Origin of the sequence: Cystobacter fuscus (assembly GCF_002305875.1) — a bacterium.
Lineage (GTDB): Bacteria > Myxococcota > Myxococcia > Myxococcales > Myxococcaceae > Cystobacter > Cystobacter fuscus_A.
Genome location: NZ_CP022098.1, coordinates 6,825,511 through 6,940,067, shown reverse-complemented (window position 1 = coordinate 6,940,067; position 114,557 = coordinate 6,825,511). Strand labels below are relative to the sequence as shown.

The following is a 114,557-nucleotide window of genomic DNA, read 5'->3' as shown; positions in this document are numbered from 1 at the left end:
ACAGGTGCAGATCGTACTTGCCGTATCCGCTGGCCGTCTGAACCTCCTCGGCGACGAGGCCGCCGGAGGTACGAATCAGCCTGGGATCCTCGGAGTACGTGAACAGCACGTCGAACAAGGCCGTACGGCTCATGTCCTTGGACGGGTCGACCCGGCGTACCAGCTCGTCGAAGAACGCCTGATCATGCGCTCGGGCGTGGGCCGTCTCGGCGGCCGTCTGCCCGACGAGCGCGGTGAAAGGCATGCTCACGGCCGGGCGCAGCCGCACCGGCAACAGGTTGGCCAGCGGGCCGACTACATGCCGGGTCTCCGCGCGCCGCCCGGGGTGACTGACGCCGATGACCATGTCCTGCTGGCCGGAATACCAGCCGAGCAGCGCGGTGAAGGCTCCCAGCAGCACGTCCGAGACGTTGAAGCCAAGCCGTTCCGCGTTGGCCACGAGGGCGGTGGGCAACGAGAACGCGACGCGCCGCTCCTCGTAGACGTGGATCGCCTCGCGCGGCCGCCGCTCGGGGAGCCGCAGCACGTCGACGGCGGGTTGCAGTCGAGCCGCACGGGAGTCCAGGTGCTCGGCCTTGACCGCGGCCGACACCTCATCCAGCCAGCCGGCGTAGCTGCTCTGGACGGGGGCCTCGCCGGCCATGCCGGCCAGGAGTTGCTCGGCGACGAGCCGCAGGGAGGCCCGGTCGACCACCGCCTGGTGGCCAACGAGTGCCAGCCAACCGCCGCCAGACTGCTCGGGCAACACGGCGACCCGCAGCAGACAGCCGCTCGTCAGATCGAACGGGGCCGCCGCCCAGTCGGTCAGTGCCTCGGGCACACCGGCGCCCGCCACCCCGGGCCGCGCTGGCAGCCACTGCGGGCTGACCGTCACCTCGGATCGCACTCGCTGCACGATCCGACCCTCGACGCTGTCGAGCACGGTGCGCAGGGACTCGTGTGCCCGTACGACCGCGTCGAGCGCCTTGGCCAGCACGTCGGGGGCGGCGAGACGGTCAACCCGAAGGAACAGAGGCAGGTTGTGGTACACGGGCGACGTCGGGTACACGTGGCCGGCCTCGAACCGGTCGACGAACCACATCCGTTCCTGATGGGCCGAGGCGGCGCGCGCCATCGCCGGGAGACCGGAGTCGGTTGCCGGCGGAGCAGACACGACCACCGTGCTGCCGGCGGCGGTGGGCCTGTAATAGGAGTTCAGCTCCCGCAGCAGGACGCCCATCGACTCGCCGTCCCACAGCAGGTGGTGCAGGCACAGGAAAACCAGCTGGTCGGCCCCGGGGAGCTCAACGAGGGCCGCGGTCAGCAGGCGTCCAGACGCCGGATCGAACTCATGGTGGGAGGCACCGGCCAGCCAGTCGCGCAGCGCCGCCTCCGAGTCCGCGCAATCGCGCAGGTTGACGCTGTCGACGTGGGGTGACCACGGCTCGCCGACGACCTGCCACAACTCGCCGTCGCGCTCGTGGAACGCGGTGCGCAGCAACTCGTGTCGCGCCACCATCCTGGCCAGCGCGTGGGACAACTCCGTCGCATCGAGGCCGCCACCGGGAACCCGCCACGCCAGCGGGACGTTGTAGGTGGCACGGCCGGACTCCACCCGCTCGGCGAACCAGATGCGCTGCTGGAAGCTGGACGCGGGTATCTCCACGACGGGGGCAGCGGGCGGAGAAATGCTCTCGGCGGCCACGTTCGGCTTCGACGCCCGGACCTGCTCCGCGAAGTCAGCCAGGCGCGGATACTCGAACAACGTCCGGATCGAGACCTCCGTGCCGAAGTGACGCGACACCGCGAGAACCAGACTCTCCGCGAGCAGCGAATGCCCGCCCAGCTCGAAGAACGAGTCCTCGGGGGTGATCCCGCCGACGCCCAAGACCTCCTGCCAGACGCCGACCATCGCGGCGACCTCGGCGGGGTACGCGGCCGCGGGGCGGGTATTGGTGGCGAGGGGGGCGGAAGACGCTGTCGGGCTCGGCGCGGCCAGTGCGGGCAGCGCGGCGTTCGGGTTCGTACTCAGCTCGCGCAGGATCGCGTGATAGTCGGCCGCCATCGCGGCGACCCTGGTCGGGCCCACGGCCCCGGCCGGATCCTTCCACAGCACATGCGTTCCCGCGCTGTCCTCGCGGACCATGACGGCCAGGGTGAACCCCGCGGTGCTTTCCATGTCCAGCAGGCTCAAGGTGGCGGTCGCATCGGGAGCGCTCAGCCGCAGTGCCTGCACATCGACGCCATCACGCAATCCCGCATTCCAATACTGGAACACTGTCTGGTGGGTCCGCGCACGGGCGGCCGGGCCGGTCAGCCCAGCCGCTCGCATGATGGCCGGCAGCGGCAGCTCGCCGTGCCGCATCGCATCCTTGACCCGGCCGCGCAGGCGGTGCACCAGAGCGGCGTAGCTGTCCGAACCGCGGACCTCACTGCGGATCGGCAGTGCGTTCACGAAGTAGCCAATCCGGTCGCGCAGCGATTCGGTGGTCCGCCCGTGAAACGGCAGGAACGAGATCACGTCCTCGGAGCCGGTGTGCCGGCGCAGCAGCGCGAAATACCCGGCCATCAGGACGGTGACATAGGAAACGCCCAGGTCCTCGGCGCGGCCGCGCAAGTCGGCGACGAGCCGTGGCTCGAGTGTTTCACTCCGGACCGTGTACTGCGGTGCATCGACGGTGGCGGGCAGGGCGAACTCCGGAGCCGCCGCGCCCAGGACCTGGCGCCAGTACTCCCGGGACGGATCACCGGCGGTGGTATCGGCCAGCTCCCGCGAACGGCGAGCATACTCCGTCAACGCCGCGGTAGGGTCGGCCGGAGGCAGCGACTCGCCCGCATAGGCCCGGCGCAAGGCATCGAGCAGGATCAGGATCGACGCCCCGTCAAACACGAGGTGGTGGATCGCGAGCAGCAGGACCGTCTCGTCCGGCCCACGCAACACATCGACCCGGGCCAACGGCCCTCGGCGAAGGTCGAAGGGGCGCTGCCAGGTCCGGCGTACGGCCGCGTCACGGTCGCCCACGAAGGTCGACTCCCGCACCTCGATAGGCGGCGAGTCGGGCCAGTCCAGCACGAGCCCGTCGGCGCCCGACGTGATCCGTGCCCGAAGCTGTGGGTAGGCTTCTCCCAGTGCCGCGATGGCCGTGCGCAGCCGCGTCATATCGAGCGTGCCGCGCACCAGGAATGGGGTCGGGATGATGTGCGACCATTGGCTGGGATCCAGCTTCCAGCCAATCCACATGGCCTCTTGTCCGACGGAGAGAGGGATTTGCCGTGGTGCGGTGTTCATGGGTTGCTCTTTCTTGACCGGTCAGCGCCGGGAGCCGGTGGCGGCGTCGTAGGTGAGGTGATCGAGGGTGGTGCCGCTCAGCCAGGCGGCGTTGAGCGATGGGACATTGGCGGGAGCGTTGGCGGAGAGCCGGCGACGCAGATCGGCGATGCGGTGCCCGGCCGATACGCAATACACGTCGGCCAGCTCCTGCCCGCTGTGGTCGCCGGTCGAGGCCATCTTGGAGGCGCGGGCGAGCGTCAGGGACATGACGAGGAGCTCTCGGGCAATGCCGGTGAGCAAGATGAGAGTCCGCTCGTTCTCCTGCAGCGAGGCACGGTCGGGGTTGCGGCGCGCCAACTCCAGACAGGTCGCCCCGAACCGATGGACCTCGTCCGCGACCCAGCGGAGGTGGCCGAGGTTGCGGTCGGTGAGGACGGCGCCGTCGAAATCGCCCCGGACTGGCTCGTTCTTCGCCAGTTCGTCCGCGTGGTCGGGCTCGGGGTAGTAGTACGACAGGATCGACATCCGAGCGATCCAGTTGTCGATCTGGAAGTCCACGCCCCCGGAGATCCGCAGGTTGCGCGCGTCGCGCATGAACCGCTCGACTGGGACCGGCGGCGCACCCCGCTGTTGTTTGCTGTGCGCGGTCTCATAGCCCTCCGCCGCCAGCAGCGACATCGTCCGGTCGACGACGTCCCAGCAGAGCAGCGAACTGACGTTCTTGGAGGCGTTCTGCTCGAAGCGCTGGTTGATCTGCCGCCCCTGGTCATCCGGAAGCAGGCACCACTGAGACATCGTCTCGATCGCGAAGGTCTGCGCGAGCGACTCCGCCAGCTGCTGTTGAATCTCCTGGTAGTCCGCCAGCTTCCGGCCGTCGACCTCCCGCCGCAGCACGAAGTCTCGCGCCCATTGCACGCACAGCTTGGCGATCGCCAGCGACGGCGCCGCGATGAGGTGCAGCCGGCCCCGAGCCACCATCTTCGCGGTCTCCGGGGTCACCCGGACCTGATGCTCGGAGGCGCGCTCCACGAACATCTGGTCCGCGGGCACGAGCACGTTGTCGAAGTTCAGCCAGCCGTTGGGGAAGCCCTTGATTCCCATGTACTCGTGCCACTGTCCGGCGGTCACGCCAGGGCTGTCGGTCCGCACGAAGAACATCTGGACCCGCTCCTGGCCGTTGTCGCGGATCGTCGCCGAGACGCTGACCAGCTCGGCGACGGGCGCGTGCCCCACGAAGACCTTCTGGCCGTTCAGCAGATAGGCCTCCGCCGTTTCGACTCGCGTGGCGGTGGTGGCGCGACGCTGGTTCGCCGCCCCCTGGGGCTCGCTGTCGGCGCTGGCCGAGAGGCCGCCGCGAGCAACATGCGCGCGCAACAACTCACGCAGCGGCCCTTCGGGCACAACCGAGAGGAACGCGCTGGCGCCGAGCGCGTTCTCGATCGCGATCGACAGTGCGACCGGCGTGCTCCAACTCGCGGCCGCCACGACGACCCGGAACGTGTTGTAGTGCGAGAGTTCGTGCCCGCCGACCGCTCGATCCGCCTGCAGCCGAAAGTAGCCGCGCGTGGCCAGCTCCGCGAGGAAGCCTTCAGGTAGCTGGCGGTCGCGGTCAACGGCCGTGGGGTCGATTCGCTCGCGAAGCAGGACGTTCAACTGCTCGACGAGGCGGTCGCCCTCGGCCCGGTCCTGTGCATCCTGGACAGGAAAGTCTCGGATCAGGTCCCAGCGGAACCTGCCCTGATAGAGCTCCTCCAGGAAGCTGGGCCGACTCGGGTCGCTGGAGAAGTTACGGGGTTTCTTGCTCATCGGATTCCTCGGGCTCGAATGGCGGCAGGTCTGTGCGGGGCTACTGACGCTCCGACAGTGCCCGCCGGTCGGTCTTGCCAGACGCGTTTCGCGGCAACTCCGCCAACTGAACGAATCGTCCGGGCACCATGTGGGCGGGGAGCGTCGCGCGGGCGAGCGCGGTGAGTTCCTGCGTCGAAACGGCGTCGGCGGCGTAGAAGGCAGACAGCATCCGGCCTCCTACCCGGCTACGGGTACAGACCACGGCCAGTTCCCGGAGCCCGGAGGCCTTGCGCAGCGCCGCCTCGACCTCTCCGAGTTCGATCCGGAAGCCGTTGATCTTCACCTGATCGTCGGCTCGACCCGAATAGCAATACACGTTGTTCGTCGTCCGCGTGGCCAGGTCACCACTGCGGTAGTAAACCCTCGGAGGATGGCCAGGGAGCGCCAGCTGGCGGAACCGTTCCGCGGTGAGTTCGGGCCGGTTGAGATAGCCGACAGCGACTCCATCACCGGCAACCCAGATCTCGCCAATTCCCCCCGGCTCGACGGGAGCGCCGCTGTCGTCGAGGACCTGGAGCTCCCAGCCATTCAATGGCTCGCCGAGGTCGGTGGCGAATTCGCGTTCATCGCCGGTGGACTGGAGCTCGGCGGGCAGAATCGGTCGAGTGGTGACGAACACCGTGGTCTCCGTGATGCCGTAGGTATTGATGAACTCACAGTCGGCACGAACCGAGTCCCGCCAGGAGCGGATGTCGGCCACATCGATCGACTCGCCACCGAAAATGATGCGGCGCACGCTTACGGGGCGATCCGCGAGCTGCCGCGTGGCCGCGGTCAGGTAGCGGAAGACCGACGGCACGATGTTCATGACCGTGACCCGCTCCCGTACGAGCAACTCGGCACTGGCGCGCGGCGAGGCGGCGACCTCCGCCGGCACCACCACGAGGGTGGCACCCGTGGCCAACGCTCCCCACATCTCGAAAACCGAGAAGTCGAAGCAGTAGGAGTGAAAGAGCGTCCACACGTCGGTTTCGCCAAACTGGTGCCGCGAGCACACGGCGTTCACCATGGCCACCACGCTGCGCCTGCGTACCTCCACGCCCTTCGGCAGACCCGTCGAGCCCGAGGTGTAGATGATGTAGGCGGCGCTCTCGGGGTCGGCCTCGATCCTCGGCGAAACGGGGACGTCCCGGGACCAGTCGACCCGGTCCAGGCGAAGCACTCTCGCGACGCCGATTCCGTCAGGCGCCTCCCGGTCGGAGATGATGACTGTCAGTCCACTGTCGCTGGCCATGAACTTGAGCCGCTCAAGTGGGTACGCCGGATCGAGCGGCACGTACGTGTGGCCGGTCGCGATGATCGCGAGCACTGCCACCACCACGTCGGCCGTGCGCCCCAGGTGTAGACCGATGCGGGTACCCGGCTGCGGACACATCTCGCGGATCGCCACCGCGAGCACATCCGCGCGGCGGGCAAGCTCCGCGTAGGTCAAACTGCCGCGCTGGTCGCGCACCGCATCTCGGGCGGCAACCCTGGCGGCCTGATGCGAGAACAGGCTGTAGAGGTCACCTGCTGATGTCGTCGACATATTCTTTTGCCTTGTTTTGAGGAGACTAGAGATTGACGCGTACGCGCAATCGACGAAGCCAGTTGTCGAGTTGGAGGACCATTTCGACGTCGGCCCGACCGAGCCAGCCACCGCGGTCAAGCAGGCGGTGGTTCTCGATGACTTCCGCGGCGCGACGAAGGTCAATCAACGGACGTACGGGGGCAGTCGAGTCATCGAGCAGCATCCGCAGCCGTGTGATGAGCGAGGCCTTGTAGTGCGCGTCATAGGTGATCGGGTAGGGAACCTTGGCCCTCGTGAGCACCGACGGGGGCACCAGATCCTTGGCAATGGCCCGGAGCAGGCTCTTCTCACGTCCGTCGAAGCGCTTCAATTGCCATGGAACGTTGTACAGATAAGAGACCAGGCGGTGGTCGGCAATAGGGAATCGGATCTGAAGCCCCGCCGCCGCTCCGAGCCGCTCCGAGTGATAGACCGTCTGCTCCAACAGGCGCGTCACATGGAGATAGTCCACCTCTCGCGCCACACGGTCGGCGGCGGCGGTGCCCGCGAGCTGCGGTACCTCTGCCTTGGCCTCGCGGTACAGCCGATCCAGGTAGCCGGCGACGTCCACCGATCTCAGTAACGCCTCGTCAAACAGCCCGGTGCCGATTCCGTACTCCATGCCGAACCCGCGGGCTCGCGCGATCCAAGGAAACATGGAGGGCTCGCGCACCCCGTCGGTCGCACCGGAGAGGCCGCTGAAGATGGCATCAGCGGCCTCTCCGCTGAGTACCACTGGCACCCGCTCCGCGACGCGCCGGCTGAATATGAACGGGGTGATGTTCTTGTCCCCGAAGGGTGACGGGTGGTCCTTCGCCGCGAGCACGGACGACAGGAGCACTGGATCAGACAGCTCCTGCGGGCGGACCGCGACCTCGTGGTGCTCGCAGCCCCACATCTGGACAACCTCTTCGGCGAACGGCCGATCTGGCACCGCGGCCGCCGTGTCGCCGAACATCACCGTGAATGTCCGCGGTGGCTTGCCGGAGTTGCTGGCGATCAGACCTGTCAGCGCGCTGGAGTCCAGGCCACCCGAGAGCAGGACCGCGGGATCGAGGCCGCGCAGATCTCGGCTGATGGCGTCAACGAGCAGCTCACGGATCTGCTTGATGGTGTCTTCGCGGCCGAGGGTGTGGGGGCGGGCCTCCAGCGTCCAGTACCGGCGGTGGAGCTCCCGGTCGCGCGTGAATCGGACCGTACCGCCCGCCGGTACTTCGTACATGCCGCGCAGCGCCCCGCGCCCGGGGCTGCGCAACTGGGTAACGAGGGCGCATAGCCCATTGTCGTCGACCTCCGGAGTCACCAGGGGGTGCGCCGCCAGGGCCGCGACCTCCGAGGCGAACACGACGCCATGGGGTAGCAGGGCATAGCTCAGTGGCTTGATGCCCACCCGGTCTCGTCCAAGTAGCAGCTCGTCGGTCCGAGCGTCCCAGACGGCGAAGGCGAAGTTGCCCTCCAGCCGCTCCACCGCCTCGTGCCCCCACCGCAGGTAGGCATGCAGCACGACCTCGGCCACCGACGGGGGCCCTCCCGCACTGGGACCAGCACCCGCGGCGGCCCACAGGTCATCCGCGTTGTGAAGGTACCCATCGCACACCGCCGCAACCATCGCCCGACCGTTCTGCTCAATCACAGCCGGCTGGGCCGTCCCTACCCAGACGGCATCCGTCCGCTGCCCCAATATCGCCCGTGGGCTTAGCCACAGACCCTCGCCGTGACGCCCACGCGCGACGAGCGCCGCCACGAGCTGGGACGCGGCCAGCCCTTCAGTCCTCAGGTCGCGTTCGCGATCGATCCACCCGGCAATCCCGGACATTACCCATCCCCCGACATCCCGAGATCGCTGACCTGCGCCTCGATGCGCGCCGTGACGCAAAAGACGAACTTCACGGAATTTTCCATGATTTTATTTCCGTGGTGATGTGTGATTGTGGCTGGCTTATGAGCTGTGATCATAGAAGCCACTTAATTCAGACTCTTGAAAATCATCTTCTTCTCAATGAATGAGAGAACTGATCGGGAAACACTTGCAGGCTGTGGCCAGGTGATTCCAAGGCGACAGCAAGAGGGGGGCGAAGAGGGGGCGCCTCATAGTGAATGAGAGCCAATGAAGTAAAGCGAGTTCGTAACCCCGCGAACTCATTGGATGTAGGGCCTGTCGTGCCGCCGTAGCTGAGAGATCTCTGAGGAATACACTCAGCCCCTGCAGGGGCGGGTTGTGGCGCCTGGCTTAGAATCTTCTCAGGATCTCCCCGGGCGGGCCTTCCAGGTTCGAGCCATGTGATCTCGGCTTTGACTGCTTGATGCCCTCCTTGGTGGTTGCTGGTCGTATGTGTGAGACTGCCCGGGACGAGGTTGTGACTCCAAATGCTGGCGAATATCGTACCTATTCGGGCAGCTACTATCCGAGCAGGTGCTCGAGCCTCTTGTAATACGGCCTTGTCCGGGAAGCAGCGAAATCACGCGACTCCGCGAGGGCGCGCCTGGCAGACGAGCGACTCCACCGGCTCCACCCGGGCGGGGCCTCGCACTACCAGATGCGGACACGGTCCTCGGGCGCGAGGTACAGCTTCTGGTCTGGTCCTACCTGGTACGCGGCATACCAGGAGTCGAGGTTGCGCACGGTCCACACGCGCTCCCGAGCCGGGGCGTGCGCATCCGACAGGAGCCGGGCACTGAGCGCGGGCTCGCGATGCTTGCTCCGCCTGCTCTGCGCATGGCCGAGGAAGAAGCGCTGTTCACCCGTGGTGCCTCCAATCACCGGCGCGGGTTTCCCTCCGAGCGACCGGTGATAGGCGTCATATGCCACCGCGAGTCCGGCCAGATCGGCGAGGTTCTCACCCAGTGTCAGCGCGCCTTGGATGTGCTGTCCGGGGATGGGCTCATAAGCGTCATACTGTGCGACCAGCTTGTCGGTGAGCGCGGTGAACCGCTCGACGTCTCGCGGCGTCCACCACTCGGCGAGCCGGCCCGATGCATCGAACTTGCGTCCCTGGTCGTCGAAGAGGTGGCTGAGCTCATGGCCAATCGTGACGCCGATGCCGCCATGGTTGACGGCCGGATCGGCGTTCGGGTCGAAGTAGGGCGGCTGCAGGATGGCCGCGGGAAAGATGATCTCGTTCGCGGTCATGTGGGCGAAGGCGTTCGCAGCCGTGACCGGGGAGAGCCACTCGTCGCGGTCGACGGGTCGCCCGAGCTGGCCCACCCGTCGCCGGTATTCGAAGGCGTTGGCGCGCGCCACGTTGCCGACCAGATCGTCCGGTTCGATCTCGAGCGCGGTGTAATCGCGCCAGGTGTTTGGATGCCCGATCTTCACCCGGACATTGGCGAGCTTGGCGCGTGCCCTCGCTTTCGTCTCGGGCGCCATCCAGTCGAGCCGCTCCAGCCGGTCTCCCATCGCGGCGATCACGTTCTGGACCATCGCCTCGACCTGGGCCCGGGCCCGTGGCGGGAAGTGGCGCGCCACGTATTCCCTGCCCACCGCGTCGCCCATGAAGTTGCTCACGAGCATCACGGCGCGTCTGGCGCGAGGCTGCTGCTCGGGCGTTCCGGCGAGCGTCGTGCCATAGAAAGCGAAGCGTGTCTCCTCGAAGGGCCTGGAGAGATAACGCGCGTAGCTGCTCAGCATCCTGAGCATCAGGTAGTCCTTGAGCACTGGCAGCGCCGTGCTGGCGAAGACCCGCGCCTCGCCGGCGAAGGCGCTCGGCTGCTGCGCGATGTAGGCGGGCTGGGAGGGCAGCTCCAGCGCGGCGAAGTAGTCGCGCCAGGGAAAGCCCGGTGCCTTCTGTTCGAAGTCGGCGAGCGACCACCTGTTGTAGGTCTTCTCCGCGTCGCGTGCGTCCGCGCGTGTCCAGTGGGCCTCCGCGAGTGCCGTCTCGAACGCGAACACGGCCGCCGCGCGCTCGTCCGCATCACGCTCCCCCGCGAGCGTCAGCATCTTCGTCAGATAGGCCCGATAGGCGGTCCGGATCGACGCGAGCCGTGCATCCTCCTCGAGGTACAGCGCGCGATCCGGTAGTCCCAGGCCTGACTGGCGCAGGCTCGCGACATAGACATCCGGATTCTTGTCGTCCCGACCCACGTCGGGCACGAAGAGCCCACCGATGTCATGGCGCGCGAGCTTTGCCATCTCGATCGCGAGCGCCTCGCGGGTGGCGGTGCCCGCGATTGCCTTCATCCATGGCTTGACTGGCTCGAGGCCCCTGGCCTGGATCGTGGCTTCGTCGACGAAACTCACATAGAAGTCACCTGGCTTGGAGCCTCGCGTCTTCGAGGCCTCCTCGATGATCAGACGGGTCCGCTCGATCGAGAGTTCCTGGAGCGTCTGGTCCACTCCGTGGAAGGAGCGATCCGCCGGAATCGGCGTGTTCCTCAGCCAGCCGCCGTTGGCATGGGCGTAGAAGTCGTCGCCTGGCGCGACGCGGCTGTCCATGCCGTTCCAATCCAGCCCGCTATCGCCGCTCCATGGCTTCGAGGTGTCGTCTGATGCCACGCCCGCCGGGGTCGTGTTCGCCCGCGTCATCGCACCGCACGCCGGGCCGAGCAGCAGGTACAGCATGAGCCAGTGAATCTTCATTCCAGGATTCCTTCCGTCGGTTGCCATCGACGTCAGGACTCCCGAGCCCCCCAGCTTGGATTCAACCCGGCTTCAGTTTCCGGACGCGGGTTCCTGTCCGGTGAGCTTGAGCGCGAGCTGGCGCACTTCCTGGCTGTTGAAGGGCTTTCTCAGCTCCTTGAGCAGCTTGAGATCCTTGAACTCCCGCATCAGCTCCGCCCAGGAGTAGTCGGAGTAGGCCGAGCAGAGCACCACGCCCAGCGAGGGATCCACCTCGCGCAACCGACGCAGCGTCTCGGCGCCATTCCAGCCGGGCGGCATCCGGTAGTCGAGGAAGACCAGCGAATAGGGCTGGTGGGCCTTCAGGGCCGCCTGGATCTTGGCCAACCCTTCCTGCCCCTGGTAGGCCGAATCCATCTCGAACGTGTTCTCGTCACAGACCGCGGCGCGAACGGGCGCCGAACCGAAGAGCGCCTCCTCCAACTGATCGATGTCGCTCTGGCTCCGGCGCTGGGGCGAACCGAGGATCCGGCGGAAGTCGGTGTGAATGGCCTCGGAGTCGTCGATGACGAGAATCCGCTTCTTGCTCACACATGCACTCATGCGGCCTCCTGATGGGGGAGGTAGGGGAGTTCCAACGTGAAGGTGGCTCCATGCCCCGGGCCGTTGCTGTGGACGGTCAGCGAGCCCCCCATTTCCTGGGCCGCGATGGCGCTGGAATGCAAGCCAAAGCCATGCCCCTCCTCCCGGGTGGTGAAGCCATACTGGAAGATGCGGGTGAGCATCTCCGGCGCGATGCCCATGCCGTTGTCGTGCACCTGGATGCGGACGCGGTCGGACTCGGCGGGCGCCAGCTCCACGCGCAGCATCCGCTCGGCCGGTGGCACTCCATCCATGGCGTACTTGGCGTTGCTGACCAGATTGACGAGGATCATCAGCGTCTTGTTCTTGTCGGTGAGCATCGGCGGCAGGGCCGCCAGGTGTCGTACCACCTTCACCTGGTGACGGGTGAGTCCGGCCGAGTTGATGCGCAACGCGTCCTCCACCAGGTCGGCCAACTGGACGGACTCATGCATCCGGGGCGTGCGCGCGTAGTTCTGCTGCACCTTGACGATGTCGCCCACGTGTTCGGTGTACCGCCCCACCTCCTCGAGCAGTGAGGTGATCTGCTGGCGCTCGTCGAGCAGGTTCTGTCCCAGCTTGCTCAGCAGGGGCATGACGTTGCGCCCGCGCGTGTCCTGGGTGAGGAAGGTGCCGAGGTCGGACTGGCGCTCCTGGAGCAGGAGGGCGATGCGGCCCACGTGCTCCAACCGCAGCTCCGCCACGCGCTCCTTGGCGAGCTGGGCGGAGGTGTAGATGCTGTTGAGGACGTTGCCCACGTTGTGCAACACGTTGGTGGCGATCTCGGCCATGCCGGCGCGGCGGGCGGTCTGCACCAGCTGCATGTGGACGTCCTTGAGCTCGCGCGTCCGCTCCTCGACGCGCTGCTCGAGCCCCTCGTTGGCATGACGCAGCTCCTCCTCGCGCCGTTGCACCTGGTCGGCCATGCTCCGGAAGGCGCGGGCCAGTTGCCCCAGCTCGTCGCCCCGGGAGGTGTCCAGCTCGACGTGGAACTCACCGGCGGCCACCCGCTCCGAGGCCTGGGTGAAGGCGAACAGCGGACGGGTGATCTGCTGCTGGAGCACCCAATACAGGATGGCCAGCTCGAGGCAGAGCGAGAGGATTCCGAGCAGCAGGACGGTGCGGGCCGCGTTGAAGGCGGGCCGGGTCACCGTGGATTCCGGGAGCACGGTGGCGAAGTTCCAACCGGGACCCTGGAGCCGGGTCAGGGCGAGGTACTCGCCGTACTCGGGCAGCTCCAGCACGGTCTCGCCAGGTGGGCGGTTCTTCGCCTGCTCGATGATGCTCCGCAGGTGGGCCCGCGGGTCCGCGGCGCCTGTCTGCTCGGGATGGGCGATGAGGTGTCCATCGTCGCGGAAGATGAGGTTGTACGCACCCGGCAGGTGATCGTTGATGGTGCGGGTCATCAACTCCTCGAGGAGCACGTCGTGGCTGAGGGTCGCGAGGTGGCGGCCCTCCCGCTCCACCGGAGTGGAGATCGAGGCCATCGGCTCGTGGCTGACCGGGTCCTCGTAGACGCCGGACCAGATCGTCTTCCGCTCGGGATCGTTCTGGGGGAGGCTGATGGTGTAGTGCGTGAAGTCGGTGATCCGGAACTCCGGCTCGACTCCCAGGCACCAGGTGGCATTGCCGGGCCAGTAGAGGATGAGCACCCCTTCGGGCAGCGTGACGGCGGTGTTCGTGAACCGGACATGGAAGGCGGGTCCGTACCAGGAGAGCACGTCGTACGAGGCGAGAATCCTCCGGCGCATGTCCGTGTCGACGTTCACGCCCCGGGGGACGAAGACACACGGCTCCCGCGAGTCATCGAAGCCCTCGGTACGGCTGCGGAAGGTTCCATCGGGCCGCTGGACGAAGAGGCGAGCGAAACGGGCGTCCACCTCCTCCGGCGTAAGGGCCTGGAGCCGATCCTCCAGGGTCTTCTTGAGCAGGACGTGGTTGTCCTCGGCCAGCACGAAGATGGCCTGCTCGCGTTGGCCGCGCTCCACGACATGCTGCCTGAGCTGCGCGAGCGCCTCGGTGTGCAGCGTGCTGTACATGTGGATGTAGCTGAGGAGCGTGGTCAGGGCGATGATGACCGCGATGCGCACGCCCATGTGGACGAGCGTCGAACGAGCCAGCGGAGCTCGGAGGCGGGAGGGATGCGGCATGGCGAGCAATCGACGTGGCGTGTGCAGTCTGTTTCGGCGGGTTGTCGATTGTGACCTGAGCGACACCGGGCTCGTCTCGTCAATTCCGTCCTGGAACGTGCCAGAAGGGGCTCGTCGGGCTGTTTCCTGGGCTAAGACGGTCTCTTCATCACGGGCAGTGAACCACTGAAACGCTACGAGCGATACACGGGGGCAGCGGTATGGCGGAACGCATGGTGAAGTCCAATGGCATCGAGTTGTGGACCGAGAGCTTCGGCGAGCCCGGCAGCCCGCCGATCCTGCTGGTGATGGGCGCTTCGGCCCAGGGCATTCTCTGGCCCGAGGAGTTCATCGAGCAGCTCGTCGCCGGGGGGCGTTACGTCATCCGCTACGATCACCGGGACACCGGCCAGTCGACCTGCTTCGACTTCCAGAAGAACCCCTACACGCTGGAGGACCTGGCCCGGGACGCGCTGGGGGTGCTCGATGCGTACGGCATCGCCGCGGCCCACCTGGTGGGTGCCTCGTTGGGCGGGATGATCTGCCAGCTCGTGAGCATCCGTCACCCGGAGCGAGTGCTCTCCCTCACGGTGATGATGTCCACGCCGCTGCGTCCCGGAGTCGTGGAGACCTTCCATCAGGCCTTCCAGGGGAAGACTCCGGAAGGAGCGCTTCCACCGCCTGCCTCCCGCGCGATCGAGGTGCAGCTGGCGGCGGCCAGCAACCCGCCTCGCAACCGCGAGGAGATCATCGATCTCCAGGTGAAGATGGCTCGGGCGATGGCCGCCAGCGCACCCCCCTTCGATGAGCAGGAGTGCCGGCGCACGGTGGAGCGGATGTTCGACCGCGCGCGCAACCCGGTCGCCTCGATGAACCACGGGTTCGTGCCCTCTCCCACGCAAGAGCAGGCCGAGGCGCTGAAGCACCTGCGCGTGCCCACGCTCGTCATCCATGGGACGGATGACCCGATGTTCCCCGCCGCGCATGGGGTCGCCGTGGCGGAGCGCATCCACGGAGCGAAGCTGCTCATGCTGGAAGGGATGGGCCATGATCTTCCCCGCCCGCTGTTCGGGGAACTCTCCCGGGCGCTGCTCACCCATACGGGCGCGAGGGCCTGACGTCCGGCTCCTCAGGCGAGGCGGAGGACCACCTTGCCGAGGAGCCCGCCCTTCATCTGGCGCGTTGGCGCGACATGGGGCGGCGTCATGCTTCCAGGGGAACCTCGATGGTGAAGGTGGCGCCCTGGCCGAGGCCCTGGCTTGTGCAGGAGAGCGAGCCGCCCAGCTCGGTGGCTGACAGCGCGCTGATGTGCAGGCCGAAGCCGTGCCCGGTCTTCTTCGTGGTGAAGCCCTGGGTGAACAGGCGGGGCAGATGCTCGTGCGCGATTCCCGTCCCGTTGTCCTCCACCTCGATGCGCAGCCGCGCCTGCGCCGCACGCGACACGCGCACGGTGAGCCACCTGTTCGAGCGCTCGCGCCCCTCCAGCGCGTGCCGGGCGTTGTTCAACAGGTTCAACAGGATTTGCAGCAGCTTGTGCCGGTCCACCATCACCAGGGGCACCGGGCCGTACTCGCGGCGCACCTGGATGCCCAGGGCCTCGAAGGAGCGCCCCTGCAGGCGCAGGGCATCGTCGATGAGCTGGGGCACCGCCACCGGCTCCACCACTCCCAGGTAGCGGGCGTGCTCCTGCTGCATGCGCACCACGGCCTTGACGTTCTCCAGGCTCTCCCGGAGCGCGCGCATCTCCTCCAGCAGCCGCTCTTTCGCCTCGGGAAGTTCCTTGCCGAGCGCCTCCAGGTAGGCGGGAATCTGCTGGCCCTGGGCGGAGGTGAGAAAGGAGTCCAGGTGGCCCGCATGCTCCCGGAGGAGCTCCAACGTCTTCACCACGCTCGACACGCGCAGACCGCGCAGCCCCTGGATGACCAGCTCGGCCGACACGTTGGCGCTGTTGAGGGTGTTGCCCACGTTGTGGAGCACTCCCGTGGCGATCTCCGCCATGCCCGCCTGGCGCGAGACGTCGATCAGGTTGCGGTGCATCTCCCCCAGGCGCGACTCGGCCTCCTTGCTGGCGGTGACGTCCTTGCCAAAGAGCGTCATCCCCTCGGGCATGCCCGCCTCTCCAGCGATGGGGCCCAGGGACACGTCCAGCACCCGCGCCTGACCCCGTACCGCGAGCGTCACCTCGAAGCGCACGCGGTGCCCGCCGAGCACCTGCCGGAAGCGCTCCGTCCAGCGTGTCGGGTCCTCCAGGGGCAGCAGCTCGCGCAGGGCATCCGCCGGTTGGAGCTCGCGGGAGAGGTGCTGGAGATACAGTTGCCGGAACGCCTGGTTGGCGGTGACGATCCGCCCTCCAAGGTCGAGCGAGCACACCACGTCCTCCGTGTTCTCCAACAGGCTGCTGAGCTTGCGCTCGCTCTCGCTCTGCGTCCTGAGCGCCCGCTCGAGTGACATCTGCGCCTCATCGCGCGAGCGGGTGAACAACCCGCTCATCACGCACACGGTCAGGATGGCGAGCGCGGTGAAAGCGCCGATGATCCAATCGAGGGCGTTGCGCGCATGGAGGAAGGGGTGGACGAGGGCCGCGTTCGCCGCGAGGAGCAGGCACGGGATCAAGCCCTTGCGGATGCCTAGCAGATAGACACTCGCCAGGGGGATGAGCATGGCCGTGGCCTGCAAGGCGGTGCCCCACTCGCCCACATAGAGGATGATGGTCATCGTTGGCACCGTCGAGGAGGCGCACTGAATCATCGCGGGGATGCGAGGCGAGGACATCCAATGCAGCATCACCTGGCTGAGGCCGATACCTGTCAAGCTCAGCAGGGACACGAGCACCAGCGGCCAGGGCCTCTCGAACTTCGGAGCCACGAAGAACAGGAACAGCGCGGTGATGATCGAGATGACCACGGAGAGGTTCACCTGAAACCGTGCCCGGTTGAGATCCAGGACAGGCCCCTGGCGAATGGACTCCGAGAGGAATGCATCCACCTTCTCCAGGTACCAGCGCAGGAGGCGTGGCGGAGCACGGGCGAGTGGTGGGTTTTCCGTGGGCAGGGCCTTCGCGGACGCAGTCCTCGACTCGGAGGGGTTCGACATGGGGGAGCAGGTGTCAGTGCGAGCATCCAACAGGAGCCGAGGTCGGGCTCGCATGGCCCGCTCGCGGCCAGGAGTGCTGGAGTCTCCATCTCAACACCCATGCACGCCAAGGGTTACCTGGGTTCAGGTTCCGCCCTGGCCTCCTTCCTCCCTCTCCCCTCGGGGAGGGAGAGAGGGCCTCGGACCTTTCTCTCCCGACGTGCCGCGCCCCGCCAGGCGATGCGGTCCGAGCGGAGGATGTTCCTAGAGGTGCAGGCCTCCGGAGACCTCGATGCGCTGGGCGGTCACCCACCGGTTCGCATCGGAAAGCAGCGAGGCGATCATCGGACCGATGTCATCGGGAACACCGGTCCGGCCGAGCGCGGTGTTCGCGGCCACCTCCCGGTTGAGGGCGGGATTGTCGCGCACCGCACCTCCGAAGAAGTCCGTCTCGGTGGCGCCGGGCGCGACCACGTTGACGGTGATGCCGCGCGGAGCCAGTTCCTTGGCCATGTAGCGCGTGAGGATCTCGACGGCCCCCTTCATCGAGGCATAGGCCGCACTGCCCGCGCTGACGAAGCGGGTGAGCCCGGTGGAGAGATTCACGATCCTTCCTCCGTCGGCGATCAGCGGTAGCAACTTCTGCGTCAGGAAGAGCACGCCCTTGAAGTGGAGGTTGCAGAGCCGATCGAAGTCCTCTTCGGTGATCTGACCGAACGAGGCCGGGTGGTGTGACCCCGCGTTGTTGACGAGATGGTCGAAACGGTCTCTTGCCCACACGCCCCGCAACACCCCTCGTACCTGCTCGGCGAAGCCATCGAAGGAGGCGATGTCGCCGGCGTCGAGCCGCAGGGCGACGGCCTTTCGTCCGAGCGCTTCGATGGCCGCGACGGCGCTGTCGGCTTCGGCGCGATTCGAGTGATAGGTTACAATCACATCGGTGCCGATCCTGGCCAGGCTGATGGCCGTGTTGCGTCCAAGACCGCGACTGGCTCCGGTGACGATCGCCACTTTTCCCGTTGAGCTCACTTGTTTCTCCTTTGGCCTGGGGTTGCTCCCCGGCGTGTTGGGTGAGCGCAATATGCGAGAGGCCGCTCGGGCCTTCATGCCCGAACCCTCGAATTTCTTGCCTGATCCTCCAAAACGAGTGGGGAGGGCCCGGGGTTCGCGGTACAGTGGCTGGAAGGAAGGTGCGCGGGCCGAGTGGCTCTGAGCGGAGACCCTGTATGTCGTCAGCCTTGAAGATGGCCCTGGAGCACTACATCGAAGCGAGTGGTGGCGGTGATGGTGTATTCCCCACGCCGATAGAGGGTCTCGCCCTGATGAAGACGAGCAGGGAAGTCCTGCCTCATCATTTGATCTACAAGCCGGCGCTCTGCATCGCCGTGCAGGGTTCGAAGCAGGTGTCGCTGGGTGACAGGGTGTTCGACTACACCGAGATGCAAGCCCTTGTCGTCGGAGTGGAACTCCCGGCGTTCGGAAGGGTGACCCAGGCGAGTGCCACCGAGCCCTATCTGGGCATGACCGTCGAATTCGATGTCGGTGTCATGCGGGAGGTCATGGAGCAGCTCGATGCCGCGCACCCTCCGAGAGGGGATGTCGGTTCCGCGGTTTTCGTGGAAGAACTCTCCGCCCCCGTCGTGGATTGTCTCACGCGGCTGGTGCGCATGCTCGCGACGCCCATGGCGATCCCCGTGCTCCAGCCCTCCGTCATGCGGGAAATCTGTTTCTGGTTGCTGACGGGTCCCCATGGGGGCGAGTTCCGCGAACTCGCGCTACCGAATGGCCACATGCAGCGCATCGCCGACGCGATCTACATCCTGAGGCGGAATTTCTCGCGTCCCATCCGCATCAAGGAACTGGCCGCGGCGGCGCGGATGAGCGAGTCCTCCTTTCATCAACACTTCAGGGGACTGATGTCCATGACCCCGCTTCAATATCAGAAGCAGTTGCGGCTGCTGGAGGCACGGCGGCTGATGGTGGCGGAGGGCGAGAACGTGATGCAGGCCGCTCTTCAGGTTGGCTATGAAAGCCCATCCCAGTTCAGCCGGGAATACGCGCGCATGTTCGGGACGCCGCCCAAGCGCGATACCATGAATGCACTCCAGAAGCCGCGTGCCACGGGCGTGAAAAGGCCTGGTGGGACGGAGCGTACCGCGCGGTGATGGCGGGCGCCTGGGCCGCGAAGACGTACCTCGGTTCAGAGTTCCTTCAGGACGCGGAGCTTTCCCTCTTGGAAGCGAGGCTCTCCCATGAGCAGGACATCGAAGGCGTGCGGCAGCCCGGGGTGGACGTGCAGTTCGGTCGGGACTCCGGCTCGCCAGAGCTGGAGCGCGTAGCGGACATCCTCGTCACGGAAGATGTCCAGCTCACCGACCTCGATGTACGCAGGTGCGAGTCCGGTGAAGTCGGTGTTCCGAGCCGGCGCGGCGTGGGGCGACACACGTTGCGTTCCCGCGTGCTCACCGAGGACGGCCGCCCAGGCGGTGCGGTTGAAGGCGTATGAGAAGAGGGTCGGGACGGCCGCGAGGTGCGGGTCGGCGTCCGTGGTCCGATCGTCGAGCATCGGGTAGATGAGCACCTGCCGAGCGATTTCGAGCCTGCGGTCGCGGGCGAGGAGCGCGACCGCGGCGGCGACTCCCCCTCCGGCGCTATCGCCCATGACGGCGATGCGTGAGGGGTCGACCCCGAGTTCCCTGGCGTTGTCGAGCAGCCACAGGAGGGCCGCGAGACCGTCCGACGCCGCGGTACCCGCGGATGCCTCCGGGGCGAGGCGGTAGTCGACAGCGAGCATGGGGACTCCCGTCCACGCCACGTATGTCCGGACGAGCGGGTCGTAGAGGTCGATGCTGCCTGCGATCATCGCCCCTCCGTGGAAATGGATCGCGGCGGACCCCGGGGTCGAACCGTCCTTCGCGTACCACCTCAATTTGAGCCAATGCCCATCCCCGGTCGCGATCGTGAACGTCCTGTCGGACACACCCGAAACCGCGGGAAGGGCGCTGAGTTGCGCCAGTCCTTCGTCGAGGATGCGGCGGAGGCGCGCCGTATCGCCTTCCTGGAAGTCCTCCGGGGAAGACGGCCCCGCGCCCCGCGCGACGAGCCGGGAGATTCTGGGGTCGAGTTGGAAAGCCATGTGCCTTCTCCATGGTGAGGAGACCGTGCGGAGGTCGAGGAATCTGCGCGAGACCGCTCGGGCCTTCATGCCCGAACCCTCGAACTTCCTGCCTGATCCCCCAAATGGGAGCTGGCCTCAAGGATCGATGGTGATGGGCACCTCGAGCATCACCTCGACCTGGATCCGCATGTCCGGGGCATAATCGAGGGGATCGGCCAAGACAGACAACTCGAGGCGTGCCGGACCGGCGGAGATCCATTGGTCATACAGGGTCACGTTCTGTGACAACGGATGGGAGGGGATGGTCCAACCCATGGCTTCGCCGCCCTCCACCGTACGCACGAAGAGGGCATAGCTGTCCTCTCCGGCGGGCCTCGTCCAGCGCACCTCGAAGGGCGAGCCGAGCTTCACGTGGGTGCCAGGCGTGGGCGCGGTGATGTCGACGCGCCCCGGGATGATCAGCGGGCGGCGATACTTGTTTCCGCCCCAGACGACGTCCAGCCGTATCGAGCCCCCCTCGAGCAGTGGCGCCGCGGTGGCCTCCAGCAGCTCGTAGCGCCAAGTTTCCGGATTGTACGTCAGGTCGAGCCCACCCAACGTCACCTTCGTGCCCGGTCCGGAACCGTGATTGAGTCTGACGGTCACCCGTGCCCGATCTCCCGTGCGCTTCACGACGACGTCGGCCTCGAAGTCCACCGGCTCGGCGGGAGCAGGCGGCGGCTCGGTATCCGGATCCTCGAGCCCGGAAATGCCGCACAGTTCTCCCTCGCCCTGCGCGTCCACACCATCCCAGAATCCCTGGCACACGAGCAGATCCAGGAGTGGACGACCCCCCGAGATCTCCAGCGGGATGGGCGTGGACAGCGGCAGGGACGCGGACGCGTAAGCCTCCCACTTCAGCAGGTTGAAGCCCTTCTTCAGCTCCACCCCGGGCATGAAGGACTTCTCCATGTTCGTGTACACGAGCGTGTGCATCGTCTGTGCGTCGAACACCATCGTCGAGCCGAGGACCCGATCGACGGGGTGCCCCGTGGAGGGGATGGTGTCGAGCTTCCCATTGCCATTCAGGTCCTGGTAGGCGAGCAGGGCGCCCGTCGCGAGCTGCTGCTCGGTGCCATCCTCGGCGTTCCACCGCGTGCTGCTCGGAGGCCGGTAGATGTTGAAGCGAAAGTTCGCGGGGAAGGTGCCCTCATAGGGTTGGTCCTCGGCGACGACGGCTTCGGATTCGGCGACGGGTCCCCCCATGGTGAGGGGGACCACGAACCACCGTGGGTACCAGACCAGCGCGATGCGCACCGGCCCGTCGAGGGTCGTTCCCGGGGCCAGGGTCATCTGGCCCTCCAACGTGAGCAGGGGCTCTCCCGGGTAGTCGGTACCCACCGTGCTCCCGCAGGCGCAAAGGGCGAGCAGCAAGGCGAGCAGCGGACCCGGCGTGTGGTGTGCTTTTGGATTCATGGGGGGCTCCTGGAGTGCTCGCGTGGGTCAGGGAGTGAGATCGAGGCCGCACTGATCCGCGGGAGGCGGGCTCTCCCTGAGCCAGAGACCCTCGCAGGCGAGCGTGTCGAACTGCGGTCCGCCCGTGAAGAGCTGGAGGGGAATGGGTGTGGACAGCGGCACGGGCCCATTGGAGGCCGACAGTTCCGCCAGGTTGAAACCCTTGCGGACATCCCATTGGGGCAGTGCCTCCGCCATGAAAATGACCGCGTATCGCTCCGGCCCGGACTCGTATTTCGTCCACCACCGCATGGAGGTGCCAACAATCCTGTCGATGGGCTGGCCCGTGACGGGAATGGTGTCGAGCTTCCCATTGCCATTCAGGTCCTGGTACGCGAGCAGGATGCCCATCGCACACAGGGTGGTGATGTCATGCTTTCCGAAGGGAGCCATCGCCGCCTCCGGGGGATCATCGTAGACATTGAACTCGATGTCCTCGGGTGCGCTGCCCTGGTAGACGATGCCGCCCTCGACGATCGCCAGGGGCTGGGACCACTGGGTGAGATCCTCTCGACCGAGCGGGTTGGCGTACCAGCCCATCGCGAGCCGCACGGGCTTGTCGAAGGTGACGCCGGGGGCCGGGGACATCGTGACATTCAGCGTGAGCTGGGGCTTGCGCGGAGGCTGCGGAATCTCCGGCGGGGGCGTCTGGGGTTCCACTGGCCCGGGTCGCGGATCCGCGGGCGGCGCCGGGGGGAGGTTGTCTTCCGGGGTGGTGCCGCCTCCGCAAGCCGAGGCGGTGAGCAACAGGGCGAATCGCAGACTCCGGGAGATGAGCGGGCTCGACTTCATGGTGTCCTCCAGGGTGTTTCGAGGGGGAGGCCCCGGCGGTGGGGCACTCTTTCTGGAGGAACCGGGCGGGCCGCCGAAAATGGGAACCGCCCTTTTCCCTTTCATTTTCAGAATCGCCAGCCGGCTCCCGCGGAGACGACTCCCGCGGGGCGCACGGAGGGCCGCTGCTCCGAGGGCAGCTGGCGCAGCAGGAGCTGGCCCTGCACGAGCACGAAGGCGTGGCTCCACAGGGGAATCTCCACTCCGGCCACGGGCCCCACGGCCACCCCGAGCGCATGGCGCGGCGCGAGCGGAGGCGCGCCGAAGTTGTCCTGGATTTCCTCCTCGGCATCGCGGCGCATTGTCTGCTGTATCCCGGTGAGCTCCACCGAGAGGCCCAGGTGCGGCACGAGCGCCCACTCCAGCCAACGGTAGCCCGCGGCCACGCCCAGACCGAGCGCGCGCTCGGTGATGTCGAGCGCCACGCCCCGGTAGGAAGCGCCGGTGGCGGAGAGTGTTCCCAGGGCCCACCACGAGCCCCAGGTGTGGCGGTAGCCGAGCCCCCCCGCGAGCCGGTGACCCGAGCCCGGCACGGGCGCGCTCTCCAGCCTCGCCAGGCCCAGCAGCGCGGAGTTGCGCAGCGCCACGTAGCCCCCCTTCAACGCCACCTCGGTGAAGCGGCGCCAGACGAGCTTCTCCTCCAGCACCGGGCGCTCGCCGCCATAGGGCAGCTCCACCTCCAGCAGGCCCGTGCTCGCCCCGGCCCGCTTGCGCACCAGGTAGCGGCCCGGGGGAACCGCGAGCCGCAGTGGCCGCCCGGGCTGTTTGTCCACCTCGGCCACCACGTCCGAGCGGGGCTGACTCGCCACCACGAAGCGCCCGGAGCTCGGGGCCGGGAACACGAGCGCGCTGCGCGCGACCTCTGGCTCGGTGAGGATGAACTCGCCCGTGCCCGACAAATCCCAGGAGTAGGCCGGATGTTGTCCCGCGCTGCTGGAGCCCGCCACCGTGCGCCGGTAGGCATAGGCGTAGGCCTCGGAGAGCGACACCCTCCCATCCCCCTCCGCGTCCGCGTCTCCGCGCAGGCCGGTGAGCAGGTGGTGGGTGAAGAGCGAGCCCTCGAGGGCATCCCACTCCTCGGAGCTCTCTCCCGGCCCGCTCGAGGAGATGAGGACCTGGCCTCGCAGGGGCAGCCGCTCGAGCGATACGTCATAGGCGGGCGCGGCGCTGCCCCCCTTGCGCTGCGCCAGGGTGCCACTCTCGCACGCGTCCACGATGATCACGGCCAGCCGCGCGCCGAGCTGCTGGGTGGTGTCGCGCAACTCGGCGAGGGGCAGCCCGGTGCCGGTCAGGTGCAGCACGCCGGCCCGGGCATGCGAGGAGACGTAGATCACCAGGATCACGTCGTTGCCGGCGGAGCGGAGTTCGGCGATGCGGCCCGCCACCTCCGCCAGCCGCTGGCGCACGGCCGTGGCCGTCGGATCCACGAGGAGGTAGGCGCGGTCCGCGCGCACCCCGCCCAGCTCGACGAACAGCCTCCGGACACGCTCCGCGTCATCGTCCGCGAAGCGGAGCACCGCGTCCTCCGGAGCGCCCACGTTGGCGCCGATGGAGACCAGCAGGCGCACCGTCTCGGCCGGGGCGTGGGCCGGGAACAGGAGCAGCAGCGCCACCGGCAGGAAGAGGAAACACGAGGGCAGGGCGGGTCTCATCATTTCGGTTTCTGGAGGCGGAGCGCGCTCACGCGGCAGTCCGGGCAGGAGAGCGCCGGCTCCACGCGTCCGGCCTGTGCGCGGAGCTGGGCGAGCAGGGGCGCGGCCTCCAGCGGCCGGGGAGAGAAGACGGCGAAGAGCCACTCCGGGCCGGGTGCGTCATCGAGCACCACGCTGCCCGGAAGGAAGTCCCGTTGCAGCGCCGCCACGGGCACCGAGGCACCGCCTCCGAAGGGATGGAAGACGCTCGCCAGGCCGCGGCCATCGAGCTCGAGCACCAGCAGGTGGCCGGCCTCGGGCGCTTCGTAGGCGAAGCGCAGGGCATCCCCGGCACGCACCGGACTGTCCGGCCCGAGCAACGTGGGCGTTCCTCCCGCGCGTGCAGCCACTACCCTGAACTCGTTGCCCTTGTAACGCGGGCCCTCCTCTCGCGGGAGGAGGCGCGGCACGAGGAGCACGCCCACGAGCATCGGCACGCACGCGGCCAGCACGAGCCACGGACGGCGCCAGGAGCCCGGGGCGGGTCGGGCCGCCGCGCGGCGCTCGAGCTGGCGCAGGAAGCGCTCCGGGGGGCGTGCTCGCAGGAAGGCGTCACGGCCCGCGGTGAGGGCCGCGAGTTGGCCGCCACATGAGGGACAGCCCTCCACGTGGGAGCGGGAAGCCGCGGGTACCGGCTCACCGGCACTCAGGGCCTCGAGCACCACCGCGGGCGGGCACTCGGGGCCTCGGGGAGAAGGGGCAAGGGGCGGAGTCATCGGCTCTCCTCGTTGGGGTGTGCCCGCCAGAGCTGGCGGAGGCGTTCCTCGAACAGCTTGAGCTTCTTGCCCACCGTGCGGCGCGAGTAGCCCGTCCGCTCGGCGACCTCCTCCTGGGTGTAGCCGTCCAGGAAGTGCAGCACGCCGATGGCGCGCGTCTTGCCATCGAGCTGCCGCAGCGCCACGCCCAGCAGCGCGCGATGGTCGGCGTCGTCGGGCGAGCCCTGGGCCTGGGTCTCCAGGGTGGCGAGCTGGGCCTGCTCGGCCACGGGCTCGCGCCCGCGCCGCTCCATCAAGTCGAAGCAGCAGCGCGTGGCGACGGTGTAGAGCCACGCCAGCAGGGAGCCGTCCTTCCGGGGCGGGCCATAGCGGCGCACCCGCAGGAAGGTCTCCTGCAGGGCGTCCTCCGCGTCCTCCGGGCGGTGCACCAACTGGAGGCAGCGCCGGTGTACCAGGTAGCCGTATTGCTCGTAGAGCCGTCCCAACCACATGTCATCCATGCCGCTCGGCGCCCGAAGGCGCGCTCCTCCAGGAAATAGACCGCTCAGGAGCCGGAAAATGGGAACCGGGGTGGATGCTCAGAGGTCTTTTTCCATCCAGACGGTGTGATCGTCGATGCCGGGGGGATAGGGCTCGAGCGCGACGACCCGATACCCCAGGCGCTCGTAGAAGGCCTGGTTGTCGGGCAGCCGCTTCCGGGTGCCCGCGCGAAGGCGGACGAATCCGAGTTCCCGGGCGTGGGCCTCGAGGGCCTCCACCAGTCGACGCCCGACGCCCCGGGACTGCCAGGAGGGGTGCACGGCGATGCGCTTCAATTCGCCCTGGGGCATTGCACCGTCCACACGCCCCGCGGCCACCAGTTCGCCGTCCACGTGCACCACCACGGTCCGGCGAGGGACACGTTCCAGGTGCTGGCGCCAGTACGCCTCGTCCTCCCTCAGTGCGGTGGGGCGGGAAGGCAAGCGCGGCGCGAGTGGCAGGAAGGCCGCCTGTTGCACGGCCCACACGGCCGCGGCGTCCTCTGGGAGGGCCTCACGGATGAAGAGGGGAGAGGTCATGGCACTCCGACGTGGAAGGAGAAGGGCCGGTGATGCGGCCCTGCTGGAGCGGGGGTCCCCAGCTTCCCCCGGGAACCCCGGGCATGACAGCGTTGGCGGTGACCATGTCCCGTGGTTGGAGTTCTCAGCCGTGGCGGGCAGAGGGGCGGATTGAAGCCGCCCACTCGCGGACAGGCGTGCCCGCCCTTCAGTTCTAGAACGACAACCGGAAGTGGATGGACTTGGGCCGGGTGAGCTGATCGAAGCCCAGCGCGCTCAGGCTGTGTCCACGGCCCGAGTTCTTCACGCCAATCCATGGCAGCGCCGGATCCACCGAGTCACACCGGTTCATGTAGACGGTGCCGAACTCGAGCTGGGTGGCGAAGCGCGCGGCGCGCTCCCGATCCTTCGTCCAGACGCTCGCCGTCAGGCCCAGATCCGACTTGTTCATCCGCGCGAGCGCTTCCTCGTCCGAGTCCACCGGCGCGATGGGCAGCAGCGGCCCGAAGGACTCCTGCCGCATCAACTGCATGGAGTCGTCCAGCTCCGTGAGGAGCGTGGCCTCGAAGAAGCGGCCCTTGCCCTCCACCTGGGTCCGCTTGCCTCCCACCACCACCCGGGCCCCCTTGCCGCGGGCGTCCTCCACGAGCTGCTCCAGCTCCAGCGGGTGGTTGGGCTGCGCGATGGGGCCCAGCGTCGTCTTGTCACTCATCGGATCGCCGAGCACGTACCCGCGCACCAGCGCCTCGCACGCCTCGGTGAAGCGCTTGTAGATCGAGCGGTGCACGTAGACGCGCTCCACCGCGCAGCAGCTCTGGCCCGCGTTGTAGATGGCGCCGTCCACCACGTTCTCCACCGTCTTGTCGAAGTCACAGTCCGGTGCCACGTACGCGGGATCGTTCCCGCCCAGCTCCAGCCCCATGTGCCGGAAGCGCGCGGCGCCCGCCACCGTGAGCCGCTGTCCTCCGTACACCGAGCCGGTGAACACCACGTGGTCCACCCGCGCGTCGCCCACCACGCGCTCGCTGGTGGGGTGGTCGCAGTGCATCGCCTGGACGAGGTGCGGGGGCGCTCCCGCCTCGGAGAAGGCCCGGGCGAAGTGCTCCCCGCACAGGGGCGAGCGCGGCGAGTGCTTCACCACCACCGCGTTGCCCGCCAGCACCGCCGGCACCACCACGTTCACCGCGGTGAGCAGCGGGTAGTTCCACGCGGGAAGATCCACCACCACGCCCAGCGGCTCCTTGACGATCCGGCGCTCGAAGCCCGCCTTGGGCGGCAGCACGACGTCCGCCAGTGCCGTGTCCGCGATGGAGATCATGTACCGGGCGCGCTCGGCCATGCCGCGGATCTCTCCCCGTGCCTGGGCGAGCGGCTTGCCCATCATCCGGGAGATGTCCGTGGCGATGGCGTCCGCCTTCGCCTCCATGGCGGCGACCATGCGCTCGCACCAGTCCTTGCGCTGGGCGAGCGAGGTGGCTCGCGCCGCCCGGGCGGCGGCTCGGGCCTGATCGAGCACGGTGTTCACGGTGGCCTCGTCCGCGAGGGGAACGGTACAGGCGACATCGCCCGTGTAGGGATTGTCGACACTCAGGGTGGTCATGGCCGACAAGGGTAGTGCGCCGGGACACGTCTCGTCCCGGGGGATGTTCCGCGCGGAGCCCTTCGTGCGTTCGCTCCTGGACGGCCGGAGGGCCGGGACGTACGGTGCTTCCATGCGCCGTCCCCCGTTCGCGAGCCTCCTGCTCGCCGTCCTCGCGCTACCCGCCTGTATCTCCTCGCCCCCGCTCCGTCCTCCCGCCCCGACCCTGAGCGCCGTGGCGGACGCGCTCTTCGAGTCCGTCGAGCGCGAGGGCACCGGCGTGGGCGTCCTCGTGGTGGACGCGGCCACGGGCACGCCGCTCTACGCCCGGCGCGAGCACGCCCGCTCGCTCCCCGCGTCCACCATGAAGGTGGTGTCCACCTCGGCCGCCCTGTCCGCGTTCGGTCCGGACTTCCGCTTCCACACGCCCGTGTGGTTGGAAGGCGCGCAGCTTGGCAACCTCTTCCTCGGAGATCTCGTGGTGGAGGCGTCCGGAGATCCCTCCCTGGGCTCGTGGCGCTTTCCCGAGACGGCCCTGGCCTGTGAGCGGCTCGCCGACGCGCTGCTGGCCCGGGGCATCCGGCAGTGGCACGGGTCGGTCCAGGTGAGCCAGACCAACCCGGGGCCGTACGATCTCTATGGTCCGGGCTGGGCCTGGGACGACGCGGCCTCCGCCTACAGCGCGGCGCCCACCGCCTTCGTGTTCCGGGAGAACGTGGTGGACCTCACGCTCACGCGCCCCGAGGGCCAGGACTGTGCCTCGCCCCTGCGGCGGCCCCTGGAGGTGCGCTACACCCCGCCCATCGATGCGTCCTCGACCGTGGTGTACACCGACCCGGGCGCCCAGCGGGCCGGGGTGGGGTGCGTGCGCGAGCGAGGGACGGGACGCACGCGCTGCGTCTGGCGCGCGCCGGGAGGACAGTGCCCGAGCCAGGCGTCCCTACGCGTGTCCGTGGACGAGCCCCAGGCGCTGTTCACCGCCTGTCTGGAAGAGGCCCTGCGCGCGCGGGGCATCTGGCGCGTGCCGGAGGCGTCGGGGCAGGCCACCCCGCCCGCGCTCCTGCGACGCGAGTCGTTGCTGGACTTCGTCAGTCCCTCGCTCGCCGAGCTCGTGAAGGTGACGAACAAGGAATCCCTCAACCTCTACGCCGAGCGGCTCGCCTTGCGCTTCGCCCGCGAGCGCACGGGCAACGAGAGCTACGCCGCGCTGCGCGAGGCCATGGAGAAGGAGCTCGCGCGCCGGGGCATCCCGCCGCGACTGTTGCGGTCCGTGGATGGCAGTGGCTTGTCCCGCTACAACCTGGCCACCGCGCGGGGGATGGTGGGGGTGCTCGCCACCAGCCTCCAGGAGCCGTCCGCGAGCGCGCTGGTGGACAGCCTGCCCATTGCCGGCGTGGATGGCACGCTCGCGAACAGTGCCTTCCCGCCGGAGCTCCGGGGCCTCATCCGCGCCAAGACGGGGACGCTCTCGGGGCAGAAGGCCTACGTGGGGCTCGCCGAGCGCCCTCACGACGCCGAGCACCCCCGTGTCGTCTTCGCGCTCCTGCTGAGCAACCTCGACGAGCAGCCGGCCTACACGGCGGGCCAGGTGTTCGAGCGCTTCGCCGAGGCGATGGTGATGCTGCCTTCGCGCTGAACACCTGGCTGCCCCCGGCTCAGGGCTTGAGGTAGGGGCCGTCCACGCCCACCTTGCCCGGCGCCGGGTTGCCCGCGAGGTCGAGCACGTACACCCGCAGGTTGCCCTTGCCGGAGACGCTGGCGGTCAGCGTGCCGCTCGTCACCGTCTTCACGTCACCGGTGACGGCGTCCTTGTAGGTGCCGTTGGGGATGCCGTTGAAGGTGGCGCCGCCGGAGATGGTCACCAGCGCGAAGCTGTCCACGCCCTTGCTCGAGTCCGTGAAGCGCCGCTTGAAGGCCATGCCGCCCACGACGCCGTCCGTGGAGTATTGCCCCTTCTGGAGCGCGGGGATGCGCCGGCGGATCTGATTCAGGCGTTGCAGGTGCTTCGCCAGCGGCCTGGCGAGCGTCTCGGCGACCTTGCCCGAGGCGCTGCCCACCACACCGAAGTCCGAGGCCGAGACGCTGCCCTCGAGGTTGTCGCCGTAGTAGGCGCGGCCGGTGGTGGCCAGGGCGCACGTGGGACCGCAGTCGATTTGCTTGCCGGCCTGGAACTCGATCTCCGAGCCGTAATACAGCGTCGGGATGCCGCGGAAGGTCCACATCAGGCTCATGTTCTCCGCCCAGGCGTCGGTGCCTCCGGCGTAGCGGGTGCTGGACTTGTTCGGGCCGTAGTCGTGGGAGTCGACATACACGACGTTGTAGGTGGCGTCGTTGTAGCTGTCGTCCGAGTCCTTGCCGTTGAAGAAGGCGTTGCTGGCCTCGCCGAAGTTCATGTGCATGCGCATGTCGATCACGCTCATGCCGGAGAACTGGCTGTGATCCGGCGTGTGGTAGACATTGCCCTGGAGGAAGGCATTGGTGGACGTGGGCTGCGAGGCCGTGCCCTGGGTCTGCTCGTAGTTGTACTGCTCGAGCGCGGCCGTGGTGTCATCGGCGCTGTACGTGCGGCGCTCCTTCCAGGTGAAGAATTGCGCGGAGTGGTTGGGCGAGCCGCGGTTCCACTTGTCATTCACGAACGAGCCGACCTCGCCGAACATGAAGAAGTCCTTGCCCTTGGTGCCGAACTTGTCCTGGGCGTGCTGCTGGGCGGCCGGCAAGAGGCGCCGGTTCCAGGTGACGCGGGGGATGTGGACCGCGGTGTCGATGCGGAAGCCATCCACGCCCATGTCGATGTACTTGTTGTACACGTCGATGAGGAAGTTCTGCACGGGCGTGCTCTCCGTGTTGAAGTCCGCCAGATCCTCGTGGATCCAGCAACTGCGCGAGTCCTCGCCCTCCCAGTTTCCAATCCAGCACTGGTGGTAGTACTGCGCCGGGAACATGCCGGAGGTGGGGTTGGGCCACTGGCAGTTGTAGAGGCGGTAGCCCTCCTTGCTGTAGCCGCCCGTGGCGACGCCCCAGTTGCGGCAGGTATTGCCCGTGGGCTCGGCCGTCGACCACAGATCTCCGTTGTAATAGGACTTGCCGGAGGTGGGCTCCACGGTCAGACCGTCATAGGTGAAGCCAGACACGGGCGCGTCGTAGTACCAGCTCCACTGGCTGTCACGCACGCCGTAGACCTTGGGCGAGAACAGCCCCTTGGCGCCCCAGCGGCTGGAGTGGTTGTAGACCACGTCCTGGATGATCTTGATGCCCTTGGCGTGGGCGGCGTTGATGAGATCCTGGTAGCTCGCGCCGGAGGACTCCAGACGGGGGTCGACCCGGTAGAAGTCCCAGCCGTGGTAGCCGTGGTAGTCGTAGTCGGAGCGGTTGAGCACCACCGGGGTGATCCACACGGCGGAGAAGCCCAGGGCCTTGATGTAGTCGAGCTTCTGGATGAGGCCCTTGAAGTCACCGCGGAACATCGGATCGTTGTTGGCGGCGTTGCCCGACTGGGTGTGCATGCTGCCGCCGCGGTTGTTCGAGGAGTCGCCGTCGTAGAAGCGCGCGGTGAGCACGAAGTAGATGGAGTCCTCGCGGATGTCTCCCCCCAGCGGCTGTCCCGCGGCGGCGGGAGGCGGAGCATCCCCCGTGGTGGCCGAGGCCGAGAGGCTCGCGGCGGACTTGTTGCCCGCGGCATCGAAGGCCTTGACCGTGTAGAGGTAGGCGGTGCGGGCGCTCAGGCCGGTGTCGCTGTAGCTCGTGGACGTGGTGGTCCAGGTCTTCGTGCCCTGGGTGCCGCCGGTGCGCACCAGCTCGTAGCCCGTCACGGCGCGATCATCGGTCGAGGCGTTCCACGACAGCGTGATTTGAGTGCCGGAGGCCGAGGCGGTGAGCCCCGAGGGAATGGACGGTGCGCTCGTGTCGGGGGGCAGCGTCACGCACGGGGAGGCGGCGTTGGCGGTGACCACACCATCCTTGACGGTGATCAGCCCCGTTCCCAGGGAGTAGTCCGAGCTGTTGTTGTTGTCCCAGGTGGTGCCGTTGTTGAACGCGGCCTTCATTCCGGTGGCGGAGCCCAGGGCGACGGTCTTCTTCGCCCAGTTGGCGCAGGCGGTCTCGTTCATCGCCACGCCGGGCGCGGTGGTCCAGGTGCCACCGGTGGGCGCGTAATGGATGTTGACGGTGCTCCAGCCGCGCGTGCCGGTGAAGTAATACACCTCGGCCTGGTTGTTGGTGGAGGTGGTGCAGGGGGTACCCGCGTTGGCCAGGAGCTGGCCATTCTTGACCTGATGGGTGCCGCTGGTCGGGAGGTTGTAATTGGCACCAGACTGGTTGTTGTAGTTGTCCCAGTGGTTCTGCCCATCGGTGAAGACGGCCTGGAAGGTGCTCGCCGTCCCCGTGGTGAGCGTCGCCACCACCCAGCCTGTGCAGGCCGGGCTCAGGGTCGTGCCTGGTAGCGTCGTCCAGCTCCCGCTGGCATCATGGTGGATGTAGGGCGTGCTCCACGCCTTGTAGGGTGTGTAATAATAGACAGTGGCCGTGCCGGCGAACGCGGACGGACCCATCATCAACAGCGCCAGCAGGGCGCTTCCTTTCCAACGGACTCTCATGTGCTCGCGACCTTTCCAGGGGGTAAGGACAGCGGGCGCCGGTATAGTCTTCTTCCCTGTTTCTTGGAAATCGGGATGCTCTGATTAATCCCAAATGACTTGATGCGTCACGGAGGTGTCCATGCGGTTGCCATGTCTCGTGTTGGTGCTGGCTTCGTTGGGTGGGACGGGGGCCTGTCGTTCAACCGGGGAGGTGTACGAAACCCGGAGTGGGAACGAGTCCCCCGCCGGCGCGGCTTGTACGGATGATGCGGGGGAGGAGGACGACACGCTGGAACAAGCGCTGGCGGCCGCTCCTCTCTCCCATGTCTTCAACCATGGGCCCCTGAGGCTCGAGGGGAGGGTGGCGTGCCCTGGGGATGAGGACTGGATTCACGCCTATTCGGACTGCTGCAACCCGTCCGGTGCGCGGGTGCGCTGGGACGCCTCGCGGGGGCCTCTAGAGGTGGAGCTCCTCGACTCCGAGGGAAACCCGCTCCCGCTGGGCGCACCCGGCGACATCGTCCAGCGGCAACCGGGCGAGGTGTACCTGCTTCGCGCCGAGTACGGGGGCCGGTTCCTCGTGCGTGTGCGCACCAGCGGCGAGGTGGCGGTGCCGTACTCCGTCGAGCTGTTCGCGCCCGTGTTCGTCCGCTGAGCCATCCTCCATAGCTCCGCAGGCCACATCCGCGTGCCCTCCTTGTTGCTCCGTCGTCGACAACACGGGGGGATGCAGTGCGGCCTCACTCTCCGAGAAGGCAGTAAGGACGGCTCCGCTCGTGCTGGTATGCACCGTGCAACTCCCGCCGCGTCCACCCCCGGAGAACCCGATGATGAGACGCTCTGCGCTTCTGATGTTCCCAGTCCTGTTCGGCCTCGCCTGTGGCGAGAACGGCACCGCTCCTTCTTCCGCCGAGGAGTTCCAGGCCAGCTCCGCCGCGCTGTCGGCGGTCTTCTCGGGCAGGGTCCTGGATGCCAACAACCAGCCCATCGTCAATGCCCGCGTGACGGTGAATGGCATCAGCCGCTTCACCAACAGCACGGGGGCGTACTCCCTCTCGGTGACGGAGTCGCCAACGGGTTACGTGGTCGACATCCGCAAGGACGGCTACGGCCCGGTGAACAAGCTCCAGATGTCGGGCCAGCTCAGCCAGGTGTACGTGCTCCGCAAGGCCTACACGCAACAGATCAGACCCACGGTCAATAACACCCTCCTGGATCCGTCCTCCGGGATCCGCGTGGATGTACTCGCGAATACCCTGCGCACCGCGACGGGCGGTCTGCCCTCGGACAGCGTGCTGTTCTCCATCGTGCCGCACGGCCCGGACACCATGCCCGGTGACTTCACCGCGCGCAACGCGCTCGGCCAGACGGTGGCGCTCGAGACCGTGGGCGCGGTGACGCTGTCGGCCGTGGACAGCCAGGGCAACACGCTCGTGCTGGCCGCCGGGGCCACGATGAACGTGCGCCTGCCCGTGCCCGCCGCCCTTGGCGGCACCATGCCGGCCTGCGTGCTCAACGGGAGCTGTCGGACCGTGATGTGGCGGTTCAACCCGTCCACGGGTCTGTGGATCGAGCAGAGCGCGAGCCCCCAGTTCTCCACCACGGCCACGACGTTCCGGCTCACGGGCGTACGCCAGGGCGGCACCATCGATCCCCTGGATGGCCTGGGCTCCTGGAACACCGACATCGAGAAGGTCAACCCGTCCTGCTCCATCATCGAGTTCGTCAACATCCCCCTGCCTTGCTACAACCCGCTGAACACGACCCCCGAGCCCGGGCTGACCCTGGACCTCTCGCAGACGTCCTCGGGCGGCGCGGTGTGGACGAGCAGCGGGACCGTGCGCTCCAGCGCGACGTACATCGCGCAATACAACCTCCCCTCGAATGCCCCCCTTCAGTTGCAGGTGGCGTTCCCGGCGGGTGCCCCCTCTTATTGTGCCAACAACCTGACCCTGAGCCTGGTCCCAGGGCCGGCGATCCCGGGTAACACCATCTCGTACAACTCGGGTGCGCCCGCCTCCGGTCCGGGCTATCCGAAGGACTCGGCCGGCAACCCGATCGATCTCGAGGACGTGGGCCTCGGCAATCACACGTGCAGTTCGCACATCGCCATCCAGACGCACCCGTAAGGCGGCTCGCGTGGCACCGGCGGCGTGCGCGAATCGGGCGCACGCCGTGCCCTCCCCGCGGGGACGCTCACACCCCAGGAGGGAGCGTCTTGTTGTGGCTGCCCAGCAACTGGAGCTCCCACGCGAAGTTGGTTCCCACCGCGCCCATGTGCTCGAGCATGATCTGCGCGACCTTCGGGACGCTCTCCTCGCGCGCCCAATCCCGCTGGAGCTCGCCCATGAAGGCCCCCGAGGTGAGGGGCACCGCGCCCGCCTGCACCATCCGCTGGATGGCCACGGTGTGGGCCTCGACGCTCACGCCGCCCGAGGCGTCCGTCACGATGTAGACCTCGTAGCCGTCACCCAGGGCGTGGATGACGGGGAACGCCAGGCAGATCTCCGTCCAGAGCGCCGCCATCACGATCTTCTTGCGGCCGGTCTTCTTCACCCACTCGACGACGCGCGGATCCTCCCAGGTGTTGATGGTGGTGCGGTTGATGGGCTTCTGCTCGGGGAAGACGTCCTGCAACTGCTTGATCAGATAGCCTCCGCGCTCCTCGATCACGGTGGTCAGCAGGGTGGGGACGTTGAAGGCCTTGGCGGACTTCGCCAGCGCGACCACGTTGTTGATCATCAACGCGGGATCGATGTTCTGCACGCCACTGATCTGGAACGGCTGGTGATCGATGAGGATCAGCACGCAGTTGTCCGGCGTCAGCAGCGCGTTGAGTCCGACCTTGTTGTTGGGTGAAGCGCCCATGTTCGTGCTCCCGTGTCTCGAGGTGGTTGGGGAAAGACGGGCGCCACCGTATCGAGGGAGGGGAGGCGCGGGATTGACCCGTTTCGGCGTCGTTTGACGGAAATCGGCGTCACCCGCACGAGCCTGGCTACCACCTCCGTGCGCGCCGCCAGGCACCGGGAGAGGTGCCCACCACGCGTTGGAAGACGCGCGTGAAGTGACTCTGCTCGGAGAAGCCCGTGGCGAGCGAGATCTCCGCGAGCGACAGGCGGCCGTCGAGCAGCAGCTCCCGCGCCCGGGTAATTCGCGCCTGGGTCTGCCAGCGGAAGGGCGTCATGCCGGTGGAGACCTTGAAGGCCCGGCCGAACTGGGATTGGGACAGGCCCGTGAGCTGGGCCAGCTCCCGAAGCCTCACGTCGTCCGACAGATGGGCCTGGAGATAGTCTTTCGCCTTCCGGAGCTGCCAGGGGGCGAGTCCCCCCTGCTTGCGCTCGTTGGGGGGCCGCCTGCCCATTCGCAGCAGATCGATGAACAAGGCGGTCGTCAGGCTGTCGCCGTAGAGCTGGCTGAGCGAGTCGGGTGTCTCGCATTGGGCCGCCAGGAGTTCTCCGATCCGCCAGATGCGGTCATCTCGGAACGTCAGCAGGGGCGTCTCGAACTTCCGCCGGTCGAGCTCCTCGCCCAGCACCGATTCGAGGGGGGCGAAGTCGAAGTCGAGCCGGGCTTCGCGTACGCGGCGGCTGTCTTCCGCATGTCCCCAGAGCGTCATGCCCTTGGGGATGAGGCTGATGGGGCGGAGGGTCTGGTGATGGGCCGGATTGGGCAGGTCGAGCGTCTGACGTGTCTCGACGTGCCCCCCGACTGTTTCCAGGATGATCGACAGGCTGCCCTGCTCGGACGTGAGATCGATCCACGCCCGGCCCGGCAGCACCTCGATGTCCAGCGCGTACACCGTGACGCCGTTCCAGGTCCGGCTCTTGCTCCTGACGGTCTTGATGCCATGCGCCGAACGGATCTTCGGCGCGTCGGGGGGCGTCCCCGCACGGGAGGGTTCCAACAACATGGTGGCTGACGATACACGACAACCTGCGCCGGGCGGACTCGGCCTCCTGGCCCCTGCTCGTCCACACGTCCGTCACCAGCACGTCCGCGCCCTGGACGGCCTCGGTGGGGTCCGCCGTGACGTGCACGCGTCCCCCGGCCTCGACTTCTTCATTGAATAACCGTGGAGGGGCGGCTGTCTGGGCGCGTCCAAATGCGCCAATCCTTCCGATTCGAGAGTGTGTCGCTCGCGCTATGTGCGTGGGCTTTTGCTGTGGGTCTCATCAGTTGCTCCGGAGGCAACAACGAGTCCGTCCAGACGCCGTGCGAGGGCGTCGCCTGTGGTCCCGGACGCTGCGAGGTCTCCGATGACCGGCCCGTCTGTGCCTGCGATCCAGGCCACCACGCCGAGGGCCTGACGTGCCTGCGCGACGGCACGCCCCCGTTCGATCCGTGCGCGCCCAACCCGTGCATGCACGCGGGCCGGGGCCAGTGCTCCAACGTGCAGGGCCGGGCCGTCTGCGCGTGCGATCCGGGCAAGGTGGAGGACGGAAGCGGGCAGTGTGTCTCGCTCGACGCCTGCGAGCCCAATCCCTGCACCGCACCGCACAAGACGAATTGCTCCGTGGTGGAGGGGCAGCCGGTCTGCGCGTGCGTGAGCGGCTACGTGCCCCAGGGCGAGGCGTGTGTGCTGTCGGTTCCGGATGACCACGGCAACACGCCCGCCGAGTCCTCGCCCGTCATCATCGACGCGCCGCCCACCGGGGGCGCGTTCGAATCGACGGAGGACGTGGACGTCTTCTCGTTCCAGGCCCAGGCGGGCCACATCTACGCCTTCACGTGCAACCCCGGCGGCGGCGCGACGGACTGCCGGGTGAGCCTGTCGGACGCGGCCGGTCAGGTGCTGGCGGTCGACAACAACGGCGGCACGGGCTTCATCGTCTACGAGTACCCCACGGCCGGGACGTACTTCTTCCGGGTGTCTTCCGGCCAGGTGGGCACCTACACGTACCGGCTGGAGGATCTCGGCTTCGACGACCACGGCGACACGCCGTCCGAGGCCACCCCGGTGACGCCCTCGAGCACGTCCGTTGGCGCGATCCTCCACGCGACCACGGACGTGGACGTGTTCTCGTTCGAGGCCGCCGCGGGCCATATCTACGAGCTCGCGTGCAATACGTCGGCGTTCGACTGTGACCTGGTGCTGCTGAACGCACTCGGCACGGTGGTGGCCTCGGACACCACCCACACCACGTACGCGCGGGTCCGCGTGGAGTTGAACACGCCTGGCACCTACTTCTTCCGGATCCAGCCGGGAGGCTCGACGGTGGGTGCCTACACGTACCGGCTGCAGGACCTGGGCGTGGATGACCATGGGGACACGCTGGCCACCGCCACGCCCATCACCCCGGGCACGAGCGGGGTGCCGGCGCAGTTCGAGGTGTCCAGGGACGAGGACTGGTTCTCGTTCACCGCCACGGCGGGTCGCCTCTACGACTTCACCTGCTCGACCGCGTCCATCGACTGCGACGTGTACCTGCTGGATGCCACTGGGAACGTGGTGGCGGCGGACACCACGTCCACGACCGTCACCCGGGTGCGCAGGAAGTTCACCACGGGCGGGACGTTCTACTACCGGGTCGTGGCCAGCTCGGGCTGGAACGTCTCGTACACGAGCTACACGTACCGGCTGCAGGATCTGGGCGTGGATGACCATGGGGACACGCTGGCCACGGCCACGCCCATCACCCCGAGCGCGAGCTGGGTGCCGGCACAGTTCGAGGTGTCCAGGGACGAGGATTGGTTCTCGTTCACCGCCACGGCGGGCCGCCTCTACGAATTCAGCTGCTCGACCGCGTCCATCGACTGCGACCTGTACCTGCTGGACTCCGAGGGGAAGGTGATTGTGGCGAACACCACGTCCACGTCCACGACGCGGGTGCGCTGGAGGCCCACCACGGGCGGGACGTTCTACTACCGGGTCGTGGCCGCCAGCGGCTGGAACGTCTCGTACACGAGCTATTCGTACCAGTTGCAGGATCTGGGGGAGTACACGGTCAAGGTGCAGTAGTCCCGCGGACAACGGAGGCCACGGGCCGCTCCGGTTTCAACACGGACGCGGCCACGTCGCCCAAACCCATGAATCCCACGAGGTTGGGCGGGATCGTGCGGTCTCCACCGTCCTCAGTGCGCGGTGAAGCCGCCATCAACCGGCAGGCCGACGCCGATCACGAAGCTCGCGCCCGGGCTGCACAGCCATAGCACGGCGGCCGCGACCTCCTCGGCTCGGCCGAGGCGGCCGATCGACTGCTCCTTCATGATCTCCTCCATCGCGTCCGACTGGCCCTTCAGCATGTGCTGCACCATCGGCGTGTCGATCGTGCCGGGGCAGACCGCATTGATACGGATGCCGCGCGGTGCGTACTCCACACCGGCGCTCTTGGTCATGCCGAGCACGGCGTGCTTGGTGCCGTGGTATGCCGCGCGCTGGGGCAGGCCGACCAGGCCGCCCAGCGACGAGCAGTTGACGATCGCGCCCGACCCTTGCGCGCGCATGACGCGCAGCTCGTGCTTCATGCATGCCCAGACGCCGAATTGGTTGACCGCCGTCACGCGCTGGAAGTTCTCGACCGGTTCGTCGGCGGCATCGCTCGGCGGCACCTGGATGCCGGCATTGTTGAACGCCATGTCGAGCCGGCCATATTCGGCGACCGCCCTGTCGACCGCGGCGGCGACTTGCGCCTCGTCGGTCACGTCGCAAGTCACGCCGATCGCGATGCCGCCTTCCTCGACGAGCTTCGCCGCTTGCTTCGCGGCAAGAGCTCCGTCGAGGTCGGCCAGCACCACGGCCGCGCCGCTCTGTGCGAAGGCACGGGCCGTGGCGAGCCCCATGCCCATCGCGGCGCCGGTGACCAGGGCCACCTGTCCCTTGAAGTCGTACGTGGGATTCATGTCGAGTCTCCGATCCTAACCACTGCGCGAATGGTCCATGTGTCGCCGTAGTCGCTGATGCTCTCCTGGCCACCACAACAGGAATATGCGCTTGCACTCGTTGCTGAACCAGTCGTCGCCCGGTTCATGGGCTGTGAAGCGGTGATTGACAGTGCCGGCCCCGTCGCACGCGCTGCGCACGTGCTTTCTGGGAGGGGGCTCCCCCAAGCAGGAGAGGAGGGAATCGCTTGCTTGGCCGGGGCCCGAGAGGGTGTCCCCGAGAGGGTGTCAAAGACTTCGCGTGGGGGGACTCGGCACGACACGCGGCGGAAAGGAGTAGAGCGCAAAGGGGGCCGAAAAGTCCCCGCGCATCCACTGAGCTGCCGCCTCGCGGAACGCCGCGACGAAGGCCCGATACTGCTCGCGCAACTGCCTCAGCGCCTGGCGCGTGGAGGCATGACCCAAGGGCCGCGGGCTGCGCTTGAGGTGCTCGGGCCGGGTATGCGGGTGCTGGGCCCTCACGGCTCGCGCCCCCAACACCGGCTTGTCCCGTGCGCGAGCCTCGGACTCCACCGCCTCGTCCAGCTGAACCACTGGAACAGTCGCCGAGCCGGGCCCAGCAGCTGCGGCAGGCACGTGAGGCCCGGCCACTCGGAGGTGCATGCCCAGTAGGCACGGTTCCTCTGGCGCTGGGTTCACCAGCTCCACCACGGCCCCCAGCGACCTTGTACCCGCAAGGGGGGGCGGCGGTAGCGCACCCGAGCGCACAGCGCGGTATCTGTGCCCATCCCCCTTGGTGCTGAGGTACCGTTGGCGCCATGTCCAATGGCTTCATCTGGTCCAGCGCTGACGAACCGCACGCCGCGCGGCGGCGCGAGATGCTTCGCACTCATCCCGAGATCAAGGAACTCTACGGCCCGTGCTCGCGCACGAAGTACGTCTGCACGCTGCTCGTCGGGCTGCAACTCTCGCTCGCCTTCCTGTTGCGTGACGCGCCCTGGTGGCTGATTGTTCTGGTCGCCTATGCGGTGGGCGGAGTGATCAACCAGGCGCTACTCCTGGCCATTCACGAGCTCTCTCACAATCTCGCGTTTCGCAAGCCCTGGCACAATCGTGTGTTCGGTGTCTTCATCAATCTGCCCGTGGGTGTGCCGGTCTCAGAAACGTTTCGCTACTACCACCTGCGCCATCACATCCATCAGGGTGACGAGCGGCTCGACACGGATCTCCCGACGGAGTTCGAGGCGCGCTTGCTGCGCAATCGCGCAAGCAAACTGCTCTGGCTCTCTTGCCAAGGCTTTGCCTACGCGCTCCGCCCGCTGTTCGTGGATCCAAAGAAGCCGGGGGCTTCCGAGATCGCGAACCTGCTCGTGCAGGTCGCGTTCAACGTGGCCGTGTTCCATTTTTGGGGCGGCAAAGCGCTTGCCTATCTGCCGATCAGCTCACTGATCGTCATGGGGCTACATCCGATTGCCGGACACTACATCTCGGAGCACTACGTCTTCCGCGAAGGGCAGGAGACCTACTCGTACTACGGGCCGCTCAACGTGCTCGCGTTCAATGTCGGCTACCACAACGAGCACCACGACTTCCCCTACGTTCCTGGCTCGCGCCTGCCGAAGCTACGAGCGATGGCGCCGGAATTCTACGACGGTCTCCTGTCGCACCAATCGTGGACGGCGACGCTTTGGAACTTCGTCATGAGCCCCAGCCTGGGCGGTTACAGCCGCATCAAGCGGCGCGTGGAGCGGCGGCGAGACTAGCGCCCAGACTCCTGGCTGGCGTGGTTCGAGCGCGTGCGCAAGCTGCCCTGGCGCAACAGCGAAGCGGTCTGGTCAACTCACCTTCCAACGTGGAGGCTTCATGAACAAGCAGATCATCTTCAACCTGCCGGTCAGGGACCTGGACAAATCCAAGGCCTTCTTTTCCGCTCTCGGATTCAGCTTCAATCCGCACTTTTCCAACGAGAGCTCGGCGTTCATGGTCATCGTGGACGGCAGTATCAATGCCATGCTGATGACCGAAGCCTTTTTCAAGAGCTTCATCAACAAGCCCGTCGTGCAGGCGAAGGAGGCCAACGAGGTCATCATCTGCCTGAGCTGTGAGAGCCGGGAGGAAGTCGACAGACTGATCGCCAAGGCCACCGCCGCCGGCGCTCGCATCCCGCATCCGCCGGAGGACCACGGCTTCATGTATGACCAGGGCTTCGAAGACCTCGACGGCCACCTCTGGAACTTGGTCTGGACGGCGCCGCAGGCTTGACCAGGCCGGCTGACGGTAGCGTGTGTCTATGAATGCGATTGAGACGCTCCCGGGGGGGAGAGGCCGCCGGGAGCCGCCGGACTCAGCCGAGGATGAGCCAGAGAGGGTGTCAAAGAATTCGTGTGGGGGGACGCGGCACGACACGCGGCGGGAAGGAGTAGAGCGCAAAGGGGGCCGAAAAGTCCCCGCGCATCCACTGAGCTGCCGCCTCGCGGAACGCCGCGACGAAGGCCCGATACTGCTCGCGCAACTGCCTCAGCGCCTGGCGCGTGGAGGCATGACCCAGGGGCCGTGGGTTGCGCTTGAGGTGCTCGGGCCGGGTATGCGGGTGCTGGGCTCTCACGGCTGGAGGTGGAACTCTTCGGCTCCGAGGGCGACCCGCTCCCGCTGAGCGCCCCCGGTGACCTCGACCAGCGGCAACCGGGCGAGGTGTGCCTGCTTCGCGCCGAGTGCGGAGGCCCGTTCCTCGTGCGCGTCCGCACCAGCGGCGAGGTGGCGGTGCCGTACTCCGTCGAGCTGTTCGCGCCCGTGTTCGTCCGCCAAGCCATCCTTCATCGCTCCGCAGGCCACACCTGACGCGCGAAGCGCTCCTTCCTGTCATGGTCGCTGACGCCGTCCTTTCCGGCTGCGGCCTGGTGCTAGAACACCGACCGATTTAAAAACCACATCATCCCACCTGCTGCTGGGACAACTCTAGATGGCGTTGCCATGTCTCCAAATTCTGGATGCTGGCCGCACGTCGTAGATCAAAGACGTTCTTACGCACGCCCCGATAGCGCGCACGACGCCCCTGTCGTCGCGCTATATGGGCTTGTCGATGTTCCACCCCTACTCGCTTCCTGAGTCGCTCTCGCCCAGCAGGTGTCTTCATTAATTTGCGCAACTTGTGCTGGAGCGCTTCATCTTCACTGATTGCCACAGTCCGTCCTTGTCCTATCTGGGCTTGTGTACATTTCTCGCGCAATGGACAAGTCTCACAGTCCTTTGTCGCGAATTCGACTGTCTTTCCCAGTTCGAAGCGCATTGTCTTCCCCTCCGGACACGTGATGGTCCGGCTTCGCATATCTATTTTGAAGTCTGACTTCGCGAACAACTCCCCATTGCGTGCCTTCCACGGCTTGCTCAGCACTTCCCCTCCCTCCTCGAGCACGCTGTCCACGATACTGCTGTTGATATACCCCCGGTCTATGTGTAACTCGTCAATCTTCACTCCTTGCTTCTCCATGTCCTTCTCAAGCGCCGGTGTTGCCTCCGCTTCAGGTCGGTTGGCGGGCGTCACAGCACATGCCAGGATGAGTTCTTCGTCCAGCGCCGTGGCCACATGCTGCTTGAATCCGTTGAAGCGCTTGCTTTTGCTCTTGCGTCCATGACGCATCTCCCCATCTTCTACCGACACTCGTCTCTCTTCCGCCACTTGCTGGCGAACGCGGACACCTCCTCCTTCTGGGTCCGGCTCCAGGTCCTGCTTGCGAATCTGCTCGAGAGTCTGAACGTGTTCCCTCAAAGGCTCCTCTTCCATCTCCTCTGCCAGATTCTTTCTTAGCCAGGACAGCATGCTTTCCACTTGCTCGAGCAGGGCTTGCAGCGCTTTCTTTTTCTGCCCCGCTTCGCTCCAGTCCACATCCAATCCCTTCTTGATACTTTTTTCCAACAACAAGGGAATACCCGCCTCTCGGCAGGCCTGCTGCTTGGAACATCCCAGCAGCTTCGCCACGCACATCATCACCTTGCGCGCTGCGTGTCCTACCAGGTTGATGGTGTCCTCTACCCGGCCAGCTCCCTCCAGTGGCTTTGAGTCAATCGCCACTCGCAACAGCGTCTTGAGCTTTCGCTCACCGAACTCTTTCTGTTCCCGCGCCACCTCGACTGTCTTCTCCAGGAGGCGCCGGTCCATTTGGTTTCTCATCAGCCGCTGACGAAACTCATACAACGAGCCCTGGGAGAACGCCGGCTCGCTGTGACCCAACCAGCCCAACACCATCTGCACTCTCAAGTCGAAGACCGTCAGTTCCACCAGGGTGGCATCCGACACTCCCATGTATCCCTGTAAGAGTATTGCCATTGCCATCAGCCCGGGTGCTATAGCCACTTTCCCTGCTCCTGTCTGGCGGTACATGGAGGCCAGTTCCGCCTGAAAAGCCTCATCCATCAGCTTGTGCCGATTCAGACGCAGAAAAGCGAACAGCTTGCCGTTACGGCTCATCCGTTCGACAATCTGTTGCTCTTGCTCGTTCAACTCCCGCGGAGGAGTCCATCGAGCTATCTCTCCGGTCACCTTCGGCGGACTGACGGCTAAGGTCATGTGCCGACCTGATCAAATTCAGCCCCTGTTGTCCATCCCCTCACGTAAATCCCTGATTTTACTAAAAAATCAAATCGGTCGGTGTTCTAGGGTGCCGCCATGCCCGACGAGGCGACCGCCTTGACCGCCCCCGATCTTCCCGCCCTCTACCGGCGTTACCTCGACTGCCTCAACCGGCGGGAGCTGGCAGGTCTGGGCGAGTTCGTCGACGACGACGTGCGCCACAACGACCGGCCGCTCGGCCTGGCCGGGCGTGGCGAAGGAGAATCCACAAGGCAGAAGGTTCCACGCCGCCGCGACAGAGTCGTGGGGCCAACTTCAACCTTACACGGGATACTAGGGATGCCGCGAATCTACAAACCGGGCTCGTTCTTGAGAACCCCCCTTGACGACGGTTCTTTCGGTTACGGCAGGGTGCTCAAACTGCCGCATGATGCTTATTATGATTACAGGACCGATACTCCAGATTCAGATCTGGATCGGATTGCCTCGAAGCCCATCCTTTTCAAGATCATGGTCCGACATATGGAGGAGAGGGCGTGGGAACTCATTGGGTGGAGAGAACTGGAGGAGCAGTTTTCCCAACCGATCGTCCAGTTCATGCAGGACATTGGGAACTTCCGCGACTGCACGATCTTCGACACCGTCGGCAATTCGAGGCGCGCGGAGCCCCAGGAGTGTGTCGGACTTGAGCGCTCGGCTGTCTGGGAAGAGGTGGGAGTCGAGCAACGCCTGCTCGACACCTTCATGGGGCGGCCCAACGATGACGTGGAGCGCTTGAGGGTGCGCCTGAAATAGGCACGCGCATAGGAGCGGACGCGGCTCAAAGCAGCGGGTTGTTCTTCATGGACGCGGCGGGAATCGAACCTGCCGCTTGGCACTCTCCCCAGAGCGGGCTTGGCGGAGTTACGACGGCCAGGGCGTCGCCCGGGACTGGCGCCGCGCCGCCTCCTTCTGTGGAGCGGCGCTGGCTCTTTCCTACAACACCTCGATGGCTCGCGGGTGTCAGGGGCAGGAGACAGCCGACGGGAAGAGCCAGATGCCGGTGTTTGCATTCCCGTAGTCATAGAAGGTCGCCAGGTCGGCCTTGCCATCGCCCGTGAAGTCACCCGCGACAGGCTTGCTGCCGGCCCAGCTCCAATTGCCTGCACCACTCAGCCAGGGGCGGGTGGGGGAGGCGAAGCCCGTCCCGGCCGACGGGAAGAGCCAGAGGCCGGTGTTCGCATTCCCATAGTCATAGAGGGCGGCCAGGTCGGCCTTGCCGTCGCCCGTGAAGTCACCCGCGACGGGCTTGCTGCTGGCCCAGCTCCAATTGCCCGCGCCACTCAGCCAGGGGCGAGTGGGGGAGGCGAAGCCCGTCCCGGTCGACGGGAAGAGCCAGAGGCCAGTGTTCGCATTCCCATAGTCATAGAAGGCGGCCAGGTCGGCCTTGCCGTCGCCCGTGAAGTCACCCGCGACGGGTTCGCTGCTGGCCCAGCCCCAATTGCCCGCGCCACTCAGCCAGGGGCGGGTGGGGGAGGCGAAGCCCGTCCCGGTCGACGGGAAGAGCCAGAGGCCGGTGTTCGCATTCCCATAGTCATAGAGGGCGGCCAGGTCGGCCTTGCCGTCGCCCGTGAAGTCACCCGCGACGGGCTTGCTGCTGGCCCAGCTCCAATTGCCTGCACCACTCAGCCAGACGCGGGTGGGGGAGGCGAAGCCCGTCCCGGTCGACGGGAAGAGCCAGAGGCCGGTGTTCGCATTCCCATAGTCATAGAAGGCGGCCAGGTCGGCCTTGCCGTCGCCCGTGAAGTCGCCCGCGACGATCTTGCTGCTGGCCCAGCTCCAATTGCCCGCGCCACTCAGCCAGGGGCGGGTGGGGGAGGCGAAGCCCGTCCCGGTCGACGGGAAGAGCCAGAGGCCGGTGTTCGCATTCCCATAGTCATAGAAGGCGGCCAGGTCGGCCTTGCCGTCGCCCGTGAAGTCACCCGCGACGATCTTGCTGCTGGCCCAGCTCCAATTGCCTGCGCCACTCAGCCAGACGCGGGTGGGCGAAAGCGCGATGTCACCTCTGCCGCCGTAGAGCGAGGCCGCACCGCATTGATCCTTTGCCGTCAAGACGAGATCGCTCCGGTTGCTCCCGTTGCACTGTGGGTAGTGCATGACCGAGGCCGAGTCGTAGGTCGTCAGGGGGCGCCACCCGTTGTTCTCGAAGCAGGCCCCCGCTTCTGGACGCGTATGCTCGTGCCGGAAACCGAGCGTATGCCCCAGTTCATGTCTCAAGATGCCGGTCAGGGTATAGGGCGCAATAGTGCCGAATGAACTCGCGTCGATGAGCACATTGCGATTCGCCCGAGCGTAACTCGGGAAGAACGCGCGGGCGAGATAGGGCTGCCCGCTGGTGGGGCTGACATCGAACACGACGTTGTCACTGCCCGCATTGCAATTCACATCGTGACTGCTCGCGTAGATGAACCGCACATTCGCCACCGATTGCCAGGCCGCGGAGGCGCTCGCCATGGCCTGGACGACGGCGTTGTAGTTGGCGCCAAACGCGGTGCTCACGCAGTAGGTGAGGTTCACTTTTTGCGTGTCGTTCCAGCGGTCGTCCGCTCCATTGACCTGATTGACGGTCAGCGCTCCGCCCTGCCGGTGAAGCATGAAGAATTCTTCGAGCTGTTTCTCGGATTCCAATGCCGTATCACCATCAACGATATACACCCCCGTCTCGAGCTCGCGGTACACGCCCGCCTTGAATTCCTCGAAGCTTCTGGCCGTGCTGCCTACCTCTTCGCCGCTTCCGACGTCCACGAACTCATTCGAGCACCCGGTGCCAATCACTCCTGCTGAGCCTGCGGCGAAGCAGGCAAGCGCGATGGCTTTCTGCGTACGCCTGAAGGACATCCAATCCAAAATATTGTTAGACACACCGGGCTTCATTGTCAGTTGGGTCTCCGCGTGAAGAGTCGTCGAATTCGCGAGCGCCATGCGACGGGCGCACGGCATTCGTCGCATCTATACTTCACGCGGAAATTCCTTTTGAACAGAGAGGGGCTATCGACGGGTTGAACGGTTGGTTGGTTCAGGGCCAACACTTCACATTCCTCGGGCCATGTGCCCGCTCCTTCCCACGAGGAGGTGTCAAACACCGACCGCCGCGTTCACTCCACCCGCGACGCGCTCCTCTCGCGAGATGCGGCTCGCGCCGTGCCGCCGGAAGAGCATCCATGTGGCTGGAGGACGCGGGCCCGCGCGCCGAGCCCGAGCCACTGGCCCACCTCGACCCGGTGGCGTGGCACCACATGACGGTGGACCCTGTCATGAGCCGGGCGAGCATCCACATCGAGGGCGCCTGAGTGCGGGGCAATGATGAAACTGTGTTACGCTGCCGGAGCGTACGCCGTGAAGGTCATCGACCCCCCCTGCCGGATGAGGTTTCCATGGGCGCCATCCAACCCATCGTGTTCTGCGCATTCCTCGGAGAGCCGTGGGACCCAGAGAATTGAAATCCGCCGAGGATGGGAGTACGGTGTGGGCCGCCTTCGCGCGACGGGCTCGCGTGGGGCAGTGCACATCCCAAGCAGAGGAGTCGTGGCGATGAACAGCAATGTCTCGCAGTCTTCCGAAGCCGTGCGGCCGTTTGCGCGCATGACCGCGTGCGAAGTCACTCTGTCCGAGCAGGACCAGCAGGACGGTAGCCTGTTCAAGACGGTCTATACCGATCCCGACCAGCCCGAGCCGGAGATCAGCGCCCTGGACTGAGCAGGATCCATCCCATCTCGAGCTCGTGCGCGCCCCGCTTCCCGCGGGGCGTGTGCTTTCTGGACCTGTCCATGCCGCGCAGCGTGCTGATTCTCGCCCCCACCACCGATCCCCACGCGGCCGCTCTCGACTGGGCGCTTCGTCTGCAAGGCGTCGTTCCCCTCTGGACGCCCTCGTTGCCGACGGGACCGGACACCGGCTATGGCTTTCACATCGATGCGGGAGGCGAGCACTTGTCGGGCAGGGTCGCGGGCGGCGACCGCTTCGGCGCGATCTGGAATCGGCGGCTCGAGGATCCCGCGCCGGAGTGTGCGGAGGCGGATCGGACCTTCGTGACCTGGGAATGGAAGCTGCTCCAGCGCAACCTCTTCGCCCTGGAAAGCGCTTACGGCGATGCGCTCTGGGTGAATCGCGCGGAGGCCGCGCGACGGGCCGAGAACAAGCTGGTGCAACTGCAGGTCTGCCGCCGGCTCGGCCTGGCCTTTCCCGAGACCCTGGTGACCAACGATGCGGAGCAGGTCAAGGCCCTGCGCGAGAAGTGGGGGCGGATCGTCTTCAAGTCCTTCCTGATGCATCAGTGGGAGCAGCGCGACAGCGGCAAGAAGTACGCGGTGGGCGTCACCCTCCTGGACGAGCGCAGCGACCTGCCCGCCGCCGCCATCGCCGTCTGTCCCGGCATCTACCAGCGCTACATCGAGAAGGCGTGTGATCTGCGCGTCACGGTGATGGGTGAGCGCTTCTTCGCGATGAGCCTGCGCAAGGCGGCGGGCGACGGCTACGTCGACTGGCGGCCGCACAGCAAGGACCCCTCGATGCGCGCCGAAGCGGTCTCGTTGCCGGCGGCGGTCGAGGACAAGCTGCGCGCGCTGATGCGCGAGCTGGGCCTGGTGTTCGGTTGCATCGATCTGGTGGTGGATCGGCAGGGGGACGTCTATTTCCTCGAGGTCAACCAGGCGGGCCAGTTCCTGTTCGTGGAGGAGATGGTGCCGGACTACCCTGTGCTGCGGGCGATGACGGCCATGCTTGCCAGCGGGCGGACGGACTACGACGTCTCCGTGCCCACCGCGGTGACGATGAAGGCTTTCATGGCCTCTGATGCCTATGCGGCCTTGACGGAGCGGGTTCGTGGGAAGACACCTGACCGGCGGCTGTTCTCCCTGGAGTAGCCGAGGAGAGTGCCGCTGGGGCCCGTCCGCCGCGACTTCATCCATGAGTGCGATGGAGACGCTCCCGGCGGGGAGAGGCCGCCGGGAGCCGCCGGGGCTCAGCCGAGGATGAGCCGCTCGATGAGGGCCTTCTGGAAGGGGGTCAGACGATTCGTAGGAAACGAGGTGCCCGAACGAGTCCTTTGAGTGATGCCTGGAGGCTGTCCATGGACCCATAGGGTGAAAGTCCCGAAGCGGGAGAAGGTCGAACCGCATAGCTTGGGTGGCACCGAGAGGGGAGAGCCCTGCGGTGAAGCCCACCGACAAAGCCCCGGAAAGCGGGGTGAGCGAGTGCGCGGGCCGCAACGAAGAGTGAACGCCCGGAAGAGGCCTCGTGACTCGTCAACTCCGGGTGCCGAGCTGGCTCAAAGACGGCGAAGGCAGCAGAAACTCCCCGAAGACGACCTTGGGGGGTCCACCCGGCGGGGTAGAGGGCGGCGGCACGTGAACAAGGCCATGGATGGAAACAGGGAAGGGCTCCTCGCCCCGCGGAGAAAGCCCGCGGAAGCAAGGTAGCCGCGCGAGCCGAGGAGGCGAAGTGCGGTGAAGGCGAGAGCCTGGCAGATGGGTCCGTAGTAGCGAGGAAGCGGGGTAATGCCCGTGGAGCCAAGGGGCCCTGCCGGAGGCATTCGGAACGAGAGGTGAGGCGGGAGTGGGATGACAAGACCCACCGGAAATCCGCAGGAGCCTCGAATGAAGATGGACCGCTGGGCGAAATCCGCCCCCGGCTGGCAGCGGTGGAGTAGGGGCGAATGGCTCCGAAAGTCGGCGGCCAGAAGGACGGAAGCATAACCCCGGCGGAGGACGCCTCCGCGGTGAGCCGGATGCGGGAAACCCGCCCGTCCGGTTCGAAGTGGCGGGGGCCGGAGACGGAGTGATGGTGAGCTCTAAACGGGCACGAAGCCGGAAACGGCGGAGACGGCCAAGAGCAGCCTGCACACCACCGCGCCGGCCCTCGACCCGATCACCTTCCTCGGGCGCTCCTCACTGATCGAGCGACGAGGGTGGCGGCTTCGCGCTGAACGAGGGCAGGTAGCACTTGCCCTGGTACTCGAAGAGTGTCTCCGGGCACGGGGCCTTGAGCTCGTGAGGCGCCCAGCAGGCGCCGACGAGCTCGACCTCGGTGTAGCGAGTGCAGGGCGGGCGCTTCTGTCCCTTCAAGGGCTCTTTCGGCAGAGGTCGGGCGAGCACGGTTTGCCCCGGGGGGGAGGTATCAGAGAGCCACGCATCGAAGTCCGGCGTCCCGGCTGCCGTGGGCACCCCGTGGCCCGTGGGTGCTGGCGGGGCAGGGGGTTGGGACATGGGGGGCCAGACGTACCCACGCGAAGAGCAGGGCGCACACCGTGGCGGCGCTCACCACGCCCCACTCCAGGCGCCACTGGCGGCGCGGCTCGTGGGTGCCGGCGACGGCGCGGGCCATGCGCCGCACTTCCTCGAGCACCCCCTCCAACGTGAGCAGCAACGACTCCGCCGACTGCCTGTCCAGGGCCCTGGCCCAGTCGGTGTGCTCCACTTCCATGGCGGAGTAGCCCCGCGAGGCCCAGGAGCCGAAGAGCACCCGCCAGTCCTTGCGCGGTGCCGCGACCTCCTCGGCGGAGTGCTTGCGCACCAGGGCCGTGGCCCCACTCGTCTCGTGCGTGGCCAGGTAGAGCTCCACCTGGCTGTCATGGGACTGCTGCACCTGCTCCCGAATCAGGTACGGCCCCAACCGCTCCGGTTCCTCCCCGCTCGCCTCGGGTTTCTTCTCCTCGACCATGCGTGCTCCTCCTCTTGGCTTCCCCTCATGCCCCAGGAAAGAGTGTTCGCATGGACCGCGCCCGACTTCCAGGAGGTACTCGGTTCGTCAGGTGGAGGCCTGCTCCCGGGGAATGTTCAAAGGACTCGTTCCGACACCTCGTCTCTTACAAATCGTCTGACACCCTTCCTGGGGTTCGGGTCTCTCGTTTCAAATCCTTTGACACCTCCGGCGAGACACCTCCGGCGGGGGTCTCTCGTTTCAAATCCTTTGACACCTCCGGCCGACACCTCCGGCCGAATGCAGCTCATTACGGATGGCGCACACCAGCTTGCGAGACAGCACACCGGAGAGATGTCCATCTGGGGAGGCGGATACCAATAGATTTTCGGATGGAGGAATTCAAATGAGTGTTCACTGGAGACCGCACGTCCTGAAAGCGTCAGGTTCCGTCAGTCCACATGAATTGGAGCGGATCGAGTCCGCATGGGGAGTCAAACTTCCCGATGACTACAAGCGGGTTGTATCCATGTATCAGGGCATGGCCCCCGAGCCCAATGGGTTCAGGGTTGGAAGAGGCGACATCTTCCCCTTCGCCAGAACCCCTGGTGGAGAGGACCTGTGTTTTGACTACCGAGGCTCGCCCGAACAGCCTCGTGTCGTCCTCGTCTCCGTCGAGGGCTCCGTCCACCCCGTCGCCAACAGCTTCCAGGAGTTCATGGACGGGTTGTACGACGACTGAAACTCTACTGAAAGCGGCGGGAATCGAACCCACAGACAAGGCGATAGGAAACCCCAAGCAGGACGCGCTGTTACCTGCTGTCGCCTTGAGCTCACGTCGGTTCGTTGTGCCGCCCTATCCCGTCTTTCCCCGTCATGTCCCGTTCTCATCCCCGCTGGAGGGGTAGAGTCGACGGGAGGCGCGGTGCCGCTCGGGCTCGTCGGCGCCTACTGCGAAGGTCCGCTCTCGCTCGCCTTCTCGCCGAGTCTCACCCACGGTCCGTTTCCTCCACGCCGCTCATCGAACCGGACGTGCAGATTTCCTGCATCCGGCTCTCGGACAGGTTTCACGCGACGCGTGTCAGTGCAGGAGAGCACGCACCTCCAGCACTCCGAGGCTCCGGTGCACCTCGTTGTACTTGAAGCGTGACATTGCTCGCGCCACCTTGTGCCTCCTGCTCAGGAAGTTCCTCACCCGTTCGGTCACGTGCCAGTCCAGCACGTTGAACGCGTGCATCGGCGAGTCGTAGGCGAAGTACGTCGCCCACCCTCGCAGGAACCGGTTGAGCTCGCCCGCTATCTCCTCCCAGCGCTCCGTCCTGCCACGCCGAAGGATTCGGCTCACTTCACCTCGGGCATGCTCCATCGCCTTCTTCGACGGTCGGGCTCCCAGGTACTTCTGGCCGGTCTTCTTGTAGACCAGGGGTCCCAGCTCGTACCCGAGAAAGCGGAAATGCTCCTTCCGCGCATCGCGAATGCTCGTCTTCGTCTCGTTGAGCGTCAGCTTCATCCCCTCGAGCCATTGCTTCACCTGCGCCAACACCTCCGCGGCACCCCGACGGGCTACCACCACGAAGTCATCGGCGTAGTTGACCAGCACCGCTTCGCTCCTCTTCATCAGCTCGCTCTTGGCGAACACCTTCAGCAACCGGTTGATGTAGATGTTCGCCAGCAGCGGTGAAATGACACCTCCCTGCGGTGTCCCCTGCTTCGAGCGCTTGCCTCCGCTGTACTTCGGGCGTCCTTGCTCGTCCCTCTCTTCCACAGGCACCTTCAGCCACATCTTCACCAGATGCAGCACCGCCTTGTCCGCGATTCTCCTCGCCACGCTCTTCATCAGCTCCGCATGGGGAATCGTGTCGAAGTACTTCGAGAGATCCGCATCCACCACTTGGGTTCGCCCGCGCTTCAGCTCCTGATGGACCTCTTGGACCGCATCGACCGCGCTGCGTCCGGGTCGGTACCCGTATGCAGCCTCGCTCAAGTCGGCCTCGAAGATGGGCTCCAGGATGAGCTTCGCCGCCGTCTGGACCACTCTATCCTTGATAGTGGGGATACCCAGTGGCCGCTCGCCTCCTCCTGGCTTGGGTATCAGCACCCTCCGTACGGGCTGGGGCCGATACGTCTTCCCTTGCAGCTCGCGCTGCAACTCCTCGAGCCAGCGCTCCTCGCCGTACTCCTTGAGCTGCTCGAAGGTCTGTCCGTCCACTCCTGCGGCGCCCCTCTTCTGCTTCGACTGCCCGAGCGCCTCCGTCAGGACGTCCCACCGATGCAGCTTGTCGTACAGCGCGTAGAACCGGAACGTCGGCTCCGCCTTGGCCTTCGCGTACAGCTTCGCTCGGAACTCTTCGAGCTTTGTAGGGGTTGTTAGGCTCACGCCAATCTCCCGCTGCGTCTGCTCCTTGCGAAGCACCCTGAACCAGGGCCCCTTCCCTCCACGGTCGTTACCCGCTTCCTCGGTAGTACGGGCCCTTCCGACTCCTGGCCGTCGCCACGCCCTGACGGCGTGTTCGGGTCGCTACCCCGCTCGGACCAGGTCTCCCGTGTTGCGCACTTCACCGTGTGCTCACATGCCGCGCCCCACCACCCCGGTGGTCCACCCGGCGACGTTGATGTCGACCTTCTCGCCGGGCGCCTGGCCTTCCCTGTATGTGCGTCAGGTCGGCTCCCACGATTGCCCTTTCGGGGCCTGCTCGGGCTTCACTCACGTTGCGGCCTGCAAGCTCGCTCGACCTCCTTTCGAGGCCTTCTGTCTCTGGGCTTCGAGTCCGAGGGTCGCCCCTCGTCCCCGCCAGATAGCTACCGAGGGGGTCGACTTCCTCCTCGGGCGGGACTTCCACCCGCTGGTCAAGTGCACCTTCACGGCGCACGCACACTGGGGGCACATGCGGCCCCACAGGGTCAAGGAGGGCACGGCGGCAGGGCCTGCGTGGCGCGCGTCACCTCCCTGCAGGGAAGTGGCTTGTCTTCACGCGGCGACCGGGGGAGGGTGGGGAGCCCCCTACCGAGGAGCCGCGTGATGTTTTCTTTTTCCAGGCGATTGCTGGCGGTCGTTGGAGTGGTCCTGCTCTGGAGTCTCTCGGGGCCCGCCCGGGGCCAGGCGCCCGACTCCCAGGGGCCCGCGCGCCTCGCGCTGCGCGCCGCGAGACTCTTCGACGGGAAGAACGCCCGGCTCCTGCCGGACGCGGTCGTCCTCGTCGAGGGACCGAGCATCCAGGCCGTGGGCACCCGCCTCCCCATTCCTCCGGGAACGCGGGTCATCGACCTGGGCGACGTCACCCTCCTGCCAGGGCTGGTGGACGCGCACTCGCACCTGCTGCTGGAGGTCCCGCTGGACAGCGATGGCTCCCTCCTGGACTACGTGGCCCGGACGAGTACCGCCGAGCGCGCGCTGCTGGGCGCGAAGCTGGGCCGCGAGATGCTGGAAGCCGGCTTCACCACGGTGCGCGATCTGGGCAACTCCGGTCGGAATGGGGACGTGGCGCTGCGCAAGGCCATCCAGGAGGGCTGGGTGACGGGGCCGCGCCTCTCCGCGTGTACCCGCGCGCTCGCGCCGCCCGGGGGGCAGATGGACACGCTCCAGCCGCTGGCGCAGGGCCTCATCGAGGAGGAGTACGCCACCGTCTCGGGCGTGGAGGCGGCCCGGCGCGCGGTGCGGCAGGCGCTCTATGACGGCGCGGACTGCATCAAGGTCATCGTCGACAACGGCCCCAACCTGCTCACCCTGGAGGAACTGAAGGCCATCACCGAGGAGGCGCACCGCCGCAAGCGCCCGGTGGCGGCGCACGCCACGAACGACGACAGCGTGCGCCTCGCGGTCCAGGCGGGAGTGGACTCCGTCGAGCACGCGTACTCGCTGCCCGAGGACGTGCTGGCGACCATGGCGCGCAAGCGCATCTTCCTGGTGCCCACCGATAGCGCGGCGGCGGATTGCGTCAGCGTCGGGGCGACGGCGGCCGACCCGGAGCTCCGGCGCCGCCTGGAGGAGCGCTGCAAGAAGGGCATTGCCCGGCAGCACGAGCGCCTCCGTCGCGCGGCGGCCGCGGGAGTGCCGCTCGCCGCGGGCTCGGACATGTACGGGGCGATACCGGGGCTGACGCGGGGACAGGCCAGCCGGCGGGTGCTCACCGCCTATGCCGAGGCGGGCCTGTCACCGGTGGACATCCTGCGCATGGCGACGGTGAACGCGGCGGAGCTGCTTCGCCTGCACGACCGGCTCGGCTCCCTCGAAGCCGGCAAGCTCGCGGACGTGCTCGCGGTGAAGGGGGACCCGCTGAAGGACCTGGGCGCGCTGGAGCAGGTCCGGTTCGTCATGAAGGAGGGCCGGGTGGTGCTGGACGCACGGGCCGGGGAAGGACAGGCCGAGGGCGCCGTGCGCTGACGGGCGCCTCCCTACCTTCTCTGAATGTGGAGGCGGCGGGATCGAAGCCGCGAAGGGCAGATCTGCCCCCACTCGGGACCAGAGGCACAACCCCCGTTTCCCCTCTGAAAGTGGGGCGCCCATCTGTCCGGGCGAGTCCATGCGCGTCCGTTCGATTTGGTCCTTTTTTGGTCCCCTTGGACCCCTCGCTGGGCGAGCGCGGCGAGCCCTCCAGCCCTGGATCTATCTTCTGGCGCTGCCGTCGTGCCCTGGTGACCTCCACCGGGCCCGAGGTGCCCGCCGTGGCTGCCGGGCTGTCCTGGTGGCTGCCACCGCCCTGGCGGCCCCCGTCCGCGGCCTTCCTCGCCCCCTCGGCTCCAGCCCTTCCTCAACAGGGCCCCCATCCCGCCTATACGCTCTCCCCGTCTGCTTGGGGCGCGCTACGTTCGCTTCCTCCCCACCCGCTTGGGGGAGCCCATCAACGTCAGGAGGTGCTGCATGGCACGCTTGTTGGCTGTGCTGCTCTGCATGTTTCTTGTGGGGTGTAGCGGCGCTGCCCAGAGCGTCCGTCGCGCCACGGGTCAACGAGAGCGCTGTGTTTATGTCCCGCGCCGTTACCTTGCATCGGGGGCACTGAATGAAGCGCTTCATTCAGCTCGCGCTGGCCTGGAAGTAGTGCCTGTGGCGGCAACGCCGGGGGCCTCACCTGTGGCGCCGCTGGGTCCATCCTCGTCACCTCTGCTCGAGGGGATTTCTGGCGAGGGCTTGGGAAACGGCATCCCCCGAGGCGTGCTCCGGATCGTGCCAGAGGGCGCCACAGCAGCGGAAGAAGCAGGGGCTGGCGGTGCGGCCGGAGAGCTCATCGTCACGGGAGGAGCGATCGTCGCTGCGGCCGGTAGTGTTCTCCTGGTCTGCTTGACCGTCAGCGCGGCCGTGGACGGGGCGGAGACCCCGATCGACATCGCGGATGAGTTCTACGGCACGCACTTCGGCGATGTGTCTGGGTGGGTCCAAGGTCAACACCCAATGACGAAGGCTCCCAAGACCCGAACGGGACCGACGTCCGCCCCACTGGCGCCTCCCGGCGTATCGCCAACATCAGAACCCGACCAGGAGACCAAGAAAAATCGGGGGCGCCTCTATGTGACCTACACGAAGCTCAACAATAACACCCACCGCTACTACGCGGGGCGAACCAGCATGGTCGTCGATCTCACCAAGTCCCTCGAAGAGCAGGCGTGGTTGGCCGTTATTTTGCGAGATGTGAATCACCACATTGATGAGAACGACGAACCAAGGAATGCCAATGCCGTGTTCGCTCCCCCGTTTCTTGATAAATTCGATGTTGGGGCCGCCATTGACTATGGTAAGAGATATGATGACGCCGCGGATTCGCGGAAGAGAGCAGCAGTTGATTGATTCTCATGGTGGCGCCCGATCCGATACCGGAAAGCCCTATCAGACCGAGAATGCCGTGCGCGGTGTGGCGAAAGACAATCCTTGGGGTAGGCGGTTTCACGACGCTGCCACGGATCGGTGGGGTCAATTCTATCCTTACACAGGGTATTAGAAATGGCGCGAATGCCGAGATTTTATAGGCCAGGGACGTTTTTGAGAATCCGCCTCGCGGACGGTTCTTTCGGCTACGGGAGGGCGATGACGCGAACGCATGATGCATTCTACGACTACAAGACCGAGAGTCCTGATGCAGACCTCGATCGGATTGCATCCAAGCCCATCCTCTTCAAGGTGGCTGTCCGTCATTTGGACCCCAACTTATGGGAGATCATCGGGCGGAGAGAGCTTGAGGAACCGCTGACTCAACCTATTGTCGCATTCAGGCAGGACATATTGGACTTCCATAACTGCACGATCTTCGACCTGGACGGTCATTCGAGGAGTGCCGAGCCCCACGAGTGTGTTGGGCTCGAGCGAATGGCTGTTTGGGATCAGCACCATGTCGAGGAACGCCTGCTCGACACCTTCATGGGGCGGCCCAACGCCACGGAGGAGCACCTGAAAGTACGCCTGAAATAGGCAGTCTCTCACAGTCAGGGTGGACGAGCGCACGGAGCGACTCAGCCTCCAGTGCCGGCCTGGACGAAGTGCCCATCCACGCCCAGGGGCAGCCGGTTCACGTAGTCGATCTTCATCTCAAGGAAGAGGTGATTCTTCTTGGTGACGAGTGACGCCGAGGGCGCGATCAGCCACCTGGGACTGCCCACGTCGAGGGCGAGAGTGGCTAAAGCGCAGGGGCTAGCCCAGCGCGCGTGGTGTTGAGCCCCAAGCCGTAACGGTGCCCCAGAAGCCCAGCCCCAAGCCGCCCCCCCCTGCTGGGTGGGCTGCTTGGGCCGGCGTGTGCCTGAAGAGGGCTGCACCGCCTCTGCACCGGCCCGGCGCACAGCCCTGGCGGCACCCGTCAGCGGTCTTCCTCGCCCCCTCGGCTCCAGCCCTTCCTCAACAGGGCCCCCATCCCGCCTATACGCCGACGGATTTGGTCCAAATTTGGTCCGACAAGAATCGATTTGGTCCCCTAATGCGAGCCGCGGCTCCTTGTTAGGAGTGGGTTCGACTCAAGGCGGCGGGCAACCTCTACTGGAAGCGGCGGGAAGCGAACCCGCCGCCTGGCACTCCCAGCGCGGGTTTGGCGGAGTTTCGTGGGAGCCTGGCGGTATTGCGATTGAGACGCTCCCGGCGGGGAGAGGCCGCCGGGAGCCGCCGGGGCTCAGCCGAGGATGAGCCGCTCGATGAGCGCCTTCTGCACGTGCATGCGGTTCTCCGCCTCGTCCCACACCGCCGACTGGGGACCGTCGATCACCCCCGCGGAGATCTCCTCGCCGCGGTGCGCCGGCAGGCAGTGCAGCACGATGGCGCCCGGCTTCGCCTTGGCCAGCAGCGCCTCGTCGAGCTGGTAGCCATTCAAATCCTTCATGCGCCGCGCGGACTCGGCCTCCTGGCCCATGCTCGTCCACACGTCCGTCACCAGCACGTCCGCGCCCTGGACGGCCTCGGTGGGGTCCGCCGTGACGTGCACGCGCCCCCCGGCCTCCGCCAGCAGCGACGCCGCCGGACGGTAGCCCTCGGGACAGCCCAGCCGCAGGTGGAAGTCGAAAAAGCGCGTGGCCTCCACGAACGAGCGGCCCATGTTGCTCGCGCAGTCGCCCAGGAACGCCACCGTCTTGCCCTTCACTCCGCCCAGCCGCTCCTCCACCGTGAACAGGTCCGCCAGCACCTGCACCGGATGGCCTCCCTCGGACAGGCCGTTGATGACGGGCACCGCCGACGCCTTGGCGAACGCCTGGAGCCGGTCATCCCCGAAGGTGCGGAACATGATGCAGTCCGCGTAGCCGGAGATGACGCGCGCGGTGTCCTCGATCGTCTCGCCGCGGGCGATCTGGCTGCTCGCCGAGGTGATCGTCGTCACCGTGCCGCCGAGCTGGTACATGGCCGCCTCGAAGGACAGGTGGGTGCGCGTGGACGCCTTCTCGAACACCGCCACCAGGTGGCGGCCGGCCAGCGTCGTCACCACCTCCTTGCGCTTGCGACTCGCCTTGAGGGCATGTGCCCGGTCGAAGAGGGACCGGTAGTCGGCCGCGGAGAGGTCCGCCAGGGAGAGGAAGTCTTGCTTCACAGTGCTGCCTCCTGCAACGAGTCGAAGAGGGGGGCGAGCCGGGGAATGGCCCTGGCCATCTCCCGTGCGCGCGCCGCGTGGGACTTCAGTTCCACCAGTTGTTTCTCCACCGACGCGGGGCCGGTGCCCCCCGCGTTGGCCTTGCGCTCCACCGCGCGCCGGGGATCCGCGCTCTTGAGCACCTCGGCGTCGAAGCGCGCATCCACCGACTGGGCCAGCTCCAGCGTCACCTTCGCCAGCGGCAGCCCCTTCTCCTGGCACGCGCGCACCAGCGCGCCCGTGGACTTGTAGGCCGTGCGGAAGGGAATGCCCTTCATCGCCAGCGCCTCGGCCACGTCCGTGGCCTGCATGTAGTCCGACTCCACCGCGGCCAGGCACTTCTCCTTGTCGAAGTACACCTTGCCCAGCGCCAGGTGGAGCATGGACAGCACGCTGGTGAGCAGCGGCCCCGTCTCCAGCAGCACCTGCCGGTCCTCCTGCAGGTCGCGGCTGTAGCCCACCGGCAGGCCCTTCACGAGCACCGCCAGGTTGGTCAGGTTGCCCACCGCGCGTCCCGCCTTGCCCCGGATGAGCTCGAAGACGTCCGGGTTGCGCTTCTGCGGCATCATGCTCGAGCCGCAGGCGATCTCCCCGTCCAGCTTCACGAAGCCGAACTCGGGCGAGGCGAAGTCGTAGAAGTCCGTGGCCACGCGGCTGGCGTGCAGGAGCGAGCGCATCGCCGTGTACGCGAAGTCCATGGCGAAGTCGCGGTCGCCCACCGTGTCCAGGCCGTTCATCGTCACGCGGGGAAAGCGCAACAGCTCGCGCGTCACCTCGCGATCGATGGGCAGGGACGTGCCGCCGATGGCGCCCACGCCCAGGGGCAGCGGCGCCACGCCCTGGAGCACGAAGCCGAGCGCGTCCACGTCCCGGACGAACATGGCCGCGTAGCCACACAACTGGTAGGCCAGGGAGATGGGCTGCGCGCGCTGCCGGTGCGTATAGGAGGGGAGGATGACGCCGCGCTCGGCCTCGGCCCGGGCCACCAGGCCTTCGATGAGCGTCGCCAGCACGTCGAGCGCCTCGGCCACCTTCTCGCGCACGTGCAGCCGCAGGTCGACCGCCACCTGATCATTTCGCGAGCGCCCCGTGTGCAGCAGGCCCGCGCGCTCACCCAGCACGCGGGTGATCTCCACCTCCACGGCCATGTGCACGTCCTCCTCGTCGGGGAGTGCCAGCGTGCCCGCCTGGGAGGCCTTCCAGATGGCCACGAGCTGCTCGCGGATGGCGCGCGCGTCCTCGGAGGGAATGAGGCGGGTGCGCGAGAGCATGGTGAGGTGGGCGAGGCTGCCCACCAGATCCTCGCGCAGCAGGGCCTTGTCGAGCGACAGCGAGCTGGTGAAGGCCAGCACCTCCGGGTGGAGGCCGGTTCCGCCCGTAGCGGCCGTCTTGGCAATCGTCATGGGGTGTCTTCCTTTCCAAAGAAGGCTTTCAACTTCCGGTTCAACGTGCGCGTGGAGCGGCCCCGCGCCGGGGCGACGAAGATGGTGTCATCTCCGGCGAGCGTCCCCAGGCACTCGAGCAGCCGCGCGTGATCGATGGCCGAGGCCACCAGGGGCGCGGAGCCGGGACGGGTGCGGACGACGACGAGCATCTCGTTGTCCTCCACCGAGAGGATCATCTCCCCCAGCTCCATCAATCGGGACTCGCCCCCGCGCGGGGGGGCCGCCTCCAGGCCGTACACCGTGCCGCCCTCGGGCAGGGACACGCGCATGGCGCCCAGCTGCGCCAGGTCTCTCGAGAGCGTGGCCTGGGTGACGTCGAAGCCCTCGCGCGAGAGCAGCTGTCCCAGCTCCTCCTGGGTGCCCACCTGGTGCGTGCGGACGATGCGGCGGATGGCGTCCTGGCGCGCGGCCTTGTCTCCATTGTTCCGAAGCGGACTCACGTTGTGGGGCCTCCGGGGTCCTGGCTCAACGCGTGACAAGTGTACCCACGCCCTTGTCGGTGAAGAGTTCGGCGATGAGGCTGTGGGGCACGCGCCCGTCGATGACGTGCACCCGCTCCACGCCCCCGCCAATCGCCTTGATGGCCATGATGGCGCGCGTCTGCATGCTGCCGCTGAAGGCGCCGGCGTCCAGGTGCTCCTGGAGCCGTGCGGCCGTCAGCTCGCTGAAGAGCTCCTTGTCCTTGAGGATGCCCGGTGCGTCGTGCAGGTAGACGAGCTTGTGCGCCTTGAGGGCCTTGGCCACCTCGGCGGCCACCACGTCCGAGCCCAGGTCATAGGTGAGGCCGTCCTCGCCCAGGCCCACCGGGGAGATGACGGGCACGTAGCCCTGGCCGAGCATCATCTCCAGGAACTCGGGGTTGACGCGCGTCACCTCGCCCACGTGCTCGCGCGAGCGCCCGTCCTCGGTGGACATGCGCCGGGCGCGGATCATCGCCCCGTCCTTGCCGGACAGGCCCACGGCCCGGTCCCCCATGTTGTTGAGGATGGTGACGAGATCGGAGTTGACCGAGCCCGACAGCACCATCTCCACCACCTTGAGGCCCGAGTCGTCCGAGACGAGCACGCCCTCCTGGCGCAGCCCCAGCTTGTCCAGCGTGCGGGTGAGCTCCGGCCCGCCCCCGTGCACGATGATGGGTTGCAGGCCCGCGGAGCGCAAAAGCTCGATGTCGCGGCAGAAGGCCTGCTTGAGCGACTCCTTCACCATGGCCGCGCCGCCGTAGCGGATGACGCAGCGCTTGCCGCGGAAGCGCGAGATGTACGAGAGCGACTCGACGAGCAGCGTCGTCTTGAAGGCGGGGCTGTAGTTGGCCAGCCGGTCATCCTTGCCCACGCCGCCGTCCGGCTTGGACACGATGAGCGAGGTGTAGTCCGCGTTGATCTTCACGTAGTCGTACGAGAGATCGCACCCCCACGCCACGGCGGACGCCTCGCCGTCGGTGAGGTGCACCTCCACGCGCACCTCGGGCTCGCGCATGCGGGCCTTGAGCACCGTGGCGTCATAGGGCTGGGGCGCGCCCTCGTAGACACAGATGCCCTGGATGCTGACCCGGGCGGGGTAGGGGTCCACGGCGTAGCCCTGGGTGCCGGCGCGCGCGCCCACGGTGGCGAGCACCCGGCCCCAGTTGGGATCGGCCCCGAAGACGGCCGCCTTCACCAGGGTGGAGCCCGCCACGGCGCGCGCCAGATCCTGGGCGATCGCCGGGGTGGGTACCCCCGTCACCTCCACCTCCAGGAGCTTGGTGGCGCCCTCGCCATCCGCGGCGATCTCCCGCGCCATCTCCTGGCACAGGTCCGTCAGGGTGCTGGTGAAGGCGTCCCACTCCGGCCCGGGACCGGTGAGGGGGGGGTGGTCCGCCCGGCCGTTGGCCAGCACGTACACGGTGTCGTTGGGGCTCATGTCCCCGTCCACCGTCAGGCTGTTGAAGGAGCAGGACACGGCCTGGCGCAGGGCGGTGGCGAGCGGCTCCGGGGCGATGGCGCAATCGGTGACGATGACGGCGATGACCGTGGCGAGCGACGGGTGCATCATCCCCGAGCCCTTGAAGATGGCGGACACCGTCACGTCCCGATCGAAGAGCCGCACCGAGCGCCACACCTGCTTGGGGCGCGTGTCGGTGGTCATGATGGCCTCGGCGGCGGCATCCGACTCGGGGCGCAGGCCCTCCTTGAGCGGGGCGAGCACCGCGCGCACCTTGGGCACGGGCAGCGGATGGCCGATGACGCCCGTGGAGGCGCAGAGCACGGCGGAGGGGGAGACGGAGAGGAGCTGGCCGAGCTCCTCGCGCAGGGTGCGCACGGCCTCGAGCCCCGCGGCGCCGGTGAGGGCGTTGGCGTTGCCCGAGTTGACGAGCACGGCCTGGACGTCCGCGGCGGGCAGGCGGGGCTCGGCGTCCTGCACGGGCGCGGAGCGGGCCTTGTTGGCGGTGAAGCAGCCCGCGGCCGCGCAGGGGGTGTCGCTGTAGACGAGCGCCACGTCCTTGCGCTGGGGCTTGAGGCCGGCGTGCTGTCCCGCGAAGAAGAATCCCGGAGGGACCCTCACGGCGTGAAGCCCCGGAGGGTGGACAGGCCGAGCGTCTCCTCCCAGCCCTTCATGAGGTTGAGGTTCTGCACGGCCTGGCCCGCGGCGCCCTTGACCAGGTTGTCGATCGCCGCCGTCACCACCACGCGGCCCGGATCATACCCCGTGGCGTCCACGGCGAGCCCCACCGTGCAGCGGTTGGTGCCCACCACGGCCTTGAGGCCCACCGCGTCCGGCGAGGACTCCACCGAGAGGAAGGGGCAGTCCGCGTAGCCCTTCTCCAGGGCGGCGCGGGCCTCGGCGGCGGTGGCGCCCCTGGCCAGGCGCGCGTAGGCGGTGACGAGGATGCCGCGCTTGAGCGGCAACAGGTGCGCGGTGAAGGTGAGCGGCACCGGGCGCCCGGCCACCCCCGCGAGCGTCTGGGCGATCTCCGGCGTGTGCTGGTGGCGCAGCACGCGGTAGGCGCGGAAGTCCTCGTCCACCTCGCTGAAGCTCATGTCCTCGCTGCCCTTGCGGCCCGCGCCCGTGGTGCCCGAGGCGGCGTCGAAGACGAGGGAGCCCTCGTCGAGCAGCCCCGCGCGCAACAGCGGCGCCACGGACAGCGCGCACGCGGTGGCGTAGCAGCCCGGGTTGGACACCAGCCGCGCCCGGGCGATGCGCTCGCGCGAGACGAGCTCCGGCAGGCCATACACGGCCTCCGCCAGCAGCGCGGGCGAGCCATGGGTGAAGTTGTAGAAGGTCGGGTAGGCGGCCGTGTCCTGGAGGCGGAAGGCGCCCGAGAGATCGATCACCCGCACGCCCGCCTCGAGCAGCCCCGGCACCAGCTCCAGCGAGGACTCGGCGGGCGTGGCGAGCAGCACCACCTCGCACTCGCGCGCCAGCTCGGCGCTCTGGTCCAGCGGCGCATAGCGCAGCTGCCCCACCGGCCCCATGAGGCCCAGCCGGCGGCCCACCGACTCGCCCTTCCAGCGGTCGCTGGTCACCAGTCGCAGCTCCACCTGCCCGTGGGCCGCCAGGATGTGGGTCGCCTCGACGCCGGAGTAGCCGGACGCGCCAATGATGCCGATCGCCGCCTTATGCATGAGCGTGCATGGATATTCGCAATGCTGCATACACGCAAGGGGCAAATACGTGGCGAACGCGGCGGCCAGCCCCCCCGCGCCCCGGAGGGCGGGAGGCTCAGGGCAGGGGCAGCGTGGTGGAGAAGGCGCCGGTCGCGTCCGACGTCGTCTCGCCGAGCAGCAGGGCGGAGTTCTCCCCCTCCACGGCCACCAGGCGGTAGAAGCGCAGGGCGGCGTTGGGCACGTCGGGCCGCGCCTGGGTCCCCTCGATGAAGCGCACATAGCCGGTGACGCGGCGGCCCTTGGGCAGCGTGACGGCGACCTCCTGGGGCGAGGGGGTCGTGGCCGCCGTCGCGGGATGCACCGTGACGATGCGGCTGTAGCGGGGCAGGTTCTCCAGGGAGGCGAAGTCGAAGCGGTAGACGCCGGGATCCAGCCAGAGCTCGAAGTGGCCCTGCTCGTCCGTGCGGCGGTCCGCCGCGACGCGGCTGGAGGCGGGCCGGGGCGTGCCCGCCACTTCCTTGAGCAGCGTGGCCTCCACCTGGACGCCCGCGGCGGGCAGTGAGCCGACGGGCCCCAGCACGGTGCCCACCACCTTGCGCCGCGTCTGGCAGACCACGTTGCCGAGCTTCAAGACGCTCACGCGCGGCACCAGGATGCTCGTCTCCGTGGAGCCGGCCGGGGCGCCCGCCCGCGGCAGCATGGTCAGCAGGAGCTCGCGGCCGCTGCCCAGCGGTGGGCTGGGCAGCGTGAGAAGCTCGAAGGAGCCATCCGCCTGGGACTCCACCTGCGGGCTGCGGTACTGCCCGCCGCCCAGCACCGAGCCCGACACGAAGAGCGTGGCCCCGGCCACCGGATTGCCCTCCCGGTCCACCACCCGTCCCTGGAGTCGCACCGGCTCCCCGTAGTCGGGCAGCAGGACGGGCTCGGTCAGCGCCTGGCTCGGATCGAGGTGGACGAGCATCTGGGGCACCAGGTAGTTCGTCGAGGTGACTTGCAGGGTGAGCGAGTCACTCTTGAGGTCCGTCCGGCGCAACACCAGGGTGAACAGTCCCGTGCCCGGCACCACGGTCGCCCGCTGGGTCAGCGGGTTCTTCTGCTCGTCGAGCACCTGCACTTCCAGGGGCACGTTCACGGGCATGGGGGTGTTGTCGTAGCGCAGCACCCTGCCGGTCATCCGCACGAGCTGGGTGGGATCGGGCAGGCGGAATTCGAGCGGGGCGCTGCTTCCCGGCTGCACGTCGCTGCTGCTGGACAGGGGTGGAAGCTCGGAGTTGGCGGTGAGCAGCTCCACCGTGTAGCGCCCCGAGGCCACCGGCAGCGAGAAGGACCCCTGCGAGTCTGGATCCAGCGTGCTGTCCTCCTGTGTGCGCTGCACTCCGGGGATGAGCAGGCTCTCGCCCGTGATGCGCAGGGTGACGGGGGCGGAGTAGGCCGTGGTGGAGGTCTCCCCCTGTTGTACGAGCACCTTCCCCTTGAGCGTGGAGGGGCCGCGCAGCAGCAGCGTCTGCTGGTCGCGCAGCTCGTCCACCGGCAGATCCTGGGCGAACAGGCCCTCCTTGGCGTTGGGGATGACCTCCACCACGAGGTTCCTTCCCGGATCGCCGCACCCGTTGACGAAACACACCTGGTCGTCCGCGCAGTCGCTGTCGTCGCGGCAGCCCAGGAACCAATCCTCGGAGGTCATGCCACAGCCCAGCAGCAGCACCCCCGCGAGCAGTACCCCTTTCAGCAGTCCCATGCCCGAGCGGCTCATGGGCAATTTCCCTGCTCGGTCCGCACGAACCACACGTAGGACGTGGCGTAGCCGGGATTGGTCAGGATGTCGCCATTGGGCAGCTGGACGATGTCCGCCTGGGGCACCCGTCCCTGGAGGGCCCGGTCGGCGACGACCACCTCGACGACATGGTCGCCCGGGGTGTTGAGCCGGCTGAACTCGGCCGAGTTGAAGATGGGCTTGATGGTGGGGCGCTCGTCACGTCTCGGATCGTCGCCCTTGGGCAGGAGGGTCACTTCCCGGTCCGCGCCACGCGGTTGGTTGGGATCGTAGTCCACGTACCAGTACGCCGTGAGCGTGTCGCCGAGGTTGGGATCCTCCACGATGATGGAGAACTCCAGCTCACAGCGGGGCTTGGACCCGAAGCCTCGGAGGATGCGGTAGGGAGGTTGCACCAGGTTCTCCACGATCCGGGGGGGGTCGTTGCGTGGGACGGGCAACTCGTCCAGGTAGTACTCGTCCTGGGGAAGGATGCAGCCTCCCAGGACCCAGACCGCGGTTCCCAAACCCCACCCCTTTCGGAGGCAGAGTCCTAGCAATTGGCTGGCCAGCCGACTCGGGGGGGATTTCGTCGTCGCCATGCGTGTTTACCCGGGGGCCACGGCAACGGGGGGGAACGAACCGTGACAACCCTGTCGTGAATTACAACAATTCCTCGTCGCCGTCTCCGGCGGGAAGCAAGGGCTCGCCGCTCTTGTCCGCTTCCAGTTTCTCGAAGTGGCGGAAGATGGTGCGCGGGTCCACGCCCAGGTCCTTGGCCGTCTTGGTCTTGTTGCGGTTGTTCCGCTCGTAGACCTCCTGGATGTAGTGCTTCTGCCAGCGCTCGCGCGCCTCGGCCAGGGGCAGCACCGGCTCCAGGTTCTCCGGCTTGAGGTCCAGGTCATCCGGCCCGATGAGCGGCTTGTCCGAGAGCACCACGGCCTTCTTGATGCGGTTCTCCAGCTCGCGGATGTTGCCTGGCCAACCGTACTTCTTCATGGCCACCGTGGCCGAGGGGGAGAAGCCCTTGGCCCGGGCGCCGAACTCCTTGGCGTACTTCTGCAGGAAGTACTTGCCGAGCACGAACAGGTCCTCGCCGCGCTCGCGCAGGGGGGGCAGCTTGAGCGTCACCACGTTGAGTCGGTAGTAGAGGTCCTCGCGGAAGGTGCCCTTGCGCACCTCTTCCTCCAGCACCCGGTTGGTGGCCGTCACCACGCGGATGTCCACGGGCTCGCCCCGGTGGTCTCCCACCTTGTAGACGACCTTCTCCTGCAGGGCGCGCAAGAGCTTCACCTGGAGCTGCAGCGGCATCTCGCCGATTTCATCGAGGAAGAGCGTGCCGCCGATGGCCGCCTGGAAGCGACCCACCTTGGTGTTCACCGCGCCGGTGAAGGCGCCGCGCACGTGGCCGAACAGCTCGCTCTCCAGGAGGTTCTCGGGGATGGCGCCGCAGTTGATGGTGACGAAGGGCCCCCTGGCGCGGGGCGAGTGGCGGTGCAGCTCGCGCGCGATGAGCTCCTTGCCCGTGCCCGTCTCGCCGGTGATGAGCACGGAGATGTCCGTGGGGGCGATCTTGTCGATGCGCTTGTACACGTCGAGCATGCCCTGGCACGCGCCGACGATCTCCCCGTAGCGCGTGTCGTCCAGGCGCTTGCGCAGCTCGGTGTTGTCCAGCTTGAGATCGTTCACCAGCAGCGCGTTGTGGATGAGCAGCAGCGCCTGGGCGGCGAAGATGGTGAGCATGTCCAGGCTCTTGGGCTCGAAGCGGTTCACCAGCCGATCGTTGCCCACGTAGAGCACGCCGAAGAGCTCGTCGTCGCGCACCAGCGGCACGCACATGACGGAGAGCATCTGCAGGTTCACCACGGACTTGCTCACCTTGAACTCGGGATCCTCCAGCGCGTCGCTGAGGATGAGCGGCTGGCGCGTGCGCACCACCTTCTCGATGATGGAGTCGGACACGCGCTCCACCGCGTCCTCCAGGTTCTCGCGCGAGAGGTTGCGCGCCACCTTCACGCGCAGCTCGCCGCTCTCCCGGAGGATGAGGAAGCCCTTGTCCGCCCGCGTCACCTCGATGGCCTCGTCCAGCAGGTGCTCCAGCAGCGTGTCCCGGTTGGCGCCGCCGCCGAGCACCCGGGTGCTGAAGGCGGTGAGGCGGCGCAACAGCAGCAGCTCGCGCCCCACCACGCCGGGCACCTCGCGGGTGGTGGAGTCGGGGTCCGCCGTCGGCTCGGCCTGGTGGGTGAGGGACAGGGGCGGCGAGGTCGTGGCGGCGGGTCCGGGCGCGGCCTCCTCGCGCGTGAACACCAGCTCGGTGGCGCCCACGCGGATGACGTCGGACGTGGCGAGCACGGCACTGTCGCGCTTCTTGCCGTTGACCTGGAAGGTGGCGCCCAGGCTGCCCAACTGGTAGCGCGCGCCATCGAAGAGCACGTGCAGGGCACTGTCCGGCACGGACGGGTCCTCCAGCGCCACGTCATTGTCGGCCGAGCGGCCGATGCTGGTGATGCGCTTGTGGAGCAGGACCGTGCGGACCTTGCCCTGGGGGGAGCGGATGGTGAGGCTGGCCATGAGCGGACGCGTTCCTAGAAGGCGAGGGTGAAGCCGGCGCTCGCGCCACCGGAAGTGGGGACCAGGTGCAGCCGGGCCCGGGGCGCGGCCGGGTCCGGGGGCGTCTCGATGCGCGTGCTCACCACCTCGTCCTGATGACGCCACAGCGCCTCGAGCACACCCAGGGCATACACTCCGTAGAAGCCCAGGGCCGTGCTCCTGTTGATCGTCGACAACAGCTCGGCCTGTTTCTTGCTGCTGGTGGGGATGTAGCGCACCTGCACCTCGCGGGGGCCGCGCACGTCATCCACCGACACCTTTTCCGTCTGGAAGAGCCCCTGGTGGGCGAAGTAGGTGGCGAGGCTGGTGGCGGCGAGCAGGCCCTCGGTCGCCGCGAACAGGGCGCCCATGCCCGTGCGGCCCTGCTGGAACTGGCCCGCGCCGAAGGGGACGAAGTTCACCAGCAGGCTGCGCTTCTCCACCAGGCGCACCGTCACCTGCCGTGACAACTCCTCCATGCGGCGGCGCTGCGCCTCGGCCTCCGCGCGCTCGAGCTCCCGGCGCTCGGCCTCCACGCGCTCGCGCTCCAGCCGCGTCCTGCGCTCCTGGCGCACCCGCTCCAGCTCCTCCGCCATGTCCCCGCGCAGGTTGTCCAGGAAGTTCACCGCCGGGGGCGGCACCGCGAAGGGATCCAGGTGGAAGTCGGGATCCAGGCGCAAGAGCGCGCGGAAGTGGCGCGTGGCCTCGTCGGTGCGGTGCAGGTGGAAGGCGCTCAGCCCCGCGAGCTTGTGCAGCTCCACCAGGTCCTGCTCGGACAGCCGCCCCCGGTCGATGCGGCTCGTCGCGCGCTCGAGCACCTCGGCGTAGTGGCCATACTCGTAGGTGGCGCGCAGGGCGGGCACCTCCTCGTCCACCCACTCCGCGGCGAGCGTGAGCCCGGGCACCCACAGCCCGAGCACGATGAGCAGGCGCAGGCAGCGGCTCATTCGGGGACGAGCACTCCTCTCACGATGTCGGACTTGCCCGGCTCGATGTAGGCCACGCGCTTCTCGGTGCGGTAGCCCGAGCGGCTGAGCTCGTACTCCACGCGGTGCTGGAAGACCGCGGGGCCGCGGACCGAGGGAATGTCGAAGGGGCGGGTCTGCGTGTCCCGCGCGGTGCGCGTCTCTTCTCCCACGCGCACCAGGGCATCCGCCGGCTCGACGTCGAAGGACAGCCGCGAGGCCTTGAGCTGGGCACGCAGCCGGAAGACGTTCTCCGCCCCCGGACGCACCTCGATGCTCTCGCGCGCGTCCTCGCAGTAGTCGCAGGAGATGGTGACCATGTGCGTGCCCGCCAGGAGCGCCGCCGAGTGTTGGGCGAGCGGCTCGGCGCTGCGCGCTCCATTGTCCACGCGGATATAGCCGTAGGGCCGCACCAGGATGGAGACGGGCACGGGGGTCTGGGCCACGGGGGCCTGGGCCACCGGGCGTGGGGTGGGCTTCTTGTCGTTCGCGGGCCGCCGCTCGATCGGGGTGGTGGGGGACGGCTTCGCGGTGGACACCGCCTCGTGGGGGACGGAGGGCGTCGTCGTGGGGGCCTCGGCCGCCGGGGCCGGGGACGAGACGGGGGAGTGGGCGGGGGCGCCTCGGACCGCCGCGGGGCCACGGGCCGGGTCAGCGCGAGGTGGACGCCCAGGCCGAGCACCGAGACCAGCAGCAGCCCTCCGCCGATCCGCGCGCCCCGCGTGCGCCAGCGCTTGCGGCGGCGCTGCCGCTCCAGACCCACGAGCAGGGTGTGCGCGCGCGCGTTGGTGCCATCGAGCGCGAGCACCTGGTTGAGGCAGGCCAGCGCCCGGGGAGTGCGGTCCTCGGCGAGCAGGCGCTCGCCGCGCTCGAGCAGGGCGGCGATGATGCGCGGGCGCATCAGCTTCTGGTACGAGGCCGGATCGGCGAAGAAGGACACCAGTTCCTCGCCCACGCGCGCGAAGCCGAGCCCGGCGAGGTAGTCCGCCAGCGCGTCGCGCAGCGCGCCCGCGTGGGCGTAGCGCCGCGAGGGCTGCCGGGCCAGGCACCTGGCGCAGATGTCCGCCAGCTCGTCCGAGAGCGTGGGCACGCGCTGGCGGGGATCCTCGTAGGCGCCGTCGAGGATGCGCTTGAGCGTGGCGGTGGCGTTGGCGGCGGTGAAGGGCAGCCGGCCGGTGACGAGCCCGTAGAGGATGGTGCCCAGCGAGAAGATGTCCGCGGCGGGCCCGGCCTCGTGGCCCTCGATGATCTCCGGCGCCATGTGCGCGGGCGAGCCCACCAGCGTGCCGGTGATCGTCATCTGCTCCTCGGCGTCGAGCAGCCGGGCGATGCCGAAGTCCATCAGCTTGAGCACCCCGTCCTCGCGCACCATGACGTTCTCGGGCTTGAGGTCGCGGTGGATGACGCCGGCCTCGTGCGCGTGGGCGAGCGCGGCGGCGAGCTCATGGACGATCATCGCCGCCAGCTCGGGGGGTTGCAGCGGGCCCTGGCCGTCCACGTACTCCTTGAGGGTGCGGCCACGCACGTACTCGGTGACGAGGAAGGCCTCGCGCGCTCCCTCGGCCGAGAAGTCGAACACCTCGAGGATGTTGGGGTGGTGCAGCCGCGCCACCGCCCGGGCCTCGCGCGCCAGGCGCTGGCGCGACTCGCTCTTGTGCGCCAGGTGGGGGTGCAGGACCTTGACCGCCACCTCGCGGTCCAACGCCGTGTCGAGCCCCTTGTAGACGACGCTCATGCCCCCCGAGCCCAGCTCCTCGAGAATGCGGTAGCGCCCGATGTGGCTGCCGATGAGCGTCATGGAGGCGGGGAGTGGGGAGGAGACGGGCGCGCGTGTCAGGGAGAAGGCGGCGGGTATGACAGCGAAGTCGGGGTGTGGAGTCTAGAAGCCGAGCCCGTCGGGGCGCAACGCATCAGTCGCGCTTGAGACGGCGGCGCGCGGCGAGCCTGTCCAGCAGGGCGTGCAGGAGCGGCTCGGCCTGGCGGGGAAGCGAGCGGTCCGTTGGCGAGTGAACGGGCAGGGTGCGCGCGAGGCGGTAGAGCTCCTCGAGCCGTTCGCGGATGAGCTCGCTGTCGGGGCGCTCCTGGAGGGCGCGGCGGTAGGCGGCGGCGGCGCCGGCGTAGTCGCCCAGGCTGAAGAGGCGCTCGCCCTCGGCGACGGGGGAGGAGGGCCCCTGGGGAATGGACTGGGGCAGGTTGCTTGCCTGGAGGGCGCGCGCGGCCTGCAATTCCTCGGGATCCACGCTCTCGCGCAGGTGGGCGAGCTTGTTGGCGAGGGCGGAATCGTCGGGGAAGGCCTGGCCGAGGGTCTCGTAGAGGTGCAGGGCCTCGTCCAGTTCTCCGCGGCGCAGGGCGCGTTCGGCTTGGGCGACCATCTCGGCGCGGGCTTCGGGGGTCATCTGCGCCTCAGGTTACCGTGCGGGGCGCGGAAGTCATCTCCAAGTCTCGGCGGCTCTCACGCCTCGTGGAGTGGCCTTCACCCGCGGCACGGTCGCCACGGAGCGCTGGACTCCGGGTCCGGGACATCCGGTGCTTGCCGCTTGACCTTGGAAGTGGGCAGCATGGGCCAACTCGGTGAGTTATCAAGGATCATCGCGGAAAAAGCATATTCAGCTTAGGCGTTTCTTTCTGGTTTTTTGAGGCGTCCACCTTGTCCGCATCCAGCACGGCGAACAGCGATCGTTCGAACGGGTCACCAAGTAGATAGGGAGGGGGGGAACGCGCAGGCCGGTCGCAGCCAGTACCCGCCTGTTCTTGCCCCTCTGGAGTGATTAGCTCGGCCGGTCAGCCGAGGCGACAACTTCCCTGCCGCAGGAGGCGGTGTGGCTCCGGGGAACAGGAGACGTCGACCTGCGTTTCGGGTCATGATCGGCGTGCGTGCATGAGGCAAACAGGCGATCACGTCGGTCCATACAGGTTGGTGCGGCCGCTGGGCAGAGGCGGCATGGGCGAGGTCTTCACCGCGCTCCACGAGCGCATGAACCAGGTGGTTGCTCTCAAGCTCCTGTCTCCGGCTGCAGTCGTTGATCCGCAGCTCGTGGCTCGGTTCGTCCAGGAGGCGCGGGCCCTCGCGCAATTTCAGCACCCAGGCGTGGTCCGCATCCTCCATTGCGACCGCACGGAGGATGGCACGGCCTTCCTGGCAATGGAGCACCTCGAGGGGCTGTCGTTGCGCGAGTGGATGAGGCACCAGCAGGGGCCAGCGCCGAGCGAAGCCGCGCTTTCTCTGTGCCAACAGATCGCCGCAGTGATGGCCGACATCCACGCAAAGGGCATTGTTCACCGGGACCTGAAGCCGGAGAACGTGTTCCTGTGCCCCGATGCCGAGGTCACACTGGGGTACCGCGTCAAACTGCTGGACTTCGGCATCGCGAAGGTGCCACCGGAGGTAAATGCCCGGGGCGATACGCAGGTGCACACTGCGGCACCCATTTTTCTGGGCACGGCCATGTACATGGCCCCTGAGCAGTGCCGGAACGCGGCGGAGGTGGATGGTGGCGCGGACGTCTATGCCCTGGGGGTGCTGCTCTTCGAACTCCTCGCCGGTCGGACACCGTTTGTCTCCGACGACGCGGTCGATTTGATTTCGATGCACATCCGCGCTGAGCCGCCGCCGTTGCGCGAGCTGGCTCCGGCCGTTCCGGGCGCGCTGTCCGCATTGGTTGCCTCCATGTTGGCCAAGGAGCCGGCGTCCCGTCCGACGATGCTCCGCTGCCGGGATATGCTCGGACGGCGATCTTGGCAGAGCGAACGGGATGAGTGTCCAGTGCCAGGGCTCGCGTCCTTCACCGAAGCACATGCCGAGCTGTTCTTCGGCCGTAAGATGGAGATCTCCACCGTCCTGAGCCTTCTGGATGAGGCGCGGTGCGGCGAGCGCCGGTGGGTGCAAGTCGAGGGACCGAGCGGGGTAGGGAAATCGTCGTTGGTACAGGCGGGCGTCCTTCCGTGTTTGAAGGAGCGCTCCTCGCAGCTCGCTCCTGCCTGGAGGGTCGCGGTCCTTCGCCCGTCGTACGATCCGGTGCATCAACTTGCCGTGACCGTGCGTGATGCGCTTGCCGGAAGCGACTTCACCTTCTCGGCTCGGGAGTTGGAGCGCGCGCTGCGCGCGGATGTTCGCGCGCTCTCGGAGATAGTAAGCGCGCACACGCCTCCGCAGGGTCATTTCCTGCTGGTGATCGAGCAGATGGAGGAACTCGCCACGCTGGGGGGCGCGGATTGTTCGGAGATTGACGTGTGGGTGGAGACAGCACTCGCCACGCTTGGTTCACCCCTGCGGTTGCTCACGACGATTCGGAGCGACTTCATCCACCGGCTGGAGCAGATGCCGCGAATGGCGGCGCGGCTCAACCAGGCTGCGCGCTATCACCTCCTACCGATGGAGGAGGAGGCGCTGACGCAAGTCATCGAAGGAATGGCCCAGCGCGTCGGACTGCGGCTCTCCGAGGGACTGTCGCTGCGGATGGTTCGTGACGCGAGGAGCGAAGGAAGCCAGCTTCTGCTGCTTGGCCAAGCTCTCCACGCGTTGTGGGGTCCCTGCGCAGCGGTGCCCAGCTGACCCATGAGCGATACGAGCAGCTCGGTGGAGTCGGCGGAGCCCTGGCGCGGCAGGCGGAACGGTTACTCGACGGGCTCGGCTCCCAGGGACGCGAACGCGCGAAGTGGATTCTCCTGGATCTCGTGCAGGTCGGCCGCGGTGTCCCAGACACGCGGCGGCCCCGCACCCGGCGGGAGGTATTCGAGGCCGGCGGGGGAGACGCGTTGTCGCTGGAGGTCTTGATGCGGCTCTCCGGCATGCGGACCGGGACTCGGGACGTCGCCGAGGAGGGGCTCCGGCTCATCGTGCTCTCTGCCGGAGATGAGCCCGCGGAGCAGCGTGTGGACTTGATACACGAGTCGCTCCTGCAGCAGGTTCCGTCACTCGCGGATTGGATCGAGAGCGAGCGCGTCTTGCTCGAGCGGCAGGCGGCTCTGGAGATCGCCGCGCAATCGTGGGAGCACGCAGGATGCCCGACGGAAGGGTTGCCTTCCGGCTCGTTGCTCGCGCACTACGGGGATGCGGCGGGCCTATCCTCCAGAAGCGGTTCCCCGGGCCGCGGGGTGAGCGAGCGTGCCTCCCGCTTTCTCACTGCCGCGCGAGGTCTTGATCGCCGTCGTGTCCGGCTCAGGCAGGGACTGGCACTCGCGGCGATGGCTGCGGTGGTCGCCATCTCCTTCAGCGCGCTCAGCGCCTACCGCGAGTGGCGGCGAGCTCAAGAGAATCTCCAGCGCATCGTCCTCGCCACGCACCAGTTCGTTTCCGACGCCGACTGGAAGCTTGGCAGGGTCGCTTATACGCTCGAGGTGCGGCGGGCCATGCTGCACAAGATCGACGAGAACTTGGCGTCTCTCCCGCACGCGGACCGTCAACTCCCCGAGGTTCGCGAGGCAATCATCGCAACGAAGCATCGACTCGGGGATTTCGCCTTTCAGAACGAATCGCTCGCTCGGGCTGAAGGCTTCCTGGATGCTGCGACCGTGGAGATCCAGAAGGGCCTGGACGTTCGACCGGAGGATGAGGAGCTCAAGCTGCTCCGGGCGCTGAACCACTCCAAGCTCGGGAAGATCGCGCTGGCCCGGGGCCGGCTCGACGAAGCTCGCGGCCATTTCGCTGATGCGCTCGCATTCCTGGATCGGCCGCCGGACCACGTCGATGATGACTATCGGCGGACCCTGGCGACGAGCTATTCGGAGCAAGGCGAGTTCGACTTGGCGTCCGGTGCTGCCGAAGCTGTCGAGCGGTACGACCGAGCCGTCGCTCTGTTCGAAGAGAATGCCCGGAGTGGTGATGCGTACGAGCAAGCACTCCTCGCCGATGCGCTGTGCTGGCGCGCGGAGGCACTCCATCGTGCGGGAAGACTCCCGGAGGCCGCGGCCGATCTCGAGCGTGCGCTCGGTCTTGCTCGCAGGCTGAATGAAGTGGAGGCGGGAAATGAGTTCATCCGGTGGATCCTCTCCCGCGCTTACCTCGGGTCGGCCTCGATGGAGGCGGCTCGTGGTGGGCCTCAGACGGACGACCGATATCGTGCGGCGGAGGAACTGGGGAGAGGTCTCGTCCGCGGCGAGCGAACCAACAAGCGCTATGGCCTCGTCCTGGCCCAGAGTTTGTTGGAGCATGAGGCGTTGCTGAGTGGTCGGGGAGCGGTCGCACAGGCCCGTTCACTGCGCGACGAACGCTGTGGGTTGGTCAGCGCATTCGTGGGGATGGATGGTGAGGACCACCGGTTTGACAGGTTCGTCTGCCATGGGTCCCCCGTCCCTCAAGGAACCGGACAGTGATGTGAGTCCATGGGGGGCTTTGTGCGCTAGAGCCCTGGGGATACCCCGTTCAAGTCCCTGGCATGTCGTTGAGCTGGCGCTCCGAAAAAAGTCCGACCCCGCGCGCGATCCGTCCGCGAATGGCGTCCTAGGGAATGGAGCCGGAATCCCAACGGAAGAACACGGACATGATCGACGCCCACCTGATTGCTCGCGAGGAGACACCGCGTGCACCGCGGTTGCCTGCGCGAAGGGCGCAGTGGAAGGGTCACCTGGGGATGAGCCGCAATGCGTGGTCGAAGGTGGCTGTAGAGGAGCTGATCCGTCGAGCCCGCAGGGGGGATAAGGCCTCGCTGGAGGAGCTCTTCCGGCGCTACCAACGCAAGTTGGTGAAATGGGCCTTGCGGACTCCTCAGCCGCCACCGGGTGTGGCGCGCGCCTCGGACATCGCGCAGGACACGGCGCTGCGCGCGTTCGACAAATTCTCCACGTTCAGTGGGACGACGGAGGCCGAGCTGCTGGTGTGGCTCAAGCGCATCCTCGCAAACCAGGCCGTGCAGTTGGACCGGGGCGCGCGGCGGAAGAAGCGCTCCGCTGGGAGCACCGTGCCTCTGGACAGCGCCGAGGCCGAGGCAACCCCTTCCCGCGGGAAGAGTCCGAGTCAGGTCGTTTTTGAGCGGGAAGCGTGGCGCCAGCTCCTCATCTACCTCTATGAGCTCCCCGAGGAGCAGCAGGAGGCCATCAAGCTCTGTCACCTGGACGAGTTCCCGGTCGCGGAGGTGGCGCGCCGGATGGGGAAGACGCAAGCGTCGGTGGCGGGGTTGCTCCTGCGGGGCCTGCGGACCTTGAGAGCTCGAATGCAGGAGGGCGCTGCCGGCGCCAGCTCGGACGCGACGCGGGCCGCGCTGCTGACGTACCTGCAGAAGCGCGATGCCGGGGAGACTGTGGACCAGGATGCTTTCATCGCGGCCTACCCGGACTGCGCCGACGAGTTGCGGGCGAAGCTGGAGTTGCTGGGTCGCATCCGCGATCTGCGTCCGAAGCCACCCCCGGCGGCGCGGGCGGGTCAACGGACGAAGAAGACATGATGGGGAGCGCGGCGATGCGTGTCGGAGAATATGTCCTTGCCCGCAGGGTGGCGTCCGGAGCCACGTGTGATGTGTATCAGGGGCACCACTCGGTCACCGGGCAAGCCGTGGCGGTGAAGATGCTCTCCCCCAGCCTCTGCTCGGACGAGGAGGTGGGAGGGCGCTTCCTCAATGAAGCGCAGGCGCTCCAGCAGCTGCGTCACGAGCACTTGGTCCAGGCCGTCACCTCGGGAGTTCTACCTACGGGACAGCCCTTCCTCGTCTTGGAGTGGCTTCCCGGAGATCTGCATCGACTGCTCAAGCGCGCCGGAGGCCAGCTCCCGGTCCAGGCCGCCACCCGTGTCGCCGCGCAGCTCGGCGCCGCGCTCGCGTTCTTGCATGACTCCCGGATCTTCCACCGCGACCTGAAGCCGGCCAACATCCTGGTGGCCACCGACAACCTCGCACTCATCGAGGTCAAGCTCGCGGATCTCGGACTGGCCAAGATCCCGCGCGAGGAGGGCCATGAAGGCGGAAAGGGGCTTGCGGCCTCTGCGATCTCGACGGCAGGACGCGCCCTCCTCGGAACGTGGGACTACATGGCTCCGGAGCAGTGGGTGCAATCCAAGACCGCGAGTGGACCTGCGGATGTATACGCGCTCGGCATTCTCCTGTTCCAGATGGTGGCGGGCAGGCTGCCATTCGTCGCCGAGCAGCAGAAGGATCTGATGTATCTGCACCTCCTGGAGAAACCCCCAATCGAGTTGCTGGAGGGCCTGGCTTCACAGGCTACCCGCGACCTGATCGCAGGAATGCTGCGCAAGAAACCGCTGGAGCGACCGGCGATGCGCGAGGTCGCTCGGCGGCTGGCGGAAACACCTCTCATGTAGCCCGGACTCCTGGGTCTCCACACTTCAGCCTGGATGACATGAACACGATACATGCCGTGCTTTGCCTCGATGTGGATGCTCCCGTCGCGGACGACGACATCCTGCCCCTTCTTCCTCCAGCACGGAGGGAGCTGAAATTCCTGCGCCTGAGCACCTTCGTTACCCAGGGGCCGAAAGGAAAGCGACCAACGTCCGGCCCTGTGGACTGGATCGCGCTCGCGAACGCCGTATCCCGGCTGGCGGGCGAGGCGCTCGCGCTCCGGGACTCATCCTCCACGCCCGTGGAGTTCTTCGTCATGGGCTTGGCGCCGTTGCCTCTCTTCGTTCTCCTGGGGGCCGAGCTTTCTGCGTGGGCGAAACCCCAGACATTTCTCAACGTTCGAAAGGACACCACGTGGGATGTCCTGAGGCTGGATGACAAGCGCCCGAGTGGGGTTCGCTACTTCGACACGGTGGTCGGGCTGAGTGATGTGCCTTCGGAGGCGAACGGCTTGGTGGGGGTCTTCATCTCAACCCAGGCCATGCTGCCGCGCGACGCCGTACGTGACTTCTTGAGGGCGCAGGGGAACGGTATCGCCGGCGTGGTCGAATGCCGGAACAGCACCGGCACGCCGGTGGATGCCGCTCATGCACCCGCGATCGCGGAGGAACTGGCGCAGGTGCTGGCAGCCACCCGGCGTGCGTATCCCAATCACTCGGGCCTGGCGCTCTTCGCCTCGGGACCGGCGTCGCTCGCGTTCATGGCGGGTCGGGCCTTCAACCCGAGGGCGATGGGGAGGGCGTGGGTGGCCAGCTATGCACCGCCCGGATACGAGCTGGCGTTCACCTTGCCGTGGAAGCCCGTATCGAGGGTGGAGTTACGCCGTGGACCGAAGCATGAGCAGGCGCGTCAGAAGGTCCTGCTGGCGGTGTTGGCGGGTGCCCAGAAATTGAAGGCCACCCTCCAGCGTGAGGATCTCCCGCCGTTCCTCGCGTCGTCCGAGGGGGAAATGCTCCTGACGCGTCTCCACCAGCTGACGATCGCCGATGCACCGGAGGGGGATGAGACGCGTCTGAGCGTCGGGCAGCGGCGGCTGACTTTCGGGCGCGGACTGCTCGAGGGCATGCGCCAGCTGGACGAGCGCCACCGGGAGCCCTTGGCTCTGCAGTATCTGCTGCATGAGCTCTTCCACTTCGATCAGGAGCTGACTTCCCAGAACTACCGTGGCGTCGGACGTGGGGGCTTCGCCTTGGAGGAGGTGGATTATTGGGCGGACACCCTGGCGATCGGCACGCTGGCGAGCTGGCGGATGAGAGAGGGGGGCCCACAGCTTCAGCGCGAGCCTGGAAGGGTTCTTGCCGAAGAGATCGACGTGAGCCTTCGGGGAATCGAGACCTTCGATCGCATGGAGAGCGGTGATCGCATGGGGAAATTGCTTGAGCGGCGTTTGCGGCGCTACCTTATCTGGGCGCTCCAGCTCGCACGAGCCAGGACGCTTCGCTCCGATACGGGCATCTGGAAGGTGCTCGGCGAGCGTCTGATTGTCGAGTTGGCCCCTCTCCACGGAAGCTTCGACGACGTGCACGACAAGGTCGTCGTCGAGGCGCTTCCCGATACCGAGATGTTCGTCGTCTGGGGGAGACGCCTAATGAGACATCAGCGACGACCCGGGTTCGATCCCGCAGACCTCGTGGACGTCGTGCGGACGTTCGATCAGAGCGCACTCCGCTCGATGATGGAATACGTGGTGGAGAAGGAGCACTCGGTGTTGACTCCGTGGGTTGTTTGACGGGGATGCTCGGGCCATGCGTAACGGTGAAACCCACATGATGGATCTGACCGAGTCACTGCGCAGGATACTTCGCAGCGTCGAGCCTTCGCAGGAGGAGAAGGAGGGCGCGCAGCGCAGCCACCGCTACCTCCGAGACATCCTGGTGACCGGAAACATGGAGTCGATCATCCGGGAGCATTTCCTGAGCGGTAGCTACCCACGGGCAACCGCCATTCGTCCGCTCGATGACGTGGACATCATCTTCGTCGTGGATCCTGGCCATTGGAAAACGCCGAGTGGCGGCGCTCTCCCTGACCCCAGCGCGGTGCTTCAGACCTTCAAGCGGGCATTGGAGTGGCGGTATCCGGAGACGGAACTCCGGGTTCAACGTCGATCCATTCGGCTCCAGATGTGGCACCTGAATGTGGACGTGGTCCCCGCAGTCAGCGCGGACGGAAGAGGCAGTGAGCGACTCCTCATCCCGGACGCGGAAAATGATGGGTGGATCCGCTCCGCGCCCAAAATACACGGTGCGCTCTCGACGGAAATCAACCAGAGGCAGGGAGGATTATTCAAGCCGTTGGTAAAGCTGCTCAAGACCTGGAATCTGGGCGCGTCCGAGGATCTGCGCCTCAAGTCGTTCTGTGTTGAGACGATTGCTGCGAGGCTGTTTGCTTCAGCTAGGCTACGCTCTCTTCAGACCGGCCTCGTTCAGTTCTTCGATTTCGTCTGCTACATCGGCGGTGGCCCGTGTGAATACCCCTGGGGAGATGATCGTGGCATGTCACTCCGCCTCGGGAATTGCGTGGTGCCGGATACGGCCGAGTGCACGAACGTGGCGGTCAGCGTCACGAGGCAAGGTCGCGAGTGTTTCCTCCGCCGGGCCGCGGCCAGCCGGGAATGGATTCTCCAAGCGGAGCAAGCCAGGACATGGAATGAGGCAGAGCGCAAGATCGAGCAGGCGTTTGGAAGCCATCTGCGAGAGCTCGGTTGGTGACCCACGGGGCGCTCCCGTGCGCGCGATCTTCGCGCTAACGGCATCTATTCTTTCTGGAGGACACCATGCAGGTTCGACAAGCAGTTCATGACTTCATTTCCGCACTCGAGCTCACCTCTGCCGAGAGGACGGCCGCCAGCGACCAGCACAAGTTCCTGCGCGATGGACTCGCCAGCCGGCTGGAGATCGAGCCCGACCACTACCCATTCCTCACCGGTTCCTACGCGCGGAGCACGGCCATCCGTCCGCTCAAGGACATCGACCTGTTCTGCGTGCTGAAGCGCACGCCCGAACTCGACCCGGCCATCAGCAGCCCGATGGATGCACTGAAGACGGTGCGACGCGCGCTTGAGGATCAGTACTCGGGCAAGACCGCCGATCCACAGAACCGCTCGGTGAACATCTCATTCTCCACCACGGGAATCGCCTACGATGTCGTCCCCGCGTTCCTCGATAAGGGCAACAGCGAGATCTTCTGGATCCCGGACCTCCAGGCGAAGACCTGGATCCGTTCCAACCCACGTATCCACGAACGCTTGTCGGTGGAGGCCAACGAGGCCGCGGGCAAGGAACTCAAGCCCCTCACCAAGGCGGTGAAGCACTGGAACCGGCGGCAGCCGGACGGGGCGCGACTGCGGTCGTTCCTCATTGAGGTGATGATCTGGGATGTGCTCGTGGCGAAGCCGGAGAACCGGCTTGATGGCCTCATCCAGATCTTCGAGGGCTTGGCTTCTCGCGTGCTCCTCGATACGCAGGATCCGGCGGCGCTGGGGCCATACATCAACCAGGGCATGACCGACGCGGAGAAGACCGCCGCGAAGACACGGTTGAGCCAGGTTGCCGTGACGCTGAAGGAGGCGAAGGAACTCGCGCAGGCTGGCCACACGGAGCGGGCCCATGACCTCCTGTACGGGCTTTTTGGGGATCCCTACCCGGAGAAGGGAAAGGAGGGGCGCTCGACCGTCATCGGCGTTTCGGCATCGCTGCCGTCCGCTCCAGATGGTCACGGCTCCAGGTTCGGGTAGACATCCATGCCATTCCCTGACAGTGACCGACGGCGGTGGCTGGAGGAACTGCGTGTCCTCCACCAACGACACCCCAACATCCTGCGGATTGAGGAGCGCCCGGTGACCTTCGCCGAAGGCACGGTCGATACCGCAGTTGGACCCCGGCGATACCGGCTGGTATGGCCGCCGGAGTTTCCCTTGCGCCCGCCCGTTACCTGGGAGTTGTCAGTCGATGGCGCAGACGTGATCGACCATCGCGCCCATGGGTACATGTTCCCGGATCTAAGTCTGTGTTTGTTCGCGCATGACCCTCGACGAGGATGGCGACCAGAGTACACAGCAGGAGAGGCTCTCGATCGGTTCGTGACGTACCTGGAGGAGGAGACTCGCGGCGAGTTCCCTCGAATCGAGGACATCCCCCTGACGACGCACTCCATCCGGGTCTCCGTGCCGCCGAGCATCGTGGCGGCGCTGCGTCAGGGGGGCGAATGGGGAATGCTGATGGTGCTTGGTAGAAAGGACGGGCGGCTCCTACGTGTGATGAGCGTGGACGGAACCTCGCCCTCGCTGATCATTACCAGACCTCTCGCGGCCGACCTTGGGGCGCAGTGGGTTGCCTCGCTGGGGTTGAGCCGTCTGCGGCAGGGTTTGTGGTGCAGGATCAACAAGACTGTGGAGCAGGTCCCTTTGTCGCTGCACATGCTTGAAGAGTGGATTCGACAGCAGCTCCCGAACGAACAAGCACGACAGTTGTTCATGGAGCAGGCGTTGATCCTGCTGGTGTTGAACGATGGGTTGAGATTCGTCCTCATGAGGACCGGAACCGCTCCGGACACGGACCCTAAAGAGAGGTTGATCTATGTAAAACCTTTCGAAGAGAACCTCGAGGAGCGCATATTCCAGCGCGTTGACGATCGCCTGGGGGACAGCAAGGGACTCCAGCGCGCGCAGGTCGCGATCGTCGGGGTAGGCAGCCTTGGCAGCAGTGTTGCGGTCGCGCTTGCGAAGACCGGCGTGGGGAGGTTCGTGCTCCTCGACCCGGAGTTCCTCGACCCAGAGAACGTGGCGCGGCACGTGGGCGGTGTAGACGAGATCTGTTTGCCCAAGGTGGAGGTCGTGAGCAGAGCGATTCGTCGGATCAACCCCGTTGCGGAAGTGCTCCAGGTGCAAGCCGCGCTCTCGTTGGATCCGGTCGGCTGGGGGATGGATCCGACGCAGCACCTCATCGAGGTGACACATAACCCGCTGGGCATTGTCGTCTGCGCCACCGCCACGACCGAGGTGGAGCGCGTGGTCAACCATCTGTGTGTGACCGGCGCATGCCCCGGGATCTTCGCCGCAGTATTGGGACGTGCGGAGCACGGGCGGATATTCAGGGTTCTGCCGGGGGTAACGCCCTGCTATCAATGTGTGCTGAACGCTCAACACGCGGAGCCCGGTCGATTTCCGCGCTTCGACCGCGTTGACATGGGTGTCCCTGCCTATCAGCAATCAGGATTCCCCGGGCTCGGGATGGACGTTGAGCAAGTCGCGCTGATCACCGCGCGGATGACGTTGCAGACTCTCGGAGAGCGGATCAAGGGTGGGCTCGATTACCCGAAGGCTCACGGGGATCACCTGATCTGGTCCAATCACGGAGGATGGGCAGTTGATGGTCCGCTTCAGGTGAGGGTGGAGCGCATCCCACAAGATCCCGCGTGCCCCGTATGTGGGATTGGGGATGAACTCCCACTGGCCTCGGAGGAGGAGAAGGAATTGGCTGCCCTGCAAGTGGACCGGTTGAAGAGGTCTTGACCAGTCAGAATGGACGGGAGAGCACGGCTTGTTTTCTTTGGCCGGCGCATAGATAGATGGTGCCCCACCCCTCGAATCCCCCAAGGCGCCGACGGTACAGGCCGCCACCCATGAGCGCGAACGGAAGGCCGAAGCGGGCTGTGCGCCGGGCCGGTGGAGAGGCCATGTAGCCGTTTCAAAAAAAGCACCGGCTCGTGATGGCTTTCACCCGCTTGGGCGTCTTCCCTATTGAGTGCGAAAGGCGGATGCGACGGAGGTGCTGATGAGGAGCGCGGAGTTCTTGGAAGAGCTGTTCCTGGACCTGATTCAGGATGTCGAACCCACCCCCAGCCAGAAAGAGGATGCCCAGCGGACACACCACACCCTGCGGTACCGGTTGGACTCTGGGAACATCGGGCTTCGTATCATCGACTCGTATCTGAGCGGCAGCTATGTGCGGCATACAGCGATTGCTCCGCTCGATGACGTCGACATCATCTTCCTTATCGATCCGTCCAAGTGGCCGCGCGGCTTTCTTGCGGATAAGCCCCGTCCCAGCGTGGTCCTCACCACGTTCGAGCGCGCTATTCGCTATCGATATCCCGACAGCGTAGTCCAGAGGCAACGCCGCTCGGTGGGGCTGGCGCTCAACAAGATGCATATCGACGCGGTGCCCGCCATTCTCGAGTCCTCCGAGAGCGGCCGAATCTATGTCTTGGACTCAGAGACGGAGGAGTGGATTCTCTCCGCTCCCAGGGTTCATGCTGAGCACACGACACATGTCAATAAACAGCGGGAGGGACGGTTTGTCCCCCTAGTCAAGGTACTAAAGTTCTGGAACAAGCGCATCCCTCCCACCGCGTGTTTGAAGTCCTTTGCCATTGAGACGATCGCGGTGCGGTTCTTCTCCGAGGTCGGTTTCAGCTCGTTCACGGAAGGTGCGCTCCTGTTCTTCGACTTTCTGGCCCAGTTTGTGGGAGAAGCCAGGCAGAACTGGAGGAGTGACTTCGGTATCAAGCTGAGCCGCTGGGCTTGGACTCCCACAGTCCCCGATGTCGCTGGCACGGGAAGCAACCTCGTGGCAGGGCTGGAGGAACAGCACCGCGTCAAATTCCTTCAGCACGCGGTGTCCAGCCGCAACCGCCTATGCGAAGCGCTCGATGCGCGGACACCGGAGCGTTGCGAGAACCGGTTCCAAGCAGCCTTTCACATCTATTAGTTCGCCAGCACACGGCCGAAACACATAGATGGGATGAGATGCCGTGATGTCCAGTCAAGCGGTCGTTACCGCCTGCGCTGCCCGCGGGGAGGAGCGTGGAAGGAACGAAGGTGAAGGGCTTACCGCGCTTGGCGATGGCTTAGAGGGAGTGCATGCGTTTGCTCATGCACCATTTGCCTGTCCGAAGGCGTGGTGGAGTGGGGGGACCCGCGGGGATTTCTTCCCCACCTTTTCCCCACGTGGAACATGCGTCTGCCCACTCTCGTGGCTCTCCCGCTGAGTCCCTTCACGTGGAGCGTGACCCGGCGACCCGCTCCAGGGTGAGGCGCGCGAGCTGGAGGATCTCCTCCTCGGAGAGTTGCCGGGTGAGGATGAGGTTGCGATCCGCTTTGAGCTGGCGCGTGGCCCCCTCGGCCTGGAGGTGGAACTGTCCCTGCTCCTGAGCGGCGAGCTTCTGGGTCCCATCCGCGCCCCGGCCATTGGAGAACATCGGCTTGAGCTTCTTGAGCGCCGTGTCCTCCTTCACGCGGCCCACCAGCCAGGTGCCCACGTTCTCGCGGCACTTGTAGTCCAGGTCCCCTGGACTCTGGGTCGCGAGCATCACCCCCACGCCCGCCGAGCGCGCGCGCTTGAGCAGGCTCTCCATGGGTTGCTTCGTCGCGGGTTGGCTTTGCGCTGGCAGGTACAGGTCCGCCTCGTCGAAGAGCAGCACCGCTTGCAACTGGGAGGAGGGGTGCTGGCTCGCCCAACGCAGGGTCTCCAGCAGGAACTGGGACACCCAGAAGAGCACGCTCGGGGTGCCGCCCAGGAACTTGGTGCTGATGACGCTCAGCCGCGTCCGTCCCGTCCCGCCCGAGCCACTCCGGCCGAGGAGCGCCTCCAGATCGAGCCGTTCCCCGCTCGCGGACAACAGCACGCGCGAGTTGAGGCGCAGCATGGTGAGATCCTGGGTGAGCTTCGTGAAGGACTTGGGATCCAGTCCCTCCGCCTCGCGCACGAGCTCCGGATCCGCCGAGTGGACGAACTGCTGGAGCATCTCGAGCGTCACGTCCCGGCCACCGAGAGGCCGGCGCACGAGCAACTGGAGCGCCTGGCCGAGCAGGGCTCGCGCGGCTTTGTCCCGTGGACTGCTCTTGTACTCGAGCATGCCGGCGATGGCGTCCGCCGCCTGCTGCACGGCCTGCTCGCGCTCCTCGGGAGGCAGGGTGTCCAGGCCTCGGGGCACCACGGGAATGGCCAGCGGACGTCCATCCGAGCGGCCCGGGGTGTAGAGCGCCACGTCCAGGCGCTCGCGCAACTGGCGGCGGCGCTCCTCGAGGGCCGGGTCCGCCAGGGGCTCGCGCCAGGCCTCCTCGCGCGCGTACCCGGCCAGGTCTCCCTTGCGGTCCACGAGGATGACGGGGATGCCACGCGCGAGCAGCTGCTCCGCGATGTTGAGCGCCACCGTCGTCTTGCCGCTGCCGGTACTCCCCAGGAAGGCGCTGTGCCGGGTGAGCGCCTGCGGATCCAGGGTGATGATGCTCTCGAAGAGCCCCTCCTGGCTACCCAGCCGCAACGGACCCGTGGGCATCCGGGGCTCCGGCGTACTCGTCTTCGAAGGCGCGTCCTTGGACTTCGGTGCGGGAGTCGTGGCGTCCTCGCTCGGACGTGGCCCGGAGGCGGGCCCCGACCCGGAGGACGGCTGGCCCTGACGGGGGCTGCTGTTGGGATCGATTCCCAGGATGTCTCCCAGCAGCTTCAGCCGGGTGAGGGGCCGTTCCGTCTGGCGCCAGGCCTGCAAGGTGCTCGCGTCGTGTGGCTTCTGGAGGAAGGCGCGCAGTGCCAGCAGGTCGCGCAGATCTCCATCTCCGAGCACCACCCGGCGTCCTCCCTTCTTCTGCAGCCGCAGGAGCTGGTCGGCCACGACGGTGCCCGTGCTCGAGGGAAACTCGGTGGTCCGCACCAGCACGGGCACCTGTCCCTTGGCGGATTGGATCGCCTCGGCCATCTGCCGGCCCAGGTGCCCACCCCGTGAGGACTTGTTGCAGAGCGCGACGAGGAGCCGCTGGCCCTCGGGTCCCGAGGTGAGTTCCAGGGAGGCGCCATCCCGCGTCCGCACGGTGACGCGCGCCGCGCTGTCCAGCTCGTCGTTGGCCGTCTTCAGGCTCCAGGCGAGCAGGATCGAGAGATCCTCGTCCTCCGTGGGGACCTGCGCCTGGAAGGTCGCGCGGAAGTCGATCCACGCCTGTTCCAGCTCCGCGACCGGCGTGGGCTGTGGCGGGTGCCCCTCCGTCTTTTCTCCGCCCTCCGTCTTCGCACCCGCGTCCTCCAGGGGGAAGCGCTCGGGCAGGCGGCCCTCCAGGATGGCGCGATCGCGGTAGCGGCGGAGCAGATCCAACACGTCGCGGGGACGCCAGCCGCTCAGCGACTCGAAGCCCGCCGGGGGGAAGGGCCAGGTGGGATCGCCCGGATTGAACGTGGCGCCCCGCCGCTCGTAGAGGACCTTCAAGCGCAGCGCCGCGATGTCCCGTGCCGTCTGGGCCGTCACCAGGTGATCGAGCTGCACGGGCTCGGGATCGTGCTCGATGCGATCGAGCATGGGGCGCATGAGCCCCTCGCGCGCACTGACCCAGAAGTCGGACAGGCAGCAGACCACGATGATCGCCGTGGGCACGTTGCCCGCCAGGTGCACGAGGAAGTTCATCGCCCGGCGGAAGGGGGGCTCCATGCCCGGCCGCAAGGCGAAGTCGGCGATGTCCTCCACCTGGTCCACGCACAGCACGAACGCCTGGCCCAGCACTCCCAGCAGGTGGCCCACCTGCTCCAGCATCCACTGCGGACCCTCCTCGTCGGCATGGGAGACGAGGTTGCCGAGCACCCGGGCATCCGCCGGGGACAGTTCCCGGCAACGCATCCACTGGAGCACCGCGTGGTGCAGGCGCACGTCCCGGTTCTGGAGGAAGATCAGCGCACGCAGCAGATCCACGGACACCGCGCGGAAGCGGGGATCCTCCCGCTGCAGCTCGTAGGCGACCGTGGACACCATCTCGTGCAGTTCCTCGTCCTCGAGGATGCGATCGGCGGCGATGAGCGGGGCGAAGACGCTCTTGCTGGTGCCCATCAGCGCGTCCGACAGCTTCATCAGCCCCGAGGTCTCATCCACGCGCTCGTCATAGGGGCGGTCGAGCGAGTCCATCACGCAGCGCAGGACATGACGCCCGTAGTGGGGCGTGTCGACCGTCATCGGCAGGTAGCCCACATAGCCCTGGGTGTGCCCGTGCACGAGGTTGCGGAACGCGCGGACCAGGTGCGTCTTGCCGCTGCCGGATTCGCCTCGCAACAAGAGGATCTTCCCCGTGTCGGGCGGGGGCGAGGCCACCGCGCGATTCAACAGGCGCTGGAAGGCACGTCGCGCGGTGGCGTTGACGGACTCCACGTCGAAGGGATCCTGCTTCCACAGGTGCTGGCCCTGCTGGATGCCGCTGAACACCTCTTCGCCGTCGGTGAGGAAGGCCTTGAGTCGGGGATCGGAGGTCATGGAGTCTCCTGGGCAGGGGAGTCGACGACGACGAAGTGGAAACGGGCGCCTGGGGTGCGCACCTCGGACTCGGACACCACGCGGGGGTCCATGGCCGACACGAGATCCGCCCGGCTCAGCGACAGCCGCCGGGTGCGGTTGGCCTCCAGGAGCGCGGCGTTGAAGGACTCGCGGTCACGCCACTCGGGTTGGAGGGCCCGCCACACGTGGGCGATGAACACCTTGTCGGGTCCGAAGCGGTGGCCCGCCGGAAGCGCCCGGGCCGTCGCGAGCACCTGCTCCGCGAAGCTCGGGGCGGAGCTTGGACGCGGGGCCGGGGCGGGGGTCTCGGGTGGGGGAGGCTCGGTGGCGGACGGGGGTTGTTCCCCGGAGAGCAGCCAGGCGCGTGCGTTGGCGAGCCGCACGGCGTCCGCGTCCACGCGGGTGGCCCCGACGGCCCGCGCGGCGAGCTGCTCCAGCGCGTGGTCCGGGTCGGTCACGTCCAGCTCCAACAGGGAGCCCAGCAGGTGGGCCTGGACGGCGCTCAGCGTGAAGGGCCGGTGGGTGTCCACGCCGAGCTGGCGCCACAGGAGCCGGTCGCGCACCTGGAGGAGCGTGGGGTGGGGCTTGCCTCCGCCGCCGAGCTGGCGCTGGAGCAGGGCCGCGCGGAACCCATCGGCGTCCGCGAGCCACGCGAGCGTCGTGGGCGAGGAGGGCAGCCCCAGTCCGAGCGCCTGCAGGTAGGTGGCCTTGAACTTCTTCCACGTCAAGCCCCGGGGCCGGGCTTCCGTGCCAAGCAGGCGCAACCCCCGGGCGAGGCCCTCGTCGGACAGGGTCAACCCCCCCCGGGGACCCACGCTCACGAGCGACTCCTGGCGCAGGTGCTCGACGAGGGCCGGGCAGCGTTGCTTCCACTGGGCGCGGCCGAAGTGGTGCTCCACGAGGGGCCCGAGCGCTTCTTCCAGCTTCGAGCGAGAACCCTTGCGCTTGGGTTGGGTGATGAGCCAACAGAGGGCGAGCCCCGTCAACCGGGTATCGAGCGTGTCCATGGGGCACCCACACTCCCGCGAGCACCCCGGGCCCTCAATCCCCCCGAAGGGGTATGGACAGGGGAGCGCGCTTCCCCCATGCGGTTGAGCGGGCAATGCGCGGCCGTTCCGCTAGTGTGCACGGCGCATGTTGACCTTCCTTCTGCTCGCCACGCTGGCCCAGGCCCCGGCGCTTCCCGGGAAAGAGAAAGCGCCCCCGGAAGACATCGAGGTTCCGGACGAAGCGCCCCCGGCCGTGGTGCCTCCCCTGCCGGTGGCCACGCTGCCCCCGGCCACTCACGAACTCTTCGAGCGCATCAAGCGCCGCGTGGCCCAGGTGCGCATCATCGAGCGGCGCAGCGGCACCAAGTCGTCCATCGGCTCGGCGTTCTTCGTGGACGCCCAGGGCCGCGCCGTCACCAACTACCACGTCATCTCCAGCATCGTGCACCAGCCGGAGGACTACACCGTCGAGCTGGTGCGCGAGGGCCAGGGCGATCAGGCGGTGCCGGTGCGGGTGGTGGACGTGGACGTGGTGCACGACCTGGCCGTCATCCAGCAGGACGTGCCGGTGAAGGACTGGTTCGAGCTGGCGGCGACGGAGCCGCCCCAGGGCACGCGGCTGTACGCCATGGGCAATCCGCACGATCTGGGCACCACCATCGTCGAGGGCACCTACAACGGCCTGGTGCAGGACGCGCTCTACGACAAGGTGCACTTCAGTGGCGCCATCAACCCGGGCATGAGCGGCGGTCCCACGGTGACGAGCGAGGGCCGGGTGGTGGGGGTCAACGTGGCCACCCTGGGCAACCAGCTCGGCTTCCTGGTGCCGGTGGTGCACGCCCGCACGCTGGTGGAGCGGGCTCGAGGGCAGGGAGGAGAAGATCCGGCGGCGCTGCTCGCCGTGGTGGGCGCGCAGTTGCTGGACAACCAGCAGCGCATCACCGAGCGCCTGCTGGCCGAGCCCCTGACGTCGCAAGGACTCGGGGACTACCGGGTGCCGGGCCGCTGGCGGCCCTTCCTCAAGTGCTGGGGCGACACGCCGCTCGAGCCGGAGAATCCGTACACCGTCACCCGCTACCAGTGCTCCTCCGAGGAGGACATCTTCCTGAGCGGAGAGCACCGCACGGGGGTGGTGGCCTATGATCATGCCTTCGTGTCGAGCGACGAGCTGGGGCCGCTGCGCTTCGCGGCGCTCTACTCGGCCACCTTCGGCGACGACGCGGGGGGCGTGGACGCCACGAAGGCGGACGTGACGAACTTCCGCTGCAAGACGGAGTTCGTGCAGGTGGGGGGCATGGAGGTGCGCGCGGCGCTGTGCCTGCGCGCCTACAAGAAGTTCCCTGGCCTGTACGATCTGGCGCTCCGGGCGGCGACGAACAACGCGAGCACCTCGGGGGTGCAGACGAGCCTGGATCTGGCGGGATTCTCCGCGGACAACGCCCGCGCGCTGGCGCGCCGCTACCTGGAGGCACTCGCGTGGACGAAGTGATCTTCCTGGAGGTGTTGGAGGGGGATGACGTGGTGGCCTCGCGGCACCGGCTGGAGCGCTTTCCGGCGACGGTGGGACGGGGCTACACCAACGACGTCATCCTGGACGATCCGAAGGTGTCGGCCTCGCACCTGCGCATCGAGCGCACGGAGGAGGGGGTGCTGGTGCTGCGGGACGTGGGCAGCCACAACGGCACGTTCCGGGTGGCGCCCTGGGCGCGGCTGGCGGAGCTGGTGCTCACGGATGATGCGCGCGTGGCGGTGGGGGACACGATCCTGCGCTTCCGTGGCCGGAGCCACGTCGTGGAGGACACGCGCATCTCGGCGGCACCGGTGGCGCCTCGGAATCACCTCTTCGAGCGGCCCTTCGCCTTCCCGGTGATGCTGGCGGCGACGGTGGTGGTCGCCCTGCTCGACGAGTACCTGACGAACTTCCAGAAGACGAACTGGGGCGCGCTCGCGCTGGCGGTGGTGCTGCCGGTGTCCGCCGCCTTCGTCTGGTCGGGGATGTGGTCGTTGGCGAGCAAGGTGACGCGGCGGCACTTCCACTTCGGGGCCCATGGCACCATTGGAAGCCTGGGGCTGCTCGGGGTGATCGCCGTTCCCCTGGTGCTGCACCTGGTGGTGTACAGCCTGGCGCTGGGCGCGTGGACGCGGTGGCTGTTCCTGGCGGGCACGCTGGGGTGGGTGGGCTTCGTGCTCTTCCACCACCTGCGCTACGTGACGCGAGCGGAGCCCCGGAGGCTCGGCTTCATGCTCGGGGGTGTGCTCGTGTGCCTCGGGGCGCTGACGCAGGCGGACTCGCTCCTGGACGAGGAGGAGTTCTCGTCCGCCCTGCCGGTGGAGCGCACGTTGTTGCCACCCGCGTTCCGGGTGGTGCCCGCCCGGAGCATGGACTCCTTTTTCGAGGACACGCGCGAGTTGCAGACGGAGGTGGACGCGCTCGTGAAGGAGAAGCCCTGAGCGGTCGGAAACCGAGCACGGCGTGGGGCTACCTTCTTCAACGCCCCTACGAAGTCCCAGGGCTCATTCCTCGTGGAGGCCTCATCGCCGCGCAAGGGAGAAGGGGTAGATTGCGCGATGATGGACGTTGCGGTGATGCACCGCGAGGTAGGGCTCGTTTCCAATCTGGATGACACTCTGCGCGGGCGGATCGGCTTGCTGGCTGAACCACGCGTCTGCCTCCGCTCGCGTCTTGAACGTGGCGACCGCTGGCGGGAGACCCGCCTCCAGCATCTCCTGAAGATGGTAGGCGAGGGCGGGGTGCGGGCCGAGCGAGCGACGGTCGGGGTCGCGCAGATACACGACCATGTAATACGCATCCGCGATGAGCACGTAGGTCAGATGAGGCGGCTTGGGATGCGCATTCAGCCATGCGTCCGCTTCCTCGCGGGTCTTGAAGACGGCGACGACGGGAGGAGGCTCATGCGCGGAGAGGCTCTTGCGGTAGTCCTCGAAGTCATAGGAATGACCCGTGGATGAAATGAATCGGATGGCGTCGATGGCAACGAGGAGCAGCCCCTTTTCTTCCGGCGAAGGGTTGTCCTCGCGGAGCCGTCCGAGCAGTCCCTCCACTTCAAGAGAAAGCTCTTCAATCGTCATGGAACCACCGCCATTGCGGCTTCCGTTGAAACGTCTGCGGAGGCCATGAGTGTCGCGGGGATGAGGATGAGGACTCCCGCACCGGCAGAGGCCACGACAAAGGCCACACCCGCGATGGCGAAAACACTTCCGACCAGAATGGATTGGTGATGGCGCTTCAACCAATCGGTTGCCGCTTCTCCGGAAGAGAACTCTCGCGGTTTGAGATCCTGCAAGTCCATGCAGTCACGATACGGTCGCATGCATCGCTTGTTGCAGTACTCTTCCTTTCCGCCTTTCCCTCGCCCCTGTGTGGTGTGCCCAAATCCGCGGGGAAGAGGGCGGCTCATGCACTCGCGCATGCACTCCAGGAGTTCCGCGTAACAGTCCCGCCCGGAAGCGAGCACGATTCGCGGAGCATCGCTCAATGCTGGGTGGACGTTCTCGACGGAGCGCCAGTCATGGTGGACCTGGCCAGGGCGTGCTTCCTTCAAGATGAGCACGAGGCGAGCGAGCTCCTCTGTCTTCGCGACCGCTGAGTCGTGAGAAGGGATCGCATGCTGGCTGGTGCCGCAGGAAATCAGCAGCACTGCCATCACCACGGCCGTATGGCTTCCGAGGCTCATCTCATGCCTCGTATCCCGGGCCCGAGTACCTGGAAACGCTGAAATCAACACCTTGGGCGCTACCTGACACATCACTTCGCGGCCAGCGCGTCCACCAGCCCCTGGGCCACCGCCGCGGCGAAGGCCTCCAGCGTGCGTTCCTCGCGCCAGCGTGCCAGTCCCAGGCATGGTGCGTTTCGATGATGACCGAGGGCATGCTCGGCTTGCGCAGCACGAAGATGCGCCGCCCTGGAACATGCCGGCTCACGAAGGTCCCCGGTTGCTCGCCATCCGCGGAGTACAGACCCACGTAGTCCTCGCCTCCGTAGGGCAGGAAGCCCGCCTCGCCCATGCGCCTCGCCAGCGCTCGTGCCAGTGCCAGCCTTCGTGACACCAACGGCGTGCCGCTGTCATCCGCGTAGAGCACGCTGTAGCCGGGAGCCGCGTCGTTGCGCGAGCACCATCGTTCCGGCGTCGCCAGCCACTCGCTCGCCTCGCCCCGCGCGTCCGAGTGCAGGCTCAGGAAGAGCGCCGCCCCCCACCGTTCCGCCTCCTGGAGGCGCTGGGGATATGCGGGCCGCTGGCCCGGTTCGCGGCGGCTCAGCTTCACCTGGAAGTGGCCCGTTGCCTCCAGCCGCCGCGCCAGCTCCCGCGCCACCCGCAGCGTATAGGTCTCCTCCGCCTCGCAGGTGACGGAGGAGTTGCCCTCGTTGCCGGGCGCGCCATGTCCCGCGTCCAGGTAGATGCGCGGGCGTCCGAAGCCTCGGGGGAACTCCACCTTCGCCACCGTGAGCGGCGCGCTCGCCGAGGGCCATGGAGTCGCGGGGGGAGCACTTGGATGGGGCGGGGTGGGGGAGGACGTGGCCGGTGTCGACTCCGCGCCGTGGGCGGACAGGCTCGTGGCGATCAGCAGGAGCCCCAGGAAGGGTTTCAGCATGGCACCTCGGACACTCGGGGGCGCACGGACGTTCCCCGCAACGACGACGGGCGGGCCCCGTGAAGGAGACCCGCCCGCCATCACTTCATCGCCCGGCTCGCGCCTGGCGCGCCTTCTCAGGCACGGACTTCAGGAGTCGTCTCCGGCTGCGGAGGCAGGCTCTTGTCCGCGCCCTCCTTGAACGGAGACTTCTCCAGGGCCGCCTCGAGCACCTCGTCCATCCGCGTGGCGAAGATGAACTCGATCTCGTTGCGGGCCTGCTCCGGCACGTCCTGCAGGTCCTTGCGGCAGCGCTCCGGGAGGATGACGCGCTTGATGCCCGCGCGGTGCGCCGCGAGCACCTTCTCCTTGATGCCACCCACCGGCAGCACCAGGCCACGCAGCGTGGCCTCGCCCGTCATCGCCGTGTCGCCGCGCACCCGGATGCCCGTGAGCAGGCTGGTGAGCGCGGTGAGGATGGTGACGCCCGCGGAGGGGCCGTCCTTGGGGATGGAGCCCGCCGGGAAGTGCAGGTGCAGGTCCGTCTTCTCGAGGAAGTTCGGGTTGATGCCGAGCGACTCCGCCTTGCTGCGCAGGTAGCTCAGCGCCGCCGTGGCGCTCTCCTTCATCACGTCGCCGAGCTGGCCGGTGAGCGTCATGCCGCCCTTGCCCGCCATCTTCGTCGCCTCGATGAAGAGCAGATCTCCACCGGCCGCCGTCCAGGCCAGACCCGTGGACACGCCCGGCACCTCGGTGCGCTCGGCCACTTCCGAGTAGAACATCTCTGGCCCCAGGATCTCCTTCACCCGGTTGCCATCCACGTTCTGCTTCTCCGTCTTGCCGCCCGCGACCTCCACGGCCACCGCGCGGCAGATGTCGGCGATGCGCCGCTCGAGGTTACGCACACCGGCCTCACGCGTGTACGCCGTGGTGAGGATCAGCAGCGCCTCGTCGGTGATGGTGATGTGGTCCGGCGTCAGACCGTGCTCCTTGAGCTGCTTGGGCACCAGGTGGATGCGCGCGATGCTCTGCTTCTCCTCGAAGGTGTAGCCCGTCAGCTCGATGATCTCCATGCGGTCACGGAGCGGCCCGGGGATGGGGTCGAGCTGGTTGGCCGTGGCGATGAACATCACCTTGGACAGATCGAACGCCACGTCCAGGTAGTGGTCGCTGAACGTGCTGTTCTGCTCCGGGTCGAGCACCTCGAGCAGCGCCGCGCTCGGGTCGCCGCGGAAGTCCGCGCCGAGCTTGTCGATTTCGTCCAGCATCATCACCGGGTTCTTCATCCCGGCCTTCTTCATGCTCTGGATGAAGCGGCCCGGCAGCGCGCCGACGTAGGTGCGCCGGTGGCCACGGATCTCCGCCTCGTCACGCACGCCACCGAGCGACAGGCGCACGAACTTGCGGCCCACCGCCTTGGCGATGCTCTGGCCGAGCGACGTCTTGCCGACGCCCGGGGGACCCACGAGGCACAGGATGGGGCCGCGCATGTCGTTCTTCAGCTTGCGCACGGCCAGGTACTCGAGGATGCGCTTCTTGACCTTCTTGATGCCGAAGTGATCCTTGTCCAGCGTCTGGCGCGCGTTCTCGATGTCGAGGTTGTCCTCGCTCATCTTCGCCCAGGGCAGATCGGCGATCCAATCCAGGTAGGTGCGCGCGACGGTGTACTCGCTGGAGGCCGCCGGGATCGTCTTCAGGCGGTTGAGCTCCTTGTTGGCCACCTTCTCCACGTCCGGAGGCAGGCCCGCCTTCTTCAGGCGCTCCTGGAGTTCGTCGAGCTCCTCCTCCTCCTCGCCCATCTCGCCGAGCTCTTCCTTGATCGCCTTGAGCTGCTGGCGCAGGTAGTACTCGCGCTGGGTCTTCGACATCTCGCCCTTCACGGCGGAGTCGATCTTGTTGGAGAGCTTGAGGATCTCGCGCTTGCGGTTGAGCAGCTCGAGCACGAGGTTCATGCGCGCCTTGAGGTCCACCGTCTCGAGGACGGCCTGCTTCTCCTCGATGGGCACGTCCACGTTGGCGGCGATGAGGTCGGCCAGGTGGCCCGGGTGGGTGATGGACTCCACCAGCTCGGTGGCGGCCGCGGGCAGCTCGGGCATCAGCTCGATGACCTCGCGCGCCAGCTTCTTCAGGTTGATGCCGAGCGCCTCGACCTCGACGTTCTCCGAGGCCGTGCGATCCTCGACGGCGTCCACGCGCGCCTTGAGGTAGGGGGCCTCCTGCACGAGGTCCAGCACGCGGAAGCGCGCCAGGCCCTGCACGACGAGCGAGTAGTTGTCCTCGCCCATCTTGAGCAGCTTCACGATGCGGGCCACGGTGCCCATGGTGTAGAGGTCGGACGCGCCGGGATCCTCCTCCTCGGCGCGGCGCTGGGTGACGACGCCGATGACCTGGTCATCGCGCACGGCGTCCTTGATGAGGGCGATCGTCTTCTGGCGGCCCACGGCGAGGGGCAGCACGCCGCCGGGGAAGAACACGGAGTTGCGCAGGGGGAGGATGGGGAGGACCTGGGGGATGTCCTCCTTGTTGATCATCCCCGGAGGCGCCATGGCGGCCGGCATGGCCGCGGCGGAGGAGGGGCCCTTCTTCTTTTCGTCGGACATTGTCTTCGATGCCTCGATGGGCGGCCCGGCCGGATCGTCGTCTGTCCCGGGCCCGTCAAGTGGTTCTGGTGGCGAATTTCTCTTCGGGGGTTGTTCCAACGTAGCAATCAAAACGGACATGGCAAACGCGACCTGTACTTTTCCCCCTCGTCGTCGGCTGCCGGACGGTTACCCGTCCCTCTATTCGAAAGGGGCGATACGGCGTGGCACACGCTACGCTGCGCCGCATTTCCCCTGGAGACTCCATGCGTCATTCCATCCCCCTGAGCGCACTGCTGGCCCTCACCCTGTGGAGCGGGGGCTGCTCCACTCCGGTGGACGAACCTGGCTCCACCCTGCCTGGCACCTGCCAGGCCAATGCTCCGCTCCTGTCGGCGCAGAAGACGGATCTGCTCTTCGTCATCGACAATTCCGCTTCGATGGCGGAGGAGCAGGCGGCGATCGCCACCGAGTTGCCCGCCTTCCTGGAAGAGCTCCGGCGGGACAACGGGTTGGAACAGGACTTCCGCGTGGGGGTCATCACCACGTCGGTCTACCTGAACGCGGACATCAATGGCCACGTCCAGTTCTCCCTCTATAACGACCAGGCCGGACGGCTGCAGCCGGTGCCGGATGCCCAGGGCCGGCCCACCGCCGAGCGCTACCTCGAGGGGTCGGATCCAGAGCTGCTCGAGAAGTTCCGCCGCCTGGTCAAGCAGGGCACCCAGGGCAGCGGCCAGGAGACGCCCTTCGAGGCCGTCCGCCTGGCGGTCACCCCCCCGCTGTCCACGGCGGTCGTGGGGGCGGGCGGCAACGGGGGCTTCCTGCGCGATGGCGCCCGGCTGGTCGTGGTGGTGGTCTCGGACGAGGAAGATTGCAGTTCCACGCAGCGGCCCGCTCCGGTGGCCCTGACGACGGACACCTCGAGGGACTTGTGCAGCGAGCAGGCCCACCTGCTCACGCCCGTCCGGGAGTACTACCAGCTCTTCCGGGGGCTGGTGGATGGCACGGGGGCGACGCGCGAGGTTCTCTGGGCGACGATCGGCCCCGTGGGGCTGACGGACAAGCGGGCCGAGCTGGTGGTGGACACGACCTCCCAGGGCACGTTCGTGCGCAACGCCGACTGCCCGACCTCCTACGGGCCCGGCTACCGCCAGCGGGAGATGGCGTCCCTGTTCGACTCGGGGCTGCGCAACCTGGACTCCGTCTGCCGGGCGAGCTTCCGTGACACGTTGGTGTCCATCGCCTCCGTGGCCCGCACGTCCCAGAGCATCGAGGTGATGAACCTGCCCGATCCCCGGCTCGTCCAGGTGCGCGTGACGCGCGAGGACGGCTCGATCCAGACTTGCAGTGTGGTCGGGGGAGACGTGTCGTATGTGCCGTCCGCGCAAGGCCGCGCCGCGCGCCTGTACTTCCAGTCCTCGTGCCCGCGCCAGCTGACGGATCAGAAGATCGAGGTGAAGCTGCTGTGCGCCAACTGAGGAGTGCTCCCCAAGGGGCTCTTCTGAAGTCTGTCCCCTGAGCACCTCCCGCGAAGAGAAGCCGTGCGTGGGGGTGTGTGATCCCCCCGCGCACCCACTCGATCGTCGGCCCCCAGGTGACATTTGCTGGCGCATGTCAGAACGCCCGGCATACTGAACCTCGTTTCAGGTCCAGTGCGGGGCAGGTGACGTGATGAGTGCGACGGCCGGGAATCTGGCGGTGACGGTGGAGGCGTTGAGGGAGCAGATCCGCCGGTTGCAGGCGGCGCCGAGGAAGTACCTCGCGGCGCTGCGCACGGGGGTGGAGCCCTTCGACGCGCTGTTGCCCGGCGGCGGGCTGCCGCTGGGGCAGGTGGTGGAGCTGTGGGGCGAGCGGGCCTCGGGGCGCACGAGTCTGGCGCTGCGGGCGGTGGCCGCGGCGCATCGGGAAGGCCGGCTGTGTGCGTACGTGGATGGACCGGGAGAACTCTACCCGCCCGCGGCGGTGGCGGCGGGGGTGGATCCGTCCCGGCTGCTCATCGTGCGGCCCCGGACGGTGGAGCACCTGGCGTGGTCGGCGGTGCAGTTGGTGCGCAGCGGCGCGTTCGCGTGCGTGGTGTTGGATTTGACGCGGGCACCTCCGGGGATGGTGCGGGGCGAGGAGGGGGTGCGGCTGTCCCCGGCGGAGGGCAAGCGGCTGATGGACGCGGCGGGACGGGGAGGAAGCCTCCTGTTGCTGCTGACGGCGTCGGAGGCCCCCGCGGACGGGATGTTGCGGCTGCGCACCGAGTCGCGTGGGGACCGGGGCCTGTCCGTGGAGGTGGTGCGCAGCCGGCAGGGAGGGCTGGGCACGAGAACCCTGCTGCCCTGGCGGGCGCTCTACCCGGAGCTGAGCGAGGGGGAGTGTCCCTGGGGAGCCCAACTGCCGCCGACCGAGGCGGTGACGGTGCCGGAGCTCGTGCGCGAGCCAGGCCCCGAGCGCGAGGGGCACCGGGGCATCCTGGGACAACGTCCGGGCCGGGACGTGCCCATGCCGTCGCTGCGGCCGATGCTGGCCTCGGAGCCGGGGCTGCACTGAGTCGAGGGGAGGGAAACGGTCATGCGCCTGGCTTATCTGCACTTTCCGCGCTTCGCGGTGCAGCGCAAGGTCATCGAGCTGCCGGAGCTCGCGGGCAAGCCCTTCGTGCTGGTGGAGGAGGTTCGGGGCCAGCAGCGGGTGGTGTGCGCGTCCACGAGCGCCTTGAAGGCGGGCGTGCGTCCGGGCACGACGCTCACGGCGGCGACGGCGCTGGAGCCCTCGCTGCGGCACTTCGCCTGGAAGCCCGAGGAGGAGCGGCGGGCGCTGGTGGCGCTGGGCGAGATGTTGATGGGGTTGGCCCCGGGCTTCCAGCTCTCGACGCCGGATGGGATGTGGCTCGACGCGGGAGCGGCGAACCTGGTGCAGGGCGAGGAGGGGCTGTGCGCGAAGGTGCTGGCCCAATGCGCGGAGCTGGGCTGGCGGGGGCGGGTGGTGGTGGCCTCGGAGAAGTTCACCGCGCGGGCCCTCGCCCGGCATGGGGAGAAGCGCTTCGCCGTGGTGCCGGATGGGGAGGAGGCCCGGGCGCTGGCGCCGTTGCCCCTGAGTGCCCTGGAGGGTCCGGAGCAGACGGCGTTCGCGTCGCTCGGGTTGAGCACGCTCGGGGAGGTGGGTGCGCTGCCCGTGGGCGCGGTGACGGCGCGAGGAGGGGCGGCCGGGATGCGGGCGCACGCGCGCTGCCGGGGCGGGGATGAGACGCCGTTCATCCCGGAAGTACTGGAGGAGGTGCTGGAGGAGCGGCTGACGCTGGAGTGGCCCGCCGAGTCCCTGGAGCCCCTGCAGTTCGCCCTCAAGACGGTGATGGATCGCCTCTGTGGGCGGTTGGGAGGTCGGCGCCGCGCGGCGGTGCGGTTGAGCCTCACGTTGAAGTTGGATCCCTCCGGGCAGGCGGTGGTGCCACTTACCCTGGCGCGGCCCACGGCGCAGTCGAAGATGTTGTTGGATCTGACGCGGCATCGCCTGGGCGACGTGCGGTTGGAGGGGCCCGTGGCGGGGTTGCTCCTGCGGGTGGAGGAGGACTGCGAGGATCGGGGCCAGCAACTGTCGCTCGGGGACGCGCCGGAGGGAGACGCGGCGCTGGAGGTGGTGCTCTCCCGGTTGGCGACGGCGCTGGGCGAGGAGTCGCTCTTCATGGCGAAGCTGGAGGACTCGCACCGTCCCGAGGCGGGGTACTCACCGCGCGCCTTCCGGCCTCCTACGGTGAGCCGGGGACTGGAGGGGGAGCTGCTCCAGGCGGTGGAGGCCCCGGAGGCCGTGCCGGGAGTGCTGCGCGAGCGGCCCTCGCGGATGCTCAGCAGCCCGACGCCCATCGAGGTGGAGATGACGCCCGAGGGGGAGTTGCTGGCGGCGCGGGTGGGCGGGAAGCGGCGCCGGGTGGTGGCGTTGATGGGCCCGGAGCGGCTCAATGGGGACTGGTGGGATGAGCGCCCGTACAGCCGCGACTACTACCGGGTGCATTTCGAGGGGCTGGGTCAGGCGTGGGTGTTCCGCGACGCGCGCGACAGCCGCTTCTACCTCCAGGGCCTGTTCGATTAGCGCGGTGGCTCGTCCGGGCTCCGCGTCAGCCGCAGCTTTCCGCGCAGCCCGGGCGAGGTGAGCACCTCTCCCTCCGCGGTCACCACCACGGCGGAGGCGCCGTGCTTCTGCGCGAGCGCCAGTCCCGCCTCGCCCCCGAGGATGAAGACGGACTTGGTCAGCACCTCCGCGTCCACCGCGCTCGGCGCGAGGATCGTCGCCGAGCGCGAGGCCATGGCCGGGTAGCACGTCCGGGGATCGATGATGTGGTGGTAGCGCTTGCCCTCCAGGAGGAAGAAGTTCTCGTAGTCCCCGCTCGTCGAGAACGCCGCGTCGGAGACCTCCAGCACCGCGAAGACGCTGCCCGGCTCGCCCCGGGGCTCCCGGATGCCCACCTTCCACGGCCGGCCCGCCTTCTTCCCCGCCGCGTAGAAGTCTCCGCCCGCCTGCACGAAGAAGTCCCGGAAGCCCAGCGCCCGGAGCTTCTCCACCGCCCGGTCCACCCCCCAGCCCTTCGCCAGTCCCCCCAACCCCAGTTGCATCCCCGCGTGCGCGAGCCGCACCCCACACCCCGCGCCTCCTCCGTCCGCCTCCGGGGCGAACTCCAGGCCCCGGTAGGAGATGAGCGCGCAGCGGTTCTTCAGCTCGGCCGGGTCGGGCAGGACGGGCGTCAGCTCCGTGCCGAAGCGCCACAGCCCCCGCAGTGCCGCCCACGTCGGATCGAACAGCCCGCCCGTCTCCTCCGCCCCCCGTACCGCGCGCCGCAATGCCGCGCAGAGATCCTCGGGCACCGGCACGAAGCTCCCATCTCCCGCCCGCCGATTCACCTCGGAGAGCGCACTGTCCGGCCGCCACTCGTTCATCACCTCGTTGACCCGGGTGAAGGCCGCGAAGGCTCCGTCGAACCCCTCTCGTGCCTTTCGGGACGTGCCCCCCACCAGCGTCACCGTCACGTGCGTTCCCATCATCGGACGCGTCTCGGTACGCACGCGCGGCTCGGGAGTGGCGGCCAACATCATCAGCAGGGCAGGGAGCACCATGGCCTCGTTCTGTCCCACGCGCGTCCGCCTCGCACCAGCCCCCTGGTTGGCTTGACCGTTTGTGTGGGTGCGTAGTACGCCCCTGGGCCTTTTGTTGAGACTGAGTTTCAACATCATCTCCTCCCCGGTGGAGGCACCTGACGTGGCGCGGGGGGCGATGCCGCCGCGCTCCTTCCTCGTGCTGCTGCTGGGACTGGTGGGGGTGGGCGTGGGGGCCCGATTGCTCGCGCTGCCCCCACTCCTGCCGGATCTGGACGCGGTGAACTTCGCCCGCTCCCTCCGAGGCTTCGATCTGGCCACCCAGGCACCGCACTTCCCGGGCTACCCCGTGTATGTCGCCCTGGCCCGTCTGGCCTCGGCCGCTGGAGCCTCCGAGGTGGGCGCCCTCGCCGTGCCCGGTATCGTGCTCGGCGCTCTCTGCCTGGGGGTGCTGGGGCTCGTGGCGCGGCCGTTCCTCGGAGCGGCCGGGGCCCTGACGGCGACGGCCCTCCTGGCCCTGCTGCCGCTTCCCGTCCTCTTTGGCGCCACGCCCGGCTCGGACGGCACGGGGCTCGCCCTCCTGGTGCTCGCGGCTTGTGCCGTCCTGGGCGCGGAGCGCTCCCGCCGCCATGCGCTGCTCGCGGGCGTGGTGGTGGGGCTCGCTCTCGGCGCCCGGCCCTCGTTCCTCCCAGCCCTGTTGGGTCTCGCGGTCCTGATGCCCCGGCGTCACGCGCTGGCGGCGGTGGGCGGCCTGGTGCTCGGGGTGGGGGCGTGGCTCGTGCCGATGGGCCTTCTCACCGGCCCGGAGCGGCTCGTGCGCATCGGCTCGGGCTTCCTGCTCGGCCACGCGGGCGAGTGGGGTGGCACCGTGGCCGTGCGTCCGGAGCTCGGCTGGCGGATGGAGCGCTTCGGGTTCGACCTCGTGGCCGCGGGCTTCGGGTTGCCGTGGCCCGGTGGCCCAGCGGACCCGACGCTCCTGCTCGCCGCGCGCATGCTCCTGGCCCTGGGCCTCGCTGGAGCGCTGGGGGCGCTCGTGCTCGCGACGGTGCGCGCCTCCCTGTCCGCCGCCGAGGGGCGGATCCTCCGGCTCGCCCTCGCGATGGGCCTGCCCTATGGGGCGTGGATGTTCCTCGGGCAGAACCTGCTCAAGGCCCGGCATGCCCTTCCACTCGTCTTCGCGGGGGCCCTGCTGGTGGCGGTGGGGGTAGCGGTGCTCGCCCGTCGCTGGCCGTCCTATGTGGGGCCGCTCGCTGGCGCGCTGGCCGTGGCGTGCGCGGCCGTCATGCTGCCCGTGGCGCTCGCGCAGGGACGCGAGCCCTCACCCGCGGCTCGGCTGGTGGTGCACGTGGCGTCCACGCTGCCTCCCTCGGGCACGCTGCTCTTCACCGGCGAGGAGGCGCGGCTCTTCGAGCATTACGTGCCCCACTACCGCGCGGGCCGTCCGGCCACGGGTGAGCAGCTGCGCCGCGAGGTGACGCGCGTGGCCGCCGCGGGTGCCGACGTCTACGTCACCTCCACCGCGCCTGGCGTCGAGGCGCTCGCGCCACACCTGGAGCCCGTGGCGCGCTTCTCCTGTGATTCGCGCGTGCGCTCGCACGCCCACGACATCATCCTCTTCCACTACCGGCTCGCAGCCCTGGCCGCTCCGCCCGAGGTCCTCTGATGCGCGTCCGTGTCCTCCTGAGCCTCGTGCTCGGTCTCACTGCCTGCGAGGAGACGCTCCCCGCCGGGTTCCGTCCCGTGCAGGACTCGGCCGAGGGCGCGGCCCGGGTCTCGGTGGCCTTCAACCGCATCACCTCGGGCCGCTACCGCGCCGTCGCGCCCACGTGCATCGGCCAGCGCTACGTCTTGCGCTCGTCGCTGGACACGGCCATTCCCCCCGGCGAGCCGCTTCCGCTGGAGGGAGGCCTCGCGATGAAGCCCGGGCAGATCGTCGAGTTCCGCAACTACCAGCCCGACATCCCCACCAACGTCACCTCGCTGTCGGCGCCCGCGCCGCTCTTCAGCCCCAACCTGGTGCGGCCCTACAACACCCGCACCGAGGGCAAGGAGACGTTCTCCTTCTGGCGCTACGCCTTCCCTCAGCCCGGAGCCTACGAGTACTTCGACACCAACATGGGCACGCCGGGCCGGCAGGTGGTGGACTCGTACTACGGCACGGTCACCTACGTGGGGGAGTCCAATGCGCCCCGGGCCGTGGTGTGCGTGGATCCTCCCGCGTGTGTCGCGTCCGCCGATTGCCTCGCGGGCATCGCGCCCGAGGGCACCGTGTGCTGCACCTGCCCGGGCGTGTGTTGCGAGACCGATCTTCATTGCTCGCTGGACCAGACGTGCCTGCGAGGCCGCTGCGTGGACAAGGACACCGGCGAATGAGCCCCTCTCTTCCGAGTCCTTCTCCGAGCCCTTCCATGACGCCGAGCCGACCGCTGCTCCTCGTGCTGTCGCTGTTGCTCGTGCCCCTGGCCGCCCGGGCCCAGGACGAGGCCCCTCCTCCGCCCGCGCGGGACACGCCGCGCGTGCCCGAGCTCCAGCCACCCGCGCCCCCGGAGGGTCCGCGCCTGGAGCTGGAGGGCCTGGAGGATCCCGCGAATCCCTCGGGCACCGCGCCTCCCGCGGAGGGCACATCCGCGACGAACGAGCAGGACACCTTCCGTCAGCGCCTCCAGCCCACGAGCACGCTGTCGCAGCGCGCGGCGGCCATCCTCGACCGGACGACGCTGGGTGGCTATGCGGAGCACGACTTCATCGTGCCGGGGCGGGGCAAGAGCACGTTCCGCAACCATCGCTACGTGCTCTTCGTCTACAGCCACATCTCCGAGCGCATCTCCACGGCGACGGAGATCGAGTTCGAGTTCGCGGGCAGTCCGCTCAAGCGTGACGGCATGCTGACCACGGGCGAGGTGTTGCTCGAGTTCTCCGTGGTGGATCTGAAGCTGACGGACTGGCTGACGTTCCGGGCGGGCGTCATCCTCGTGCCGGTGGGGGCGTACAACCTGCGGCACGACGCGCCGGCGCAGGAGCTGCCCGAGCGGCCCATCGCGTACACCACGGTGGTGCCCACCACCTGGTTCGAGTCCGGTGCGGGCTTCCTGGGAGGCTTCGACCTGGGGCGGGACTGGCGGCTGTCCTACGAGGCGTATGCCATCAACGGCCTGGACGCGAGGATCCTCGATGAGCAGGGCTTCCGGGCGGCGCGGGGCAGCCACCTGGAGGACAACAACCACGACAAGGCGCTCACCGCGCGCGTGTCCCTGTCTCCCTTCCTGGGCCTGGAGGGAGCGGTGTCCGGCTACACGGGGGCGTACGATCTCGAGGGCCGCCGGGTGAACATGCTCAACGCGGATGTCTTCTGGCGGATTGGCGCGTGGGATCTCACGGGCGAGGTGGTGCGGGCCTTCATCGATCCGGGCTTCGTGCAGGGCTTCCCCGATGGCTCCACCGGCAACACACGGGATCGCGTCCCCACGGGCATGTTCGGTTTCTACGCCCAGGCCAACTACCGCTTCCGCATCGAGCCCTTCTTCCGACTGCTGCCGGACGAGTGGCATGACGGCCACTTCACCGCCTCGCTGCGCTACGAGGAGAAGGACACGGACACGGAGTTCATCACCGTGGGGGACGCGGCGCGGCTGACGCTGGGCCTCAACTTCCGGCCCCTGCCGCCCTACGTGCTCAAGACGAGCGTCTGGTGGGAGAAGGCCGGTGGGGATGGCCTCAAGCCCCATCTGTGGACGCGGGACTTCTGGAGCCAGGGCCATTGGACGGCCCTCGCCAGCGTGGCCTACCTCTTCTGATCCGGCACTCCTCCCATGCGCTTCTTTCCATGGCTCGTCGCACTCCTGATCACCGCCGCGTGTGCCACGCCGCCCCGGCCGGCGGGAGCCCCGTCCCGCGTGGTGGTGGTGGGGCCTCGGTGGTGCCCCGGCCCGCGCCGCGCGGGGTGGTGGCCGACGTGTTCGGCGGCGAGGAGCCTCGCGACGTCGTGGCCCGGGAGGCGGCCGAGGCCCTGCGCGCGCGGGGCTTCTCGGTGCTGGGGGTGGAGACCGTCGAGGGGCTCGCGCCCACGGTGGAGGAGGCCGCGCGGCTCGCGCGCGAGCGCCAGGCGGACGCCACGGTGGTGCTGGTGCTCACGCGGTTGGATCTCTCCGCGCTCCAGCCGCTCGGCCAGGTGCAGGTGACGCTCGAGTCGCTCATGGTCGGCCCCACGGGGCAGGTGTGGACGAGTGGGGAGCGGAGGGCGACCACCGCGGAGCGGCTCTATCAATCGCGGACGAATTGGCGCTCGCACGTCCGGCAGGCCGTCATCCAGTCGGTCCGGGAGCTGCCATGAGCATGCTAAGGGGAGGAGCCGTGAAGCACTTCGTATTGGCGTGGATGGTGTTGCTGGGTGGAGTGGTGGCGCTGCCCGCGCGCGCGGCGGCGACGTACTTCACCACGCCGCAGGTCCTCAAGGAGTTCTTCCCCCAGAGCCAGCGCGTCACCTACCGCAAGGTGAAGCTCGGTCCCGCGGAGCAGGCGGCGTTGCAGGGGCGGCTCGGCTACAAGCCCGCGAAGGCCGAGTACGTCTTCTTCGTGGCCACCACGGGCGAGCACGTGGACGGCTACGCCCTCATCGACGAGGAGCTCGGCCAGCACGAGCAGATCACCTTCGCCGTGAAGCTGTCGCCCGAGGGCACCGTCGAGCGCCACGAGGTGATGGTGTACCGCGAGGCCTACGGGCAGGAGATCTCCGACGCGCGCTTCCGCCGCCAGTTCCAGGGCAAGACGGTGAAGGATCCGGTGCGCGCGGGGACGGACATCGACGTGGTGACGGGAGCGACCATCTCCTCACGCTCCATGGCCGTTGGCGTGCGCCGCGCGCTCATCCTCCTGGACGAGCTCGTCCTCAAGCCGGACGCGTCCCGCAACACCAAGGGGTAGCCCGCTCGTGCGCCAGTTCGCCCGGCCATTTCCCATCACCCGCCTGTCGCTCGAGGCGCGAGTCCTCTACACCGGCTTCCTGCTGTTCCTGGTGCTGGGGCTGGCCTCCTCGGTGTGGCTCTACGCGGACTCGTTCGGGGCCCTGTCGGCCCGGAGCGCCGCGGAGTACTACCGGGGCGGCGCCGCGCCCGCGCCCGTGGCGGACGACGCCGGAGGCCCCGCGCTGGAGCTGCCCGACGAGGCCGTGGCCCCCGAGCCCCTGCGGCTGGAGAAGCCGGCACGTCAGGTGATGGAGACGTTCCACTTCCACCTGTTCACGGTGCCCGTGGTGCTGCTCATCGTGGGGCACCTGTTCATGCTCACGTCGCTGTCGGTGCGACTCAAGGTGGGCGTCATCGCCTTCTCCTCGGTGGCCACGTTCGTGCACCTGCTGGCGCCGTTGCTCGTGCGCTTCAGCGGACCGGGGTGGGGCGCGCTCATGCCCGTGTCGGTGGTGGGCGCGGCGCTGGGCTGGTTGCCCATGCTGCTCTGGCCGTTGTGGGAGATGTGGCGGCCCCTGCCCGTGGAGGCGGACGGGGAATGATCAGCGTCGTCATTCCCGCGCGCGACGAGGTGCATGCCGTCGCGGGCGTGGTGCGGCGGGTGCGAGAGGCGCTCGCGCACGAGGTGCATGAGATCCTCGTCGTGGACGATGGCTCGCGCGACGGTACGGGCGAGGCGGCGCGGGAGGCGGGGGCGCGGGTCCTGACGGTGGGCGGAATCGGCTACGGCGCGGCGATCAAGGTCGGGGCCGCTCATGCGCGAGGCACGTGGCTGGCGCTCCTCGACGCGGATGGGACGTACCCGGAGGCGGCGTTGCCCGGGCTGGTGGCGGCGGTGCGCGCGGGAGCACGGCAGGCCATCGGCGCGCGGCCGGGCTTCGGACCTGGGGAGTCGCTCGCGCGCTCGGTGGTGAAGGCGCTCTTCCGGGGTGCTGTGCGGTGGGTGGGTGGCTTCGCGGCGCCGGACTTGAACTCGGGCCTGCGGGTGCTGCGCACGGCGGATCTGCTGTCGCTCGCGCCGGTGTTGCCGGATCGCTTCTCGCTCACCACCACGCTGACGCTGGCCCTGGCGGCGGCGGGAGATCCCATCGTCTTCCAGCCCATCGCCTACCGGGCGCGCGTGGGCCGCTCGAAGTGGAGGCCCGTGCGCGACACGTGGCGCATGGGCCGCACCGTGGCGCGAGGCATCGGCTGGCTTCGGGCGGGCCGGGCCCCGAGGACGCTCGCGGCCCTGGAGCTGCCTCCCGCGAGAGGCACGGGGTGAGCGCGCCCACGGTCGTCATCGGCGCGGGCCCGGCGGGGCTGTCCGCGGCGCATGCGCTCGTCCGGGCCGGGGAGCGCGTGGTGGTACTGGAGGCCGAGGAGCGGGTCGGGGGGCTCTCGGGCTCGTTCGACTTCGCGGGCTTCCAGGTGGACTACGGCCCGCACCGGCTGCACCAGGCGGCCGCCCCCGAGGTGCTGGAGCTCTACCGGCTGGCGCTCGGTGGGGCACTGCGGGTGCGGGCGCGCCGGGGCCTCGTGCACGTGGGTGACAAGCGCCTGCCCTATCCATTGTCCCTGCTCGGCATCGCGCGGGGGTTGGGGCTCGCGGAGGTGGCGCGGCATGGGGTGTCGGCGGTGATGGCGCGGCTGCGTCCCCCCGAGGGCCACCACTTCGGCGCGGAGGCGGCGCGGCGGCTGGGACGGCATGCGGCGCGGGTGCTGTACGAGCCCGCGGCGCGCAAGGTGTGGGGCCTGGAGCCCGAGGCGTTGGACGAGGCGCTCGGCCGGGCGCGGGTGGGGAAGGGCGGCCCGCTGGAGGTATTGCGCGCGGCGCTCGGGAGGGGAGGGGCCTCGGCGGGGCGGCGCTACTTCTACCCGGAGGCCGGAGTGGGGGCGCTGGCCGAGGGCCTCGCGGAGCACATCCGCCGGGCGGGAGGCGAGGTGCGGTGTGGCGCGGCGGCGGAGGGCCTGGTGCTGGAGCGCGGGCGGGTGCGGGCCGTGGTGGTGGCGGGGCGGGAGGTGCCGGCCCGGGCGGTGGTGGCGACGGTGCCCCTGCCACGGCTGTGCGGCTGGGTGGGCCGGCCCGAGTCCGCCGAGGGCCTGGACTACCGGGCGCTGACGCTGTTGTACCTGCTGCTCGCGATGGAGCGGGGGAGCGAGCGGGACGTGCACTACTTCGCGGACGGACGGCTCCCGGCCAATCGCCTCTTCGAGCCGCGCAACTTCTCCGGGCATGGTCCTCCGGGGCGCACGGTGGTGGGGTTCGATCTGCCGTGCGCGGTGGGGGACGCGCTCTGGAGCGCCTCGCCCGAGGAGCTGACGCGACGGGTGCGGCCCGCGCTGGAGCGCACGGGCCTCGCGGGGGTCGAGGTGCTCGACAGCCGTGTGCGCCGCGTGGCGGCGGCCTATCCCCTGTATCGCCGGGGTTTCGCCCTGTCCCGGGAGCGCGCGCTCGAGGCCTTGAGCCAGGTCGAGGGCCTCTATCCCCTCGGGAGGAGCGCGCTGTTCATCCACGACAACGTGCACCACGCGTGCGCGGCGGGTCTGGCGTTGGGCCGGCTGCTCGCGAAAGGGGCGAGTAGCAGGGAGTGGCGGGAGCGGCAGAAACCCTTCCTCGAGACGCGGATCGAGGACTGATCGAATCGAGGCTCAGCGAGTCGCCGCCGTGTCCAGCCCCCACGCGTCCTGGAGCGATTGGGGGATGTGGAACATGATCTGCTTATCGCCTCGTTCGATGGAGAAGAGCCCCTCGAGCAGCTTGCGTGAGAAGGTTCCAGAGATCCTGGCCACGAGGCCGGAGCGGTCTTGCGCCTCGTCCGTCAGGTTGAGGAACAAGCGCATCGGTCCCAGCAGATGGCGGGTCCAGTCCGGCTCCTCGGTCAGGACGGCATCGGCGATCGACTCGTCGCACAACTCGCGAATCAGCACTGTCGGGAGGCCATCGAACATCGCTCCGGGAATGAGCTGCTTCATGTAATGGATGAGCGCGTGGGTCAACGTGCGCCCGGCCTCCGATGGGGCCACCTGGCGCCGGGTGATGGCATCCCAGAGTTGCTGGCCTTCGTTCGGGTCGCGGGGCAGCAGGGCAGCGTCGATGCCCAGGATATGGCCAATCACCCGCCAGCAATGGAAGAAGGCGTCCGCCTCCTCTGGGGTGAAGTCGAGCCCGAGCTTCGTCAACGTGCGGGGCAGCAGCGCGAACGTCAGGAGCGTGATGGCTTGATCCTCTTGATTGATGGGCGTTCCCCACTCCGGCTGCCACTTCGGGTAGTGGCGCACGTGGTAGCGGATGGTCGCATGCAGGAGCCGGATCTTCTGGGCCGTGCGGACTCCGCGGCCGCCCCGCTCCAATCCCCCCTCGGCCATCACATCCAGGAGGAACTGAGACGTCTCGACGATCCGGTGGTGCACGTACTTGTCGATGCGTCCGGTGGACACGAGGACTTCCGCTCCCTTGGCGCACGCGTAGCAACTGGGAAGCGACCAGGTGAAGAGGGCCAACGACATCTGCATGCCGTAGCGGCCGAAGAGCTGCTGGCCGAGGCGGACCTTCTCTGGCTCGGCCCAGGCCGGCCAGTCGTCCGTCTGGTTCAGGTACTGCTCCACCGCGTCTGGCATCTCCGCCGGGACGATGTGCTCATTCGCCGCGATGCTCCTGAGCATGCGGGTGACGGTCTCGGCCTCGTTGTTGGCGAAGATCGACTCGACCACCGGATCGGCCACGGGGTCTCCCACGGAGCGAAAAGGCTCGAGGACCGCATCCGTCCAGCGGTGAGGGGTGGACTCGCCCGAGCTTCCGTCGTGAATCAAGGTACTGGCTGACATGGCATTCTCCGGGTGTGGCTTTGCAGCGACCCTGGGAGCATGCCTCGTGCCAGTCTCGACCGTCGCGCGAATCGCCTGTTTGGGGTGTTGGGCCGACTGCTCTCGGAAGGTGCGAGTAGCAGGGATTGGCGGGAGCGGCAGAAACCCTTCCTCGAGACGCGGATCGAGGACGGACTCGGTGGTATGTCGTCGGCATTGCGGAGGGAGACAGGGCCCCGGGCTTGGTAGCGCCCAGACCCTGCCACCTGATCGTCATGGAGCGGGACATGAAGGTGCTCGTCACGGGAGCCGCGGGCTTCATCGGTTATCACGTCTGTGAGCGGCTGCTGAGCCGGGGGGACTCGGTCATCGGGGTGGACAACCTGGACGCGTCGGGAGACGTGACGCTGAAGGCGACGCGGCTGTCGCGGCTGAGGTCGGCGCCGAACTTCGGCTTCCACCGGATGGACATCCGGGACGCGCGGGCCTGCCGGGAGCTGTTCGAGGGGGCACGGCCGGAGCGGGTGGTGCACCTGGCGGCGCGAGTGGGGGTGAGGGCGGAGCCGGTGGAGTCCCAGGACTACGCGGAGACGAACGTCTCGGGCTTCCTCCAGGTGTTGGAGTCGTGCCGGCGCACGGGGGTGGGGCACCTGGTGTTCGCCTCGTCGAGCTCGGTGTACGGAGCGGACACGCCGGTGCCGTTCTCCGAGCAGGCGGCGGCGGCGCACCCGCTGAACCTGTACGCGGCGACGAAGCGGGCGGACGAGCTGCTGGCGCACGCCTACAGCTACCAGTACGGCCTGCCCATCACCGGACTGCGGCTGTTCTCGGTGTATGGCCCGTGGGGGAGGCCGGACATGGCGCCCATGCTGTTCCTGCGGGCGATGCTGGAGGGTCGCCCGCTGGTGCTGCACGGCGAGGGCAAGCCCCAGCGCGACTTCACCTATGTGGACGACGTGGTGGAGGCACTGATGCGGGTGCTGGACGCTCCGCCCACCGGTGGCCCGCCGCGCTATCGCGTGTTGAACGTGGGCCGGGGCGTGCCCGTGGCGGTGGCCCGGCTCGTGGATCTGCTGGAGGAGCTGTTGGGCAGCAAGGCGTGGGTGGAACTCCAGGCCGCGCCCCCCGGAGAGATGAAGGTGACGTGCGCGGACGTGACGGCGCTGGAGCGCGTGACGGCCTTCCGTCCCTCCATTCCCCTGGAACAGGGGCTCGCCCGGCTCGTGGCCTGGTACCGGGGCCACGAGGGCTGAGTAGCCACTGTGGGGGGCCCGTTCCAAAACCTAGTTCCGGTCTCTTGTGGATGTTGGCTGGACAACGGCGTTGACTCCTCCCTTTGGCGCGTCATTAAGTGCTCTGCCACCAAGTATTTGGAGGAGGATGCCATGCCGCCCGCCGCCCGAATTACTGACATGCACACGTGTCCGAAGGTGGAGCCGGGGCCCGTCCCCCACGTGGGTGGACCGACAGCGTCCGGGGAGCCAACGGTGCTGATTGGCTTCATGCCAGCAGCACGCGTTGGAGATTCTCTCGTCTGTGCGGGGCCTCCTGATTCGGTATCTCAGGGCGAGTCCACGGTGCTCATAGGAGGTAAACCCGCCGCACGGCTTGGGGACCCGACCTCGCACGGTGGAGTCATCGTGGTGGGTTGCCCGACCGTGCTGATCGGCACTCCTGCTCAGGCCCAGTGTTTGGCGAGTGCCGCGAAGAAAGGAATGCCCGTCATCGCTGGAGTCGAGCCTTGATTCCCCTGGGACTGGAAACCAACGCACTTCCCAGGACATGGCCCGGCCCGCTTCTGTGTGCTCCATAGCCACCCCTGGAATTCTGCATGGGCCGGGCCAAGCGTTACGGTTTGACCACCAAGAGAGAAGTGATGTGCTTCGTCGATGTGAGCTTCCTTTTGGGAGAAAACTTCGATTCGAATTCAGCTCATGCCTGGGTTCAAGCGCTCCTGACCAGTTCGAAACTCTCCAGCGGAGATCGAGCCAACCTTCTCCTGGCGACCGCTTGTAGTTCCTACCGCGATTCGGCCAGGAGCGGGTGAGCATGAATACTCTTGTGGAATCGTCCTGCGGTCAGGCCTCGGCTCCACCTGCTTGATGACGAGACACTGGTATGTTCGAGCGGATCTTCAATGGTATCTGTGAATTCTTCGACGATCTCCTGCCTGACGAGTTCTGCCTGCCCTGTTTTCTGAAGGGAGTTGCGGAAGGGCTGCTCATTGGCTTGGGTGCGCTCATCCTGATTGCCTCCGCCCCTGCCTGGCTTGCCGTTGCCCTCACCATTGGATTGGTTGCGTTCGGTATATATGGAGCTGTGCAGTTGGTCGAGAGCTGGCCCTCGATGTCCGACGCTCAGAAGAGCGAGGCGCTCGGTAACGTCCTGGGTGGCCTGATTGCTGGGCGAGTGGGTCCAACAGTCCCGCCAATGCGGCTCCCGGCTCCAGGCGTTCGCTGGTTGTCTACTCCCGAAGGCGTAGCGGTGCCCGTGTTGGTGGTGGAGGAAGCGACCGTCGTCGTCGGCACTGGTGCGACGAGCGCTTCGGCCGCTGCGGGGAGCACGTTGATGGCGAGTTCGGGAGAAGGGGGGGGAGCGGGCGATGATTCGGATGCTGAAAAATCCAAGAAGTCCAAGGCAGAGCTTCGCGAGGAGGAGAAGAACGCTCGCATTGATGAGTACCTGGAGAGCAAAGGACGGAAAGCCGAGCCCAATCCACTTGAGGGAGTGGAGGGGGCTGGACGTCAGGGTGATAGGTTCGTTGACGGAGTGAAGACGGAGTACAAGACCCTCGATCCCGGAGCCAGCCCGAATACAGTCAAGAACGTCGTCAACAACTCGATTCGCAAGGGCGGGCAGGCAAGAAACATCATCATCGACGCCAGAGGCTCAGGACTCGGTCAGGAGGAGGCCGCTCACGGCATCAGCAAGGCGATGGTGTTTCGCGGGGACGAATTGATAAGATAGAAGTCATCGGAGACAGCTACCACGTCAGTAATTGATTCATCGGAGGTTCCAATGTCGGCACCTATGAGCGTTTTCCTCGGGACGCAAAGAAGCATTGCTGATCTCGCCTTGGACTTGCAGCGGATCTTCGGCGTTACCTTGTGGCGTATCGAAGAGCGGGACATGTTTCGTTACGAGCATCGGGGGCTGGGCTACCGGATGACGTTGCTCACGGACCATGGCCTCGAAGATGACATGGGAATCCCTTTCTCGAAGTATAAACATCAAATTGATTTTGATTCGCTCGGGCCTGGCGCCGTGCCCGAATATAGTGAGCAGCTCAAGCGGTATGTGGCTTTGTATGCCTACAGCATGATCATCGCGGACCTGAAGTGCCCGGCCATGGTCGTCTACAACCTGCAGGAGAAGATCGCCGTACACGGTGAAGGCCTGGGGTGAGCCGCTTCGGGTGATGAAGCGCGCGGCCCATACGGACACGCCGGTGCCGTTCTCCGAGCAGGCGGCGGCGGCGCACCCGCTGAACCTGTACGCGGCGACGAAGCGGGCGGACGAGCTGCTGGCGCACGCCTACAGCTACCAGTACGGCCTGCCCATCACCGGACTGCGGCTGTTCTCGGTGTATGGCCCGTGGGGGGAGGCCGGACATGGCGCCCATGCTGTTCCTGCGGGCGATGCTGGAGGGCCGCCCGCTGGTGCTGCACGACGAGGGCAAGCCCCAGCGCGACTTCACCTACGTGGACGACGTGGTGGAGGCACTGATGGAGGTGACGTGCGCGGATGTGTCGGCACTGGAGCGCGAGACGGGCTTCCGTCCCTCCATTCCCCTGGAGCAGGGGCTCGCCCGGCTCGTGGCCTGGTACCGGGGCCACGAGGGCTGAGTCGCCACGATCGAGTTTCGCACTTATTTGAGGACATCCATGGGACCCAGCAGCCAGTTGCCAGGAGCGTTCGGGTCCGCACTCAGGTAGTACTCGAAGAGGGCCTGATGGAACTCCGCACGACTGATCTCGCCGTCGCTGTCCCGGTCGAGCCTCCTGAAGGCCTCGGTGGAGGTGGTCGGAGGGATTCCAAGCGCGTCGTACATCCCCACGTACTCTTCCTTCGAGAGGCTGCCATTGCCGTCGCGGTCAAGAGCGCCCAGCAACCCGTCGACGATGTTGCCCACGGCAATCTCGAAATTCTTCGGGGCGATCACGACAGCATCCATGATGCGGATGAATTCCTGCTTCCCGATCTTCTCGCTCGCCTTGTTCTCGCGGGCCTCCAGCAGGAGGTTCCACCAGTTCATGAACCCCTTGTCCATCGCACTCTTGTTCTTTTGATCCTTCTCGTCCGCCAGGGGGGTGAACAGCTTGACCATTTTCTCGATGTCGTCCCGGGTGATCCATCCATCGCCATTCTGGTCGAACCACTTGAACACGTAATTGAACTTCTTGGCCTGCAAATCCGTTGTCACGAAGGCACCCCTCTGGATTGATTTGTCACTGTCTGAAGCCGTCTTGGCTCCGCCATGGCCACGTATCGGGCAGGCACACAGGGCATGGCAGTTGGAGCGTAGATAGTTCCTGGCAACACGGCAAGGAAAAATGAGGGGATGGAACATGTCCCGCTCCTCTCCGTAAAGAGATAGAAACTCCAAGTGTGCTGCAGCGTCTCGGGAGCGTCGAGCAGATGGACGTGCTCGATTTCGGTTGCGGGTCGGGACTGTACTCCCGCCTCTTGAAGAAGCGGGGCGCGAGGCGAGTGGTTGGCTATGACGAGGCGGAGGGCATGCTTCGCTATGCCTCCCGGCGCGAGGAGAAGGAGCGGCGAGGGATTGAATATACGTCAAGACTTGCGGACCGCCTGGAGGGGCAGTTTGACGTCGTGCTGGGGGTCTATGTATTGCATTACGCGTCCACGCGTGAGGGGCTGCATGCGATGTGCGCGAGCATGTCTCGGCTCCTGCGTCCCGGTGGGCGACTCCTCACGTTGCCGATTCATCCCGCCTACGAGGGGGACCCGGAGTATTACCGGCCCTATGGCTTGCGCCTCGTCTCCGACCGCCCCCACGAGGAAGGCGGTGCGGTCCAACTGGAGCTGAGCTACGACCACTTCGAGGCGAGTGTCACCGCGTGGTACTGGTCCGCTGCGGCCCTGGAGACGGCGCTGCGGGCGGCGGGCTTCGGGTCCATCCAATGGCTCGACCCCATGCCGCCCGGGCTCACCGACGTCGAAGAGGCGCCGGAGCCGCTGCGCCCCTACCTGCGCAAGCCTCACACGGTGTTGATCGACTGCCGGAAAGAGTGAGGCGATGCGCCCCGTCTCCTCCCCGCCGCCCGTCGGGCATGCCGGCCACCCCTTCCCCACGGGGGTGGCGCCACATGCCATTCCCCTGGAGCAGGGGCTCGCCCGGCTCGTGGCCTGGTACCGCGGTCACGAGGGCTGAGCCCGGTACTACGCAGTTCTTTACTGGGCTGTGCGCCCGCCGATCTCCGGAAAGCGCTCGTAGGCCCGTTTAAGCGCATCCAGGTGGGCAGGGTTGTCGGGGTCGAGCGGCGCATCCGTGAGCTGCACAACCCACCCGCCCGATGGCGTGCTCCGCGCCCGCGA

General features: G+C 67.4%; 96 protein-coding genes and 3 pseudogenes (2 of these 99 only partly in view). 47 read left to right on the top strand and 52 right to left on the bottom strand.

Annotated elements, in window-relative coordinates; all coding sequences use genetic code 11:
* The 4 genes in view from CYFUS_RS28225 to asnB are tightly spaced (at most 40 nt apart) and all read right to left on the bottom strand, a layout consistent with a single transcriptional unit that may run on beyond the window.
* On the bottom strand, positions 1-3,268 hold the 5' portion of the coding sequence (locus CYFUS_RS28225; protein WP_095988050.1) for a non-ribosomal peptide synthetase. It extends 5,957 nt beyond the left edge of the window; only the first 3,268 of its 9,225 coding nucleotides appear in the window; it begins with the start codon at positions 3,266-3,268; the stop codon falls past the left edge of the window.
* Positions 3,269-3,289: 21 nt separating this feature from the next.
* Entirely contained in the window at positions 3,290-5,056 is a 1,767-nt protein-coding gene (locus tag CYFUS_RS28220; protein ID WP_095988049.1) for an acyl-CoA dehydrogenase family protein, read from the bottom strand.
* Positions 5,057-5,096: 40 nt separating this feature from the next.
* Positions 5,097-6,626: an amino acid adenylation domain-containing protein gene (locus CYFUS_RS28215; protein ID WP_095988048.1), complete on the bottom strand. Its 1,530-nt coding sequence runs from the start codon at positions 6,624-6,626 to the stop codon at positions 5,097-5,099.
* Positions 6,627-6,651: 25 nt separating this feature from the next.
* On the bottom strand, positions 6,652-8,409 hold the full coding sequence (gene asnB / locus CYFUS_RS28210) for an asparagine synthase (glutamine-hydrolyzing) (protein ID WP_232537835.1): 1,758 nt from the start codon (positions 8,407-8,409) through the stop codon (positions 6,652-6,654).
* On the opposite strand from asnB, the gene CYFUS_RS51865 reads away from it, so the two are divergent.
* Positions 8,362-8,568 (top strand): hypothetical protein, encoded by a 207-nt coding sequence (locus tag CYFUS_RS51865; RefSeq protein WP_198317009.1) that lies wholly within the window; start codon positions 8,362-8,364, stop codon positions 8,566-8,568. The genes asnB and CYFUS_RS51865 overlap by 48 nt on opposite strands.
* 609 nt (positions 8,569-9,177) lie before the next feature.
* Here the strand turns inward: CYFUS_RS51865 and CYFUS_RS28205 are convergent.
* The 3 genes from CYFUS_RS28205 to CYFUS_RS28195 all read right to left on the bottom strand — a co-directional run bounded on the left by CYFUS_RS28205 (position 9,178) and on the right by CYFUS_RS28195 (position 13,919).
* Positions 9,178-11,223, bottom strand: a complete 2,046-nt coding sequence (locus CYFUS_RS28205; RefSeq protein ID WP_198316129.1) for a M13 family metallopeptidase — start codon at positions 11,221-11,223, stop codon at positions 9,178-9,180.
* Between the two features lie 72 nt (positions 11,224-11,295).
* On the bottom strand, positions 11,296-11,805 hold the full coding sequence (locus CYFUS_RS28200; RefSeq protein ID WP_198316127.1) for a response regulator: 510 nt from the start codon (positions 11,803-11,805) through the stop codon (positions 11,296-11,298).
* Positions 11,802-13,919: an ATP-binding protein gene (locus CYFUS_RS28195; RefSeq protein ID WP_095988045.1), complete on the bottom strand. Its 2,118-nt coding sequence runs from the start codon at positions 13,917-13,919 to the stop codon at positions 11,802-11,804. The genes CYFUS_RS28200 and CYFUS_RS28195 overlap by 4 nt, the downstream gene beginning before the upstream one ends.
* Before the next feature lie 266 nt (positions 13,920-14,185).
* Between CYFUS_RS28195 and CYFUS_RS28190 the strand changes: the two genes are divergently transcribed.
* Complete coding sequence (locus tag CYFUS_RS28190; RefSeq protein WP_198316125.1) at positions 14,186-15,070, top strand: alpha/beta fold hydrolase; 885 nt, start codon at positions 14,186-14,188, stop codon at positions 15,068-15,070.
* A gap of 85 nt (positions 15,071-15,155) precedes the next feature.
* Here CYFUS_RS28190 and CYFUS_RS28185 read toward each other — a convergent pair whose 3' ends face one another.
* Entirely contained in the window at positions 15,156-17,045 is a 1,890-nt protein-coding gene (locus CYFUS_RS28185) for an ATP-binding protein (RefSeq protein WP_198316123.1), read from the bottom strand.
* A 243-nt stretch (positions 17,046-17,288) separates the two neighbouring features.
* Positions 17,289-18,053 carry an SDR family NAD(P)-dependent oxidoreductase gene (locus tag CYFUS_RS28180; protein ID WP_095988042.1) on the bottom strand — a complete coding sequence of 255 codons (765 nt, stop codon included), beginning with the start codon at positions 18,051-18,053 and terminating at the stop codon, positions 17,289-17,291.
* A gap of 215 nt (positions 18,054-18,268) precedes the next feature.
* Here CYFUS_RS28180 and CYFUS_RS28175 point away from each other — a divergent pair, with 215 nt between their 5' ends.
* The gene (locus tag CYFUS_RS28175; protein ID WP_232537834.1) at positions 18,269-19,189 is read left to right on the top strand and encodes an AraC family transcriptional regulator; all 921 of its coding nucleotides are present in this window, start codon (positions 18,269-18,271) and stop codon (positions 19,187-19,189) included.
* Between the two features lie 35 nt (positions 19,190-19,224).
* Here the strand turns inward: CYFUS_RS28175 and CYFUS_RS28170 are convergent, their stop codons facing one another.
* The 8 genes from CYFUS_RS28170 to CYFUS_RS28135 all read right to left on the bottom strand — a co-directional run bounded on the left by CYFUS_RS28170 (position 19,225) and on the right by CYFUS_RS28135 (position 27,511).
* Positions 19,225-20,160: an alpha/beta hydrolase gene (locus tag CYFUS_RS28170; RefSeq protein ID WP_095988040.1), complete on the bottom strand. Its 936-nt coding sequence runs from the start codon at positions 20,158-20,160 to the stop codon at positions 19,225-19,227.
* A gap of 117 nt (positions 20,161-20,277) precedes the next feature.
* Positions 20,278-21,597: a hypothetical protein gene (locus tag CYFUS_RS28165; RefSeq protein ID WP_095988039.1), complete on the bottom strand. Its 1,320-nt coding sequence runs from the start codon at positions 21,595-21,597 to the stop codon at positions 20,278-20,280.
* Positions 21,598-21,624: 27 nt separating this feature from the next.
* A complete protein-coding gene (locus CYFUS_RS28160) occupies positions 21,625-22,428 on the bottom strand; it encodes a hypothetical protein (protein ID WP_095988038.1) in 804 nt (267 codons plus the stop codon).
* A 107-nt stretch (positions 22,429-22,535) separates the two neighbouring features.
* Positions 22,536-24,122, bottom strand: coding sequence for a caspase family protein (locus CYFUS_RS28155; protein ID WP_095988037.1), 1,587 nt, complete (start codon positions 24,120-24,122; stop codon positions 22,536-22,538).
* Entirely contained in the window at positions 24,119-24,874 is a 756-nt protein-coding gene (locus CYFUS_RS28150; protein ID WP_157758702.1) for a hypothetical protein, read from the bottom strand. Before CYFUS_RS28150 ends, CYFUS_RS28155 begins: the two co-directional genes overlap by 4 nt.
* Positions 24,871-25,374 (bottom strand): RNA polymerase sigma factor, encoded by a 504-nt coding sequence (locus CYFUS_RS28145; RefSeq protein WP_095988035.1) that lies wholly within the window; start codon positions 25,372-25,374, stop codon positions 24,871-24,873. Before CYFUS_RS28145 ends, CYFUS_RS28150 begins: the two co-directional genes overlap by 4 nt.
* Positions 25,375-25,452: 78 nt before the next feature.
* The gene (locus CYFUS_RS28140) at positions 25,453-25,932 is read right to left on the bottom strand and encodes a GNAT family N-acetyltransferase (RefSeq protein WP_095988034.1); all 480 of its coding nucleotides are present in this window, start codon (positions 25,930-25,932) and stop codon (positions 25,453-25,455) included.
* Positions 25,933-26,125: 193 nt separating this feature from the next.
* The gene (locus CYFUS_RS28135; RefSeq protein ID WP_095988033.1) at positions 26,126-27,511 is read right to left on the bottom strand and encodes an aldehyde dehydrogenase family protein; all 1,386 of its coding nucleotides are present in this window, start codon (positions 27,509-27,511) and stop codon (positions 26,126-26,128) included.
* A 112-nt stretch (positions 27,512-27,623) separates the two neighbouring features.
* On the opposite strand from CYFUS_RS28135, the gene dacB reads away from it, so the two are divergent.
* The gene (gene dacB, locus CYFUS_RS28130; protein WP_095992270.1) at positions 27,624-29,126 is read left to right on the top strand and encodes a D-alanyl-D-alanine carboxypeptidase/D-alanyl-D-alanine-endopeptidase; all 1,503 of its coding nucleotides are present in this window, start codon (positions 27,624-27,626) and stop codon (positions 29,124-29,126) included.
* A 19-nt stretch (positions 29,127-29,145) separates the two neighbouring features.
* Here dacB and CYFUS_RS28125 read toward each other — a convergent pair whose 3' ends face one another.
* Entirely contained in the window at positions 29,146-32,082 is a 2,937-nt protein-coding gene (locus tag CYFUS_RS28125) for a carbohydrate binding domain-containing protein (protein WP_095988032.1), read from the bottom strand.
* Positions 32,083-32,203: 121 nt separating this feature from the next.
* On the opposite strand from CYFUS_RS28125, the gene CYFUS_RS28120 reads away from it, so the two are divergent.
* Positions 32,204-32,719, top strand: coding sequence for a hypothetical protein (locus tag CYFUS_RS28120; RefSeq protein WP_095988031.1), 516 nt, complete (start codon positions 32,204-32,206; stop codon positions 32,717-32,719).
* 172 nt (positions 32,720-32,891) lie between these two features.
* On the top strand, positions 32,892-34,193 hold the full coding sequence (locus CYFUS_RS28115) for a carboxypeptidase-like regulatory domain-containing protein (RefSeq protein WP_232536853.1): 1,302 nt from the start codon (positions 32,892-32,894) through the stop codon (positions 34,191-34,193).
* 67 nt (positions 34,194-34,260) lie between these two features.
* On the opposite strand, the gene CYFUS_RS28110 is transcribed toward CYFUS_RS28115, so the two are convergent.
* From CYFUS_RS28110 to CYFUS_RS54050, 3 genes and pseudogenes are all read right to left on the bottom strand, one after another.
* Complete coding sequence (locus CYFUS_RS28110; protein WP_095988029.1) at positions 34,261-34,932, bottom strand: hydrolase; 672 nt, start codon at positions 34,930-34,932, stop codon at positions 34,261-34,263.
* 127 nt (positions 34,933-35,059) lie between these two features.
* Positions 35,060-35,974: an AraC family transcriptional regulator gene (locus CYFUS_RS28105; protein ID WP_095988028.1), complete on the bottom strand. Its 915-nt coding sequence runs from the start codon at positions 35,972-35,974 to the stop codon at positions 35,060-35,062.
* Between the two features lie 34 nt (positions 35,975-36,008).
* Positions 36,009-36,176: pseudogene (locus CYFUS_RS54050) on the bottom strand (hypothetical protein); the annotation flags it as partial.
* A 50-nt stretch (positions 36,177-36,226) separates the two neighbouring features.
* Between CYFUS_RS54050 and CYFUS_RS28095 the strand changes: the two are divergent.
* Positions 36,227-38,023: a PPC domain-containing protein gene (locus CYFUS_RS28095; RefSeq protein ID WP_198316115.1), complete on the top strand. Its 1,797-nt coding sequence runs from the start codon at positions 36,227-36,229 to the stop codon at positions 38,021-38,023.
* A 113-nt stretch (positions 38,024-38,136) separates the two neighbouring features.
* Here CYFUS_RS28095 and CYFUS_RS28090 read toward each other — a convergent pair whose 3' ends face one another.
* Together CYFUS_RS28090 and CYFUS_RS28085 are read right to left on the bottom strand one after the other, a co-directional pair.
* The gene (locus CYFUS_RS28090) at positions 38,137-38,904 is read right to left on the bottom strand and encodes an SDR family oxidoreductase (protein ID WP_095988026.1); all 768 of its coding nucleotides are present in this window, start codon (positions 38,902-38,904) and stop codon (positions 38,137-38,139) included.
* A gap of 267 nt (positions 38,905-39,171) precedes the next feature.
* The gene (locus tag CYFUS_RS28085) at positions 39,172-39,477 is read right to left on the bottom strand and encodes a hypothetical protein (RefSeq protein WP_232536852.1); all 306 of its coding nucleotides are present in this window, start codon (positions 39,475-39,477) and stop codon (positions 39,172-39,174) included.
* Between the two features lie 224 nt (positions 39,478-39,701).
* On the opposite strand from CYFUS_RS28085, the gene CYFUS_RS28080 reads away from it, so the two are divergent.
* Positions 39,702-40,646 carry a fatty acid desaturase gene (locus CYFUS_RS28080; RefSeq protein WP_071901950.1) on the top strand — a complete coding sequence of 315 codons (945 nt, stop codon included), beginning with the start codon at positions 39,702-39,704 and terminating at the stop codon, positions 40,644-40,646.
* Positions 40,647-40,746: 100 nt separating this feature from the next.
* Positions 40,747-41,145: a VOC family protein gene (locus CYFUS_RS28075; protein ID WP_095988025.1), complete on the top strand. Its 399-nt coding sequence runs from the start codon at positions 40,747-40,749 to the stop codon at positions 41,143-41,145.
* Positions 41,146-41,254: 109 nt separating this feature from the next.
* Here CYFUS_RS28075 and CYFUS_RS28070 read toward each other — a convergent pair whose 3' ends face one another.
* Complete coding sequence (locus CYFUS_RS28070) at positions 41,255-41,488, bottom strand: hypothetical protein (RefSeq protein ID WP_232536851.1); 234 nt, start codon at positions 41,486-41,488, stop codon at positions 41,255-41,257.
* A gap of 8 nt (positions 41,489-41,496) precedes the next feature.
* Here CYFUS_RS28070 and CYFUS_RS51860 point away from each other — a divergent pair, with 8 nt between their 5' ends.
* Positions 41,497-41,721, top strand: coding sequence for a hypothetical protein (locus tag CYFUS_RS51860; protein ID WP_198317008.1), 225 nt, complete (start codon positions 41,497-41,499; stop codon positions 41,719-41,721).
* Positions 41,722-41,812: 91 nt separating this feature from the next.
* Here the strand turns inward: CYFUS_RS51860 and CYFUS_RS28065 are convergent, their stop codons facing one another.
* The gene (locus CYFUS_RS28065; protein WP_095987884.1) at positions 41,813-43,447 is read right to left on the bottom strand and encodes an IS1182 family transposase; all 1,635 of its coding nucleotides are present in this window, start codon (positions 43,445-43,447) and stop codon (positions 41,813-41,815) included.
* 99 nt (positions 43,448-43,546) lie between these two features.
* Here CYFUS_RS28065 and CYFUS_RS28055 point away from each other — a divergent pair, with 99 nt between their 5' ends.
* The gene (locus CYFUS_RS28055; protein WP_232536850.1) at positions 43,547-44,245 is read left to right on the top strand and encodes an Imm26 family immunity protein; all 699 of its coding nucleotides are present in this window, start codon (positions 43,547-43,549) and stop codon (positions 44,243-44,245) included.
* Positions 44,246-44,452: 207 nt separating this feature from the next.
* On the opposite strand, the gene CYFUS_RS28050 is transcribed toward CYFUS_RS28055, so the two are convergent.
* Complete coding sequence (locus CYFUS_RS28050) at positions 44,453-46,363, bottom strand: FG-GAP-like repeat-containing protein (RefSeq protein WP_157758701.1); 1,911 nt, start codon at positions 46,361-46,363, stop codon at positions 44,453-44,455.
* Positions 46,364-46,650: 287 nt separating this feature from the next.
* Between CYFUS_RS28050 and CYFUS_RS54045 the strand changes: the two genes are divergently transcribed.
* The 3 genes from CYFUS_RS54045 to CYFUS_RS28045 all read left to right on the top strand — a co-directional run bounded on the left by CYFUS_RS54045 (position 46,651) and on the right by CYFUS_RS28045 (position 48,351).
* Positions 46,651-46,779, top strand: a complete 129-nt coding sequence (locus CYFUS_RS54045; RefSeq protein ID WP_269770160.1) for a hypothetical protein — start codon at positions 46,651-46,653, stop codon at positions 46,777-46,779.
* Positions 46,780-47,020: 241 nt separating this feature from the next.
* Positions 47,021-47,185: a hypothetical protein gene (locus tag CYFUS_RS50980; protein WP_157758700.1), complete on the top strand. Its 165-nt coding sequence runs from the start codon at positions 47,021-47,023 to the stop codon at positions 47,183-47,185.
* A gap of 71 nt (positions 47,186-47,256) precedes the next feature.
* Positions 47,257-48,351, top strand: a complete 1,095-nt coding sequence (locus tag CYFUS_RS28045) for an ATP-grasp domain-containing protein (RefSeq protein WP_157758699.1) — start codon at positions 47,257-47,259, stop codon at positions 48,349-48,351.
* 1,023 nt (positions 48,352-49,374) lie between these two features.
* On the opposite strand, the gene CYFUS_RS53060 is transcribed toward CYFUS_RS28045, so the two are convergent.
* A complete protein-coding gene (locus CYFUS_RS53060) occupies positions 49,375-49,551 on the bottom strand; it encodes a hypothetical protein (RefSeq protein WP_232536849.1) in 177 nt (58 codons plus the stop codon).
* 52 nt (positions 49,552-49,603) lie between these two features.
* Positions 49,604-50,146 carry a hypothetical protein gene (locus tag CYFUS_RS28040; RefSeq protein WP_232536848.1) on the bottom strand — a complete coding sequence of 181 codons (543 nt, stop codon included), beginning with the start codon at positions 50,144-50,146 and terminating at the stop codon, positions 49,604-49,606.
* A 508-nt stretch (positions 50,147-50,654) separates the two neighbouring features.
* On the opposite strand from CYFUS_RS28040, the gene CYFUS_RS50975 reads away from it, so the two are divergent.
* Positions 50,655-50,867 (top strand): SMI1/KNR4 family protein, encoded by a 213-nt coding sequence (locus CYFUS_RS50975; RefSeq protein WP_157758698.1) that lies wholly within the window; start codon positions 50,655-50,657, stop codon positions 50,865-50,867.
* A gap of 339 nt (positions 50,868-51,206) precedes the next feature.
* On the opposite strand, the gene ltrA is transcribed toward CYFUS_RS50975, so the two are convergent.
* Positions 51,207-52,538: a group II intron reverse transcriptase/maturase gene (ltrA, locus tag CYFUS_RS28030; RefSeq protein ID WP_198316113.1), complete on the bottom strand. Its 1,332-nt coding sequence runs from the start codon at positions 52,536-52,538 to the stop codon at positions 51,207-51,209.
* Positions 52,539-53,144: 606 nt separating this feature from the next.
* Here ltrA and CYFUS_RS28025 point away from each other — a divergent pair.
* From CYFUS_RS28025 to CYFUS_RS28015, 3 genes are all read left to right on the top strand, one after another.
* Positions 53,145-54,506: an amidohydrolase family protein gene (locus CYFUS_RS28025; protein ID WP_198316111.1), complete on the top strand. Its 1,362-nt coding sequence runs from the start codon at positions 53,145-53,147 to the stop codon at positions 54,504-54,506.
* Between the two features lie 477 nt (positions 54,507-54,983).
* A complete protein-coding gene (locus CYFUS_RS28020) occupies positions 54,984-55,904 on the top strand; it encodes a hypothetical protein (RefSeq protein WP_157758697.1) in 921 nt (306 codons plus the stop codon).
* Positions 55,905-56,066: 162 nt separating this feature from the next.
* Positions 56,067-56,522 carry an immunity 26/phosphotriesterase HocA family protein gene (locus CYFUS_RS28015; RefSeq protein WP_095988020.1) on the top strand — a complete coding sequence of 152 codons (456 nt, stop codon included), beginning with the start codon at positions 56,067-56,069 and terminating at the stop codon, positions 56,520-56,522.
* A gap of 41 nt (positions 56,523-56,563) precedes the next feature.
* On the opposite strand, the gene CYFUS_RS50970 is transcribed toward CYFUS_RS28015, so the two are convergent.
* From CYFUS_RS50970 to CYFUS_RS27960, 13 genes and pseudogenes are all read right to left on the bottom strand, one after another.
* A complete protein-coding gene (locus tag CYFUS_RS50970; protein ID WP_157758696.1) occupies positions 56,564-56,710 on the bottom strand; it encodes a hypothetical protein in 147 nt (48 codons plus the stop codon).
* A gap of 500 nt (positions 56,711-57,210) precedes the next feature.
* Positions 57,211-58,116 carry an ornithine carbamoyltransferase gene (argF, locus tag CYFUS_RS28010; RefSeq protein WP_095988019.1) on the bottom strand — a complete coding sequence of 302 codons (906 nt, stop codon included), beginning with the start codon at positions 58,114-58,116 and terminating at the stop codon, positions 57,211-57,213.
* The gene (gene argH, locus CYFUS_RS28005) at positions 58,113-59,558 is read right to left on the bottom strand and encodes an argininosuccinate lyase (protein ID WP_095988018.1); all 1,446 of its coding nucleotides are present in this window, start codon (positions 59,556-59,558) and stop codon (positions 58,113-58,115) included. The genes argF and argH overlap by 4 nt, the downstream gene beginning before the upstream one ends.
* Entirely contained in the window at positions 59,555-60,040 is a 486-nt protein-coding gene (gene argR / locus CYFUS_RS28000) for an arginine repressor (RefSeq protein WP_002626059.1), read from the bottom strand. Before argR ends, argH begins: the two co-directional genes overlap by 4 nt.
* Positions 60,041-60,065: 25 nt before the next feature.
* Positions 60,066-62,141 (bottom strand): bifunctional glutamate N-acetyltransferase/amino-acid acetyltransferase ArgJ, encoded by a 2,076-nt coding sequence (gene argJ, locus CYFUS_RS27995; RefSeq protein WP_095988017.1) that lies wholly within the window; start codon positions 62,139-62,141, stop codon positions 60,066-60,068.
* Positions 62,138-63,202, bottom strand: coding sequence for an N-acetyl-gamma-glutamyl-phosphate reductase (argC, locus tag CYFUS_RS27990; RefSeq protein WP_095988016.1), 1,065 nt, complete (start codon positions 63,200-63,202; stop codon positions 62,138-62,140). Before argC ends, argJ begins: the two co-directional genes overlap by 4 nt.
* 97 nt (positions 63,203-63,299) lie before the next feature.
* The gene (locus CYFUS_RS27985) at positions 63,300-64,937 is read right to left on the bottom strand and encodes a hypothetical protein (protein ID WP_095988015.1); all 1,638 of its coding nucleotides are present in this window, start codon (positions 64,935-64,937) and stop codon (positions 63,300-63,302) included.
* Positions 64,934-65,464 (bottom strand): hypothetical protein, encoded by a 531-nt coding sequence (locus CYFUS_RS27980; RefSeq protein ID WP_095988014.1) that lies wholly within the window; start codon positions 65,462-65,464, stop codon positions 64,934-64,936. The genes CYFUS_RS27985 and CYFUS_RS27980 overlap by 4 nt, the downstream gene beginning before the upstream one ends.
* 136 nt (positions 65,465-65,600) lie before the next feature.
* A complete protein-coding gene (locus tag CYFUS_RS27975; protein WP_095988013.1) occupies positions 65,601-67,508 on the bottom strand; it encodes a sigma 54-interacting transcriptional regulator in 1,908 nt (635 codons plus the stop codon).
* Between the two features lie 14 nt (positions 67,509-67,522).
* Positions 67,523-68,473: a hypothetical protein gene (locus CYFUS_RS27970; protein ID WP_095988012.1), complete on the bottom strand. Its 951-nt coding sequence runs from the start codon at positions 68,471-68,473 to the stop codon at positions 67,523-67,525.
* Positions 68,470-69,030: a hypothetical protein gene (locus CYFUS_RS53055; protein ID WP_232537913.1), complete on the bottom strand. Its 561-nt coding sequence runs from the start codon at positions 69,028-69,030 to the stop codon at positions 68,470-68,472. The genes CYFUS_RS27970 and CYFUS_RS53055 overlap by 4 nt, the downstream gene beginning before the upstream one ends.
* 524 nt (positions 69,031-69,554) lie before the next feature.
* A pseudogene (locus tag CYFUS_RS53050) lies at positions 69,555-70,226 on the bottom strand (serine/threonine-protein kinase); the annotation flags it as partial.
* Between the two features lie 175 nt (positions 70,227-70,401).
* Entirely contained in the window at positions 70,402-70,887 is a 486-nt protein-coding gene (locus CYFUS_RS27960) for a tetratricopeptide repeat protein (protein WP_095988011.1), read from the bottom strand.
* A 545-nt stretch (positions 70,888-71,432) separates the two neighbouring features.
* On the opposite strand from CYFUS_RS27960, the gene CYFUS_RS53045 reads away from it, so the two are divergent.
* The 9 genes from CYFUS_RS53045 to CYFUS_RS27920 all read left to right on the top strand — a co-directional run bounded on the left by CYFUS_RS53045 (position 71,433) and on the right by CYFUS_RS27920 (position 83,486).
* On the top strand, positions 71,433-73,043 hold the full coding sequence (locus CYFUS_RS53045) for a serine/threonine-protein kinase (RefSeq protein WP_232536847.1): 1,611 nt from the start codon (positions 71,433-71,435) through the stop codon (positions 73,041-73,043).
* A complete protein-coding gene (locus CYFUS_RS53040; protein WP_332468297.1) occupies positions 73,013-74,803 on the top strand; it encodes a tetratricopeptide repeat protein in 1,791 nt (596 codons plus the stop codon). Before CYFUS_RS53045 ends, CYFUS_RS53040 begins: the two co-directional genes overlap by 31 nt.
* A 257-nt stretch (positions 74,804-75,060) precedes the next feature.
* Entirely contained in the window at positions 75,061-75,870 is an 810-nt protein-coding gene (locus tag CYFUS_RS27950; protein ID WP_157758695.1) for an RNA polymerase sigma factor, read from the top strand.
* Positions 75,867-76,739, top strand: coding sequence for a serine/threonine-protein kinase (locus CYFUS_RS27945; RefSeq protein WP_095988009.1), 873 nt, complete (start codon positions 75,867-75,869; stop codon positions 76,737-76,739). Before CYFUS_RS27950 ends, CYFUS_RS27945 begins: the two co-directional genes overlap by 4 nt.
* A 38-nt stretch (positions 76,740-76,777) precedes the next feature.
* Positions 76,778-78,508: an SAVED domain-containing protein gene (locus CYFUS_RS27940; protein ID WP_157758694.1), complete on the top strand. Its 1,731-nt coding sequence runs from the start codon at positions 76,778-76,780 to the stop codon at positions 78,506-78,508.
* A 37-nt stretch (positions 78,509-78,545) separates the two neighbouring features.
* Positions 78,546-79,487, top strand: coding sequence for an SMODS domain-containing nucleotidyltransferase (locus CYFUS_RS27935; RefSeq protein ID WP_095988007.1), 942 nt, complete (start codon positions 78,546-78,548; stop codon positions 79,485-79,487).
* Positions 79,488-79,552: 65 nt separating this feature from the next.
* On the top strand, positions 79,553-80,512 hold the full coding sequence (locus CYFUS_RS27930; RefSeq protein WP_095988006.1) for a nucleotidyltransferase: 960 nt from the start codon (positions 79,553-79,555) through the stop codon (positions 80,510-80,512).
* 102 nt (positions 80,513-80,614) lie between these two features.
* Positions 80,615-82,288 carry a HesA/MoeB/ThiF family protein gene (locus CYFUS_RS27925; protein ID WP_157758693.1) on the top strand — a complete coding sequence of 558 codons (1,674 nt, stop codon included), beginning with the start codon at positions 80,615-80,617 and terminating at the stop codon, positions 82,286-82,288.
* 280 nt (positions 82,289-82,568) lie between these two features.
* Complete coding sequence (locus CYFUS_RS27920) at positions 82,569-83,486, top strand: SMODS domain-containing nucleotidyltransferase (protein WP_157758692.1); 918 nt, start codon at positions 82,569-82,571, stop codon at positions 83,484-83,486.
* A 286-nt stretch (positions 83,487-83,772) separates the two neighbouring features.
* On the opposite strand, the gene CYFUS_RS27915 is transcribed toward CYFUS_RS27920, so the two are convergent.
* Entirely contained in the window at positions 83,773-87,003 is a 3,231-nt protein-coding gene (locus tag CYFUS_RS27915) for a helicase HerA-like domain-containing protein (protein ID WP_095988003.1), read from the bottom strand.
* Entirely contained in the window at positions 87,000-88,031 is a 1,032-nt protein-coding gene (locus tag CYFUS_RS27910; RefSeq protein ID WP_095988002.1) for a hypothetical protein, read from the bottom strand. The genes CYFUS_RS27915 and CYFUS_RS27910 overlap by 4 nt, the downstream gene beginning before the upstream one ends.
* Positions 88,032-88,158: 127 nt before the next feature.
* Between CYFUS_RS27910 and CYFUS_RS27905 the strand changes: the two genes are divergently transcribed.
* Together CYFUS_RS27905 and CYFUS_RS27900 are read left to right on the top strand one after the other, a co-directional pair.
* On the top strand, positions 88,159-89,502 hold the full coding sequence (locus tag CYFUS_RS27905; protein ID WP_095988001.1) for a S1 family peptidase: 1,344 nt from the start codon (positions 88,159-88,161) through the stop codon (positions 89,500-89,502).
* A complete protein-coding gene (locus tag CYFUS_RS27900) occupies positions 89,490-90,464 on the top strand; it encodes an FHA domain-containing protein (protein WP_095988000.1) in 975 nt (324 codons plus the stop codon). The genes CYFUS_RS27905 and CYFUS_RS27900 overlap by 13 nt, the downstream gene beginning before the upstream one ends.
* A gap of 81 nt (positions 90,465-90,545) precedes the next feature.
* On the opposite strand, the gene CYFUS_RS27895 is transcribed toward CYFUS_RS27900, so the two are convergent.
* The 4 genes from CYFUS_RS27895 to lon all read right to left on the bottom strand — a co-directional run bounded on the left by CYFUS_RS27895 (position 90,546) and on the right by lon (position 95,203).
* Entirely contained in the window at positions 90,546-91,103 is a 558-nt protein-coding gene (locus tag CYFUS_RS27895; RefSeq protein ID WP_095987999.1) for a head protein, read from the bottom strand.
* Positions 91,100-91,708 (bottom strand): hypothetical protein, encoded by a 609-nt coding sequence (locus CYFUS_RS53035; RefSeq protein ID WP_232536845.1) that lies wholly within the window; start codon positions 91,706-91,708, stop codon positions 91,100-91,102. Before CYFUS_RS53035 ends, CYFUS_RS27895 begins: the two co-directional genes overlap by 4 nt.
* A gap of 1 nt (position 91,709) precedes the next feature.
* Entirely contained in the window at positions 91,710-92,624 is a 915-nt protein-coding gene (locus CYFUS_RS27885) for an N-acetylmuramoyl-L-alanine amidase family protein (RefSeq protein WP_232536844.1), read from the bottom strand.
* Positions 92,625-92,740: 116 nt separating this feature from the next.
* Positions 92,741-95,203, bottom strand: coding sequence for an endopeptidase La (lon, locus tag CYFUS_RS27880; RefSeq protein WP_095987998.1), 2,463 nt, complete (start codon positions 95,201-95,203; stop codon positions 92,741-92,743).
* Between the two features lie 245 nt (positions 95,204-95,448).
* Between lon and CYFUS_RS27875 the strand changes: the two genes are divergently transcribed.
* The 3 genes from CYFUS_RS27875 to CYFUS_RS27865 all read left to right on the top strand — a co-directional run bounded on the left by CYFUS_RS27875 (position 95,449) and on the right by CYFUS_RS27865 (position 99,253).
* Positions 95,449-96,663, top strand: a complete 1,215-nt coding sequence (locus tag CYFUS_RS27875; protein ID WP_095987997.1) for a vWA domain-containing protein — start codon at positions 95,449-95,451, stop codon at positions 96,661-96,663.
* A 193-nt stretch (positions 96,664-96,856) separates the two neighbouring features.
* The gene (locus CYFUS_RS27870) at positions 96,857-97,720 is read left to right on the top strand and encodes an ImuA family protein (RefSeq protein WP_095987996.1); all 864 of its coding nucleotides are present in this window, start codon (positions 96,857-96,859) and stop codon (positions 97,718-97,720) included.
* 21 nt (positions 97,721-97,741) lie between these two features.
* Positions 97,742-99,253, top strand: coding sequence for a Y-family DNA polymerase (locus CYFUS_RS27865; RefSeq protein WP_095987995.1), 1,512 nt, complete (start codon positions 97,742-97,744; stop codon positions 99,251-99,253).
* On the opposite strand, the gene CYFUS_RS27860 is transcribed toward CYFUS_RS27865, so the two are convergent.
* Positions 99,250-100,290: an FAD:protein FMN transferase gene (locus CYFUS_RS27860; protein WP_095987994.1), complete on the bottom strand. Its 1,041-nt coding sequence runs from the start codon at positions 100,288-100,290 to the stop codon at positions 99,250-99,252. The genes CYFUS_RS27865 and CYFUS_RS27860 overlap by 4 nt on opposite strands.
* Before the next feature lie 76 nt (positions 100,291-100,366).
* Between CYFUS_RS27860 and CYFUS_RS27855 the strand changes: the two genes are divergently transcribed.
* Genes CYFUS_RS27855 through CYFUS_RS27820 form a run of 8 tightly spaced genes read left to right on the top strand, consistent with a single transcriptional unit; the run spans position 100,367 to position 107,831 of the window.
* Positions 100,367-101,914, top strand: coding sequence for a glycosyltransferase family 39 protein (locus CYFUS_RS27855; protein ID WP_157758691.1), 1,548 nt, complete (start codon positions 100,367-100,369; stop codon positions 101,912-101,914).
* Positions 101,914-102,624 (top strand): cupredoxin domain-containing protein, encoded by a 711-nt coding sequence (locus tag CYFUS_RS27850; RefSeq protein ID WP_095987992.1) that lies wholly within the window; start codon positions 101,914-101,916, stop codon positions 102,622-102,624. Before CYFUS_RS27855 ends, CYFUS_RS27850 begins: the two co-directional genes overlap by 1 nt.
* A gap of 35 nt (positions 102,625-102,659) precedes the next feature.
* Positions 102,660-104,045, top strand: a complete 1,386-nt coding sequence (locus CYFUS_RS27845; protein WP_095987991.1) for a hypothetical protein — start codon at positions 102,660-102,662, stop codon at positions 104,043-104,045.
* A gap of 29 nt (positions 104,046-104,074) precedes the next feature.
* Positions 104,075-104,581, top strand: a complete 507-nt coding sequence (locus CYFUS_RS27840) for a hypothetical protein (protein WP_157758690.1) — start codon at positions 104,075-104,077, stop codon at positions 104,579-104,581.
* Between the two features lie 20 nt (positions 104,582-104,601).
* Entirely contained in the window at positions 104,602-105,171 is a 570-nt protein-coding gene (locus tag CYFUS_RS27835; RefSeq protein WP_095987989.1) for an FMN-binding protein, read from the top strand.
* Between the two features lie 7 nt (positions 105,172-105,178).
* Positions 105,179-105,754, top strand: coding sequence for a hypothetical protein (locus CYFUS_RS27830; protein ID WP_095987988.1), 576 nt, complete (start codon positions 105,179-105,181; stop codon positions 105,752-105,754).
* Positions 105,751-106,476, top strand: a complete 726-nt coding sequence (locus CYFUS_RS53030; protein WP_095987987.1) for a glycosyltransferase family 2 protein — start codon at positions 105,751-105,753, stop codon at positions 106,474-106,476. The genes CYFUS_RS27830 and CYFUS_RS53030 overlap by 4 nt, the downstream gene beginning before the upstream one ends.
* Complete coding sequence (locus CYFUS_RS27820; RefSeq protein WP_157758689.1) at positions 106,473-107,831, top strand: protoporphyrinogen/coproporphyrinogen oxidase; 1,359 nt, start codon at positions 106,473-106,475, stop codon at positions 107,829-107,831. Before CYFUS_RS53030 ends, CYFUS_RS27820 begins: the two co-directional genes overlap by 4 nt.
* Positions 107,832-107,843: 12 nt before the next feature.
* Here CYFUS_RS27820 and CYFUS_RS27815 read toward each other — a convergent pair whose 3' ends face one another.
* Positions 107,844-109,019: an oxygenase MpaB family protein gene (locus CYFUS_RS27815; RefSeq protein WP_095987985.1), complete on the bottom strand. Its 1,176-nt coding sequence runs from the start codon at positions 109,017-109,019 to the stop codon at positions 107,844-107,846.
* Positions 109,020-109,285: 266 nt separating this feature from the next.
* Here CYFUS_RS27815 and CYFUS_RS27810 point away from each other — a divergent pair, with 266 nt between their 5' ends.
* The 5 genes and pseudogenes from CYFUS_RS27810 (at position 109,286) to CYFUS_RS27790 (ending at position 112,843) form a co-directional block, all read left to right on the top strand.
* Positions 109,286-110,251 carry an SDR family NAD(P)-dependent oxidoreductase gene (locus CYFUS_RS27810; RefSeq protein ID WP_095987984.1) on the top strand — a complete coding sequence of 322 codons (966 nt, stop codon included), beginning with the start codon at positions 109,286-109,288 and terminating at the stop codon, positions 110,249-110,251.
* Between the two features lie 132 nt (positions 110,252-110,383).
* Positions 110,384-110,743, top strand: coding sequence for a PAAR domain-containing protein (locus tag CYFUS_RS27805; protein WP_095987983.1), 360 nt, complete (start codon positions 110,384-110,386; stop codon positions 110,741-110,743).
* Positions 110,744-111,116: 373 nt separating this feature from the next.
* Positions 111,117-111,965: a hypothetical protein gene (locus CYFUS_RS27800; protein WP_095987982.1), complete on the top strand. Its 849-nt coding sequence runs from the start codon at positions 111,117-111,119 to the stop codon at positions 111,963-111,965.
* Between the two features lie 63 nt (positions 111,966-112,028).
* Positions 112,029-112,403: a hypothetical protein gene (locus CYFUS_RS27795; RefSeq protein WP_095987981.1), complete on the top strand. Its 375-nt coding sequence runs from the start codon at positions 112,029-112,031 to the stop codon at positions 112,401-112,403.
* 13 nt (positions 112,404-112,416) lie between these two features.
* Positions 112,417-112,843 (top strand): annotated as a pseudogene (locus tag CYFUS_RS27790) (NAD-dependent epimerase/dehydratase family protein).
* Positions 112,844-112,866: 23 nt separating this feature from the next.
* Here the strand turns inward: CYFUS_RS27790 and CYFUS_RS27785 are convergent.
* A complete protein-coding gene (locus tag CYFUS_RS27785; protein WP_232536843.1) occupies positions 112,867-113,421 on the bottom strand; it encodes an EF-hand domain-containing protein in 555 nt (184 codons plus the stop codon).
* A 185-nt stretch (positions 113,422-113,606) separates the two neighbouring features.
* Between CYFUS_RS27785 and CYFUS_RS27780 the strand changes: the two genes are divergently transcribed.
* Positions 113,607-114,254 (top strand): class I SAM-dependent methyltransferase, encoded by a 648-nt coding sequence (locus tag CYFUS_RS27780; protein WP_232536842.1) that lies wholly within the window; start codon positions 113,607-113,609, stop codon positions 114,252-114,254.
* 4 nt (positions 114,255-114,258) lie between these two features.
* Positions 114,259-114,393, top strand: a complete 135-nt coding sequence (locus tag CYFUS_RS54040; RefSeq protein ID WP_269770159.1) for a hypothetical protein — start codon at positions 114,259-114,261, stop codon at positions 114,391-114,393.
* Positions 114,394-114,413: 20 nt separating this feature from the next.
* On the opposite strand, the gene CYFUS_RS27775 is transcribed toward CYFUS_RS54040, so the two are convergent.
* Positions 114,414-114,557 carry the end of a DUF5953 family protein gene (locus CYFUS_RS27775; RefSeq protein WP_232536841.1) on the bottom strand. Its footprint extends 564 nt past the window's final position, so the window shows 144 of its 708 coding nt (coding positions 565-708); its start codon lies beyond the right edge, outside the window; it ends in the stop codon at positions 114,414-114,416.

What these genes read in the sequence shown, in the direction of transcription:
- CYFUS_RS28220 (WP_095988049.1), bottom strand. Translation starts at nt 5,056, where the DNA reads ATGAGCAAGAAACCCCGTAACTTCTCCAGCGACCCGAGTCGGCCCAGC.
- CYFUS_RS28215 (WP_095988048.1), bottom strand. Translation starts at nt 6,626, where the DNA reads ATGTCGACGACATCAGCAGGTGACCTCTACAGCCTGTTCTCGCATCAG.
- CYFUS_RS28205 (WP_198316129.1), bottom strand. Translation starts at nt 11,223, where the DNA reads ATGAAGATTCACTGGCTCATGCTGTACCTGCTGCTCGGCCCGGCGTGC.
- CYFUS_RS28200 (WP_198316127.1), bottom strand. Translation starts at nt 11,805, where the DNA reads ATGAGTGCATGTGTGAGCAAGAAGCGGATTCTCGTCATCGACGACTCC.
- CYFUS_RS28195 (WP_095988045.1), bottom strand. Translation starts at nt 13,919, where the DNA reads ATGGGCGTGCGCATCGCGGTCATCATCGCCCTGACCACGCTCCTCAGC.
- CYFUS_RS28190 (WP_198316125.1), top strand. Translation starts at nt 14,186, where the DNA reads ATGGTGAAGTCCAATGGCATCGAGTTGTGGACCGAGAGCTTCGGCGAG.
- CYFUS_RS28185 (WP_198316123.1), bottom strand. Translation starts at nt 17,045, where the DNA reads ATGTCGAACCCCTCCGAGTCGAGGACTGCGTCCGCGAAGGCCCTGCCC.
- CYFUS_RS28175 (WP_232537834.1), top strand. Translation starts at nt 18,269, where the DNA reads ATGGCCCTGGAGCACTACATCGAAGCGAGTGGTGGCGGTGATGGTGTA.
- CYFUS_RS28170 (WP_095988040.1), bottom strand. Translation starts at nt 20,160, where the DNA reads ATGGCTTTCCAACTCGACCCCAGAATCTCCCGGCTCGTCGCGCGGGGC.
- CYFUS_RS28165 (WP_095988039.1), bottom strand. Translation starts at nt 21,597, where the DNA reads ATGAATCCAAAAGCACACCACACGCCGGGTCCGCTGCTCGCCTTGCTG.
- CYFUS_RS28160 (WP_095988038.1), bottom strand. Translation starts at nt 22,428, where the DNA reads ATGAAGTCGAGCCCGCTCATCTCCCGGAGTCTGCGATTCGCCCTGTTG.
- CYFUS_RS28155 (WP_095988037.1), bottom strand. Translation starts at nt 24,122, where the DNA reads ATGATGAGACCCGCCCTGCCCTCGTGTTTCCTCTTCCTGCCGGTGGCG.
- CYFUS_RS28150 (WP_157758702.1), bottom strand. Translation starts at nt 24,874, where the DNA reads ATGACTCCGCCCCTTGCCCCTTCTCCCCGAGGCCCCGAGTGCCCGCCC.
- CYFUS_RS28145 (WP_095988035.1), bottom strand. Translation starts at nt 25,374, where the DNA reads ATGGATGACATGTGGTTGGGACGGCTCTACGAGCAATACGGCTACCTG.
- CYFUS_RS28140 (WP_095988034.1), bottom strand. Translation starts at nt 25,932, where the DNA reads ATGACCTCTCCCCTCTTCATCCGTGAGGCCCTCCCAGAGGACGCCGCG.
- CYFUS_RS28135 (WP_095988033.1), bottom strand. Translation starts at nt 27,511, where the DNA reads ATGACCACCCTGAGTGTCGACAATCCCTACACGGGCGATGTCGCCTGT.
- dacB (WP_095992270.1), top strand. Translation starts at nt 27,624, where the DNA reads ATGCGCCGTCCCCCGTTCGCGAGCCTCCTGCTCGCCGTCCTCGCGCTA.
- CYFUS_RS28125 (WP_095988032.1), bottom strand. Translation starts at nt 32,082, where the DNA reads ATGAGAGTCCGTTGGAAAGGAAGCGCCCTGCTGGCGCTGTTGATGATG.
- CYFUS_RS28120 (WP_095988031.1), top strand. Translation starts at nt 32,204, where the DNA reads ATGCGGTTGCCATGTCTCGTGTTGGTGCTGGCTTCGTTGGGTGGGACG.
- CYFUS_RS28115 (WP_232536853.1), top strand. Translation starts at nt 32,892, where the DNA reads ATGATGAGACGCTCTGCGCTTCTGATGTTCCCAGTCCTGTTCGGCCTC.
- CYFUS_RS28110 (WP_095988029.1), bottom strand. Translation starts at nt 34,932, where the DNA reads ATGGGCGCTTCACCCAACAACAAGGTCGGACTCAACGCGCTGCTGACG.
- CYFUS_RS28105 (WP_095988028.1), bottom strand. Translation starts at nt 35,974, where the DNA reads ATGTTGTTGGAACCCTCCCGTGCGGGGACGCCCCCCGACGCGCCGAAG.
- CYFUS_RS28090 (WP_095988026.1), bottom strand. Translation starts at nt 38,904, where the DNA reads ATGAATCCCACGTACGACTTCAAGGGACAGGTGGCCCTGGTCACCGGC.
- CYFUS_RS28080 (WP_071901950.1), top strand. Translation starts at nt 39,702, where the DNA reads ATGTCCAATGGCTTCATCTGGTCCAGCGCTGACGAACCGCACGCCGCG.
- CYFUS_RS28075 (WP_095988025.1), top strand. Translation starts at nt 40,747, where the DNA reads ATGAACAAGCAGATCATCTTCAACCTGCCGGTCAGGGACCTGGACAAA.
- CYFUS_RS28065 (WP_095987884.1), bottom strand. Translation starts at nt 43,447, where the DNA reads ATGACCTTAGCCGTCAGTCCGCCGAAGGTGACCGGAGAGATAGCTCGA.
- CYFUS_RS28055 (WP_232536850.1), top strand. Translation starts at nt 43,547, where the DNA reads ATGCCCGACGAGGCGACCGCCTTGACCGCCCCCGATCTTCCCGCCCTC.
- CYFUS_RS28050 (WP_157758701.1), bottom strand. Translation starts at nt 46,363, where the DNA reads ATGAAGCCCGGTGTGTCTAACAATATTTTGGATTGGATGTCCTTCAGG.
- CYFUS_RS54045 (WP_269770160.1), top strand. Translation starts at nt 46,651, where the DNA reads ATGTGGCTGGAGGACGCGGGCCCGCGCGCCGAGCCCGAGCCACTGGCC.
- CYFUS_RS50980 (WP_157758700.1), top strand. Translation starts at nt 47,021, where the DNA reads ATGAACAGCAATGTCTCGCAGTCTTCCGAAGCCGTGCGGCCGTTTGCG.
- CYFUS_RS28045 (WP_157758699.1), top strand. Translation starts at nt 47,257, where the DNA reads ATGCCGCGCAGCGTGCTGATTCTCGCCCCCACCACCGATCCCCACGCG.
- CYFUS_RS28040 (WP_232536848.1), bottom strand. Translation starts at nt 50,146, where the DNA reads ATGGTCGAGGAGAAGAAACCCGAGGCGAGCGGGGAGGAACCGGAGCGG.
- CYFUS_RS50975 (WP_157758698.1), top strand. Translation starts at nt 50,655, where the DNA reads ATGTATCAGGGCATGGCCCCCGAGCCCAATGGGTTCAGGGTTGGAAGA.
- CYFUS_RS28025 (WP_198316111.1), top strand. Translation starts at nt 53,145, where the DNA reads ATGTTTTCTTTTTCCAGGCGATTGCTGGCGGTCGTTGGAGTGGTCCTG.
- CYFUS_RS28020 (WP_157758697.1), top strand. Translation starts at nt 54,984, where the DNA reads ATGGCACGCTTGTTGGCTGTGCTGCTCTGCATGTTTCTTGTGGGGTGT.
- CYFUS_RS28015 (WP_095988020.1), top strand. Translation starts at nt 56,067, where the DNA reads ATGCCGAGATTTTATAGGCCAGGGACGTTTTTGAGAATCCGCCTCGCG.
- argH (WP_095988018.1), bottom strand. Translation starts at nt 59,558, where the DNA reads ATGACGATTGCCAAGACGGCCGCTACGGGCGGAACCGGCCTCCACCCG.
- argC (WP_095988016.1), bottom strand. Translation starts at nt 63,202, where the DNA reads ATGCATAAGGCGGCGATCGGCATCATTGGCGCGTCCGGCTACTCCGGC.
- CYFUS_RS27985 (WP_095988015.1), bottom strand. Translation starts at nt 64,937, where the DNA reads ATGAGCCGCTCGGGCATGGGACTGCTGAAAGGGGTACTGCTCGCGGGG.
- CYFUS_RS27975 (WP_095988013.1), bottom strand. Translation starts at nt 67,508, where the DNA reads ATGGCCAGCCTCACCATCCGCTCCCCCCAGGGCAAGGTCCGCACGGTC.
- CYFUS_RS27970 (WP_095988012.1), bottom strand. Translation starts at nt 68,473, where the DNA reads ATGAGCCGCTGCCTGCGCCTGCTCATCGTGCTCGGGCTGTGGGTGCCC.
- CYFUS_RS27960 (WP_095988011.1), bottom strand. Translation starts at nt 70,887, where the DNA reads ATGACCCCCGAAGCCCGCGCCGAGATGGTCGCCCAAGCCGAACGCGCC.
- CYFUS_RS53045 (WP_232536847.1), top strand. Translation starts at nt 71,433, where the DNA reads ATGGGCGAGGTCTTCACCGCGCTCCACGAGCGCATGAACCAGGTGGTT.
- CYFUS_RS27950 (WP_157758695.1), top strand. Translation starts at nt 75,061, where the DNA reads ATGAGCCGCAATGCGTGGTCGAAGGTGGCTGTAGAGGAGCTGATCCGT.
- CYFUS_RS27945 (WP_095988009.1), top strand. Translation starts at nt 75,867, where the DNA reads ATGATGGGGAGCGCGGCGATGCGTGTCGGAGAATATGTCCTTGCCCGC.
- CYFUS_RS27940 (WP_157758694.1), top strand. Translation starts at nt 76,778, where the DNA reads ATGAACACGATACATGCCGTGCTTTGCCTCGATGTGGATGCTCCCGTC.
- CYFUS_RS27935 (WP_095988007.1), top strand. Translation starts at nt 78,546, where the DNA reads ATGATGGATCTGACCGAGTCACTGCGCAGGATACTTCGCAGCGTCGAG.
- CYFUS_RS27930 (WP_095988006.1), top strand. Translation starts at nt 79,553, where the DNA reads ATGCAGGTTCGACAAGCAGTTCATGACTTCATTTCCGCACTCGAGCTC.
- CYFUS_RS27915 (WP_095988003.1), bottom strand. Translation starts at nt 87,003, where the DNA reads ATGACCTCCGATCCCCGACTCAAGGCCTTCCTCACCGACGGCGAAGAG.
- CYFUS_RS27910 (WP_095988002.1), bottom strand. Translation starts at nt 88,031, where the DNA reads ATGGACACGCTCGATACCCGGTTGACGGGGCTCGCCCTCTGTTGGCTC.
- CYFUS_RS27905 (WP_095988001.1), top strand. Translation starts at nt 88,159, where the DNA reads ATGTTGACCTTCCTTCTGCTCGCCACGCTGGCCCAGGCCCCGGCGCTT.
- CYFUS_RS27895 (WP_095987999.1), bottom strand. Translation starts at nt 91,103, where the DNA reads ATGACGATTGAAGAGCTTTCTCTTGAAGTGGAGGGACTGCTCGGACGG.
- CYFUS_RS53035 (WP_232536845.1), bottom strand. Translation starts at nt 91,708, where the DNA reads ATGAGCCTCGGAAGCCATACGGCCGTGGTGATGGCAGTGCTGCTGATT.
- CYFUS_RS27885 (WP_232536844.1), bottom strand. Translation starts at nt 92,624, where the DNA reads ATGCTGAAACCCTTCCTGGGGCTCCTGCTGATCGCCACGAGCCTGTCC.
- lon (WP_095987998.1), bottom strand. Translation starts at nt 95,203, where the DNA reads ATGTCCGACGAAAAGAAGAAGGGCCCCTCCTCCGCCGCGGCCATGCCG.
- CYFUS_RS27875 (WP_095987997.1), top strand. Translation starts at nt 95,449, where the DNA reads ATGCGTCATTCCATCCCCCTGAGCGCACTGCTGGCCCTCACCCTGTGG.
- CYFUS_RS27870 (WP_095987996.1), top strand. Translation starts at nt 96,857, where the DNA reads ATGAGTGCGACGGCCGGGAATCTGGCGGTGACGGTGGAGGCGTTGAGG.
- CYFUS_RS27865 (WP_095987995.1), top strand. Translation starts at nt 97,742, where the DNA reads ATGCGCCTGGCTTATCTGCACTTTCCGCGCTTCGCGGTGCAGCGCAAG.
- CYFUS_RS27850 (WP_095987992.1), top strand. Translation starts at nt 101,914, where the DNA reads ATGCGCGTCCGTGTCCTCCTGAGCCTCGTGCTCGGTCTCACTGCCTGC.
- CYFUS_RS27845 (WP_095987991.1), top strand. Translation starts at nt 102,660, where the DNA reads ATGACGCCGAGCCGACCGCTGCTCCTCGTGCTGTCGCTGTTGCTCGTG.
- CYFUS_RS27840 (WP_157758690.1), top strand. Translation starts at nt 104,075, where the DNA reads ATGGCTCGTCGCACTCCTGATCACCGCCGCGTGTGCCACGCCGCCCCG.
- CYFUS_RS53030 (WP_095987987.1), top strand. Translation starts at nt 105,751, where the DNA reads ATGATCAGCGTCGTCATTCCCGCGCGCGACGAGGTGCATGCCGTCGCG.
- CYFUS_RS27815 (WP_095987985.1), bottom strand. Translation starts at nt 109,019, where the DNA reads ATGTCAGCCAGTACCTTGATTCACGACGGAAGCTCGGGCGAGTCCACC.
- CYFUS_RS27810 (WP_095987984.1), top strand. Translation starts at nt 109,286, where the DNA reads ATGAAGGTGCTCGTCACGGGAGCCGCGGGCTTCATCGGTTATCACGTC.
- CYFUS_RS27805 (WP_095987983.1), top strand. Translation starts at nt 110,384, where the DNA reads ATGCCGCCCGCCGCCCGAATTACTGACATGCACACGTGTCCGAAGGTG.
- CYFUS_RS27800 (WP_095987982.1), top strand. Translation starts at nt 111,117, where the DNA reads ATGTTCGAGCGGATCTTCAATGGTATCTGTGAATTCTTCGACGATCTC.
- CYFUS_RS27795 (WP_095987981.1), top strand. Translation starts at nt 112,029, where the DNA reads ATGAGCGTTTTCCTCGGGACGCAAAGAAGCATTGCTGATCTCGCCTTG.
- CYFUS_RS54040 (WP_269770159.1), top strand. Translation starts at nt 114,259, where the DNA reads ATGCGCCCCGTCTCCTCCCCGCCGCCCGTCGGGCATGCCGGCCACCCC.